General features: G+C 65.2%; 107 protein-coding genes, 5 tRNA genes and 3 pseudogenes (2 of these 115 running past the window's edge). 54 read left to right on the forward strand and 61 right to left on the reverse strand.

What is annotated here, in order from left to right:
• From U5919_RS00785 to U5919_RS00800, 4 genes are all read right to left on the reverse strand, one after another.
• Positions 1-1,867 carry the 5' portion of a TRAP transporter permease gene (locus U5919_RS00785; RefSeq protein WP_336021628.1) on the reverse strand. 170 nt of this gene lie to the left of the window's left edge, so only the first 1,867 of its 2,037 coding nucleotides appear in the window; its start codon is at positions 1,865-1,867; its stop codon lies beyond the left edge, outside the window.
• 28 nt (positions 1,868-1,895) lie between these two features.
• Positions 1,896-3,026, reverse strand: coding sequence for a TAXI family TRAP transporter solute-binding subunit (locus U5919_RS00790; protein WP_336021629.1), 1,131 nt, complete (start codon positions 3,024-3,026; stop codon positions 1,896-1,898).
• Between the two features lie 108 nt (positions 3,027-3,134).
• The gene (locus U5919_RS00795; protein WP_336021630.1) at positions 3,135-4,709 is read right to left on the reverse strand and encodes a class I adenylate-forming enzyme family protein; all 1,575 of its coding nucleotides are present in this window, start codon (positions 4,707-4,709) and stop codon (positions 3,135-3,137) included.
• A gap of 9 nt (positions 4,710-4,718) precedes the next feature.
• Positions 4,719-5,813 (reverse strand): amidohydrolase family protein, encoded by a 1,095-nt coding sequence (locus U5919_RS00800; protein ID WP_336021631.1) that lies wholly within the window; start codon positions 5,811-5,813, stop codon positions 4,719-4,721.
• 246 nt (positions 5,814-6,059) lie between these two features.
• Here U5919_RS00800 and U5919_RS00805 point away from each other — a divergent pair, with 246 nt between their 5' ends.
• Positions 6,060-7,034 carry a malate dehydrogenase gene (locus tag U5919_RS00805; protein WP_336021632.1) on the forward strand — a complete coding sequence of 325 codons (975 nt, stop codon included), beginning with the start codon at positions 6,060-6,062 and terminating at the stop codon, positions 7,032-7,034.
• A 176-nt stretch (positions 7,035-7,210) separates the two neighbouring features.
• Entirely contained in the window at positions 7,211-8,968 is a 1,758-nt protein-coding gene (locus U5919_RS00810) for a thiamine pyrophosphate-requiring protein (RefSeq protein ID WP_336021633.1), read from the forward strand.
• 51 nt (positions 8,969-9,019) lie between these two features.
• Here the strand turns inward: U5919_RS00810 and U5919_RS00815 are convergent, their stop codons facing one another.
• Complete coding sequence (locus U5919_RS00815; RefSeq protein ID WP_336021634.1) at positions 9,020-10,162, reverse strand: pyridoxal-phosphate-dependent aminotransferase family protein; 1,143 nt, start codon at positions 10,160-10,162, stop codon at positions 9,020-9,022.
• Positions 10,163-10,299: 137 nt separating this feature from the next.
• Here U5919_RS00815 and U5919_RS00820 point away from each other — a divergent pair, with 137 nt between their 5' ends.
• Both U5919_RS00820 and U5919_RS00825 read left to right on the forward strand, forming a co-directional pair.
• Complete coding sequence (locus U5919_RS00820; protein WP_336021635.1) at positions 10,300-11,208, forward strand: DMT family transporter; 909 nt, start codon at positions 10,300-10,302, stop codon at positions 11,206-11,208.
• A gap of 143 nt (positions 11,209-11,351) precedes the next feature.
• Positions 11,352-14,336 (forward strand): FAD-binding and (Fe-S)-binding domain-containing protein, encoded by a 2,985-nt coding sequence (locus U5919_RS00825; protein ID WP_336021636.1) that lies wholly within the window; start codon positions 11,352-11,354, stop codon positions 14,334-14,336.
• A 171-nt stretch (positions 14,337-14,507) separates the two neighbouring features.
• On the opposite strand, the gene U5919_RS00830 is transcribed toward U5919_RS00825, so the two are convergent.
• Positions 14,508-15,272 (reverse strand): IclR family transcriptional regulator, encoded by a 765-nt coding sequence (locus U5919_RS00830; protein ID WP_336021637.1) that lies wholly within the window; start codon positions 15,270-15,272, stop codon positions 14,508-14,510.
• 513 nt (positions 15,273-15,785) lie between these two features.
• Between U5919_RS00830 and U5919_RS00835 the strand changes: the two genes are divergently transcribed.
• Positions 15,786-16,880 (forward strand): amidohydrolase family protein, encoded by a 1,095-nt coding sequence (locus U5919_RS00835; protein WP_336021638.1) that lies wholly within the window; start codon positions 15,786-15,788, stop codon positions 16,878-16,880.
• Between the two features lie 6 nt (positions 16,881-16,886).
• The gene (locus U5919_RS00840; protein WP_336021639.1) at positions 16,887-18,431 is read left to right on the forward strand and encodes a class I adenylate-forming enzyme family protein; all 1,545 of its coding nucleotides are present in this window, start codon (positions 16,887-16,889) and stop codon (positions 18,429-18,431) included.
• Positions 18,432-18,969: 538 nt separating this feature from the next.
• On the opposite strand, the gene U5919_RS00845 is transcribed toward U5919_RS00840, so the two are convergent.
• Entirely contained in the window at positions 18,970-19,725 is a 756-nt protein-coding gene (locus U5919_RS00845) for an IclR family transcriptional regulator (protein ID WP_336021640.1), read from the reverse strand.
• Positions 19,726-19,874: 149 nt separating this feature from the next.
• On the opposite strand from U5919_RS00845, the gene U5919_RS00850 reads away from it, so the two are divergent.
• Positions 19,875-21,086, forward strand: coding sequence for an MFS transporter (locus U5919_RS00850; RefSeq protein ID WP_336021641.1), 1,212 nt, complete (start codon positions 19,875-19,877; stop codon positions 21,084-21,086).
• 32 nt (positions 21,087-21,118) lie between these two features.
• Here the strand turns inward: U5919_RS00850 and U5919_RS00855 are convergent, their stop codons facing one another.
• Positions 21,119-22,462, reverse strand: coding sequence for an MmgE/PrpD family protein (locus U5919_RS00855; protein WP_336021642.1), 1,344 nt, complete (start codon positions 22,460-22,462; stop codon positions 21,119-21,121).
• Positions 22,463-22,557: 95 nt separating this feature from the next.
• Here U5919_RS00855 and U5919_RS00860 point away from each other — a divergent pair, with 95 nt between their 5' ends.
• The 5 genes from U5919_RS00860 to U5919_RS00880 all read left to right on the forward strand — a co-directional run bounded on the left by U5919_RS00860 (position 22,558) and on the right by U5919_RS00880 (position 27,911).
• Entirely contained in the window at positions 22,558-23,355 is a 798-nt protein-coding gene (locus U5919_RS00860) for an SDR family oxidoreductase (RefSeq protein ID WP_336021643.1), read from the forward strand.
• Between the two features lie 60 nt (positions 23,356-23,415).
• A complete protein-coding gene (locus tag U5919_RS00865) occupies positions 23,416-24,543 on the forward strand; it encodes a mandelate racemase/muconate lactonizing enzyme family protein (protein ID WP_336021644.1) in 1,128 nt (375 codons plus the stop codon).
• A 201-nt stretch (positions 24,544-24,744) separates the two neighbouring features.
• Positions 24,745-25,842 carry a tripartite tricarboxylate transporter substrate binding protein gene (locus tag U5919_RS00870; RefSeq protein WP_336021645.1) on the forward strand — a complete coding sequence of 366 codons (1,098 nt, stop codon included), beginning with the start codon at positions 24,745-24,747 and terminating at the stop codon, positions 25,840-25,842.
• Positions 25,842-26,390, forward strand: a complete 549-nt coding sequence (locus tag U5919_RS00875) for a tripartite tricarboxylate transporter TctB family protein (RefSeq protein WP_336021646.1) — start codon at positions 25,842-25,844, stop codon at positions 26,388-26,390. The genes U5919_RS00870 and U5919_RS00875 overlap by 1 nt, the downstream gene beginning before the upstream one ends.
• Positions 26,391-26,429: 39 nt before the next feature.
• Complete coding sequence (locus U5919_RS00880; RefSeq protein ID WP_336021647.1) at positions 26,430-27,911, forward strand: tripartite tricarboxylate transporter permease; 1,482 nt, start codon at positions 26,430-26,432, stop codon at positions 27,909-27,911.
• A 54-nt stretch (positions 27,912-27,965) separates the two neighbouring features.
• Here U5919_RS00880 and U5919_RS00885 read toward each other — a convergent pair whose 3' ends face one another.
• Complete coding sequence (locus U5919_RS00885) at positions 27,966-28,403, reverse strand: universal stress protein (protein WP_336021648.1); 438 nt, start codon at positions 28,401-28,403, stop codon at positions 27,966-27,968.
• A 352-nt stretch (positions 28,404-28,755) separates the two neighbouring features.
• Here U5919_RS00885 and U5919_RS00890 point away from each other — a divergent pair, with 352 nt between their 5' ends.
• The gene (locus U5919_RS00890; RefSeq protein ID WP_336021649.1) at positions 28,756-29,202 is read left to right on the forward strand and encodes a universal stress protein; all 447 of its coding nucleotides are present in this window, start codon (positions 28,756-28,758) and stop codon (positions 29,200-29,202) included.
• An 18-nt stretch (positions 29,203-29,220) separates the two neighbouring features.
• Positions 29,221-30,399, forward strand: a complete 1,179-nt coding sequence (gene rtcA / locus U5919_RS00895) for an RNA 3'-terminal phosphate cyclase (RefSeq protein WP_336021650.1) — start codon at positions 29,221-29,223, stop codon at positions 30,397-30,399.
• 10 nt (positions 30,400-30,409) lie between these two features.
• Here the strand turns inward: rtcA and U5919_RS00900 are convergent, their stop codons facing one another.
• Positions 30,410-32,239 carry a ribosome biogenesis/translation initiation ATPase RLI gene (locus U5919_RS00900; RefSeq protein WP_336021651.1) on the reverse strand — a complete coding sequence of 610 codons (1,830 nt, stop codon included), beginning with the start codon at positions 32,237-32,239 and terminating at the stop codon, positions 30,410-30,412.
• Between the two features lie 3 nt (positions 32,240-32,242).
• Positions 32,243-32,557 (reverse strand): EMC6-like membrane protein, encoded by a 315-nt coding sequence (locus tag U5919_RS00905; protein ID WP_336021652.1) that lies wholly within the window; start codon positions 32,555-32,557, stop codon positions 32,243-32,245.
• Positions 32,558-32,804: 247 nt separating this feature from the next.
• Here U5919_RS00905 and U5919_RS00910 point away from each other — a divergent pair, with 247 nt between their 5' ends.
• Entirely contained in the window at positions 32,805-33,395 is a 591-nt protein-coding gene (locus U5919_RS00910; RefSeq protein WP_336021653.1) for a 50S ribosomal protein L15e, read from the forward strand.
• 242 nt (positions 33,396-33,637) lie between these two features.
• On the opposite strand, the gene U5919_RS00915 is transcribed toward U5919_RS00910, so the two are convergent.
• From U5919_RS00915 to U5919_RS00930, 4 genes and pseudogenes are all read right to left on the reverse strand, one after another.
• Entirely contained in the window at positions 33,638-34,024 is a 387-nt protein-coding gene (locus U5919_RS00915) for a rhodanese-like domain-containing protein (protein ID WP_336021654.1), read from the reverse strand.
• Between the two features lie 79 nt (positions 34,025-34,103).
• Positions 34,104-34,577, reverse strand: a pseudogene (locus tag U5919_RS00920) (DUF7384 family protein); the annotation flags it as partial.
• A 248-nt stretch (positions 34,578-34,825) separates the two neighbouring features.
• On the reverse strand, positions 34,826-35,464 hold the full coding sequence (locus tag U5919_RS00925) for a DsrE/DsrF/DrsH-like family protein (protein WP_336021655.1): 639 nt from the start codon (positions 35,462-35,464) through the stop codon (positions 34,826-34,828).
• 3 nt (positions 35,465-35,467) lie between these two features.
• Positions 35,468-35,713, reverse strand: coding sequence for a sulfurtransferase TusA family protein (locus U5919_RS00930; RefSeq protein ID WP_336021656.1), 246 nt, complete (start codon positions 35,711-35,713; stop codon positions 35,468-35,470).
• 258 nt (positions 35,714-35,971) lie between these two features.
• Here U5919_RS00930 and U5919_RS00935 point away from each other — a divergent pair, with 258 nt between their 5' ends.
• Genes U5919_RS00935 through U5919_RS00945 form a run of 3 tightly spaced genes read left to right on the forward strand, consistent with a single transcriptional unit; the run spans position 35,972 to position 38,273 of the window.
• On the forward strand, positions 35,972-37,225 hold the full coding sequence (locus tag U5919_RS00935; RefSeq protein WP_336021657.1) for an MBL fold metallo-hydrolase: 1,254 nt from the start codon (positions 35,972-35,974) through the stop codon (positions 37,223-37,225).
• 8 nt (positions 37,226-37,233) lie between these two features.
• A complete protein-coding gene (locus U5919_RS00940; protein ID WP_336021658.1) occupies positions 37,234-37,791 on the forward strand; it encodes a YeeE/YedE family protein in 558 nt (185 codons plus the stop codon).
• Positions 37,791-38,273, forward strand: coding sequence for a YeeE/YedE family protein (locus U5919_RS00945; protein WP_336021659.1), 483 nt, complete (start codon positions 37,791-37,793; stop codon positions 38,271-38,273). Before U5919_RS00940 ends, U5919_RS00945 begins: the two co-directional genes overlap by 1 nt.
• Positions 38,274-38,590: 317 nt before the next feature.
• Here U5919_RS00945 and U5919_RS00950 read toward each other — a convergent pair whose 3' ends face one another.
• The 5 genes from U5919_RS00950 to leuS all read right to left on the reverse strand — a co-directional run bounded on the left by U5919_RS00950 (position 38,591) and on the right by leuS (position 46,890).
• Positions 38,591-39,274, reverse strand: a complete 684-nt coding sequence (locus tag U5919_RS00950) for a potassium channel family protein (protein WP_336021660.1) — start codon at positions 39,272-39,274, stop codon at positions 38,591-38,593.
• An 85-nt stretch (positions 39,275-39,359) separates the two neighbouring features.
• Positions 39,360-42,185 (reverse strand): DNA mismatch repair protein MutS, encoded by a 2,826-nt coding sequence (gene mutS / locus U5919_RS00955; RefSeq protein ID WP_336021661.1) that lies wholly within the window; start codon positions 42,183-42,185, stop codon positions 39,360-39,362.
• A 318-nt stretch (positions 42,186-42,503) separates the two neighbouring features.
• Positions 42,504-43,316, reverse strand: coding sequence for an SAMP-activating enzyme E1 (ubaA, locus tag U5919_RS00960; protein WP_336021662.1), 813 nt, complete (start codon positions 43,314-43,316; stop codon positions 42,504-42,506).
• A gap of 75 nt (positions 43,317-43,391) precedes the next feature.
• Positions 43,392-43,685 (reverse strand): helix-turn-helix domain-containing protein, encoded by a 294-nt coding sequence (locus U5919_RS00965; protein ID WP_336021663.1) that lies wholly within the window; start codon positions 43,683-43,685, stop codon positions 43,392-43,394.
• Between the two features lie 244 nt (positions 43,686-43,929).
• Positions 43,930-46,890: a leucine--tRNA ligase gene (gene leuS / locus U5919_RS00970; protein ID WP_336021664.1), complete on the reverse strand. Its 2,961-nt coding sequence runs from the start codon at positions 46,888-46,890 to the stop codon at positions 43,930-43,932.
• A gap of 127 nt (positions 46,891-47,017) precedes the next feature.
• Here leuS and U5919_RS00975 point away from each other — a divergent pair, with 127 nt between their 5' ends.
• The 4 genes from U5919_RS00975 (at position 47,018) to npdG (ending at position 49,191) form a co-directional block, all read left to right on the forward strand.
• On the forward strand, positions 47,018-47,881 hold the full coding sequence (locus tag U5919_RS00975; protein WP_336021665.1) for a TIGR01548 family HAD-type hydrolase: 864 nt from the start codon (positions 47,018-47,020) through the stop codon (positions 47,879-47,881).
• Between the two features lie 7 nt (positions 47,882-47,888).
• The gene (locus U5919_RS00980) at positions 47,889-48,266 is read left to right on the forward strand and encodes a hypothetical protein (protein ID WP_336021666.1); all 378 of its coding nucleotides are present in this window, start codon (positions 47,889-47,891) and stop codon (positions 48,264-48,266) included.
• Positions 48,263-48,460 carry a hypothetical protein gene (locus U5919_RS00985; protein WP_336021667.1) on the forward strand — a complete coding sequence of 66 codons (198 nt, stop codon included), beginning with the start codon at positions 48,263-48,265 and terminating at the stop codon, positions 48,458-48,460. Before U5919_RS00980 ends, U5919_RS00985 begins: the two co-directional genes overlap by 4 nt.
• Positions 48,461-48,525: 65 nt before the next feature.
• The gene (npdG, locus tag U5919_RS00990) at positions 48,526-49,191 is read left to right on the forward strand and encodes an NADPH-dependent F420 reductase (RefSeq protein ID WP_336021668.1); all 666 of its coding nucleotides are present in this window, start codon (positions 48,526-48,528) and stop codon (positions 49,189-49,191) included.
• Between the two features lie 55 nt (positions 49,192-49,246).
• Here the strand turns inward: npdG and U5919_RS00995 are convergent, their stop codons facing one another.
• From U5919_RS00995 to U5919_RS01060, 14 genes are all read right to left on the reverse strand, one after another.
• Entirely contained in the window at positions 49,247-50,299 is a 1,053-nt protein-coding gene (locus U5919_RS00995) for a methyltransferase (protein ID WP_336021669.1), read from the reverse strand.
• Between the two features lie 73 nt (positions 50,300-50,372).
• Complete coding sequence (gene hisE / locus U5919_RS01000) at positions 50,373-50,675, reverse strand: phosphoribosyl-ATP diphosphatase (RefSeq protein ID WP_336021670.1); 303 nt, start codon at positions 50,673-50,675, stop codon at positions 50,373-50,375.
• A gap of 64 nt (positions 50,676-50,739) precedes the next feature.
• Positions 50,740-52,602: a PINc/VapC family ATPase gene (locus U5919_RS01005; protein ID WP_336021671.1), complete on the reverse strand. Its 1,863-nt coding sequence runs from the start codon at positions 52,600-52,602 to the stop codon at positions 50,740-50,742.
• Between the two features lie 87 nt (positions 52,603-52,689).
• Positions 52,690-53,340 carry a non-canonical purine NTP pyrophosphatase gene (locus U5919_RS01010; protein WP_336021672.1) on the reverse strand — a complete coding sequence of 217 codons (651 nt, stop codon included), beginning with the start codon at positions 53,338-53,340 and terminating at the stop codon, positions 52,690-52,692.
• Positions 53,341-53,453: 113 nt separating this feature from the next.
• On the reverse strand, positions 53,454-53,735 hold the full coding sequence (locus U5919_RS01015; RefSeq protein ID WP_336021673.1) for a DUF5808 domain-containing protein: 282 nt from the start codon (positions 53,733-53,735) through the stop codon (positions 53,454-53,456).
• A 393-nt stretch (positions 53,736-54,128) separates the two neighbouring features.
• Positions 54,129-55,742, reverse strand: a complete 1,614-nt coding sequence (locus U5919_RS01020; protein WP_336021674.1) for a bifunctional N(6)-L-threonylcarbamoyladenine synthase/serine/threonine protein kinase — start codon at positions 55,740-55,742, stop codon at positions 54,129-54,131.
• Between the two features lie 34 nt (positions 55,743-55,776).
• Positions 55,777-56,091, reverse strand: a complete 315-nt coding sequence (locus U5919_RS01025) for a 30S ribosomal protein S24e (protein WP_336021675.1) — start codon at positions 56,089-56,091, stop codon at positions 55,777-55,779.
• Positions 56,092-56,190: 99 nt separating this feature from the next.
• Entirely contained in the window at positions 56,191-56,724 is a 534-nt protein-coding gene (locus tag U5919_RS01030; protein WP_336021676.1) for a GTP-dependent dephospho-CoA kinase family protein, read from the reverse strand.
• 5 nt (positions 56,725-56,729) lie between these two features.
• Entirely contained in the window at positions 56,730-56,927 is a 198-nt protein-coding gene (gene spt4 / locus U5919_RS01035) for a transcription elongation factor subunit Spt4 (RefSeq protein WP_336021677.1), read from the reverse strand.
• Positions 56,928-57,506, reverse strand: coding sequence for a DNA-directed RNA polymerase (locus U5919_RS01040; RefSeq protein ID WP_336021678.1), 579 nt, complete (start codon positions 57,504-57,506; stop codon positions 56,928-56,930).
• A gap of 1 nt (position 57,507) precedes the next feature.
• Positions 57,508-57,891: a type II toxin-antitoxin system VapC family toxin gene (locus tag U5919_RS01045; protein ID WP_336021679.1), complete on the reverse strand. Its 384-nt coding sequence runs from the start codon at positions 57,889-57,891 to the stop codon at positions 57,508-57,510.
• A 49-nt stretch (positions 57,892-57,940) separates the two neighbouring features.
• Positions 57,941-59,170, reverse strand: a complete 1,230-nt coding sequence (locus U5919_RS01050) for a translation initiation factor IF-2 subunit gamma (RefSeq protein WP_336023835.1) — start codon at positions 59,168-59,170, stop codon at positions 57,941-57,943.
• 172 nt (positions 59,171-59,342) lie between these two features.
• Positions 59,343-60,920: a ribonuclease FAU-1 family protein gene (locus U5919_RS01055; RefSeq protein ID WP_336021680.1), complete on the reverse strand. Its 1,578-nt coding sequence runs from the start codon at positions 60,918-60,920 to the stop codon at positions 59,343-59,345.
• The gene (locus U5919_RS01060; RefSeq protein ID WP_336021681.1) at positions 60,917-61,291 is read right to left on the reverse strand and encodes a DUF7532 family protein; all 375 of its coding nucleotides are present in this window, start codon (positions 61,289-61,291) and stop codon (positions 60,917-60,919) included. The genes U5919_RS01055 and U5919_RS01060 overlap by 4 nt, the downstream gene beginning before the upstream one ends.
• Positions 61,292-61,460: 169 nt before the next feature.
• Between U5919_RS01060 and U5919_RS01065 the strand changes: the two genes are divergently transcribed.
• Positions 61,461-62,465 carry a PrsW family intramembrane metalloprotease gene (locus tag U5919_RS01065; protein ID WP_336021682.1) on the forward strand — a complete coding sequence of 335 codons (1,005 nt, stop codon included), beginning with the start codon at positions 61,461-61,463 and terminating at the stop codon, positions 62,463-62,465.
• A gap of 21 nt (positions 62,466-62,486) precedes the next feature.
• Here the strand turns inward: U5919_RS01065 and U5919_RS01070 are convergent, their stop codons facing one another.
• Positions 62,487-63,161 carry a riboflavin synthase gene (locus U5919_RS01070; protein ID WP_336021683.1) on the reverse strand — a complete coding sequence of 225 codons (675 nt, stop codon included), beginning with the start codon at positions 63,159-63,161 and terminating at the stop codon, positions 62,487-62,489.
• Positions 63,162-63,394: 233 nt separating this feature from the next.
• On the opposite strand from U5919_RS01070, the gene U5919_RS01075 reads away from it, so the two are divergent.
• Together U5919_RS01075 and U5919_RS01080 are read left to right on the forward strand one after the other, a co-directional pair.
• On the forward strand, positions 63,395-64,090 hold the full coding sequence (locus U5919_RS01075) for a DUF7114 family protein (RefSeq protein WP_336021684.1): 696 nt from the start codon (positions 63,395-63,397) through the stop codon (positions 64,088-64,090).
• 70 nt (positions 64,091-64,160) lie between these two features.
• Positions 64,161-64,232: transfer RNA gene (locus tag U5919_RS01080), tRNA-Thr, on the forward strand.
• Between the two features lie 218 nt (positions 64,233-64,450).
• On the opposite strand, the gene U5919_RS01085 is transcribed toward U5919_RS01080, so the two are convergent.
• The 3 genes and pseudogenes from U5919_RS01085 to U5919_RS15830 form a co-directional block, all read right to left on the reverse strand.
• Complete coding sequence (locus U5919_RS01085) at positions 64,451-65,239, reverse strand: hypothetical protein (protein WP_336021685.1); 789 nt, start codon at positions 65,237-65,239, stop codon at positions 64,451-64,453.
• A gap of 118 nt (positions 65,240-65,357) precedes the next feature.
• A complete protein-coding gene (locus U5919_RS01090; RefSeq protein WP_336021686.1) occupies positions 65,358-65,759 on the reverse strand; it encodes an SHOCT domain-containing protein in 402 nt (133 codons plus the stop codon).
• 70 nt (positions 65,760-65,829) lie between these two features.
• A pseudogene (locus U5919_RS15830) lies at positions 65,830-66,027 on the reverse strand (HAD-IC family P-type ATPase); the annotation flags it as partial.
• A gap of 9 nt (positions 66,028-66,036) precedes the next feature.
• Here U5919_RS15830 and U5919_RS01100 point away from each other — a divergent pair.
• The 3 genes and pseudogenes from U5919_RS01100 to U5919_RS01110 all read left to right on the forward strand — a co-directional run bounded on the left by U5919_RS01100 (position 66,037) and on the right by U5919_RS01110 (position 67,509).
• Positions 66,037-66,712 (forward strand): annotated as a pseudogene (locus U5919_RS01100) (IS6 family transposase).
• Positions 66,713-66,854: 142 nt separating this feature from the next.
• Positions 66,855-67,175, forward strand: a complete 321-nt coding sequence (locus tag U5919_RS01105; RefSeq protein ID WP_336021688.1) for a ribbon-helix-helix domain-containing protein — start codon at positions 66,855-66,857, stop codon at positions 67,173-67,175.
• Positions 67,176-67,251: 76 nt separating this feature from the next.
• Positions 67,252-67,509 carry a type II toxin-antitoxin system RelE family toxin gene (locus tag U5919_RS01110; protein WP_336023836.1) on the forward strand — a complete coding sequence of 86 codons (258 nt, stop codon included), beginning with the start codon at positions 67,252-67,254 and terminating at the stop codon, positions 67,507-67,509.
• A 40-nt stretch (positions 67,510-67,549) separates the two neighbouring features.
• On the opposite strand, the gene U5919_RS01115 is transcribed toward U5919_RS01110, so the two are convergent.
• The gene (locus U5919_RS01115) at positions 67,550-68,062 is read right to left on the reverse strand and encodes a CNNM domain-containing protein (RefSeq protein WP_336021689.1); all 513 of its coding nucleotides are present in this window, start codon (positions 68,060-68,062) and stop codon (positions 67,550-67,552) included.
• A 478-nt stretch (positions 68,063-68,540) separates the two neighbouring features.
• Complete coding sequence (locus U5919_RS01120) at positions 68,541-69,164, reverse strand: metal-dependent hydrolase (RefSeq protein ID WP_336021690.1); 624 nt, start codon at positions 69,162-69,164, stop codon at positions 68,541-68,543.
• Positions 69,165-69,480: 316 nt separating this feature from the next.
• On the opposite strand from U5919_RS01120, the gene U5919_RS01125 reads away from it, so the two are divergent.
• The 5 genes from U5919_RS01125 to U5919_RS01145 all read left to right on the forward strand — a co-directional run bounded on the left by U5919_RS01125 (position 69,481) and on the right by U5919_RS01145 (position 74,627).
• The gene (locus U5919_RS01125) at positions 69,481-69,927 is read left to right on the forward strand and encodes an NUDIX hydrolase (RefSeq protein ID WP_336021691.1); all 447 of its coding nucleotides are present in this window, start codon (positions 69,481-69,483) and stop codon (positions 69,925-69,927) included.
• A complete protein-coding gene (gene mutL, locus U5919_RS01130; protein WP_336021692.1) occupies positions 69,924-72,386 on the forward strand; it encodes a DNA mismatch repair endonuclease MutL in 2,463 nt (820 codons plus the stop codon). The genes U5919_RS01125 and mutL overlap by 4 nt, the downstream gene beginning before the upstream one ends.
• A 101-nt stretch (positions 72,387-72,487) precedes the next feature.
• Positions 72,488-73,447 (forward strand): bifunctional 2-dehydro-3-deoxygluconokinase/2-dehydro-3-deoxygalactonokinase, encoded by a 960-nt coding sequence (gene kdgK1 / locus U5919_RS01135; protein WP_336021693.1) that lies wholly within the window; start codon positions 72,488-72,490, stop codon positions 73,445-73,447.
• Between the two features lie 13 nt (positions 73,448-73,460).
• Positions 73,461-74,117 (forward strand): DUF6663 family protein, encoded by a 657-nt coding sequence (locus U5919_RS01140; protein ID WP_336021694.1) that lies wholly within the window; start codon positions 73,461-73,463, stop codon positions 74,115-74,117.
• Positions 74,118-74,198: 81 nt separating this feature from the next.
• Positions 74,199-74,627: a CopG family ribbon-helix-helix protein gene (locus U5919_RS01145; RefSeq protein ID WP_336021695.1), complete on the forward strand. Its 429-nt coding sequence runs from the start codon at positions 74,199-74,201 to the stop codon at positions 74,625-74,627.
• A 19-nt stretch (positions 74,628-74,646) separates the two neighbouring features.
• Here U5919_RS01145 and U5919_RS01150 read toward each other — a convergent pair whose 3' ends face one another.
• The gene (locus U5919_RS01150; protein ID WP_336021696.1) at positions 74,647-75,168 is read right to left on the reverse strand and encodes a DUF7575 domain-containing protein; all 522 of its coding nucleotides are present in this window, start codon (positions 75,166-75,168) and stop codon (positions 74,647-74,649) included.
• 196 nt (positions 75,169-75,364) lie between these two features.
• On the opposite strand from U5919_RS01150, the gene U5919_RS01155 reads away from it, so the two are divergent.
• Positions 75,365-76,192 carry a ZIP family metal transporter gene (locus U5919_RS01155; protein WP_336021697.1) on the forward strand — a complete coding sequence of 276 codons (828 nt, stop codon included), beginning with the start codon at positions 75,365-75,367 and terminating at the stop codon, positions 76,190-76,192.
• Between the two features lie 47 nt (positions 76,193-76,239).
• Here U5919_RS01155 and U5919_RS01160 read toward each other — a convergent pair whose 3' ends face one another.
• The 3 genes from U5919_RS01160 to U5919_RS01170 form a co-directional block, all read right to left on the reverse strand.
• Positions 76,240-77,640 carry a sulfatase family protein gene (locus U5919_RS01160; RefSeq protein ID WP_336021698.1) on the reverse strand — a complete coding sequence of 467 codons (1,401 nt, stop codon included), beginning with the start codon at positions 77,638-77,640 and terminating at the stop codon, positions 76,240-76,242.
• Between the two features lie 92 nt (positions 77,641-77,732).
• Positions 77,733-77,807: transfer RNA gene (locus U5919_RS01165), tRNA-Ile, on the reverse strand.
• Positions 77,808-77,928: 121 nt separating this feature from the next.
• Positions 77,929-78,001: transfer RNA gene (locus U5919_RS01170), tRNA-Asn, on the reverse strand.
• A 154-nt stretch (positions 78,002-78,155) separates the two neighbouring features.
• On the opposite strand from U5919_RS01170, the gene cca reads away from it, so the two are divergent.
• Positions 78,156-79,547 carry a CCA tRNA nucleotidyltransferase gene (cca, locus tag U5919_RS01175; RefSeq protein WP_336021699.1) on the forward strand — a complete coding sequence of 464 codons (1,392 nt, stop codon included), beginning with the start codon at positions 78,156-78,158 and terminating at the stop codon, positions 79,545-79,547.
• A gap of 75 nt (positions 79,548-79,622) precedes the next feature.
• On the opposite strand, the gene U5919_RS01180 is transcribed toward cca, so the two are convergent.
• The 5 genes from U5919_RS01180 to U5919_RS01200 all read right to left on the reverse strand — a co-directional run bounded on the left by U5919_RS01180 (position 79,623) and on the right by U5919_RS01200 (position 84,996).
• Positions 79,623-80,639, reverse strand: a complete 1,017-nt coding sequence (locus tag U5919_RS01180) for a histone deacetylase family protein (RefSeq protein ID WP_336021700.1) — start codon at positions 80,637-80,639, stop codon at positions 79,623-79,625.
• A 2-nt stretch (positions 80,640-80,641) separates the two neighbouring features.
• The gene (locus tag U5919_RS01185; RefSeq protein ID WP_336021701.1) at positions 80,642-81,073 is read right to left on the reverse strand and encodes a histone; all 432 of its coding nucleotides are present in this window, start codon (positions 81,071-81,073) and stop codon (positions 80,642-80,644) included.
• A 172-nt stretch (positions 81,074-81,245) separates the two neighbouring features.
• Positions 81,246-82,730: a single-stranded DNA binding protein gene (locus U5919_RS01190; RefSeq protein WP_336021702.1), complete on the reverse strand. Its 1,485-nt coding sequence runs from the start codon at positions 82,728-82,730 to the stop codon at positions 81,246-81,248.
• 305 nt (positions 82,731-83,035) lie between these two features.
• Positions 83,036-83,575: a hypothetical protein gene (locus tag U5919_RS01195; protein ID WP_336021703.1), complete on the reverse strand. Its 540-nt coding sequence runs from the start codon at positions 83,573-83,575 to the stop codon at positions 83,036-83,038.
• Between the two features lie 116 nt (positions 83,576-83,691).
• The gene (locus tag U5919_RS01200; RefSeq protein ID WP_336021704.1) at positions 83,692-84,996 is read right to left on the reverse strand and encodes a dicarboxylate/amino acid:cation symporter; all 1,305 of its coding nucleotides are present in this window, start codon (positions 84,994-84,996) and stop codon (positions 83,692-83,694) included.
• 336 nt (positions 84,997-85,332) lie between these two features.
• Between U5919_RS01200 and U5919_RS01205 the strand changes: the two genes are divergently transcribed.
• Positions 85,333-85,405 (forward strand) — tRNA-Arg (locus U5919_RS01205).
• Positions 85,406-85,652: 247 nt separating this feature from the next.
• Here the strand turns inward: U5919_RS01205 and U5919_RS01210 are convergent.
• Entirely contained in the window at positions 85,653-85,880 is a 228-nt protein-coding gene (locus U5919_RS01210; protein ID WP_336021705.1) for a DUF7564 family protein, read from the reverse strand.
• A 132-nt stretch (positions 85,881-86,012) separates the two neighbouring features.
• On the opposite strand from U5919_RS01210, the gene U5919_RS01215 reads away from it, so the two are divergent.
• Complete coding sequence (locus U5919_RS01215) at positions 86,013-86,678, forward strand: DUF309 domain-containing protein (RefSeq protein WP_336021706.1); 666 nt, start codon at positions 86,013-86,015, stop codon at positions 86,676-86,678.
• A gap of 63 nt (positions 86,679-86,741) precedes the next feature.
• Here the strand turns inward: U5919_RS01215 and azf are convergent, their stop codons facing one another.
• Positions 86,742-87,527 (reverse strand): NAD-dependent glucose-6-phosphate dehydrogenase Azf, encoded by a 786-nt coding sequence (azf, locus tag U5919_RS01220; protein WP_336021707.1) that lies wholly within the window; start codon positions 87,525-87,527, stop codon positions 86,742-86,744.
• A 188-nt stretch (positions 87,528-87,715) separates the two neighbouring features.
• On the opposite strand from azf, the gene U5919_RS01225 reads away from it, so the two are divergent.
• The 5 genes from U5919_RS01225 to U5919_RS01245 all read left to right on the forward strand — a co-directional run bounded on the left by U5919_RS01225 (position 87,716) and on the right by U5919_RS01245 (position 91,029).
• The gene (locus U5919_RS01225; protein WP_336021708.1) at positions 87,716-88,060 is read left to right on the forward strand and encodes a dihydroneopterin aldolase family protein; all 345 of its coding nucleotides are present in this window, start codon (positions 87,716-87,718) and stop codon (positions 88,058-88,060) included.
• Between the two features lie 83 nt (positions 88,061-88,143).
• Positions 88,144-88,623 (forward strand): DUF5790 family protein, encoded by a 480-nt coding sequence (locus U5919_RS01230; RefSeq protein ID WP_336021709.1) that lies wholly within the window; start codon positions 88,144-88,146, stop codon positions 88,621-88,623.
• 130 nt (positions 88,624-88,753) lie between these two features.
• Positions 88,754-89,557 carry a helix-hairpin-helix domain-containing protein gene (locus U5919_RS01235; protein WP_336021710.1) on the forward strand — a complete coding sequence of 268 codons (804 nt, stop codon included), beginning with the start codon at positions 88,754-88,756 and terminating at the stop codon, positions 89,555-89,557.
• Positions 89,558-89,614: 57 nt separating this feature from the next.
• Positions 89,615-90,538: an aminotransferase class IV gene (locus tag U5919_RS01240; RefSeq protein ID WP_336021711.1), complete on the forward strand. Its 924-nt coding sequence runs from the start codon at positions 89,615-89,617 to the stop codon at positions 90,536-90,538.
• A gap of 80 nt (positions 90,539-90,618) precedes the next feature.
• A complete protein-coding gene (locus U5919_RS01245; protein WP_336021712.1) occupies positions 90,619-91,029 on the forward strand; it encodes a Rieske (2Fe-2S) protein in 411 nt (136 codons plus the stop codon).
• Positions 91,030-91,284: 255 nt separating this feature from the next.
• On the opposite strand, the gene U5919_RS01250 is transcribed toward U5919_RS01245, so the two are convergent.
• The 3 genes from U5919_RS01250 to U5919_RS01260 form a co-directional block, all read right to left on the reverse strand.
• Positions 91,285-91,359: transfer RNA gene (locus U5919_RS01250), tRNA-Met, on the reverse strand.
• Positions 91,360-91,429: 70 nt separating this feature from the next.
• The gene (locus tag U5919_RS01255; protein WP_336023837.1) at positions 91,430-91,876 is read right to left on the reverse strand and encodes a GtrA family protein; all 447 of its coding nucleotides are present in this window, start codon (positions 91,874-91,876) and stop codon (positions 91,430-91,432) included.
• Between the two features lie 3 nt (positions 91,877-91,879).
• Positions 91,880-92,728 (reverse strand): glycosyltransferase family protein, encoded by an 849-nt coding sequence (locus tag U5919_RS01260; protein ID WP_336021713.1) that lies wholly within the window; start codon positions 92,726-92,728, stop codon positions 91,880-91,882.
• A 146-nt stretch (positions 92,729-92,874) separates the two neighbouring features.
• Between U5919_RS01260 and U5919_RS01265 the strand changes: the two genes are divergently transcribed.
• A complete protein-coding gene (locus tag U5919_RS01265; RefSeq protein WP_336021714.1) occupies positions 92,875-95,367 on the forward strand; it encodes a DUF2298 domain-containing protein in 2,493 nt (830 codons plus the stop codon).
• Positions 95,368-95,421: 54 nt separating this feature from the next.
• Here the strand turns inward: U5919_RS01265 and U5919_RS01270 are convergent, their stop codons facing one another.
• Entirely contained in the window at positions 95,422-95,679 is a 258-nt protein-coding gene (locus tag U5919_RS01270) for an HAH_0734 family protein (RefSeq protein ID WP_336021715.1), read from the reverse strand.
• 208 nt (positions 95,680-95,887) lie between these two features.
• Between U5919_RS01270 and U5919_RS01275 the strand changes: the two genes are divergently transcribed.
• The 5 genes from U5919_RS01275 to U5919_RS01295 are packed head-to-tail and all read left to right on the forward strand — an operon-like array spanning position 95,888 to position 98,166.
• Entirely contained in the window at positions 95,888-96,169 is a 282-nt protein-coding gene (locus tag U5919_RS01275) for a 50S ribosomal protein L44e (protein ID WP_144902386.1), read from the forward strand.
• Positions 96,170-96,171: 2 nt separating this feature from the next.
• The gene (locus U5919_RS01280; protein WP_336021716.1) at positions 96,172-96,357 is read left to right on the forward strand and encodes a 30S ribosomal protein S27e; all 186 of its coding nucleotides are present in this window, start codon (positions 96,172-96,174) and stop codon (positions 96,355-96,357) included.
• Positions 96,358-96,381: 24 nt separating this feature from the next.
• Complete coding sequence (locus tag U5919_RS01285) at positions 96,382-97,185, forward strand: translation initiation factor IF-2 subunit alpha (RefSeq protein ID WP_336021717.1); 804 nt, start codon at positions 96,382-96,384, stop codon at positions 97,183-97,185.
• Between the two features lie 35 nt (positions 97,186-97,220).
• Complete coding sequence (locus U5919_RS01290) at positions 97,221-97,403, forward strand: RNA-protein complex protein Nop10 (RefSeq protein ID WP_336021718.1); 183 nt, start codon at positions 97,221-97,223, stop codon at positions 97,401-97,403.
• A gap of 4 nt (positions 97,404-97,407) precedes the next feature.
• Complete coding sequence (locus tag U5919_RS01295; RefSeq protein WP_336021719.1) at positions 97,408-98,166, forward strand: proteasome assembly chaperone family protein; 759 nt, start codon at positions 97,408-97,410, stop codon at positions 98,164-98,166.
• Between the two features lie 63 nt (positions 98,167-98,229).
• Here the strand turns inward: U5919_RS01295 and U5919_RS01300 are convergent, their stop codons facing one another.
• Positions 98,230-99,129, reverse strand: a complete 900-nt coding sequence (locus U5919_RS01300) for a PhzF family phenazine biosynthesis protein (RefSeq protein ID WP_336021720.1) — start codon at positions 99,127-99,129, stop codon at positions 98,230-98,232.
• Between the two features lie 125 nt (positions 99,130-99,254).
• Here U5919_RS01300 and U5919_RS01305 point away from each other — a divergent pair, with 125 nt between their 5' ends.
• The 4 genes from U5919_RS01305 to U5919_RS01320 all read left to right on the forward strand — a co-directional run bounded on the left by U5919_RS01305 (position 99,255) and on the right by U5919_RS01320 (position 102,882).
• On the forward strand, positions 99,255-99,968 hold the full coding sequence (locus U5919_RS01305) for a phosphoribosyltransferase (protein WP_336021721.1): 714 nt from the start codon (positions 99,255-99,257) through the stop codon (positions 99,966-99,968).
• A 137-nt stretch (positions 99,969-100,105) separates the two neighbouring features.
• A complete protein-coding gene (locus U5919_RS01310) occupies positions 100,106-101,062 on the forward strand; it encodes an AEC family transporter (protein ID WP_336021722.1) in 957 nt (318 codons plus the stop codon).
• 284 nt (positions 101,063-101,346) lie between these two features.
• The gene (gene mtnP, locus U5919_RS01315; RefSeq protein ID WP_336021723.1) at positions 101,347-102,207 is read left to right on the forward strand and encodes an S-methyl-5'-thioadenosine phosphorylase; all 861 of its coding nucleotides are present in this window, start codon (positions 101,347-101,349) and stop codon (positions 102,205-102,207) included.
• An 81-nt stretch (positions 102,208-102,288) separates the two neighbouring features.
• Entirely contained in the window at positions 102,289-102,882 is a 594-nt protein-coding gene (locus U5919_RS01320; protein WP_336021724.1) for a hypothetical protein, read from the forward strand.
• Between the two features lie 30 nt (positions 102,883-102,912).
• Here U5919_RS01320 and U5919_RS01325 read toward each other — a convergent pair whose 3' ends face one another.
• The 4 genes from U5919_RS01325 to U5919_RS01340 all read right to left on the reverse strand — a co-directional run bounded on the left by U5919_RS01325 (position 102,913) and on the right by U5919_RS01340 (position 109,034).
• Positions 102,913-103,893, reverse strand: coding sequence for a segregation/condensation protein A (locus U5919_RS01325; RefSeq protein ID WP_425604186.1), 981 nt, complete (start codon positions 103,891-103,893; stop codon positions 102,913-102,915).
• The gene (gene smc, locus U5919_RS01330) at positions 103,886-107,518 is read right to left on the reverse strand and encodes a chromosome segregation protein SMC (RefSeq protein WP_336021725.1); all 3,633 of its coding nucleotides are present in this window, start codon (positions 107,516-107,518) and stop codon (positions 103,886-103,888) included. The genes U5919_RS01325 and smc overlap by 8 nt, the downstream gene beginning before the upstream one ends.
• 29 nt (positions 107,519-107,547) lie before the next feature.
• On the reverse strand, positions 107,548-108,006 hold the full coding sequence (locus tag U5919_RS01335; RefSeq protein ID WP_336021726.1) for a DUF7518 family protein: 459 nt from the start codon (positions 108,004-108,006) through the stop codon (positions 107,548-107,550).
• Between the two features lie 164 nt (positions 108,007-108,170).
• A complete protein-coding gene (locus tag U5919_RS01340; RefSeq protein ID WP_336021727.1) occupies positions 108,171-109,034 on the reverse strand; it encodes an alpha/beta hydrolase fold domain-containing protein in 864 nt (287 codons plus the stop codon).
• Positions 109,035-109,183: 149 nt separating this feature from the next.
• Here U5919_RS01340 and gatB point away from each other — a divergent pair, with 149 nt between their 5' ends.
• Positions 109,184-110,674, forward strand: coding sequence for an Asp-tRNA(Asn)/Glu-tRNA(Gln) amidotransferase subunit GatB (gene gatB / locus U5919_RS01345; protein WP_336021728.1), 1,491 nt, complete (start codon positions 109,184-109,186; stop codon positions 110,672-110,674).
• A 133-nt stretch (positions 110,675-110,807) separates the two neighbouring features.
• Here gatB and U5919_RS01350 read toward each other — a convergent pair whose 3' ends face one another.
• On the reverse strand, positions 110,808-111,740 hold the full coding sequence (locus tag U5919_RS01350; RefSeq protein WP_336021729.1) for a hypothetical protein: 933 nt from the start codon (positions 111,738-111,740) through the stop codon (positions 110,808-110,810).
• A 509-nt stretch (positions 111,741-112,249) separates the two neighbouring features.
• Between U5919_RS01350 and U5919_RS01355 the strand changes: the two genes are divergently transcribed.
• Positions 112,250-112,489 carry the start of a DNA topoisomerase I gene (locus U5919_RS01355; RefSeq protein WP_336021730.1) on the forward strand. The gene runs 2,349 nt beyond the window's last position, so 240 of the gene's 2,589 nt are visible here — the first part of the coding sequence; the start codon lies at positions 112,250-112,252; its stop codon lies beyond the right edge, outside the window.

The following is a 112,489-nucleotide window of genomic DNA, read 5'->3' on the forward strand; positions in this document are numbered from 1 at the left end:
TCAGCACGGCCAGCAGGGCGTAGATGCTCTGTCCGGCGACCGAGAGTCGACTGCTGCCGTCGTATCCGAATATCGTGATACTGAGCGCGACGACGCCCATCAGCACGCTGAACGTGACCAGAATCGTCGCCGGGAACTCCCAGTAGATCAGCACGTCGTTCGTGACGAAGATGAACGGAATCACGAATCCGGGGAGCGCGAGCTTCGACGATTTGATCGCCGTGTCGATGTACTCGGCCTCGGCGATCTTCGCGGCGACGATCGTCGACGGGCCGACCGGCGGCGTGAGCGATGAGTACATCGCGAAGTAGAACACGAACATATGCGCGACGAGGTCTTGCAGCCCGAAGCGGATCATCGCCGCCCCTGCGAGCGACGCGACGAGCACGTACGCTGCCGGCGCGGGCATCCCCATCCCGAAGATGAGGCTCACGGCCATCGCGAGCAGCAGCAACAGCAGGACGCTCCCGCCGGCGAGGCTGAGCATCAGGATGTTCAGTCGCTGGGCGAACCCCGTTTGGGTGAACACCGAGATGATGACGCCGATCACGCCGAGGATGACGAGTAACGGGGCCATATCCTCGGACCCGACCTTCATCCCCTCGACGGTGTTGCGCACCGCGGTCGTCGCGCCCGTTACTTGGTTCTCGACGATCGATTTCACGAACACGACGCCGACCAACGTGAGCGTCGTGTAGAACCCTGCAGTGAGCGGCGTGTACTGTAGCACGCCGAGCAGGTAGATCAGCACGGCGAAGGGCGGAACGTACCAGAGGATGTCAGTGAAGACGTTGTATTTGATATCCTCAATGTTTCGTTCCGTGTCCCAGCCGAACTTGTAGATCAAGAGCTGCACAGAGACGATGATGCTGAAGTAAAACAGGATCGCGGGGATGAGTCCCGCTTGGATGATCCTGACGTAGGAGACGCCGATGAGATCGGCCATAATGAACGCCGCGATCCCCATAATCGGCGGCACGAGCTGCCCGCCGATCGATGCGACGGTTTCGATGCCGCCAGCGTAGCCCTTGTCGACGCCTTGCTTCTTCATCAGCGGAATCGTGAAGCTCCCTGTCGTCGCGGTGTTGGCGGCCGACGCTCCGGTGATCGACCCGAACGCCAGACTGGCAAGCACTGCGGCGTGCACGATTCCGGACTTGAACAGTTTGCTCACCTCCTTGCTCACTTCCATCAAGTAATCGAGAATTCCGAACGCTTGGGTGAACCCTGCAAGCAGCAGGAAGATCGCGACCCACGTCGCCCCGATCTGGAGGATGAAGCCGTAGACGCCCTGCATCCCCAAGATGGTCAGCCGGAGCAACTGCGCGGTATCCATACCGCTGTGGTACAGTGCACCGGGCATGTACGGACCGAGGTAGCCGTACAGGAACCCGATCGGCACGATCGAGGCCATCAGCTTCCCGAACGACCGCAGCGTGGCGTCGGTACAGAGGTAGATGATCGCCCCACCAACCACGTAGTCGACGGTGCTGTACCCGACGATCGGGCCCTGTTCCATCCATCGCATATAGTTGGCGTCGACGTACGCCGCCAGCCCCAGTGATATGAGGGCTAACACGAGGAATATCGCCGGGCGGATGAATTTGGTGTACGAACGCTGGGCGGTCTCGGGCAGATATCTGAGGTTCGTTCCGATCGACAGATCCTCGGGATCTAACGCGTTTCGGAAGAGTCCGACGTAGTAGATTGCCAAACAGAGTCCGAGCACGAGATTCGTGTGGCGAATCCGCGGCGCGTAGAACGATTGCGCGTAGTAGAGCAGCAGCAGCGCTAACGCCGTACCGAGGACGTAGAGGCTCCCGTCAGCGGCCGTTCGGATGCTTCTCCTTGTTGAGGTCTCGCTCATAAATAATGAAGTTGGACGGTGCAGCCCTTTAGTTCAGGCCGTGCTCGTCGAGGAAGTCCTGCGTCCCCTGGTGGAGCGAGAAGCCCGGGTGCGGCGTGCGCGTCCAATGCTCGTCGTCGGTGTAGAACGAGAGGAGTTCGTGGTAGTCGCCCATACTCTCGCGGTTCTCGTACATCGTGTTGAGCATCGTGTGCACGGCGCTCGTCGACGTCTCGGCGGTCCCGTAGAGCCAGGTGACCTGCGACATCGAGCGGGGCGTATCCGGCACGTAGGCCCAGCCCTCGGGGTCGACCTCGAAGTCGAAGGAGTTGCCCCAGCCTTCCTCGTTGACGCTGCCTTGGAGGTCCGAGGACAGACCGAGCAGCCGCGCGTCGACCGTGCTCTTGATCTCCTGCACCCAGCCGGGTGTGACGGTCCCGACCTGCACATTCGTGAACGCACCGAGCGCCACGTCGACGCGGCCTTCGGCGACTGCGGCACCCATATCACCGTAGCCTACGTTCCGCTCTTGGTACTCGACGCCGGCGAGATCCAGCACGCGGCGGACCATCTCGGTGACTCGCGAGCCGGACGGACCCGGCGCGACGTAGTGGTCTGACGTAATGTCACCGATGTTCGAGATTGACTCGTCCTCCGTGAAGAGGAACCAGTCGGAGGTGGAGCCGTGCACGATCTGCTGGAGGTCGATCGAGACGTCCCCGAAGGGCTCGTTCCCGACGTTCACGTCGTGTGCCGTCGTACTCTCGACGAGGCCGATGTCGACCTCGTCTCGGCCCATTCGACCGACGTTCCCGGCCATCGAACTGCTCGGACGGACATCGAGGTACACCTCGTCGCTGTTCTCGTTGACGACGCCACCGAGGCCCGACATCATCGCGAAGTTCGCACTCACTTCCGAGGCGGTGCCCATAATGAGCGTCTCTTCGCCGCTTCCGCCGCCGGAGTCCGATTCGGTCCCTTCTCCGCCGTCGCCACTGCTGTCTCCGTCGCTGCCGCTGTCGCCGCCGGAGGAGTCACCGTCGCTTCCGCCGTCCCCGGACCCGTCGCCGTTACCCATACATCCCGCGAGGCCGACCGCTCCGAGGAGCCCGGCAGACTTCAGAAACCCGCGCCGTCGAGTAGTGCTGGAGCTATCCTTATCTCTGGTACGATTTACCATACAATCACAGATACAATCATTATAATATAAGTGTTTTGGTAAGGCGAGATTCGTTCACGCCGACCGACATTGTGTCGATGCGACCGTCGGCTCTGAGCCGGAGGGCGGTTACTCCAGTGCGCTTTCGACGGCCCGTTCCTTCATCGCCGCTCGGTCTAGTTTGTCGCTCGCCGTCCGCGGGAGCGTGTCCTCGTAGAAGTAGTACGTCCGCGGCCGTTCGTACCGAGAGAGCGTCTCGCTCTGTAAGCACCATTCGTCGAGATCTTCGCGCGTGAGGTCTCCGCTCGTCGTTTGCACGGCCGCGGTCACTCGTTGGCCGTACTCGTCGTCTTCGACGCCGAAAACCGCTGACTCGATGACGTCGGGATGGGCGTTGAGGCGCTCTTCGACGGGCGTCGGGAAGACCTTGATCCCCTTCGAGAGGATCATATTGTCGTCCCGGCCTTCTATGAAGAGGTATCCCTCCTCGTCTTTGTACCCGAGGTCGCCGGAGTACCACCAGCCGTCCTCGAAGGACTCGTCGGTCCGTTCGGTGTCCTCCCAGACCCACACGGCGGCGTCGGTGGATCTCACGATGATCTCGCCGACGTCGCCGGGATCGACGACGTCCTCGGGCGAGCCACCGCGTTCGATGACGCGCAGCTGAACCCCGAGAAGCGGCTTGCCGACGCTGTCGATGCGTTCGCCTTCCATCTCTTCGGCGTCGATGTACGTTCCACAGATCTCGGTCGCGGCGTACGACTGCGACACCGACGGCGAGATGTGCTCTTGCAGCCCTTCCAGCGTCGTGGTCGTGAGCGTTTCACCGCCGGACTCGACCGTCACGAGGCTGCTCAGGTCGTACTCGTCGAGGTTCGGCAACCGAAGCACTTCCCGCCACATCGTCGGCACCAGATTCGAGCTGGTGATCGAACGCTCCTCGACGAGCTCGACGTACGCTTCGGGGCTCCACTGCTTCACGTAGTACGAGGAGCCGTTCGCGAGCATCGTCGGCAGCGTCGTCGAGTACCACGCCGCGAACGACGGCGTGAAGAAGTTCGACACGCGCGTCAGTCTGGTCGTCTCCTTCTTGTGCGCCAGCTTCATCGCGCGGTGAACGAGGCTGCGATTGGTGTGACACCACCCTTTCGGCTTTCCGGTCGTCCCCGAGGTCCACATCACGACGGCGACGTCGTCGGGGGCGCTCGTGACGTCCGGTTCGACGGCGGGTTGGTCGGCCACGATCGACGACAGCGGCTGCTCGTAGTCGGTCTGTGGCTCGCCCGTCGTGACCACCGCGGCGATGTCGGTGCCGACCGAGTCGCGAACGTGCTCTTCGACGAACGCGGAGCGCTCCTCGTCGACGACGAGCACGCGCGGGCGCAGCGACTCGATGCAGGTCCGGACCGATTCGGGCGATCCGCGAACGTGAAGATTCGAGACGATACACCCCGCTTTCAGGCCCGCGTTCCAGAGTATCGTTTGTTCGACGCTCGCCTCGGTGAGGTAGGCGATCCGATCGCCTTGTTTGACGTACTCTCGGAGCCCGTTGGCGGCGCGCTTGCTTTCGGCATCGAACTCGGCCCACGTGATCTCCCGGCCGGAACTCCCGTTTCCGAACGCGACTCGGTTCGGGTTGGTCTCCGCGGCGTTGCTGGACAACTCCCGGATCGCGGGAAGCTCTACTCTGGATGGTACCTGCATAGCGGCTGCTTAGATGTACTCCGGGAAGAGCCGCTTGTGCGGCGGTTCGATGTCGAGCAGGCGGCAGACGTTCCCGCCCATGATCAGGTTGAGGTCGTCGGCCGGGATGTCTTGGTCGCGGACGAACTTATCGATCTGTCGCATCGACGTGCCCCACGCGTCGCACTGGTGGGCCTGCAGGCCGCGGCTCTTGATCTGCGTCCACCGCGACGGCGGGTAGTCGTACTCGCCGGTCGAGCGGTTCGCCGGGTTGTTCGTGTTGATCCACGACGCGCCCCAGTCGGTGCCCCAGATCAGCTGCTCGGGACCGATGTTCGGGTCGTTCATCGGCCGCTTGAGGAGGTCCGCCCAGTAGTTACCGATCTCGATGTAGACGTTGTCGTACGTCGCCGCGACGTTGCAGGAGTCCTCGACGTTCTTCCGCCAGTTGCCTTGGACGCCGCCGTGGTCGATGATGACCGGGACCTCGGGGTACTCGAGGTGCAGATCGATCGCATACTTGATGTCGCGCCGGTCGGGCAGCAGCGTCCCGGGGTCGCGCTCGTAGCCGCCGTTGACGGAACCGGGGTGCCAGCGGACGGGCACGTCGTGCTTGGCGGCGACGTCGTAGATCTTCCGGAGCTGATCGTGACGCTCCTCCCACGGAATCCGCTCGGCGCGGTCCGTGATCGTGGGATCGAACGGGAGCATCTCGCCGATGCCGACGAAGCCGTCTTGGCTCAGCCGCTCGTCCATCTCCTCGCAGGCGCGGTCGATGTCCCACTCCTCCTCGCCGGCGACCGCCTTCCGGTTCGTCTCGTAGGGGTGCGCGAACGCGACGAACTTGTCGGGGTGCTCCTCGACCATCTTCCCGTGGAGGCGGTCGCTGAACCCGAACCCAGGCTGGAGACAGACCATATCGACCCCGTAGAGGTCCATATCGTACAGCAGTCGGTCCGTGTTGCGATACGTGACGATCTCCGCGTCGTCGTCCGCCTGATCGGCGTCCTCGGCGTTCCACATCAGGCGACTGAGCGTGGCGTAGTCCGGTTTCTCCTCTCTGTCCTGGAAGTTCACGGCGACCCGCTGACCGTGAACGTGTGTGTCGATAACGAATCTTCCCATTCGCATAGCAACTGATTCGTTGAGTATATTCATATATTACATTGTCGGTCGGTGCCGTACGACGCAGTGGTTCGGCTCGGGTTTCCGAGCGTCTCGCGGGCGAATTTGACGGGGCGCTCGTCACGGCGTGTGGCGGTTTTCCGTAAAGCATCTCTCCACAGCGGATCGCTCCAGCTGTTCTCCGAACCCTGTCGCACAGTTTCCACACCCGATGAACATATAGTGATCAGCGGAGACACTGGTGATATGCACGTGGGTATTATCGGCGGCGCGAGTACGATCGGGTCGACGCTGGCGTACAGCCTCGTTTGCGACGATCCGAGCAACTCCGTCACGCTGTTCGAGAAGGCGTTGGACGCTGCATCCGGTCACACCATCGACCTGCGGCACGCCAACTACCACGCTTCCGAGGCCCCGCGGTCCGACGGGGACGCGCGAGACGAGGTGGGGACTGTCACGTACGCGCCGACGGACGAGATCGACGAGTACGACCTCGACGCCATCGTTATCACTGCGCGCGTCCCGCCGAGTGCCGACAACGAGGAACGCGGCGCACGCGGTGCGCGGACGCGGGAACTGGACGCTAATGTTCCACTCATCGACGCCATCGCCGACGACCTCCGCGCGATCGATCCGGTCCCGATGATCGTCGTCACCAACCCCGTCGACCGGATCGTCTACCGGCTTTGGACGCAACTCGGCTGGTCGCGCTCGAAAGTGATGGGGTTCTCGCTGGCCGAGACCGCCCGCGTCGCCGACGCGATCGCACGGCGACACGACGTCCATCCGACCGGCGTGTCGTGTCCGACGATGGGCGAGCACGGCGAGTACGTCGTCCCGGTCTTCTCTCGGGCGTCGGTCTACGGCGAACCGGTCTCGTTTTCGAAAACGGAGCGAGCGGAGATCGTCTCCGAGGTTCTGGAGGTCCCGTTCGAGATCGCCGAAAAGCGCGGACTGGCAGACTCCTCGCGGTGGGTGAGCGCCGCTGGCTTACTCCGGGTACTTCGAACCCTCTCGTCGCCGGAGCGCACCGACCCGCTCTGTCTGTCCGTCGTGCTCGATGGCGAGTACGGATTCGACGACGGCTGTCTGAGCGTTCCGGTGACGCTGACGGCGGACGGCGTCGATCGGCGGATCGAGTGGAACCTCTCGATGGACGAAACCGAACGGCTACAAACGGCGTACGATGCGATCTGGAACGATATCCAGCAGTTCGACTGACACTGTGATATCGTTTCGGTCGGACTGACTTCGTTGGGATCGGTGTGGAGAAAACCTCGGAAACGGTCTTCTAACCTCGCCTTTCGGCGGTTGCACGGCTGCAACTGCTCCTCTGAGAACGACCGCTCGCCGCAGAGCGAACTCCTATATACGATTATCAAAAATAGCGGGGCAAGATGGACGACGCTGCAGCGGACAGTGCGGGGACGCGCGAAGTAACGGCCGCCGAAGTGATGCTCCGGTCACTCCGCGAGTACGACGTCGAGTACGTGTTCGGGAACTTCGGAACCGACCATCCGCCGCTCTTGGAGGCGGCGGCGCGGCTCCGCGAGGAGGACCCGGACGCCATCCCGGAGTTCGTGCTCTGTCCCCACGAGTCGGGGGCGTTGAGCGCGGCCTCGGGCTATGCGGCGGTGACCGGTCGCCCGCAGGCGGTGTTCGTCCACGTCGACGTCGGGACGCAGAACCTCGGCGCGATGGTGCACAACGTCCACCGCGGCGACGTCCCCGTCTTCATTTTCGCGGGGCTCGCGCCGATCACCCACGGCGACGAACCGGGAGCCCGTTCCAGCGGCATCCAGTACATTCAGGATGTCTACGATCAAGAGGCGATCCTCGAACAGTACTGCCGGTGGACCGGCGAGTACCGGCCGCCGGCCGACCCCGACGAGTTCGTCGCCCGCGCGCTGACGCTCGCGTCGACGCCGCGACAGGGCCCTAGCTATCTCACCGCCACCCGCGAGGCGCTCGAAACGCCCGTCGACGCGACGCCGGGATCGCGCTCGGTCACGAGCGCTCGACCCGTCGCTGCCGACGAGGAGACGATCGACCGGCTCGCGTCGGTGGTTCGCGAGGCCGACGCGCCGCTCGTCGTGACCAGTAAGCTCGGAGCCAACCGGGTCGACGAATCGGTCGAGCAGCTCGTCAACTTCGCGGAGGCCGCGGGCGCGGGTGTCGTCGAGCAGCGCCCCACTGCGCTGAACTTCCCGCGGACGCACGACCTCCACGTCGGCTTCGCGCCGCGCGACGCGATGGACGCGGCGGACCTCGTCGTGATCGCCGACGCCGACGTTCCGTGGGAACCGGACGCGGAGCCGCCGGTCGACGCCGACGTCCCGATCGTTCACGTCGACATCGACCCCGAGAAGCGGCACTACCCACTGTGGGACTTCGAGATCGATCTCCCGGTCCGCGCCGATCCCGGGGCGACGCTCGGGGCGGTCGCCGACCGGCTCGAACCGGCGGGAGACACGGGCGAGGTCGGCGGCGACGGAACCGACGACGCCCACGCCCGCGCGGAGACGTGGCGCACCCGCCACGACGAGCGACTGACCGAACGCGCGGCGGCGCTGGAGGAGGCGTACGACAGCGACACGCTGACGCCCGCCGTGTTGACGGACGCGATCGACGGGATCCTCGACGAGTCGACGATCGTCCTCAACGAGACGACGACGAACAAGCGCACGGTGTTGGAGCATCTGGACCTCGAACGCCCGGGAAGTTACCGCTCGCCGTACGGGTCCGGGTTGGGCTGGGCTCCCGGCGCGGCGACCGGCGTCAAGATGGCCGCGCCGGACCACACCGTCATCACGCTCGTCGGCGACGGTTCCTACGTCTTCTCGAATCCGACCGCCTCGGCGTGGATGGCGGCCGCCCACGACGCGCCGTCGCTGACGGTCGTGTACAACAACTCGCGGTGGAACGCCGTCCGGACGTCGACGCTCGATCAACACCCCGACGGCAGCGCCGCGGCCGCGGACGTCCCCGAGAGCAAGTTCGATCCGGCGCTGGATCTCTCGCACGCCGCGCACGTCGCGGACGCGCACACCGCAGTCGTCGATTCGGTCGCCTCGCTCGAAACCGACCTGCAGGACGCGCTCGCTGCCGTCGAAGGCGGCACGCCGGCCGTCTTGGACGTCCGCGTCGAGCAGTAATCTAAAAAAAACGTGTGAATCGCGGGCGCGGTCGACCGCGCCGTTCCGGACTTACGCCTCGTAGCCCTGATTCTTCAGCGCCTCTTCGAGCGCCGACAGGACGAATTCGATGTTCTTCCGTTGGGCCGAGTAGCCCATACAGCCGATCCGGAGGATCTCCCCGTCCAGATCGCCGAGTCCGCTGGCGATTTCGAGGTTGTGCTCCTCCTGTAGCTCGGCGAGCAGCTTCCCGTCGTCGACGCTGTCGGGGATGCGCACCGCGTTCAGCGAGGGCAGCCAGAACTCGTCGTCGGAGTTCATCTCGAGGCCCAGCTCTTCGAGCCCGGCCTTCAGCTCGCCCGCGACCTCGCGGTGTCGCTCCCAGCGGTTTTCGAGGCCTTCCTCGGCCACTAGCTGGAGCGCCTCGCGGAGCGCGTAGACGTTCGTGATCGGCGCAGTGTGGTGATACGACCGGTCCTCGCCCCAGTATCCCTCCAAGAGCGAGAGGTCGAGATACCAAGATCGAACCTCGGTGTCGCGGCCGAGCACCTTCTCCATCGCCCGGTCGTTGAGCGTGAGCGGGCTCGCGCCCGGCGGGCAGGAGAGGCACTTCTGACCGCCCGAGTACGCGACGTCGATGTCCCACTCGTCGACGCGCAGTTCGACGCCGCCGAGCGAGGTCACGCAGTCGGCGACGACGTAGGCGTCGTGTTCGTGCGCGATGCTCGTGAGCTCTGCGACCTGCGGTTGGAGCACGCCCGTACTCGTCTCGGCGTGGACGAACCCGAACACGTCGGGGTCGTGACGGTCAAACGCGCTCGCGACGTCGTCGGGATCGAGCGGTTCGCCCCACGGCGCGTCGACGTGGACGACCTCGCCGCCCGCGCGCCGCGCCATCGACTCCATTCGGCCGCCGAAGTAGCCGTTCGTCGGGACGAGCACGGTGTCGCCGGGTTCGACGAGGTTCCCGAACGCCGTCTCCATCGACGCCGAGCCGGTGCCGCTGACCGGGATCGTCCAGCGGTTCTCCGTCTGGAACGTGTATCGGAGCAGGTCTTGGACCTCGTTCATAATCTCGATGAACGCGGGGTCGAGATGGCCGATAAGCGGTGCACTCATAATTCGGAGCACTCGCGGGTGGACCTCACTCGGCCCCGGTCCCATCAACGTTCGTTCCGGCGGATTAAGCGGGTCGGTGTCTGGTGCGTCCAGCATATGATGCCATACGTAACACGGCCCAAATAAAAACATATGCATCCGTCCGATTCTGACGCCGTCCCGCGGGCGAGGAGACACCCGGTCGCGGCGGAGTTACGAAAGAGTATTACAGCGCGGCGAAGACGCTCTCACACATGGCCGAGATCTCACACCTTCTGGCGGTCGGGCTGGCGATCGGTGCGGCGGTCTCCTCGGCCACGTCGAACCTGAGCGTGCGGAAGGGAACGGACGACGGCGAGACCGTGGACGCGATCTTCGTCGTCGCGATCGTCAACGTGCTCGTCTTACTCCCGGTCGTCGCGGTGCGATACTACCCCGACTACGAGCTGACGTGGCTCTCGTTGGTCTCGTTTGCGATTGCCGGGGTCCTCGGCACGCTGATCGGCCGCGCGCTGAACTTCGTCAGCATCGACAAGATCGGCGCGAGCCGCACCGCACCGATCGTGGCCTCGTGGGCGCTCATCTCGACCGTCCTCGGCGTCGTCTTCCTCGACGAGACGCTCACGGCCGTCCACGGCGTCGGCGTCCTCCTCGTCGTCGTCGGCGTCGCCGTCATCGCGTGGAAGACGAGCAACTACAACCCCGATAACCTCCCCCGGCGCGAGCTCCTCATCGGCATTCTGATCCCGTTCGGGGCCGCGGTCGCCGTCGGCTGGGAGCCGATCTTCGCGAACGTCGGCTTCGACGAGGGGACGCCGCCGATGGTCGGGCTCGCGGTGAAGTCGCTCGCCGCCGCGCTCGGCTTCGCGCTGTATCTCTGGTGGGACGACGACCTCCCGGACCGGTCGGTCTTCCGCGGGACCAGCGCCCGCTGGTTCGTCTTCGCGGGGCTCACGAACACGCTGTTCCTCCTCGGCTACTACGTCGCGCTGTCGATCGCCCCGGTGAACATCGTCAGCCCGATCGTCGTGACGAACACGCTGTTCGTCGTCGTGCTCGCGGCGCTGTTTATGCCGAAACGACTCGAACGCGTCTCGTGGCAACTGTTCGCCGCCGCCGGGGTCGTGGTGACCGGCGTGCTACTCATCACCGCTGTCGGGTGAACGAACGCCTCGGAGGGAGCCAGCATCGCAGGCGAATCGGTGTCCTCGGAGGGGGTCGGCGAATACGGTCGCCGTCTCGTCATTGATTGGTGTCTCACGTCACAACCCCCAACTTTACGTCGTCGGATCGCAACCGCTGACGTATGTCACAAAAGACCATCTCTGGATCCGATGGGATCACTTCGCCTCCGTCGCCCCGAGATGAAGTCCCGGAGTATCGAGAGTTGGCCGCGGCCCTCCGTGCGGGCGTCGAGGGCGCGGTCCGCTTCGACGAGTACGCCCAGATCCTCTATGCCACGGACGGAAGTATCTACCAAGCCCGCCCGGCCGGCGTCGTCGAACCGAAAGGCGTCGACGACGTCCGCGCCGCGGTTTCGATCGCCGCCGACCACGACGTCCCGGTCATCGCCCGTGGGACCGGCTCTTCGCTCGGCGGACAGGCCGTCGGCCCCGGTTGTCTCGTTCTCGACGTCTCGACGCACATGGACGATATCGTCGAAATCGATCCCGACGAACAGCGCGCGGTCGTCCAGCCCGGCGTCGTGCAGGATCACTTGGACCGACGGCTGGCCGAAGACGGCCTGAAGTTCGCGCCCGATCCGGCGTCCTCGAACCGCGCGACGATCGGCGGCGGCATCGGGAACAACTCGACCGGCGCGCACTCGGTCAGATACGGCATCACCGACGCGTACACCGAGCGGTTGAAAGTGGTGCTCGCCGACGGCAGCCTCATCGAGACGAGAGAGATCGTGCTCGACGGCCCCGAGTGGGAGGAACTCGTCGAATCGGACACGCGCGAGGCCGAACTGCACCGCACCGTTCGTCAGATGGTCGAGGAGAACGCCGAAGAGATCGACGCGCGCTACCCCGATCTGAAGCGGAACGTCTCGGGGTACAACCTCAACAAGGCGATCTACGAGAACGACGCCGGCGACGACGTCATCAACCTCTCGAAGCTGTTCGTCGGCGCGGAGTCGACCCTCGGCGTCGTCGTCGAGGCCGAACTATCGCTCGTCACGAAACCCGAGGAGACCGCCTTAGCGCTGTACTGCTTCGACGACCTGATCGCCGCGCTCGAAGCCGTTCCCCGGGCGCTCGAACACGACGTGAGCGCGGTGGAGTTGATGGATTCGGAGGTGTTCCGACTGGCCCGCGAGTCCGAGCAGTACGCCCGCTACGAGGAGCCGATTCCGGAGGGCACCGCCGCGAGCCTGATGGTCGAGTTCGACTCGGAACTCGTCGACGGTTTCGAGGGTGCGATCGCCGAGGTGAACGCGCGGTTCGTCGACGACGGCGACGCCTTCGATGTGATCGAAGCGTACACCGACGAGGCGCAGGCGGACCTCTGGAAACTCCGTAAGGCGGCGATCCCCCTACTGATGAGCCTCGAAGGCGACCCGAAGCCGTACCCGTTCATCGAGGACGCCACGGTCCCGCCCGAGGAACTGGCCGAGTACACGCAGAAGTTCATGGACATCCTCGATGAGCACGGGACGTCGGCGGCGTACTTCGCGCACGCGGGCAGCGGCACGCTGCACATCCGCCCGATCCTCTCGTTGAAAGAAGATCAGGGCGTCCAGACGATGCGCTCGATCACCGACGACGTCACCGACATCGTCGTCGAGCACCACGGCGCGTTCTCCGGCGAGCACGGCGACGGGCTCGCCCGAACCGAGTTCAACCCGAAGATGTACGGTCAGCAGCTCTGGACGGCGTTTCAAGAGCTCAAAACGGCGTTCGACCCCGACTGGCGGATGAATCCGGGGAAGGTCGTCTACCGCGAGGACGATCCGACCGATATGCGCGAGCACCTGCGCTACGGAGCGTCCTACTCCTCGATCGAACCGCAGACGAAACTCGATTTCTCGGCGGAAGGCGGGTTCTCCCACCTCGTCGAACTGTGTAACGGTTGCGGGACGTGTCGCCAGCAGGAAACCGACGTGATGTGTCCGACGTACCGCGCGACCGACGACGAGTTGGCGACGACGCGCGGGCGGGCGAACATGCTCCGCGCGGCGATCAGCGGCGAGATTTCCGAGGAGCGGCTGACCGATTCCGACTTCCAAGAAGACGTGTTAGACCTCTGCGTCGGCTGTAAAGGGTGTAAATCGGACTGTCCGACCGGCGTCGATCTGGCGAAGCTCAAGACCGAGCTCAAACATCAGTACCACGAGGAGAAGGGCGCGAGCCTGCGATCGAAACTGTTCGGCAATATCGACGCCGCCTCGAAGTGGGGCTCCCGACTCGCCCCACTGTCGAACTGGGCGACGTCGCTTCCGGGCTCCGGCGTCGTGATGGAGCGGGTCTTCGGCATCGCCCCCGACCGATCGCTGCCGCCGTTCGCCGACGAATCGCTCGTCGAGTGGTTCCAGCGCCGCGAGCCGAGCATCTCGGAAGCTGCGGCTGACAGGAAGGTCGTGCTGTTCCCGGACACGTACACGAACTACAGCTACCCCGAACCCGGAAAGGCGGCGGTTCGGGTGCTCGAAGCCGCCGGTGTTCACGTCCGTATTCCGTCAGATCTCGGACCCAGCGGGCGGGCGGCCTACTCTGTCGGGCTGTTAGATCACGCGGCCGACCGGGCCCGGCGAAACGTCGACGCCTTCACGAGGTATCTCGACGACGGTTGGGAGATCGTCGCGGTCGAACCGAGCGACGCCGTGGTCTTCCAAGACGAGTACACCACGCTCCTCAGCGACTCCGACGCCGAGCGTGTATCGCGGCACGCCTACGGCATCTGCGAGTACCTCGACGTCCACCGACTCGTCGAGGACCTGCCGGTCCAGACCGATCCCATCTCCGAGTCGCTCGCGTACCACGGCCACTGCCATCAGCACGCGGCCGGAAAGGACCACCACGCGGTCGGCGTGCTCAGGCGGGCCGGCTACGAGGTCGACCCGCTCGATTCGGGCTGCTGTGGGATGGCCGGAAGCTTCGGATACGAGGCCGAACACTACGAGGTGTCGAAGTCGATCGCGGAGCTGCTGTTCGATAAAATCCGAGCGAGCGAGGCGACGCAGGTGGTCGCCCCCGGCGGCTCTTGTCGCAGTCAAATCGGCGACGGGCCGCTCGTCGACGAGCATCCGCCGCACCCGATCGAACTCGTCGCACAGGCGCTCGGCCGGTAATCCGTCGATTCTACGATTCCGATTTCATATGGTAAAACGGAATTTGACTCAGTCAGCTCTCCACCGAGATATCGTTATGCGATTGCAGACAATATGACAACTGTACATATGTTATGCTATCGCCTGTGGGTGACGACACCGACGATTCCGAACTTCGACGGAGGGGACGGCTCAGGAGTACGTGTGCCGTAACTCGATGAGATTCGCGGTGTTTCTGATCTCATCGACGTACCTCTGTTGCTCCTCCTCAGTCGCGAGTTGGCTCTTCGGGACTGAGATACTGATCGCGCCCTGTACGACGTTTTCGTCCGTGAGAATCGGTGCTGCGACGCAGCGCAGTCCGCGCCAGTTCTCCTCGTCGTCGAAGGCGTAGCCCTGCGTCGCGATTCTTCCGAGTTCCTCGGAGAGTTCGTCCTCGTCAGTGATCGAGTTCTCGGTCGTCGCGGGAAGCCCTCGATCAGCGACAATCTCCGCGACGCGAGACTGCGGGAGGTGAGCGAGTATCGCCTTCCCGAGCCCCGAATTGTGCAGCGTGAGCTGACTGCCGACGTGCGTATCGATCTCGACGGCTTCGTCGCCCTTCGCACGATAGAGCACGACACCCAGTCCCCGCTCGTGGGTCGCGAGCGTGACCAGCGTCCCCGTCTCTTCGGCGAGCTGATCGAGTTTTGGTTTCGCCGCGTCGTACAGGTCGACCTCGTTCCGGAGGACGCCCCCGATGTGGAGGAACTGCAGACTCAACCGGTACCGATCGCCGTCTTTGATCACGTACTCGTGCTCGCGAAGCGTCGAGAGGTGGTTGTGGACCGTGCTCTTGTTCAACTCCAGTTCGTCGGCCACCTCTCGCAGATGAGCGGATCGACGCCGCTTGAGAACGTCGATGATCGCGACCGTTTTTTCGAGGGATTTGATCGGATGATTCGCAGGCGCGGCCATACCCACCCTACCACGTGACCCTACATCAATGTTTACTATTGGATAATGCGTTCCCTGCGCTGGTATCACCTCGCCCGCATTCGATCCTCAACTGTCGTTTGGCCGGTCGTGTACGCTCGCGGTGTGATGTTCTTCAGCTAGTGATCTCCTGAAACGCAATCTGTTTTGTATTAGATAATACCACAACCGAAAGCTGAGTCCGACGTTATCAGAGACCCAACCGCTCGGAAAAACTCGCTTATGTGGGGTAAATCCGGTAAACAGAGCGTCTGCACGCGGTTTCGATTGATCCGATTCTTTCGGCTTTATCGGAGTATATCGGATGGCTCTGCGTCAGAAGTTCCAGTCTTTTCTGCTACCTGAACCTAAACTCACACACTCAGTGAGTGACGGCTACACCGTGGTTTTCGGGCGTGTTGAGGTCGCTCGGGTGATATCGGTCGAACGACGCTGCGCCAAACCGCCCGTCCCAACGGAAAGATTATTAGTGTTCGACCTCACCGCTGAGGCAGTATGAAACTCGGACGATTCGTCGTTGACACGCACGTTCATGGTCAGCGACACGCTGTCAGATTCAGTCAGAGCGACGAAGACGCGGAGTACTCTCGCCTCGGCGAGTTGATGCACACCGCGACGCCGGCCGACGAGGCCGACGAGGACGACGCGGTCATCGTCTACGACAACTCCGACCGACTCGTCTACGACATGGACTCCTACGGCGTCGATATGTCGCTTCTGCTCCCCGCCTTCGGGATGACGAACGAGATAAACAAACAGATCATCGACAAGCATCCCGACAAGTTCGTCGCGTGCGCGTACCCCGTCCAGACGAAGAAGGCCGCGATGCGCGGCGAGGAAGAATGGACGACCGAACGGGCCGTCGAAGAGCTCGATGAGGTGCTCTCGTGGGACGGGATGGTCGGTATTGGTGAATTCATGCCGTCGGACCCGCTGGTCGAAGAGCGGATGACGTGGCGAGAGCGGAAAAAGGAGATCCGCCAATACTTCGATGTCGCCGCCAAGCACGACGTGCCGATTCGTTGGCACCCCGGCGCTGCGTCCGGCTATCAGGCCGGTGGCCTCCGCGAACAGGACAAACTCCCGGACTGGCGCGACCCGCTCAACGCGACGGACATCATCCACGAGTATCCCGACGTCGACCTCGTGTTCGAGCACGGCGGCATCCAAGGTCACTGGCGGTACAACGTCGAGCGCGCGTGTATGGTCGCGGCACAGCACGACAACGTCTACCTCGAAGTCGGCCTGTGGTGGGACGACATCCTCAACCGCCCGATGAACGACCCCGACATCGGTCCCGACCAGCTGATGTGGGGCACCGACTGGGGCGCGTCCATGGTCGCGAAGGGGAACAACTCCGACAGCCCGATGGACTACCCGTCGATGCGCTGGGAGCAGTTCAGCGCTGACGGCGTCCCCGCTCACCAGCCGGATTACTGGGGCACGTCGCTGCGGATGCTGAACAAGTACGCGATGGATCACAACATCCCACAGGACGAACTCAACAAGATTCTCGGCGGCAACTTCTGTGACATCTACGACATCGAGCCGCCGCACAATCGCCTCTTCCCAGAGTTCATCGACAAGTAGCGAACGATGCAACGCATTCACAATCAACTGCCGGCGCTGAAAGACCTCTCGGCGCACAACGCGGCCAAGAGCGGCGACTCGATCGCGTTCGAGGACGCCACCGAATCGGTCACGTGGGCGGAGTTCGAAGAGCGCAGTCGCAAGGCGGCGAACGTCTTCAGCGAGTACGTGAGCAAGGGCGATCGGATCGCGCTGTTCTCGAAACCCTCTGTCGAACACGCGACGCTGTTCAACGGCGCGCTCAAGGCCGGTGCGGTGACGACGAATCTCCACAAGCGCATCGCCCCCGGCTCCTTCAGGGAGTGTCTCGACCGCACGAAACCGACGATCGCCGTCATCGATTCGGAACTTTCGGAGTCGTTCGCGGAGATGGTCGATCAAGAGCAGCTAGACCGACTCACCGCGGTCTTCAGCACCGGCGATCCGCAGCAGGAGTTCGAGACGGGCCTTTCGGAGAAGCTCGCCGCCGCTGAACCCGAAGCACCCGACGTGCTCGTCGAGGAGGACGACATCGTGACCATCGCGTGGACCTCCGGCAGCACCGGCCACCCCAAGGGCTGGTGTCACACGAACCGGACGATGTTCCTCAAAGGTATGGAACTCGGCACGCGGTCGGGCTTTTCCCGCTCCGACAAGCAGTTAGTCGTCAATCGGCCCTCCTTTCTGATCTGGACGAGCTTTCTCACCCGGTCGCTGCTCGGTTGCGAGAGCACCTACTATATGCGCGAGTGGGACCCCGAGCGGTGGCTGGAGGTCGTCGACGAACACGACATCACGCGGGCGGTGCTCGTCCCGACGATGTGGAAGGAGATCCTCGAAAGCGGTCCCGAGGAGTACGATCTTGACTCGCTGCGCTCGATCAACTCGACCGGCGAGAAGCTGAGCCCCGACACGCTGAGCGAACTCCGCGACCGGATCTGCGAGAACATCAATCAGTCCTACGGGTCGACGGAGATCCACTCGACGGTCCTCTACAACAACGAGTTGACCGAAGAGCGCATCGAGAGCGTCGGCAAACCGCAGTCGGGCACGCAGGTTCGAATCCTCGACCCCGACGGCACGATCGAGGACACGCTGCCACCCAACGAGAGCGGCGAGATCGCCGTCAAGAGCTACCAGGCTCCCGCGTGGATGTGGGAGGACGAGCGCGGCGAGGCCGCGTTCGAGGACGGCTGGTGGCGCTCCGGAGACAAGGGCTCCCTCGACGAGGAGGGTTTCCTCTACATCGAGGGCCGCATCGATTTCCAGATCAAATCGAAGGGCGTGAAGGTCACGCCCGAACCGATCGAGGAGGCCCTCGAACGGCATCCCGATGTCACCAACGCTGCGGTTGTCGGCGTCGACGACGAGGAGTACGGCCAGAAGGTGACCGCGATCGTCGAGGGGAGCGCAGAAGTAACCGAGGAGGCGCTCGACGCGTGGATTCGAGAGAGCGACTCGGTCGCCAGCCACGAACGCCCCCGCGAGTACTACTTCGTGAAGGCGATCGACCGCACCCCGAGCGGAAAGCTCGATCGACAGGGAACGAAAGCGCGTCTCGATCTCGACTGAGCTACGCACTTCCATTCCAAAATTAACACTCGCCTTTCTAAATCCTCTACTTTTTATATATATCTAAAGCACTATAAAGACGAATTAAGAAGAAAATTGGAATAGCCAATCGAGAGTATTTGACCGTATCTTACTGTCTCAATAGAATACAGATTTTTAAATACCAGATAAAATACTATAATTGGAAAATTAACTGTTCTATTCTCAATCAAGTCTGTGAGATAAAATAACACTGGTGTGGGAACTGAATCAGCACGTGGCTGTCACCTTCCTCCTCTAGATTGTAACGAGTGTACAGGTGTTATTTGGATGTACTGGATCTTTTGTCCCCCCCAATGCACCGGTTGTGGATCACTACCAAATCCCCTATCCGAACGCGTCGTTTGGAGTCGCCGAAGCGAAGGTCCGATGTATGTAACTAACGTCCGTGATTCACAAGATCTAGTCTTTATTCGATCGTGGACTCCGAGGTTGTTTTGCTCTCCCATACAATGCGTTCACCTCTACCAGTTTCGTCTGGAAATTCGATTGTAGAGTACTACGAGTACTCAGTCCGGATGTGGATGACGTCGGCGCTCTGTATCACCAGTTCTGGCAGTTCCTCGCGGAATCGATCGCCCCGGAGATGGGTCGTCGGACCAGATAAGCTAATGGCCCCGAGGACGGTGTCGTCTTCGTCGAGAATCGGTGCCCCAACAGCTCTCAGCCCTCTGAGCCGTTCTTCGTCGTTGACTGCGAAACCCCGCTCTCTGATTTGATTGAGCGTATCGATGAACGCTTCTCGATCGGTAATCGTTCGATCGGTTCGTTCGGGAAGCCCGTGTTCGTTGAGTATCTCTCTCACTCTGTCGCGGTCGGTAAACGCGAGTATTGCCTTCCCGGCCGAGGTGCAGTGGAGTTCGGCTTGGCGTCCTGCGCGTGTGCTGACGCCTTGGCGACCCTTCATCCGATAAATGTAGTATCCGGATGTGTTCTCCAGCACCATTATTTGCGCTTTCTCGTTCGTTTTCTCGGCGAGTTCGTCGACGATCGGAATCGCCGGTTCGTAGATCGGGATCCTGCTCCGCACTCGTTCACCGGTGTCGAAGAATTCGAGGCTGAGCCGAAAGGCTCCGTCGTCGTCCATCACAACGTACTCGTGCTTCCGCAGCGTCTGAAGATGTGTCCGTGCGGTACTTTTCGACACTTCCAGTTCCCGGGAGACGCGGGAGAGAGTCGCCCCACCGAGCGTCTTCAACACACGGATGATCTCGAGAGAGGTCTCCGTTGTCTGGACCGTCGGGATCTCGTCCATACACGCCTTTGTGTGCGGGTCTAGTATAAATATATCTTATTCCGTAACGTAGAGTCGAACGGTGTGTCTACCTCCGCGGAACGACTGCTGACGAAGCGGATTTCTCTCGGAACGAATGAATTAACATCCTCTGTGTCGTTCGATCAGTCGTGTTAGAACGACGGACCGCCGAGAGGGTACGTACGCTGTACGACGAGTACGAACCTCTCGTGCTCATTTCGATCCTCTGGTTTCTCGTGCAGTTCCTCCGATTTGCGTTTCCCCCGCTTTTCGGGACGTTCCAAACGGAGTACGACGTCTCGAACACCGAGACGGGACTGCTCTTCACGTCGTTGATGATGGCGTACGCGGTTATGCAGTTTCCTGCCGGATTGATCTCCGATCGCATCGGCCGTTCTCGGAGTATCGCGCTGGGGGCGGTGCTGTTCGGTGGCGTCGGTGTCGCGATTCTACTCGCGCAGAGCTTCGTACTGCTCTTCGGACTCGCGGTTCTGATGGGCGCGACGACCGCCGGCCACAAGACGATCTCGATCAATATGGTCTCGAATCGGTATCCGGACCGGACGGGTTGGTGTCTTGGCATCCTCGACACTGTCGGGCAGTTCGGCGGCGTCGTCGCCCCGCTCGCTGCGGTGGCGTTTTTGTCATCGATCGGATGGCAGTGGACGTTCGCGGTCGGAGGATTGTTTTGTCTGCTCTTGGCGGGGATTAGCGAAACGCGGGTCCGAACGATCCCCGTTTCGTCTCGAACGCGTGAAGACGAAAGCGAGGACGAGGCTGAAAACGTCCGTCGGCGCTATCTTACGCTTCTCTCGGACTGGCGACTCCTCGTGTTCATCGTTGTGACGATGGCGTTTACGTTCGCTTGGAACGGCGTTTCGGCGTTCTTGCCGCTGTATCTCACCGCGCAAAAGGGGATCTCGACACAGCTGTCGAGCGTGCTGTACAGCGCGTTCTTTGTGGTCAGTCTGAGTCAGTTGATCACGGGGAAAGTTAGCGATTCGATCGGACAGCTGTGGGTCGGATTTGGGACCTTCACTGGGATGGTCGCCACCGTCGCCGGCCTCTTGTTCGCCGAGGGAGTCCTCGTCGTCAGCGCGCTCACACTGCTGTTGGGAACGACGTTCCACAGCTTCCGCCCGGTCCGCGATTCGTATCTGATGACGCTGATACCCAACGACATCGGCGGCGGGAGCCTCGGCATCATCCGGACGGGGATGATCGTCGTCGGAGCTACTTCACCAGCCGTCGTGGGATTCGTCGCCGACGCCTCCGGTTTCAGAGCCGCGTTTGGGGTGGTGTTCGTCGCCGTGTCTCTCGGTGGTCTACTGACGGGGACGCTGGCGGTGCTTGGACGGTAGGTCGCCTGAAAAAATGAGTGAAGACAGACGGTTTAGCCGAGGTAGCTAGTGAGAACGTCGAGCTCTGTCCCTTCGAGGTCGAGAATCGACTCTTCGAGCACTTCGGCGTCCGATCGACTGAGCCGCGACTCGGCGCACTCGAAGAATTTGCTCCGCAGTCGGTCCTCGCTCACGGGGTTGTTCGGGCTCCCGGGCGCGTACCGTACCTCGTTGTAGTACTCCTCGGAATCGGTCCGAACGCGGACGATCGCCCCGTATCCGGCGAAGTCGTCGCCGAAGAGATCCTCCTCGAACGCGCGAGAGACTTTCGAGATGGCGTCGCGCGTCGCCTCTTGGGTCACGTACTCGTCGGTGAACTCGTGAATACCGGCGTCGCTCTCGCGCAAGATGGCGGCGAGGCAGAATTCGATCGAGAATTTTGCTTGCAGGGCGTCGTCCGGTTCGGCGTGGATCAGCATCTCCGAGGCGGCGTCTTCGAGTGTGACGACGACCTCCTCGACGTCGTCGGGCGTGAGGCCGTGGTCCTTCACCAACGTCCGCATCGCGTCCATCGCCGCGTGTGTGATGACGCCAGATGGGTACGGCTTGTATCCGATGTCGCGGACGGCCCACTCCTCGCCGAGGCCCTCGGTGATCTCTTCGGGATCGTACGCCCCGTCGATGGTCATCACTTGGCTGTACCCGATGTCGCCTTCGAGAATTTCGGTATCCGCGGTGAACCCGTCGCGAGCGAGCAACGCGGATCGAACGCCCATCTGTGCGGCGTGACCGGCGTGCAGCGGTTTCGTCATCGTCCCGAAGTTCTTTTTCAATGAGGAGGACGCGGAGCCGACGATACCCAGCGCGTGGTGGATCTCCGACTGCGGGAGATCGAACACTGACGCCGCGGCCGCCGTCGCACCGAACGATCCGGCCGTCCCAGTACTGTGCCAGCCGTTCTGGTAGTGTTCGGGATAGGTGCTCTGCCCGATGCGGTACGCCGCTTCGCAGCCGACGACGTAGCCGACGAGGAGGTCCTCGGTCGATCCGTCGACCTCCTCTGTCGCCGCGAGGGAGGCGGCGAAGATCGGCGAGGTCGGGTGGATGACGATCGACTCGAACGTGTCGTCGTAGTCGATCGCGTGCCCGAACGCGCCGTTGGCGAGCGCTGCAGAAGGTGCCGAACGCGATCCCCGTTGGAAGACCGTTGCCGGTCCGTCGCCGCCGTACGTGGAGGTGTACGCCGAGATCTTGTCGCCGACTTCGTGGTGGGATCCGTACAGTGCCACGCCGACGTAGTCGCGGATCGCTTCCTTCGCGTGGGACACTGCTTCGGATGGAATATCGTCGTACGTAGTGGATGCTACAAACTCAGCTAGCTCTGCCGTTTCTGGCATAGCCGGTAGTTGCTATCTTCTCATTTATTAGCTTTTCGCACGACACGGCATAGACTGGCAAAGAATTTTATACGACGTTTTCCATCGTCTGCGTGATGGATCTGGAACTGACCGATCGCACTGCGATCGTCGCTGCGTCCAGTAAGGGTATCGGCTACGCCACGGCGGAACGGCTCCTCGAAGAGGGTGCGAACGTCACGATCTGTTCGCGATCGGTCGACAGCGTCGAGGAAGCGGCGGAGACTCTCCGTGAAACCGTCGGAATCGCCGAAGAACGGGTGCTACCAGCCGTTTGCGACATCACAAACCGAGCTCAGATCGAGCAGTTAGTGAACGACACCGTCGACACGTTCGGCGGCGTCGACGTCCACGTGAACAACCACGGCGGGCCGCCGGCGGTGACATTCGAGGAGGCAACCGAGGAGCAGTGGGACAAGAGCTACCGAAGCGTCATCAGTAGCACGCGTTGGCTGACAGAGGCGGTGTTACCACATCTCGAGGTGAGCGACCTCGGATCACTGATCACCGTCACCAGTGCGTCGGCCCGGGAACCACCGCGCGGTCACGCCATCTCGAACGTGTTCAGACTTGGCCTCTACGGGTTGGCGAAAACCATATCACGTGAGTACGCCCCCGACGTCAGATCGAACGCGATCACGCCCCGGTTCATTATGACCGACCGGATCGAGTACAAAGTCCAACGGCGGGCCGAGCAGCGAGACCTCTCACGAGAGGAGGCGCTTCAGTCGCGAGTTGAAGAGGTCTCGATGGATCGACCCGGCGAGCCGTCTGAGTTCGCCGACGCCGTTGCGTTCCTCGCCTCGCCACGATCGAGTTATATCACGGGCGAGGTACTGAGCGTCGATGGGGGGTGGAGCCGACACGTGTTGTGACAGCAACAGTCACAAACCACCCACATATTTTTATAACATAAACTGTACTACCGAACTGCAATGGAAGTCACCGATATCGAAACTGCAGTTCTAGGCAGTGCCGTCGACGCCGCCTCTCTCCCGGCACAGGTCGGCGCGCGGGAACTGGACATCAGTTCGGTCGTCGTGAAAGTCCACACAGACGAAGGGATTACCGGACTCGGAGAATCGTTCTACCGATCCGAAGAGAACAACCGGTTCTTGGCACAGTCCATCGAGGCGATGGGTCGCCACGTCGTCGGCAAAGACCCGCGGAACGTCAAAGACATCTGGCACGAACTGTACCTCCACGTGAAGCGTGCGGGAGCGTACGGCGCACTCAGTGCGATCGACGAGGCACTCTGGGACATCGTCGGAAAGAAGGCCGGACTTCCGGTCTACGAACTGCTCGGCGGACAGACCGGGACGGTCAACGCGTACGCGACCTTCCCCGTCGACAAGGAGGCCGACGAACTGGTCGACTACGCGAACTGGCTCAACGACAAGGGATTCGAGGCGATGAAGATCGGCGCGGGCTTCGGCGTCGAGGAGGACCGACACCGGATTCGAACGATCACCGAAGGGAGCCCGGAGGGGTTCGGACTCGCGATCGACGCGAACACCTCCTACAACTACACGGACGCTCGTGCAGTCGCCGAAACTGCGGGCGAACACGAAGTCGAGTGGTTCGAAGAGCCGATCGCCCACACCGACATCCAAGGGCAGGCTCAGCTCAACGAGGCGGTCGACGTCCCGATTTCGGGATATCAAACGCACACGCCGCACTACCCGGCGCTGGATCACCTCCAAGCGAACGCGCTCGACATCTACCAGCCGTCAGTCGACTACGTGGGCGGTATCACCGGGGCGATGCGCGTTGCAAGCCTCGTCGAAGCGTTCAACAAGGAGATGGTCCCCCACGCCCTCGGACCGGCGATCAATTACGCCGCCAGTCTCCACGTTGCCGCGGCCAGCCGTCAGTGCTCGCTCATCGAGTTCGCCGTCTTGGACGACGACATTGACGATCCCGGTACCTACATCGCCGGGCAGTACGTCGAGAACCAAGAGGCGGTCTACGTCCAAGACGGCGGTCGGATCGATCCGCCGTCCGAGCCCGGTCTCGGCGTCACGATCGACGAGACCGCCTTCGAGGAGTACCGAGTCGATTAATTCTGCGACCGCTGGATACCTGAGGGCCGATCTTTTTTCGCGGCGACATCCCGATTCACAGGCACCCACGTCGCCGCAGTCCTGTGACTACTGCCAATTGACACGAAAGATTTATGTGGTATGTACAAACATTGTCTATCAGCCCCAAAGGAGAATGCGTACCGTACTCACACGTAGTGCTCCTGGGGAGAAAGTCAACCTATGACCAACGACAGATTACCAACTCGACGCGACTACCTGAAGTGGACGTCTGCTGCAGGGCTTGCAGGACTCGCAGGCTGTTCCTCAGGTGGCGATGGGAGCGGTGATGGTGACAGTTCCGGTGATAGCTCCGGAGACAGTTCGAGCGACGGCTCCGGTGACAGTTCGGGTGACAGCTCAGGGAGCGGGAGCGACTACCCGTCTCAGCGGATGACGATTGTCGCGTGGGCGAGCCGAGGCGGCGGCAGCGACACGATCGTTCGACAGGGGTACGTACGGTCGATCCGCGAGAACGACCTCCTCCCGGTCGACGTCCGAGCCATCAACCAGACCGGCGGCGGTGGCGAAGCGGGAATGCGCTACACTCTCGATCAGGATCCCAACGGATACACGGTGCTCAACGTGACGACGAACCTCGTCGTGACGCCGCTTTCCCGTGACATTGGAATCTCGTATGAGGACTTCACGCCGATCGCACGGATGGGTGTCGAGCCGATCCTCCTCGTCGTCCGCGGCGACGACGACCGGTTCAACGACGTTCAGGAGTTCCGCGACTACGCCGCTGAGAACCGCGTCTCGATCGCGTCCTTCGACGTCGGAACGCAGGACCACACGGCCGCGTTCCTCCTGAGCCAGCGGACGGATATGAACGCGGAGATCGTTCCGTTCTCCGGCGGTGGCGAGCAGGTCTCCGCACTCCTCGCGGGCGACGTCGACGCCGCAGTGACCGCACCGAGCGAAGTCAGCGATATGCGCGAATCCGGAGAGGTGCAATACATCCTGCACTTCTCCGGGCAAGAGCTCGAACTCTACCCGGACGTCCCGTACGTCAGTGAGGCGTTCGACACCGAGATCGTCGTCGAGCAGTTCCGTGGCACCGTCGTCCACGGTGACACGCCCGACGAGCGCGTCGAATACCTCCGGGATCTCTACGAGGAGATCTACAACACCGAGGAGTTCGAGGAGTACGCGGACAGCAACAACGTCAACCCCGCGTTCCTCCGCGGCGAGGAATTCTACGACTACGTCGAGGGAGTCAACCAACGGTTCACCGAGGTGTTCCAAGAAAACAACCTCGGTGTCTACTCGGATAGCTGATGGAGCTAGACGCGAACACGTTCCGGGATCGGCTCGACAGGACACTCCGCCTGCGCAAGAGCACAGGCGAGATCGCGATAGTGATACTGCTCGGCGTCCTCGGCTTGTTCGCTGCCATCTACAGTCAACTGAACCTCCCGCTGGAGAACCCGTTCGGTGCCGGGGTCGGTCCCCGTCTCTTTCCGCAGGTGGCCGGTGTAACGATGGTAGCGATGAGTGTCTACTTACTCGTACTCAGGCTCTGGAGACGGCGAAAGGGAACGATAGACGACGAAGTCGTAGAGATGAACGTGCGGGACGGGCTGCGCGTCTTCGTGTTTATCGTGCTGTGCGCCGGATATATGTGGGTATTCGAGGCCGTCGGATTCGGCGTTTCGACCGTTGCGCTCCTGTTCTTGCTGTTCGTCACGAACGGGTTTCGACGCTACATCCTCGCCGCAGTCCTCGCTATCGCGTTCACCTTCGGGATCTATCTCATCTTCACTACGGCGTTAGGACTGCCGCTTCCGTCGCCGATCCTCCGCGACGTAACCACTGGGATCTTGTGAGTACTTATGATTAGCCAAACCACATTACAAGTCGGAGCGATGTTCGAGATCTTCACCGATCCCTATCTGATCGGGATCACCATCGCGTCGGTGATCATCGGCGTCTCCGCCGGGATGATTCCCGGACTCAACGCCTCGGTCACAGTCGCGATCTTGCTGCCGGTCGCCTTCGGGATGGATCCGATCCCGGCGATGATCTTCTTCTTCGGCATCTACGCCGGAGCGCAGTACGGGGGATCTGTCGCCGCAATTCTGATCAACACTCCCGGGACGACGGCTGCGGCCGCGACGACGTTCGACGGCTACCCGATGTCGAAAAACGGGGAATCTGGTCGCGCGTTGGGAATCGCTGCACTCGCGTCCGGCATCGGTGGGCTGTTCAGTGTCATCGTGCTCATCACGATCGGGCCGCCGTTCGCCGAGTTCGCGCTCAACTTCGGTCCCGCAGAGATCGCCGCCATCTCTATCTTCGGACTGAGCCTCGTCTCGGCTGTCTCCGGTGACAGCCTCGCGAAGGGGCTCGTCGGGACTGCTCTGGGGATCTTCATTGCGACGATCGGTCGCGATCCGGTCTCCGGGTACAGCCGGTTCACGCTCGATACGCTCCTGCTGACGGACGGGATCGACTTCATCGCCGCACTCATCGGCTTGTTTGCGGTTTCGGAGGTGCTTCTCAACGTGGAAACGATCCACGAGTCCGTCAAGGGATTCGGCCAGCGCGTCGACTCGACGTTCCCATCGCTGTCGGACATCCGCGAGTCCGCCCGTGTCATCGTGAGCGGGATGTTCGTGGGATCGTTCATCGGGACGCTCCCCGGTTCGGGATCGACGCTCGGTTCGTTCATCCACTACGGGATCGCACAGCGTATCGCACACCGTGGCAAGGAGTTCGGATCTGGTGTGATCGAAGGTGTTGCGGCCTCCGAATCGGCAAACAACGCCGCGACCGGCGGGGCGATGATCCCGCTTCTCACGCTGGGCATCCCCGGGAGCGGGACCACCGCGGTAATGCTGGGCGCGCTAAATATCCTCAACATCAGCCCGGGTCCGGAACTGTTCACCGAGCAGTCGGAACTCCTCTGGATGTGGTTCGGCGGCTTCATCCTCGCGAATATCTTCTTCGTCGTGGTCGCATTCTTGCTTCTTCCGGTGTTCGTCCGAGTCTTGGAGACGCCCAGAGCGATCCTGTTCTCGGTGATCGCTGTCCTGACTATCGTCGGGACGTTCGCGCTCGAGAACACGCTCCGGCAGGCGTGGTTGATGTTTTCGATGGGGGTTCTGGGCTACGTTCTGAAGAAGTTCGACTTCCCCGTCGGACCGATCGTTCTCGCGATCGTCCTCGCCCCCATCATCGAACTGGGAATCCGGCGCGCGCTGTCGATCAGCGGCGGGGCGGTCGGTCCGGTCGTCACGAAGCCGATCGTCGCGATCCTGCTGGTCTTGTCGGTGATCACGTTCTTCTCGCCGTACTTCAGGGAGATCGTGGGCGGCCTCTCCCGAATTGGTGGGAGCCGATCGTAGCTCTCCGTCTTCTCTTGCGGCGCTTCTTTGCTATTGAACCGAAGAGCAGTCAGGTCAGTCCTCAGTAACGATCGTGACCGGGCCGTCGAAATCGAGAACGAGTTTCTGCGCGTCGTCGCCGAAGAGCATTTTCCCAGCGGGAGAGCGCTTCTTTCCGACGGTGAACACGTGCGTGCTGTTGGTCTCCGCGGCGATGTCGAGAACGTCTTCGGGAACGGTTCCGACCCGCCCGACAGCCGTGTGATTGATCTCGCTGAAGAACTCAGACGCGACGGCTTTCGCTTCGGCTGTCGCCTCCGCTTTGACTGCCTCGATGCTGTCGAAGCGCTCGTTTGACTCCGCTTTCCGGCGGACGTCCGATTGGTACTTGTCGCGGTTGACGATCCGGCAGACGACTACCCCGAGGTTTGTTCCCACCACGTGGAGTTTGGCCGCTTGAATGAGCTGTTCATTGGGGCTATCGCTATCTATCACGACCGCTATTGATTCCATACACTTCGATACGTCTTTCCTGATATATAAATTATAGCCTGACGTATTCCTTGGGGTGGCTGTTCACGGTCAGCTCCCCGAATCTGTGACTTCCACGCTCTTTCGGTCGGCAAGATTCGAACCAGTACCGTAGTCTTATACAGATAGTATAAGTGAATTATAGTAATATATCTTATATAGAAAAATAAATAAAATTAATTATCAGATTTGTCCCCAAAAATACTCCAGAGGGCAATTTAAGTGTTTATAAAATATAAGAAATATATTATATTTAGCCAATTATCTGATAAAGAATACTTTGTTTACAGCAGCCGCGTTAAAGCTAAACAGCGGGCTATCCTATCATTCATATATGAGATTTCTCGTCGCCGTCGACGGATCGGACTCGAGTACCGAGTCGCTCGAATACGCGATCGAGCTCGCATCGCGAACCGGCGGATCGCTCGTCGTCGCGTACGCCGTCGAACCGCGGGTCTTGGTCGAGGGGGGCGAGGAGGCACCGACGAACGCCGAGGTCGGCCAGCGGATCTACACCGAGGACATCGAAGTCGCCGAAGAGCGGGGCGAGGAGGTCCTCGAAGACGCCCGCGCCCGAGCCGGGAAGGCGGACGTGTCGGTCGAGACGGCTCTCCTCTACGGCGACCCCGTCGACAGCATCGCCGATCTCGCCGACAGCGAGGGTGTCGACGGGATCATCGTCGGTCACCGCGGGCTCTCCGATCGCGTTGAGGGGATGGTCGGCAGCGTCGCGAAGGGCCTCGTCGGGCACGCGAACGTCCCGGTGACTGTGGTGAAGTGAGCCGCGAGTGAGCCGAACGTGACCCGCGAACTGCTCGAACTCGACGGCACCGACGGGGGCGGCCAACTGATCCGGACGGCGCTGACGCTCTCAGTCGTAGACGCTCGTCCGTTTCGGATGGAGAACGTCCGCGCGAACCGTCCGAATCCGGGGTTCAAGCGACAGCACCTCGCCTGCGTCGATCTACTGGCTGACATCGCCGACGCCGAGGTTTCCGGTGCGGAGGTGGGCTCCGAGACGCTCGCGTTCGAACCGAGTGAGCCGGGACGTGGCGTGGTTGGGACCGACGCGGCCGTTGAGGACGACACACCTGCGCCCGTCGAGGTTGCGGTCGACGTCGGCACCGCCGGGAGCGTCACGCTCGTCGCCGACACGTTGCTGCCGCTCGCGACGCGACTTTCGAGGCCGATCCGCGCGACGCTCGGCGGTGGGACGGACGTGATGTGGTCGCCCTCGGCGGACTATCTCTCTCACGTTAAGCTCCCGCTGCTTCGCGAGTGTGGACTCGATACGACCGTCGAGGTGACTCGACGGGGGTTCTACCCAGCGGGTGGCGGGGAACTCGTCGTCGACGTCCGCCCGTCCGCGCTCGCACCGATCGAGTTCGACGCCCCTCGCGGTGGTCCCGACGGCAACGCGGAGCGCTCGGATGTGGGGGATGCGCCGTCCTTCGACTGGTCGGTCTACGCGGTCGCGTCCGAAGCCCTCGAAGACGCCTCCGTCGCCGACCGACTCGCTGAGACGGCTGCAACGTCGCTCGTCAACGAGGGGATCGCAGCCGATCCGGCAAAACGGGTGCGCTACGTCGAATCGGCGTCGCCCGGCGCAGTCGTCACGCTCGTCGCCGAAGGCGTCTCGTCGTCGACCGGGTCGGAATCGGCGCGCAAAGCGAGTCAGCGGTCGCGGGCGGGGTTCGGCGCGTACGGCGAACGGGGCGTTCCGTCCGAGGAGGTCGCCGCCGACGCGGTCGACGTGGCGGTCGAATGGACCGCGACGGACGCGCCAGTCGACGCTCACCTCGGCGATCAGCTCGTCGTCTGGCTCGCGCTGGTGGGCGGCCGGGTGCGGATCCCGCGCGTCACCGAGCACGTCCGGACGAACGTCGCGGTCGTCAGAGCGTTCGGCTACGACGTGTCGCTCGAGGAGACGGCTGACGGGCCGGAAGCGACGCTGTCGGCACCGATGAAACAGCGGTAAAAGAGTCCCCTCAGGGCGCGTAGTAGTACTCGCCCTGCTTCTTCTGTTTGCGGTCCTTCTGTGAGTCCGGTTTGTTGATCCGGGGTCGCTGGGTCCGCTCGTCGCGGCGGAACGTGATGTCGAGGTCCGCGAGGAAATCGTTCATCCCCTCACGCATCTCCTGCGGCGTCGACGCGTGCCCGTACTCGGAGGGCTCGCCGTCGAACACCATCAGCCGGTCCGCGAGCAGGTCGATCATATAGATGTCGTGGTCGATCACGAGTACCGTCTCGTCGTGATTCTCCGCGTAGCGGCGGATCGCGGTCGTCGCCTGCACGCGCTGTTCGACGTCGAGGTGCGCGGAGGGCTCGTCCATCACGTACAGATCGGCGTCCTCGGAGAGACACGCCGCGATGGCGACCCGCTGGCGCTCCCCGCCGGAGAGGTCCTCGAGGTTGCGCTCCATAATCCGGTTCAACTGGAGCGGGTTCGCGACCTCGGTGTTCCAGTAGGAGGTGCCGAAGTCTTCGGTGATAGAAGAGAGGAACGCGTCGACGCGCATCGGCTGGTCGATCTCGATATACTGCGGTTTATAGGCGATGTCGAGTCGGAAGTCGAGTTCGCCCTCGTCGGGTTCGAGCGCGCCCGTGAACAGCTTCGCGAGCGTCGATTTCCCGATCCCGTTGGGACCGACGACGCCCAGCACTTCCGACTCGTAGATCGTTCCGGAGTCGACTTCGAGCGAGAACTCCCCTTCACCGTAGGACTTCGAGAGTTCGGGGTACTCGATGAGCGGCGTCGACTTCGACGTCTCCCGCGGCGCGTGCTGGTGGAACTCGATCTCGTCGGGGCGGATCCGCATGTTCTCGTTGGAGAGATACCCCGTGAGGTACTCGTTGATACCGTTGCGGACCGACTTCGGATCGGTGATCACACCGAACGCGCCGGGTTCACCGTAGGCGACGTGCAGCGAGTCGGCTAGCAGGTCCAAGATGGCGAGGTCGTGCTCGACGACGAGCACCGCGCGGTCTTCCTCCTCCGCGAGTTCGCGGATGAGTCGCGCAGCGGTGACGCGCTGGCCGATGTCAAGATAGGGCGAAATCTCGTCGAGGAAGTAGAAGTCGCGGTCGCGAGCGAGCGTGGCCGCGAGCGCGACCCGCTGGAGTTCCCCGCCCGAAAGCGTGTCGAGCGGCTGATCGACGACCGGACGAATGCCGAGTCGGTCGATGTAGTCGTCGAGCGCGCCGCGCTCGTCCGTCGACTCCAGCAGTTCGATCGTCGTCCCGTCGAACTGCTTGGGGATCTGATCGACGTACTGGGGCTTGCGGGCGATGGAGACATCGCCGCCCTGCACGCGCTCGATGTACGTCTGTAGCTCGGTCCCGCGGAAGCGGTCGAGGACGGTCTCCCACGACGGTTCGTCGCCGTATTCGCCGAGGTTGGGGATCATCTCGCCGGCGAGAGCGCGAACGGCGGTGGTCTTCCCGATCCCGTTGGGACCGAGAATGCCCGTGACGCTACCCGACTCCGGAACCGGGAGCCCGTAGAGTGCGAAGGCGTTCTCGCCGTAGCGGTGGACGGGGTCGTCTTCGAGCTCCGTCGGGAGGTTGATGATCTCGATGGCGTCGAAGGGGCACTTCTCGACGCAGATCCCGCAGGTCTCGCCGAGACAGACCTCCTCGGAGATCCGAATTTGGTCTGGCCCGCCGTCGTACGGTTCGTCCTCCTCGTAGTACTCGCCACGCGTGACGATGCACTCCTTTCCGGTTCGGTTCGGCGGGCAGTAGTTCGCACACTCGTAACTGCAGCGGTCGGGCTGACATCGATCGAGGTCGACGACCGCGATGCTGTCGTCCGCCATCGGTTACAGCGCGACTCCTTCCGTCAGCAGGACCCCGAACGTGATGAACCACAGCGTGAAGGTCATAAACACCACGTAGAGGTAGTCCTTCGCGCCGAATTCGGAGACGTCGATGCCGACGACGCGGAGGATCGGGAACTGCGCGAGGACGAGCGCCGCGACGTAGAGAAGCGACTGCTGGCTCGCCGCCGCGGCGACGCTGGTCCCGACGAACCTGGCGGTGGCCAGCGCGGCGATGACGCCGGCGAGACAGGCGATCGTGGTGACCGTGACCCCCCGCATATGATCGGAGAGCCCGCTCTGCGTTTCCGTAGCCATACGTACGGTTCCGACACCCGGCGTCAAAAGCCGTTCGTTCCAGCGCGGCCCCGAAGCGGGGTCGGTCAACACGGGAGAGACGGTGTTACGACCCACCGATCGACATTCGAAGTCGTTAAGAGCGCCACGAGGAAAAACCCGGTAACTCGCTGGTCGAACGGGACGCCAGTGGGCACCCGAGCTATCGGGACGAAATGTGGGCCGGCGTCGAACGCCACCCGAATCGAAAGCGCCCGTGGTGAAACCAATGGCACGAAGCTTCTACTCTCACATCAAGGAAGCGTGGAAACAGCCCGGCGACGGCAAGCTCGCCGAGCTGCAGTGGCAGCGAAAACAGGAGTGGCGCGATCAGGGCGCGATCGTCCGCGTCGACCGACCGACGCGCCTCGACAAGGCCCGCGAACTCGGCTACAAGGCCAAGCAGGGCATCGTCGTCGTGCGCGTCGCGGTCCGCAAGGGCGGCGCTCGCAAGCAGCGCCACAAGGCCGGTCGCCGCTCGAAGCGCCAGGGCGTCAACCGCATCGGCCGCCGCAAGAGTATCCAGCGCATCGCCGAGGAACGCGCCTCGCGGAAGCATCCGAACCTCCGCACGCTCGCCTCCTACTGGGTCGGCGAAGACGGCTCCCAGAAGTGGCACGAAGTGATCCTCGTCGATCCCGAACACGGCGCGATCCAGAGCGACGACGATCTCAACTGGATCTGCAGCGACGACCAGAAGGGCCGCGCCTTCCGCGGCCTGACGAACGCCGGTCGCTCCAACCGCGGCCTGCAGAACCGCGGCAAGGGCGCAGAGCACACCCGCCCGAGCCTCGGATCGGACCGCCGACGCGGTAACTGACGGCGTTCTCGATCGCTCGATTCTTTCGCGTCGACGAACTCGCTAGCGGCCGCGCCGACGCGCCAGCGGCTCACTGTTTTCACCCGCTGAGAACGACGCCCGCGATTTTCACTTCCCGCCCGCGGACCGCCGCGTATGGACGAAGAAGCCTGTCCAAAGTGCCGGTCAACGGAGTACGAGGTCGAAGACGGCGGTCTGTCCGTTTGTGCTAACTGCGGACTCCGTTGGCAAGGCTGAGCGGTTCAGAACGGCGCTCCGTGACCGTCTCGGTTAGTCGCGCCCGCCGCGGGCCCCTCGTCGTCGATCGGCGAGTCGTCCCGTCCGGTCGCGACCGGGCCGTCCCACGCGTCGAACCCGCCGCACAGACTCGAAATTTCCGCGTCGAGGTACCTTCCGAGGATCATCGCGACGCGCTTGGAGCTCTTGCCGACGTAGCAGGAGACGACGATCTCGTCGGCTCGCGCCCACGGCGCGTCGAGCGCGCCGGGGGACAGTCGGTTCGGCGGGACGTTCACCGCACCGTCGATGTGTCCGTCGGCGTACGAGGACGGATCCCGAATATCGACGACTGCGACGTCGTCGTCGCCGAGGCGCGCCTGCAACGTGCTGGGCGTCGTCTCTTGGACCATAGCGTTCCCTTCGTCGGGACGTTGAAACGGGCTTCGATTGTATTCCACTATGGCCGCACGTCTGCACTACAGCTCTGTCTCACGCACGCGGGTCGCGATCCGGCCCCGGATAGTCGCCGCCCTCGACCTCCCGATGCAGGCTCTCGGCGTCGAAAAGCGCCGCGAACGCGTCCGGCTGTCGGGCGCTCACGGACAGTCGACTGCCGAGTTCGGCCCCCGCCCTCGCCGACAGCAGGCGCTCGTCGAACGAGAGAATGTGCATCGCACCCCCGCGGTAGGCGGTCGCGAGCGCGGGGTTGTCACCCGAGGGATGGGAGACGAGTTCGCACCACGCCGAGACGCGCTCGCGCCACGCCGATGCGAGGTCGGGGTCGGCCAGTTCGGCGATCACGGCCGCGGCCGCCGAGAGCAACGCGTCGCTCGCGAGCAGCGCCGTCCACGAGTGCGCGCGGAGGTGATCCAGCGCGCGTCTGGCGTCGCCGTCGACGAAGAGGTCCATCGCTAGCACGTCGGCGTCGGCGACGACTCGGGTGGGACTGGGCTCCGCCGGCGGAGATGAAAACGCATCCCGGTCGCTCGACTCCCGTCCGTTCGCGGCGTCGTCGCGGTCGTCCGCCTGCGAACGCTGTGCGTCCCGCACGTCGGCGAGCGTCTCGCGGACCGCGGTCTCGTTGACGTCGTACGCCGCCGCCTGCTCGAAGAGCGCGCTCCAAGAGTGCATAGCGAGGAATGTGACCGCACGGGCAAGAAATCGGTCGGTCTCCGGTCGCCGCGAACGGCCCGATCGGGATCGTTCGCGATTCAAACGAGCAGTTGGATGTCGGACTCGGCCATATCCTGAACGGCCGTCGCCGCGCCGACGCCCGTCCGAACGCCGTCGTAGAAATCGTTCTCTTCGTAGTCCATCAGTTCGATGGTCATCTGACACGCTTGGAACTCGACGCCCATCTCGAGGGAAGTCTCGATGAGTTCTTCGATTGTGGCGGTGTCGTTGTCGTCGATCCGCTTCTCCATCATCGAAGTCGTCACGCGGTCCATTCCGGGAAGCGCGCCCACCACGTTCGGAACCGGCATATTGGGGTTGCCGACGGAGCTGAGCTTGAGGTTCTTCGAGCGCTCCTCGTGGAGGATGTCCAGTCCCCAGAAGGTGTGAAACACCGTGACGTCGTAGCCGAAGGCGGCCGCCGTGCTGGCGAGGATGAGCGGCGGGTAGGCCATATCGAGGGTGCCTTTCGTCGCGATGATGGACATTTTCTTCCCACCGCCGGTCGCTGTGATCTCGTCGGTCGCCGCGACGTCGTCGAGCGCCGATTCGAGCGCTTCGATTCGTGCGGCGAGTTCGGCGCGGGAGGGGAGATCGCCGTCCGCCGCCGACTCGTTTCGGGTTTCCTCCTCAGTCTGCGTGCCGTCCGCCGCGGTGTCGGGTGTCTCCGTGCGCATCAGTCACTCCGTCTTGCGGACGTAGTGTCTGTATACGCCGTCGCCTTCGACCTGTTCTAGCATCTCGACGCCGTCGGCTCCGGTCGCCCAGCCGTCGAGGTCGCTCATACTGCCCGAGTCGGTCGCGAGCACTTCGAGGACGGCTCCCGAAGAGAGGTCGTCGATGGCACCTTTGGTCTTGACAACCGGCATCGGACACGTTGCACCTTTCACGTCGAGCGTCTCCGCGATGTTGAATTCTCCACTCATTGGATGTCCGCTCCGTGTGTTATATTGGAGCTAAAGCACAATATTATTCCGACGATTAAAAGAGTGTCGATTCTTGTGAATACTACAAACAACTATATACAGTCTACTGAATCTCGATGCCGTATACACCCTCAAAAACCGGCTAAAGAGCACATAATCAAGAAACACTGCGCGAACTGCTCTCTAATATATTGTGTAGATACTGAATTACCATACGAACATTTTTGTGCCACCGTCCAGTACGAACGGGTGTTCAGTATGACTCCAGACGACTTTCCAACACCCGAGACAGACGTCGAAACCGTCTCTCCCGACGCGCTGAAGGAACGCGTCGACGCCGACGCGGACCTCACGATCCTCGACGCGCGAATGCACTCGGAGTACGACGAGTGGCACATCGACGACGAGAGCGTCACTTCGATCAACGTCCCATACTTCGAGTTCTTGGACGACGAGATCGACGCGGACGTCCTCGGTCGAATCCCGGACGACCGGACCGTCACCGTCCTCTGTGCGAAGGGCGGTGCCAGCGAGTTCGTCGCGGGGGCGCTCGCCGACCGCGGCTACGAGGTGAACCACCTTGAGGACGGAATGAACGGCTGGGCGAGCATCTACGAGCGCGTCCGCGTCTCGAACTACGACGGACCCGGGACGCTCTATCAGTACCAGCGCCCCTCCTCGGGCTGTCTCGGCTATCTGCTCGTCGATGGCGACGAGGCCGCGATCGTCGACCCGCTGCGCGCGTTCACCGATCGGTACCGCGACGACGCCGAGGAGTTGGGCGCAGCGCTCACGTACGCCTTCGACACGCACATCCACGCCGATCACCTCTCCGGCGTCCGAGCGCTCCACGGCTCGGGTTCGTCGCGAACGGGGCGAAGCGACGGCGACCGCGATTTCGATCACGATCTCGATGGCGAGGGCGTCGAGGGCGTTATCCCGGCCGCGGCGGTCGACCGCGGCGTCACCTATGCCGACGAGCTCACGACCGCCGCGGACGGCGACACGTTCGCCGTCGGCGACGCGACAATCGAAGCCGTCTACACGCCCGGTCACACGACGGGAATGACCTCTTACCTCATCGGCGACAGCCTGCTCGCGACCGGCGACGGCCTGTTCGTCGAGAGCGTCGCGCGCCCGGACCTCGAAGAGGGCGACGAGGGCGCGCCCGACGCCGCGCGGACGCTCTACGACTCGCTGCAGACGCGTGTCCTCTCGCTTCCCTCCGACACCCTCGTCGGCGGTGCACACTACAGCGATGTCGCGGAACCGGCAGGAGACGGAACCTATACGGCCACGATCGGCGAATTGAAAGCACAGATGGCCGCACTCACGATGGACGAAGACGACTTCGTCGAGTTGATCCTCTCGGATATGCCGCCGCGTCCGGCAAACTACGAGGAGATCATCGCGACAAACCTCGGACAGCACGCCGTCGACGACGAGGCGTTCACGCTCGAACTGGGTCCGAACAACTGCGCAGCGAGCCACGAGTCGCTGGCGGGTGACTGAGGTGGCCGATGGTGATTGATCCAGTCGCGCTCCAAGCGGCCGCCGACCTGTTCCCGAACGGGATCAGTCGCTACGCCGTCGGCGGGCTGCTCGTCGGCCTCGGCGTGACCGTGATCTACCTCGGGACGGGGATCAGCGCCGGCGCGAGCACGTTCCTCGAATCGACGCTGTCGTACGTCTCCGGGCAGTCGCGGTTCCAACGATATGTCTCCTCGCGGGACTGGCGGCTCGTGTTCACCGCCGGCATCGTTCTCGGCGCGGCGGCGTTCGCAGTGACGTTCCAATCCGGCGTCGTTTCCAGCCCGCTCTATCGGCCGGGGACGACCGGTCATCTCTACGAAGTCGGCGGCGTGACGCTGTGGACGACGGGCGTCCAGCCGTGGCGGCTGCTCGTGGGCGGTCTCTTCGTCGGCGTCGGCACCCGGATCGGGAAGGGCTGTACCTCCGGCCACGGAATCTGTGGCGTCGGGTCGGCGTCGAAGACGTCGATCGTCGGCGTCCTCACGTTCCTCGTCGTCGCCGTCGTCACCGCACAGCTCGTCGCGGCGCTCGGGGTGAGCCCGTAATGACCGAGGCGCGCGCGTCTCGGTCCGAGCGAGCGGGGAACGACTCCGCGGAGGGGCCCGCGAGCGACGACCGTCATCCTCTCTTTATCCCGCTGGTACTGGTCGGCGGCCTGCTCTTCGGCTTCGGCCTCGGATTCAGTCATATGGCCCGTCCGGAGGTCGTGCTGGATTTCCTCCAGTTCGAGGACCTCGGGCTGCTGTTCGTGATGTTCGGCGGGTCCGCGCTCGTGGGCGTGACGTATTTCCTCGCGCCGCGGCTGTTCGACCGCGCCCCGCTCACGGGCGACGCCTTCGAGCGCCGACTGAAGTCGTTCGATCGGAACGTGCTGATCGGCGGTGCGATCTTCGGCGTCGGCTGGGGGCTCTCGGGCATCTGTCCCGGCGCGGCGTACGCCAGCCTCGGCGTCGGTAACGTCACGATCCTGTGGGCTATCGCCGGAATGTTCGCCGGCGCGTACCTGCAGGGCTACTGGCGACGTTGAGTGCGGGACTCCACCTCGAATGATGCGTACCGGACGCTTCGACACCGCTCGGAGTCAGCCTCCCGTCTGACACGGTTTTAAGTGCGGTAGCGAAGTGCACACGACCGGGCGCGCACTGATACGGACGGTTTTCCGTCCTCGACGGCCATCAGTTCCCATCCTCCCACCGCGCGCCCCACACGCGGACGTTGCACCCCGGTATCTGCGTCGTCGTTCCCGCGACGACACGTCCGACGGCGCGCGGTGCGCCGTCTGATTCTCCCGCCTCTCAGTGACTTCTCCCGATCCGTCGCCTCTGGGCTCGAACGTGTCCGCGTTCACCCGTTCGAGACGGTCGTACTCGCGCCGTCGCCGAGGAGCACCTCCTTCGCCCGGTCGAGCCCGTCGTGCTCGACGACGAGCGCGAGCTGATCGTCCGCTTCGATCATCGTTCCGGGCAGCGGAATCGTCATCGGTTCCCGTTTCCGGCCGTGCGCGTATATCCGACCGAAATCTTCGAGGTCGATGTCGTTCACTTTCCGACCGATCACGGGTGAGCCCTCGGGTATCGACAGGGTGGTAAGCCGCAGTTGCTCGGTCAGTTCGCCGATCGCGTTGAACGTCCCGCCGAGCAGCGCCGTCTTCGCGCCCGCCGCCCCGAGCCGTTCGGGGTAGATCACCTCGTCGACGTCCTCTTCGTACTGCTCGTAGATCTCCTCTGTGAAGTCCTCGCTGATCCGCATCGCCACCCGGCACCCGTACTGTTTGCCGATCTTACACGCCGCGAAGTTCACGTTCGGATCGCCGGTGAGGCCGCCGAGCGCGACGGCGTCCTCGACGCCCGCCCGCTTCAGCACCGACTCGTTGCTGCCGTCGCCCTCGACGACCTCGAATCCCGCCTCTCGTGCGCGCTCGACCTTATCCGGGTCGTTTTCGACCACCACGACCGGATATCCCTCCTCGTACAGGATCCGAGCCGTCCGCGCACCGACCCGCCCGTATCCGACGATGATGAACGTCATATGTCAACACAACACGCTCGGAGTACAAAAGCGTGGACCCGCGTTCGTCCGTAATGGTGAAACCCGATGAGTCGATGCCGCGTGTTCACTCGCCGTCCGCTGATCGCTCGTTGAGTCGCCGTTGCCACTCTTGGACCCTCGTCATCACGTCGATCGGGGACGTTCCGTTCAGATCTAGCTCGTTCAACTCCGCGGCGATCGCTTCGACTTCCGGTGCGGTCGCGTTGCTGTCGTCTCCGGCGGCTTCTTCGGTTCTGTCGCTTTCTTCGACGTTCGTTTCCTCGACGTCGGCTGCGGCACCGTTTTCCCTGCCGCGAGACGATGAGCCGTCTGCGAGATCTGTGTCCTTACTGCCGTCGACCGCGCTCGTCGAGTCTGCACGCGACGAATCCGCGCCGACGAACTGCCCGGCCGAGAGGTCGAACACCGCTTGGACCGGCTCGTCGCCCTCGCCGCCGCCACCGCGGGCTTCGATCGCCTCCTCGGCGCGGAGCCGCGCGAGCACGTCGTCGGCGCGGGAGACGACGGGATCGGGGACGCCCGCCAACTCCGCGACGTGGACACCGTAGGAGCGGTCGGTCGGACCCTCCTCGATCGTCCGGAGGAAGGTCACGCCATCGCTGTCGGCGGAGTCGCGGTCGCCGTCCACCGCGACGTGGACGTTCGCGACGCGGTCGAGGTGCTCAGCCAGCGACGTGAGTTCGTGGTAGTGGGTCGCAAAGAGCGTCTTCGCGCGCACCTCGTTGTGGAGGTATTCGGTGGCCGCCCACGCGATCGAGATACCGTCGTAGGTTGCGGTCCCTCGTCCCACCTCGTCGAGGATGACCAGCGACTCCGCCGACGCCGAGTGCAGGATGTTCGAGAGCTCCTGCATCTCGACCATAAACGTCGACCGCCCCTGCGCGAGTTCGTCGAGCGCGCCGACGCGGGTGTAGATGCCGTCGACGACGCCGATTGTCGCCGAACGCGCCGGGACGAAGCTGCCGATCTGCGCGAGCAGCGTGATGAGCGCGACCTGCCGCATATACGTCGACTTCCCGCTCATGTTCGGCCCGGTGACGAGCAGGAACGCTCTACGTTCTCCCATCCGGAGGTCGTTCGGGACGAACTCGGTCGTCTGCTCGACGACGGGGTGTCGCCCGGCCTCGATGTCGAGCGGGCCGGGATCGGTCAGTTCCGGTCGCACCCAGTCGTTTCCGGCGGCGTGCGTCGCCAGCGACGCCAACGTGTCGATTTCGGCGAGTGCGCGGCCGACGTCCTGCAGGAGCGCCGCGCGCTCGCCCACTCGGTCGCGGAGGTCGCAGAACAGCTCGTATTCCAAGTCGCCGCGGGCCTCCTCCAATCGGAGGATGTCCCGCTCGCGCTCTTCCAGTTCGTCGGTGACGAACCGCTTTGAGTTCTTCAGCGTCTTGATCTCCCGGTAGTGCTCGGGCACGTCGTCGGCGACGGACTTGCCCACTTGGATGTAGTGTCCGTCGGTCTTGTTGCGGTCGACAGTGACGTGGCTCAGGCCGTGTTGACGCTTCTCGCGCTCGGCGAGCGTGTCGATCCACTCCTGCGCTTCGGCGTGGCGCTCCAGCAGGTCGTCCAGTCCGTCGTCGTGGCCGCGGCGGAACAGCCCGCCCTGTCGGACCGTCTTCGGCGGGTCGTCGGCGAGCGCTGATTCCAGCTCCTCGCGTAGGCGACCTGCGGCCTCTCGATCCGGTCGGTCGACGACGTCGGCGAGCGGCGAGTCCGCTAGCGGCGATCCCTCGACGGCGCCGGCGACGTCCGGGAGGATCGCGAGGGTGTCGCGGACGGCGAGCAGGTCCCGAGCGTCGGCGCTGCCGGACGTGGCGCGCGCAGCCAGCCGTTCGAGGTCGTAGCCGCCGTCGAGCGTCTCCCGCACGCGTTCGCGAGCGAGCGCCGCCGACGCCAACGCGCCTACGCAGTCGAGGCGTCGGTTCAGCTCCCGTCGGTCACGTCGGGGGCGCGTCACCCACTCGCGCAGCAGTCTGCCGCCGGGGCTCGTCACGGTGTGGTCGATCGTGTCGACGAGCGTCCCGTCTCGCCCGCCCTGCATCGTCTCGGTGAGTTCGAGGTTTCGCTGGGTCGTCGCGTCGAGGTCGAGGTGCTCCTGCGTCTCGAACGTCTGCAGCCGCGTCATCGACGGTAACACGCCCGCGCCCGTCTCCTCGACGTAGCGGAGCGCTGCGCCCGCGGCTCTGATCGCGGGCTCCGCGTCGAGCCCCACGCTGTCTAGCGTTTCGCGGCCGAACTGCTTGCGGAGCGCGTGCGCCGCCCGCCCGGGCGCGAACGCGTCGGCCTCGAACAGCGCGACCGACGCGTCCGTCTCCTCCCGGAGGCGTCGGACGAACGCGTCGTCGTCGCGGGTCTCCGGCCCCGGGAGGATCTCGACGGGGCTGAAGCGGTACAGTTCCGAGAGCGCGTCGTCGGCGTCGGCGGCGACGGTGACGAGGAACTGGCCGGTGGTCGCGTCGACGAACGCGAGACCGACGTCGTCGGTGTCCGTGCTCGATTCCGTCCGGGAGTCGCTCTCGCCGCCGACGACGGCGGCGATGTAGCGCGCGTCGGCGTCGTCGGTTTCCAGCAGCGTACCCGGCGTGACGAGCCGCGTCACCTCGCGGTAGTGATCGCCTCCGTCCTCGAACTGATCGGCGACGGCGACGCGGTAGCCGCGCTCGACGAGCGCCTTCAGATACGGCGTGAGGTCGTCGACGGGGACGCCCGCCATCGGGTACGACGACCCGTGCGAGGACTTCTGAGAGACTTTCAGATCCAACTCGTCGGCGACCAACTCGGCGTCGTCGGCGAAGAACTCGTAGAAGTCGCCGCACTGCATCGTCAGCACGTCCGCGTCGGTGTCGGACTTCAGAGAGAGAAACTGCTCGACGATTCCCTGCGAGGCCATACCCGCACGAGGGCAGCGGGCGGATAAAACGCTGCGGTCTGTTGCGTACGCGGCCCGCACCGACGACGCGCGGCCCTCACCGCCGATAGTTTATATACGAAGACGCGGCCAGCGTCCCCGTGACGTAAGCATTACCCCGCGTCGGGCCGCGGTTGCTTGGCACGTCGGCGCGGGAGACGATCGGCGACCTTCGGGGACGCGTCGTCGCGAGCGGGTGCCGGCTGTTCGCCAATTCGGGCCGACGAGCGACTGTGTTGTCGGTCACCTAACCGGCCACCGTAGCGCTCTCAGCCACCCTGACCGGCCACCGTAGCGCTCTCAGTCCGCGCTGATGGTGCACGCCGCGGTGTACTCCACGTCGTCGATGGAGCCGATCGGATCGTCGCCGCAGACGGGGCAGTCGGGGTTCCGCTGGTAGGGGACCGTCTCGAAGCTCATCTCCATCGCGTCGTAGAAGAGCAGCCGCCCGCCGAGCGTCTCACCGGCGTCGAGCAGCAGCTTTACGGCCTCCGTCGCTTGGATGCAGCCGACGGTCCCGGGGAGGACGCCGAGGACGCCCGTCGTCGCGCAGTCGGGGACCGTTCCGGGTTCGGGGGCTTCGGGAAACAGGCAGCGGTAGCAGGGGCCGTCGGGTTCGAGCGTCGTGATCTGCCCCTCGAACTTGTAGATGGCACCGTGAGCGATGGGTATCTCGTGCAGTCGGCAGAAGTCGTTCAGCAGATAGCGGGTCGGGAAGTTGTCGGAGGCGTCGACGACGACGTCGTAGCCGGGGACCACCTCGTCGACGTTCTCCTTTCCCAGCCTCGTCTCGTAGGTCTCGACGTCGACGTCGGGGTTGAGGCTCGCGACGAAGTCTGCGGCGCTGTCGACCTTCGGGCGACCGACGTCGTCGTCGCCGTGGATGATCTGCCGCTGGAGGTTGCTCCGCTCGACGACGTCGTCGTCGACGACGCCGAGTGCGCCGACGCCCGCGGCGGCGAGGTACTGGATCACCGGCGCGCCGAGGCCGCCCGCGCCGACGACGAGCGCGCGGGAGTCGAGGAGCATCGCCTGTCCCTCGGGGCCGACCTCGTCCATAATGATGTGTCTGGAGTACCGGTCCAGTTGCGTCGAATCGAGTGAGAGTGACATACGCCTACTCGGTGCTCGAACGGGATAACTTCTCGTGGAACTCGACGAGCCGTCTCACGCAGTCGCTGGCGTGCGTTACTCGGCGCAGCAGGCTTCCGCCTCGTCGGCGTCGCCCTCGGTGGGATGCGTATCGGGCGCGTCGTCGGTGAGCTGATAGAGGTTCTGTCGCGCGTCCGCGAAGTAGACGTCCTCGTCGACGACGTCGATCTCTTCGAGCCGTTCGAGCGCGTACCGGACCGTCCGAGCCGAAAGCATCGATTCTTGGACGATCCCCTTCTGGGTCAGCGGGCCGTTGTATTCGAGTACCTTGAAAACCAGCTTCGCGCTCGGCGGGAGGTCGTCGAGACTCTCCTGTTCTGCCTCTGCCATCAATACGATTCAGCGGTCGAACGGGCATAAACCTTCGCGAGTCGGGACGGGAAATAGTCCAACTAGCGGAATGACAGCGGGTTACGGCGGTGTAACCACTATCGATGTTATCGTAGCGTTTGCAACTGATTGCGCATCCGATCGCACCCTGTCGTGCGATTGAGTGGGTGAAGACTCGCAAATGCTACTATCGCCCGACGTCGCACCTCGATTTGGGAGCGTTACTCGGCTTCCGTTTTGACGATTACTCCGCTTCGAGTTCGATCGCCGGACGGAACGGCACGGCCTGCTTGCGGGCTTCGACGTCCTCGCCCTCGCGCTGGACGACGATCTCGGCGTCGAACTCCGTCCCGAGGAAGTCCGTCGCACGCTCGTAGGCGCTCGCCTCGTCGATTTCGGCGAGCACCGCGAGCTCCTCGTCGTCGCGGCCGCGGGCGAACTCGATCAGTTCGCCAACGAGGTCGTTGACCGCGTTGCCGCGCTCGCGGAGGTCGGGGTCCTGCATCACCTTCCCCATCACCGCGCCTTGATCGGCTCCGACGTCAGCGACCGTCGCGAACACCTCTCGCTTCCAGTCGGCGGCGACGGTGATGCGAATGCGGTCGGGATCCGCTTCGGGGACGTCCTCCTCGGCGTTTTGTAGCGACTGCTGAATTCCCTGAATATCGTCGACGAGCCGTTCGACTTGGGTTTCGGCTGTTTCGATTTGAGCGTCCAACAGGTCCTCGTCGACCGTCGGCCACGGAGCGTCCTCGGCGGGCGTGCCCGTGAGCTGTTCGTGCAGCTCGTTCGTCAGGAAGGGTACGAACGGCGCGAGCAGTCGAAGGCGCGTCCTCAAGACCTCTCGAAGGGTCCACCGCGCGGCGGGTCGTGAGAGGTCCGTCCGGCGGCGGTACCACCGCAGATCCTCCTCGAAGTCGTAGAAGGCGGCCTGACTCGCCGTGCGAGTCTCGGAGCCTTCCATCGCCTCGGTGACCTCGGCGACGGTGCGCTGTAGCCGCGACAGCAGCCAGCGATCTTCGGTCGCGAACTCGGGGCGCTCCTCGGGACCGGGATTGTCGATGACGTCCTGCGCTCGGTTCCAGAAGCGTTCGAGCTGATTCTGGACGGAGGCGACCTGCTCGGCGCGCCAGTCGTAGTCCTGCCACGGCTCCGCGGAGTTGAGCAGGAAGAAGCGAACGGTGTCCGCGCCGTATTCGTCGATGGCCTTCCCCGGGAGAACGACGTGGCCCTTCGAGGAGGACATCTTCTCGCCCTCCAAGAGACCCATCCCCATAATGACGATTCCCTCGGGCCACTGCGCCTCGTCGAACAGTTCGGCGTGGTGGAAGAGATAGAAGGTCAGGTGATTGGAGATGAGGTCGTTCGCGGAGAACCGATAGGTGACCGGATACCAGTAGAGCCACTCCGCGCGGAGTTCGAGCGCCCGCTCGTCGGGGTCGTCGACGGCGTCCGCGCCGTAGAACAGGGCGTCGAAGAACGCCCGATCGAGGTCCTCGGTGGGGATCTCGTCGAGTCGGTGGGCGATCGTGTAGTACGCCATATATATCGTCGAGTCCGACAGCGGCTCGATGACGAAGTCTTGGTCCCACGGCAGTCGGGTCCCGAGCCCGTAGTTTCGGATGCAGGGCCACTCGTTCAGCCAGTCGATCGTGTGATCGTACTCGCCGCGGGTGTTCTCCGGGATGGCCTCCATCCGCGAGACGACCTCGTGCGCCTTCCGCTTCCACGCCTCGTCGTTGTAGCGCAGGAACCACGTGTCCTGCTCGGCGACGACGACGTCGCCGCCGCACCGGCAGACGACCTCCTCAGAGAACTCCCGCATCGTTCCGAACGCGCCCTCCTCGCGGTAGGCGTCGCGGAAGCGACCGCGAACGTCTTCGACGATCTCCCCGGCGAACTCGCCGTATTCGTCGTTCAGTCGGCCGCTGTGGAACTCGCTGTTGTACAGCTCTTTGGTCGCTTCTTCGAGCGCGGGGTCGGCGCTCGATTCGATCCCCGCCTCCTCGACGGCGGTCTTCGCGGGGATCTCGCCGTAGCCCTCGATCGTGAGGATCGGAATCGGTTCGATCTCCTCGACCTCGGCGGGATCGATTTCATATTCCCGCATCCGCTCGTCGTCGGCCTTCGCCTCCTCGAGCGCGACGTAGTCGTCCGGCGAGTGCGCCGGCACCGACATCACGACGCCGGTGGCGTTGTCGGCGTCGACGAAATCGGCGGGCAGGACGAGCACCTCGTCGCCGGTAATCGGGTTGGTCACGCGCTCGCCGACGAGATGCTCGCCGGCGACGGTGCGCTTCGCGGTGACGTCGTGACCCTGCAGTTGGAGCTTCTCGACGGCCGCCGCGGAGACGAACCACTCCTCGCCGTCGACGTCGGCGATCACGTAGTCGGCGTCGGGATCGATGTAAGCGTTCGTGACGCCGCGGACCGTCTCGGGCCGGAGCGTCGCCATCGGGACGATCGTGTCGCCGTGGCCGAACCGGACCAGCGTGTACTCTTGGAACTCGGCCTCCTCGCCTTCCAGCAGGTCGTGGGTCGTCACCGGCTGTTTCTCGTTAGTACAGTACTTGACCGGGTGGAGGCCCTTTTCGAGCAGGTTCCGGTCGCGGAGCGTCTCGTACTGCCAGGTGATGAACTTCGAGTAGCGGTCGTCGTTGGTGGTGAACTCCCGCCGCCAGTCGATCGAGAGCCCGAGGTCCTTCATCCCCTTCTTGTAGTGCTCCTCGATGAAGTGGCGGGCGTAGCCCATCGGCGTTTCGAGGTCCTGTAAGGTGTCCTCGGCGACGTCGTAGGTGTCGCGAAGCACCGAGAGCTGTTCTTCTTCGCCCTTTTTCAGGCGCTCGACCGCGCCGATGATCGGCGTGCCGGTGACGTGCCAAGCGATCGGAAAGAGCACGTTGTCGCCCTGCTGTCGTCGGTACCGAGCGTAGACGTCCGGAACGGTGTACGTCCGGGCGTGTCCGATGTGCATCCCGCCGCTGGGATACGGATACGGGACCGTGATGAACGTGGGTTCGTCGCCCGCGGCGTCTCCGTCGCCGGAACCGCTCGTTGCGTCCCCGTCGCCGGCATCGCTCGCGGCGTCCCCGTCGGTAGCGCCGCCTGCGGCGACCACCTCGGCGTCGGGATCCGCCTCGTAGCGACCCTCCTCGGCCCACCGCTCGCGCCAACGCGCTTCGAGTTCCTGCGGGTCGTAGTCCATACCTATGCTCTCAAGATGGGAGGGTAAAATAGCTCCTAACTCCGACGAGTGGCCGCTCCCGGGCGTCGCCGACCGTGACGCGCAACGAAGGGACAACGCTAAGGCTCCCGCCCGGTCGGGTTCCAGTATGCACGCAGACGCGGTCGTCCTCGACATCGACGGCGTCCTCCTCGACGTCGCCGACTCCTACCGGCGGGCTATCGTGGAGTCCGTCACACGACTGTACGACCGGACGATCGACCGCGACGACGTCCAGCTGTTCAAGGACGCCGGCGGCTTCAACAACGACTGGGACGTGACGTACGCCGCGGCGCTGTACGTCCTCGTCGACGAACGCGAGCCGATCGACCTCTCGACGTTCACAGCGCGGATCGAACCCGGCGGCGGCCTCGCCGGAGCCGAGTCGGTCGCCGCCGACCACCTGAGCGATGCCGACCTCGCCGCCGTCCGCAACGAGTGGGATCGATACGGGCTCCGTGACGCCTTTCAGGCGCTCTACCTCGGTGGAGACCTGTACCGCGAACTCGAAGGCGGTGAGCCGCCGTTCGAGACGGCGGGCTACATCCACGACGAACCGATCATCGTCGAGTCCGAAACGCTCGAATCGCTCGAAGCGAACGCCGCAGTGGGCGTGCTCACCGGCCGTCCGGCAGCTGAGGCGGACATCGCGCTCGACCGCGTCGGACTCGACGTCCCAGCGGAGCACCGGTTCACGATGGACGACTGGGACGAGGGGAAACCGCACCCGCACGCGCTGACGACGCTCGCGGAGCGCTTCGACGCCGACAGCGTCGCCTTCGCGGGCGACACCCTCGACGACGTGAAGACCGCCGTCAACGCCGCCGAGGCCGACCCCGCGAGGACCTACTACGGTATCGGCGTTCTCACAGGCGGGCTGACCGGCGAATCCGGTCGCCGGGCGTACGAATCGGTCGGCGCGGCCGCGGTCGTCGACTCCGTGAACGACCTCCCGGCGCTGCTCGGGGGGTGACGACGGTATGGAGGCGATTCGTGTCGAACGGCTGTTCTGGGCCGGGATCTTCGCCGCGTTGGTCGCGGTCACCCTCTCGCTCCTCCTCGTTCCGGATCCGACGGGCGCGCTCTCGGTGGGCGTCGCCCTCGCGACGTTCGTCATCGTCGCGCTGATCGCGGCCCGGATCTCACGCGGGACCGTCTCACCGCGGACGAAACCGGGAGACCAGACCGTCCGCTACGTCGTGTTCTTCCTCGTCGCGGTCGTCGGTCGCGTCGCGTTCGGGATCCTCGGCTTCGAGGGGATCGCCGTGAACGTCGTCACGTTCGGCGCGGCGTGGCTCCTCGCGACCCGGGCGGAGTGGCTGAACCCGGTCCGGTGGGGCGGAGGCCCGACGCCGTGAGCGACGTTCGATCCGACCTGCTCCGTTTCGTGACCGTCGTGATCGTCGTCGACGCGCTCGGGTTACTCGCGTGGGCACTGCTCCCGCCGGAGACGACGGCGCGAACGGTCGTCCTCTTCGGTACCCTGCTCGCCGCGCCGCTGCTCGGGTTTCTCGTCGTCTACGCCCCCGCGCTGTCCGGCCCGCGAACCTGATTCGATGCACCCGCTCCCGGCGGGCGCTCGCAACCCTTTACCCGGTCGCTGCCGCACGCTTTCGTATGCGAATCGCGCTACTCGGCGGCACCGGCGACCTCGGCGAGGGGCTCGCGGTCCGGCTCGCCTCCCACACTGACCACGAGGTGGTGATCGGCTCTCGCGACCCCGACGCCGCCCACGACGCCGCGGACGCGTACCGGGCGACCGTCGCCGACCACGGCCGCGACGTCAAGGTCACCGGTTTCGAGAACGCGATGGCGACCGACCGCGCGGACGTCGTCGTGCTCGCCGTCCCGCCGTACACCGTCGCCGACACCGTCGACTCCGTCGCCGGTGGCCTCCGCGAAGGGAACGTCATCGTCACACCCGCCGCGGGGATGTGCCGCGACGACGACGGCGCGCACGCCCATCTCCCCTCGGCGGGTAGCGTGACCGCACTCGTGGCCGAGGCCGCGCCCGCGGGCGTCGACGTCGTCGGCGCGTTCCACTCGCTTCCCGCGGGCCGCCTCGCCGATCTCGACGCGGAGCTCGGCATCGACACCCTGCTCGTCGGCGACGACGACCGGGCCAAACGCGTCGTTTCGGGGATCGTCGACGACGTCGACGGCCTTCGCGCGCTCGATGCGGGCGAGCTCGCCAACGCCGCCGAAGTGGAGTCGCTGACGCCGCTTCTGCTCAACGTCGCGAGGCAGAACGACGCACGCGACCTCGGCGTCTCGTTCCGGTAGCCGCTGGGTTAGCTCCGAGACCGTTTGGAGGGCCCCCCACGCCGGAATCTGACTGTCAGGGCTTCGTCGCCTCGACGATCGCCATCCCGGAGAGGGGGCCGACGCGTCGCCGCCGGATGTCGGTGAATTCCGCAGCCTCCAGCCACGCCGAGACCTCCTCGTGGGAGTACACGCTCGCGCCGAGCGTCGTCAGATACGTCAGTGCGACGAACCGCAGACTGGCGCTGGCGACCGGTGTCCGGCCGCTTCCCTCCCACTGGTCGAGGACGGCGATCCGGCCGCCCGGTGCGAGCGCGTCGGCAACGCGCTCGAAGAGCGCCACGTTCTCCGCCGGATCGTGCGCGTGGACGACGTTGAAAAGCAGCGCTATGTCGTAACTCGATCCGAGGTCGTCGTCGAAATAATCGCCAGCCTGCGTCTCGATGCGGCCCGTTAGTTCAGCGGGGATGTCGTCGTGGATAGCCTCGACGGCACCGGGAACGTCGAAAATCGTCGCCGAGAGACCGCGATACCGTTCACAGAGCTCCATCGAATACAGCCCGTGACCGCCACCGACGTCCAAGAGGTGGCCGCCGCCCTCGGGGACGGTCACCGCCTCTGCGACGTCGTCGACGACGAGCGACGCCGTCGCGCGGAAGCCTTCCTGTGCGATCGCCCAGCGCTCGGGCGCTTCGTCGAACCACTCGTAGATGGACTGACTCGGCTCACCCTCCCGCACCGCCGTTTCGAGTTCCCGCTCCCAGAAGGGAAACACGAGCTCGTCCCAGAAGGTGAGCCACGGTCCCATATCCGTCTCGGCGTCCGGTAGCAGCCACGTCTCGGTCATCGCCGTGAGCCGGTAGCCCTCGCTGCCCTTCGTCAGGTATCGCTCGGCCACGAGGAAATTACACAACATCGCGACTCCGTCCGGGTGCGCGCCCGTTCGCTCGGCGAGCGTCTCGGCGGTAAGTGGCCCGTCAGACCGCGCGAGCGTCCGAAAGAGACCCATATCCAGCGCGAGCGAGACCGACTCGAAGCTCGCGGCACCGAGGAGATCGAGCAACGGCGCTGGCCCCCGGTTGAGCCGAAACAGCACGAGCCGTTCGAGGAGGTTGGGGCTGACTGGCATCGCATCGGGTTACGTCCCGAGTCGGTATAGACCCACCTTCGAGTACCGGTGTGTTACCGGCGCATCTCACCGCTCAGAACCGCTCTCGAAGCTCCACGCGGAGATCGTCGAGCGTGACATCCTCCATCGCCAGCAGGACGAGCAGGTGATAGACGAGGTCCGCGCTCTCGGCGAGTAGCTCCTCGTCGTCTCCGTCCTTCGCCGCGAGAATCGTCTCCGTCGTCTCCTCGCCGAGCTTCTCCAGGACGGCGTTTTTCCCCTTCTCGTGGCTCAACAGCGAGGCGGTGTACGAGCCCTCGGGCAGCGTCTCCTTGCGGTCCTCGATCGTCGCGAACAGCTCGTCGAGAACGTCTTCTGCGGGCGTGTCGGCGTCCATACCCGAGGGTGTCGGCGTCGGGAAAAGAATCGTCCGGTTCGAGGCCCGATTCGAAAACCGAGCCTCAGGCCGAGTGAACCGTGATCTGCTGTCGGCGGTCGATCGCCTGTTCGAGTTCGTCGGCGATGGCGCTGCCTCTCGACACTTGGATGTCGCCGCCGCGGCCGACCGTCGCGGTGAAGAGGTACTCGCCGTCCGCGCGGATCTCGACGGTCTCGCCGACGTGCTCGTCCATCCGGATGACCACGTGCCGGGAGGTCACCTCCGGCGTGACGACCACGCCATCGGAGGTTCCACCGCCTGTTCCGCCGTTGCCGCCGTCGCTTCCCGACCCGCCGTGTCCGGGTTTTTCGTCGTGCGTCCGCACGTCGATGTCGATTCCCAGCCGGTCTTCGACGTCGGAGATCCGACCGCCGCCCTTGCCGATGACGTAGGAGATGTCGTCCTCCTCGACGTAGACGACGGCCTCGTTCTGGCCCTTGAGCTCGACGTCTACGTGGCCGCGAGCGATCGAGCGGATCTCGCGTTCGATCTCTTGGCGGGCCAGCCGACCGACGCCGGTCTCGTCGCTCCCGCCGTCGTCGTCGCTGAGCGGCACAGTGACGACTTGGCGGTTGAAGGTGTAGATCTCGTATTCCGGCTTTCCAGTCTCGAAGTCCGCGACTTGGATGACCGGGCGCGCGAGATCCTCGGCGGTGAGCCCCTCGGGCACTTTCACCTCGGTCCGCACGTCGTAGACGGTGTCGACGCGGCCGTCCTCGATATAGACTACAGTATCGACGACCTGCGGGATCATCCCGAGTTCGACGCGGCCGACGAGCCGCTGGAGGGCGTCGATGGCGCGGGTCGCGTGGACGACGCCGACCATCCCGACGCCCGCGAGCCGCATATCCGCGAAGACGCCGAAGTCCTTCGTCTTCCGCACCTCGTCGTAGATCGTGTAGTCCGGGCGGACGAGGAGCAGCGAGTCCGCGGTCTTCTCCATGTCGCCGCCGAGAGCGGTGTACTGGGTGATTTCGGGGCCGACTTGGAGGTCTCGGGGCTTCTCCATCGTCTTGACCGCGTAGTCGCTGTCGGTGAGGAACTCCGCAACCGCCTGCGCGAACGTCGACTTCCCGGCACCGGGCGATCCCGAGATCAGGACGCCGCGCTGGCGCTCTCGCAGCCGATCTTTGAGTTCGTCGGCGAACTCGTAGTCGTCTAAGTCCGTCTTGACGATCGGCCGGACGGCGGTGATCTCGATGCCGTCGGCGAAGGGTGGGCGGGCGACCGCGATGCGGTAATCGCGGAACTGCACGATGCTCATTCCGGGCTCCGAGAGCTCCAAGAAGCCGTCCGGACTGCTCCGGGCGGTGTTTTCGATGTCGTCGGCCCACTCCTTCATCGTCGCCTCGTCGGTCACCGTCTCGTCGATCGTCTGATAGTGCATCTCGCCGATGGCCCCCCGCTTGGCCTTCGGCTTCGTCCCCGTTTTCAGGTGCACCGACATCGTCTCGTCGTCGAAGAACTCCTCGATGATGAGTTCGCCGGAGCCGCGGATTCGCGGCTCGACGTACTCGACGTCGAGGCCCTTCGCCCGCGCGACCTCGGCTTGGACGACGTCGCTGGTGAGAAGCGTCGCGCCCTCGTCCTCGGCGACCTCGCGGATGAGCGCGTCGATGTCGCCTTCGTGGGCTCCGGTGGCCTCGCTCGGTTTCGTTCGCCGGCCGACGTACCGGATCTCGACCGCGCCGTCGTCAGCGAGTTCGGCGAGTCGCTGGAGCTCTTCGAGCCCCTCCCACCCGGTGTCGAGGCCGTCGTTGGCCTGCGATTCGAGCTCGCCGACGACGGCTTCGGGGACCAACACCGTTACCGCGTCGCCGTCCGACTCGACCCGCTCGGACACGCGACCGTCGATGATCGCGCTGGTGTCCGGCACTAGATTCATACGATCGGATTCGACCGGCGGACGGATAAGGCTATAGACTGCCGTCCTCGGTTCAGTGGCGCGCTGTCAGCGACGGGATTCCGTCTCTCACTCCGACCGCGATTCGAACCACTCGGCGAATTTCGCGAACGCCCGGCCGCGGTGGGAAACGGCGTTCTTCTCGACGGCGCTCATCTCGGCGAACGTCGTCCCGTCGTGCTCGAAGATCGGATCGTAGCCGAAACCGCCCTCGCCGCGGGGTTCGACGATCCGGCCGCGGACCGTCCCGTGAAACAGTTTCACCGGCAGCGTGTCGGCGTCGCCGTCGTCTGAACCGCCGACCGCTCCGGCAGCGCCCGCGGCCGCCGCAGCGCTTCGGTCGTCGCGGTCGACGGGATCGGGCGAGGCCTCGAACGATTCGCCGTCGCAGTACGCGAGGACGCAGCGGAACGACGCCCGACGCGGCCCGTCGATTTCGCCCTCGACGAGTCGCTGGACGGTCTCGACGCCCAGCGTGTCGTCGACGTAGGCGGAGTACGGGCCGGGGAAGCCGTCGAACCCCTCGATGAACAGTCCGGCGTCGTCGACGAGGATCGGCTCTCCGGCGTACCGGTAGGCCTCGCGCGCACCGCGAGCGGCGATCGGGCCCAACTCGGCGGCCTGTATCTCCGTGTAATCGTAGTCTAACTGCTCGACGCCGTCGAGGTACTCGCGCGCTTCGCGCACTTTTCCCGCGTTCGTCGTGACGTAGCGAAGCATCTGCTCAGGTTCTCGTCGAGTCGCGAGAAAGTACCGTCGGTTCCGCGCCGTGTGGGCGGGGACAGAGACGTCGGAGCCGCGGCCGCGCGCTCACCCGGGCCGCAGTGCCGCGATCAGTCGACGATGACTTCGACCGGGCCGTCGTCGCCGTCGTCGGCCTCGACGTCCTCGCCGCTTCGGGACTTCTGTTCCTGCCAGAGCAGCCCGCCGACGACCGCGAGGGCGACCCACGAGCGCCAGTTCGCGAGGTTGAGCGTGTAGCCGATGCCGAAGGGTTTCTTCACGAGCATTTTCTCCCCCGGCTTCCAGTACGAGGCGAGCATCCGCCCGATCGACGGCCGTTCGAAGTTGTACGGAATCCCGAGAATCTCTCCCTGCTTCGGCTTGTCTACCATACGACACGGTACGCCGGGCTGTCATAAATCGTTTTGGCATCCGAACCTCCCTGACGGCGACGCCACCGAACCGCATCGGGAGAAGCCGACGAACCGCTGCGAGCGTTTATATCCGATGCCGGGACCATCGCCGCCGTGATGTGACAGTTACCCGCGTCGGGCTGCGATTGTTCGGCACGTCGACGCGGGACTGACGGCGACGTTCGGGAGGGGCTGGCTCCCGACGACGTCGCCGACGCTGGTGCCGACTGTTCGCCCTAACCGTTTCGGATCCAAGCGACGGTGCTACCGACTCCTCGCGACGGCATTATCGTAGCGTTTGCAACTGATTTCCCATCCGATCGCACGCAGTCGTGCGGGCGGGTGAGTGAAGACTTGCAAACGCCACGACAGCTACTGCGACGCCGACTGATACCGGCCGCGGCCTTCGATCTCGCGGAGCCGCGTCCGGACCTCCTCGTCGCCGACGGCGGCGTACCCCTCCTCGACGGCCGCGAGCAGTGGCTCCGCCTCTGCGGCCGTCCCGGCGACGCTCTGTTTGAACACGTGGAGGTCCATCGCTTGGTCTTCGACGTGGCCGGTGTGATAGCCGAGGCCGAAGTCGATGAGATACGTCCGCTCGTCGTCGACGCGGACGTTTCGCGTGGTCGGGTCGCCGTGGACGAAGCCCGCCGCGTGGATCGCTGCGAGGTGTCGGCCCACCGCGCGGCACCGATCGACGGAGAGCGCCGCGGCGAGGTCGTCGTCGCCGACGCGCTGGAACACGAGCGTTCCTGTCGCGGGGTCGACGTCGTAGACGACCGGCGTCGGGACGCCGACGCGCCGGGCGGCGCTCGTGAGCCGCGCCTCCGCGCGGGTGCGCTCGGCCCGAAGCCGGTCGTCGAGCGACGCGTGTCGATACGCCTTCGGGACGCGGCGCTTGATGACTCGATCGCCTTCGATCGTCACCGTCGCCTCCGCGCCCCGGACCGTCCCCGACGCCGTCGGAGCCCGGACGACGTCCTCGTCGTCGCCGCGCCACGTCACTGGGACCTGATCCGGACGGAAGTTCGGATCGACTGACGACTCTGCGATTTCGAGCGTGTCGCCCGCGGCGTGCATTTTCGCGCCCAACACCGCGATCATTCCCGCGTTGTCGCGGAGAAAGCGCGGCTCGGGAGCGTAAAACTCCGCGCCGCGCTGCTCGCACATCGATTCGAGCATCTCGCGGAGCCGCGCGTTCTGGCCGACGCCGCCGCCGAGGACGAGTTCGTCCGTGCCCGTCAGCGACAGCGCCCGCTCGGCGACCTCCGTCAGCATCGCGAAGATGGTCTCCTGTAACCCGGCGCAGACGTCCTCAACGGGTACGCCGTCGTCGACGGCGTCCTTCGCGGCGGACATAATCCCCGAGAAGGAGAAGTCCATCCCCTTGACGACGTAGGGGAGGTCGTGGTACTCCCCCTCTGCGGCTCGCTGTTCGACCTTCGGACCGCCGGGATGCGACCAGCCGAGGTGGCGCGTGAACTTGTCTATTGCATTTCCAACGCCGGTGTCCATCGTCTCACCGAGGATTCGATAGCGGCCGTTGTGATAGCCCAAGAGGTGCGCGTTCGCACCCGAGGCGTTCAGACAGACGGGGGAGTCGAAACCCGACTGGTGGCGACCGATTTCGAGGTGCGCCACCATGTGGTTGACGCCGACGAGCGGCACCGACAGCGACTGCGCCAGCGCTCGCGCGGCGGTGCCGACGATTCGGAGACACGGGCCGAGCCCCGGGCCGCGAGAGAACGCCACCGCGTCGATGTCGGGGCCGTCAGCCTCGGGTGCTGCCGTCGCGGCCGCGTGATCGAGAATCGTCGAGACGACCTCGGGGACCGCAGATCCCATATGCTCGGCCGCCTCGCGCGGGTGAATACCGCCGCTGTCCGGTTCGTAGGGGTCGGACTCGATGACGACCTCGTCGGTTTCGCTGTCGTAGAGCGCGGCACTGGCGGCCCAGGCGGTCCCTTCGATTCCGACGGTTCGCATCGAAAAGTAGTGGTGTTCGGGCCGTGCGACCGAACTATGCCTCTTCGGCTTCCGCTTCGGCGGCCTCGTCGGCCTCTATCTTGTTCCGATCGAGCATGTAGTCCTGCTCGATGTCGCTGGCGAGTTCGGGCGAATCGTAGACCTTCGCGTAGCCGACGGTCTTGCGCATTCCGAACTTCGTGTCGAGTTTGTGGACGACGACTTCGTCGGAATCCTTGTTCAGCTTCGCGGCGAGGCTGTCGCGAACGGAGAGCCGCGAGGGCGTGGCTTCGTCGTGAACGATCTCGAATCGGACGTCGGACCGATGCAACATCGGGTTGCCGTCCTCGGAGATGATGTCGATTTCCATGGTTCAGTTGTCCTACCATCCTCCCGAAAGGAGTAAAAGGATTTCGAAGGGACGAACGCGGGGTTCGCCCGCTGTGCTCGCGGTGATTGTCGGCTTCAGCTACTCGTCGACGCCCATAGCGGCCAACGCGCCGGCGACGTCGCCGTCCATCCGTTCGATCAGCGACCGCATCTCGGCTTTCGATTCCTCGGTCACCGCGACGCGGACCATCCCCTCGTCGGGTTGGCCGTAAACGACCGTGGCTCCGAGGGGGGCGACGAGCACCGCCGGGAGCGCCGCGAGGTCCTCCTCGCCGTCGACGACGATCGTGGTCGGCTCCGCGGCCGCGACGGCGGCCGCGAGCGCCGCCAGGAGGGCTTTAGAGATAGCTCCCGGTGGATTCTCGACGTCCCGACGGTGCTCGGGATCGGCGAGCGCCTCGCGGATCTCCGCGTCGACCGCCTCGCGTTTCGTCTTCCCGTCGACGACCGCGACCGACGGGGCGTGGCCCGCGCGTCGGAGGTGATAGGTGACGACGTCGCCGACGGCGATAATCGGCTCTCCGGCGTCGGCGAGCAACGCCTCTGCGTCGGTGTAGACCGGGCCCAACGGTCCCTTGAACGCGCTTCGGAGATCCTCGGGAAGCGTGAGCATCCGCGTCAGCGGACCTTCAGCGCGTAGCCGCCCGGCTCGTTGACGTTCATCTCTTCGGCGATCTCGGATTGCTCGGGGTGCGTGATGACGACGTAGCCCGCCCAGTCCTCGGTGAGACTGCTGGATCCGCAGTTCTCACACGCCTGCGCGTCGCCGTGGTTGATGTAGTGACACTCCCGGCAGGCGAGACGGGACGAGGCCATCTATTCGCCCTCCGCACCGGTCGTGGCGGTGTTGGCCTGTCGATCGGCTTCGAGCCAGCCGTGCTTGCCGAGTCCCGGCTGTTTGGCGGTGAGGCCGATCTTCGAGTCGCGTGGGTTGCGTTCGTCGATGCTCTTCGTGACGACGCGGACGCGGACGGAGTCGCCGACGCTGAGCGTCCGGTTCGACTCCGTCGACGCGAGCTGTTGGTTCTCGCCGTCGTACGCGAGGAACTCGTCGGAAATCTGGGAGACGTGTAAGAGCCCGTCGACCGGTCCGATACCGACGAACGCGCCGAACTCGACGACTTCGACGACCTCGCCGTCGACGACCTCCTGCATCGCGGGGTCGAAGGTGATCGCGTCGAACTCCGCCTCGTAGTAGACGCCCGCCCGGCCGGGCAGCACCGTCCCCTCGCCGATGTCGTGCACGTCGACGACGCTGACGACACTGCCGACGTCCTCGTCCATCCGTCCTTCAAGTTTGTCCTGCAGGAGCCGCTTGACCCGCTGTGGCGTCACATCCGCGAGATGCGCTGGTGGCACCTCGACTGTGTCTTTGAGTCGTACCCGTTTGTACATGCTATGGTTCTGTTATCTCCAATGTGTTTCGACCCCTTAAACCGATTACGTGAACGCCGCGTTCGAGCAACCGGTCGCGGAGCGGCCTGTCGTTGGTGAGGACGTATCCGCCCTCTCGCGCTGCGAGTTCGACCACTGCGTCGTCGGCGTAGGAGACGCCGGTCTCGACGACGCGACACCGCGAGACGAGATCGCGTCCGACGCTCGCCGCGGTCGCCTCCGTACCGTTTCCGGCCGCACTGAGCTTCTCCAATTCGGCGACGACGGCGCGCGGGACGACCAGATCGATGTTGGTGGGGAAGAGCCGATCGAGCTCGTCGAAGACCCGTACGTCGAGTTCGATGGGCATCATCAGCGCGTTGGTATCGAGTATCACAGTCGTCATCTCCTCTCGTCTCGTGGTTCGGTCTCGACTCGTCTGATCGGCGCGGTCCTCACTGCAGCGTGCCGATCCCGATGAGTCGCCAGCGCGCGCCGACGCGGCGGTTGATGGCGATCTTCGCGCCCGAGTCGGCGCAGACGGGGCGCTTCAGCGACACCTCGGCCTCGCCCGAGCGGGCGCTGGTCACCGCGCCGACGGTCGTCGCGGTGCCGACGGTGAGCATCAGCGGCTCGCCGGTCGAGATCTCCTCGATCGCGCCCTCGTCCTCGCCGACGATCCGGTCGAGGAGTTCGACGTCCATCGTGAACTCTTCGCGCGTCGGCGGCAGCGTCCCGGGTTCGCCCGCGACCTGTCCGGCGAGGGCGTCGCCCTTCGTGAGGCTGGGGTCGAGGCCCGTTCCGATCCCGCAGAGGCCGCCCGGTCGAACCTCGTCGACGGACTGGCCGCCGGCCTGCAGCGAGCGGATCTCGGTCGTGATCGGCTCCCACTCCGCCGAGCCGCCCTCTTCGACTTCGCGGCCCGGACGCAGTTCGAGCTCCTCGCCCGCGGCGAGTTTGCCTTGGACGACGGAGCCGCCGACGACGCCGCCTTTCAGGTCTTCCCACGTCGTCCCGGGGCGGTTGATGTCGAACGAGCGTGCGGCGAACAGCCGCGGCGACTCGCCCTCGTCGCGCTCTGGCGTGGGGATCTCCCGCTCGATGGCGTCGATCAGGAGATCGATGTTGACCTCCTGCTGGGCGCTGACGGGAACGATCGGCGCGTCCTCGGCGACGGTGCCCTCGACGAACTCCTCGATCTGTTCGTACGACTCCACCGCGCGCTCGCGGTCGACGAGATCGATCTTGTTCTGCGCGATGACGATGTTCTCGATGCCGATGATGTCGAGCGCCATCAGATGCTCTTCAGTCTGGGCCTGCGGGACGTTCTCGGTCGCGCTCACAACGAGCACGGCCCCGTCCATAATGGCCGCGCCCGAGAGCATCGTCGCCATCAGCGTCTCGTGGCCCGGGGCGTCGACGAACGAAACCGTCCGAAGCACCTCGGTCTCCTCGCCGTCCGGGCCGGTCTCCTCGACCGTGTAGCACTCCGGCGGGTCGACGCCGGGAACCTTCCGGAACGTGGCGTCAGCGTAGCCGAGTCGGATGGAGATGCCGCGCTTCATCTCCTCAGAGTGCTGATCGGTCCACGACCCCGACAACGCCTGTACGAGCGTCGTCTTCCCGTGGTCGACGTGTCCGACGAGTCCGATGTTCACCTCCGGTTGCTGTGTTTGTTGTGTCACCATTGACCTCCTAGAGAGTAATCTTGCGTGCAATTCGCCGCGAGCGACTGATAAACTTGCTGTTCTCCGCCCGACACGCGCCGTGGGAGGCGGTTACACGGGGCCCCGTGTCGCCCGGTCGTCTCGACCGGAGTCGGCTCCTCGGACTCATCACTCCGATCGGGTCAGTTCCTCATTTCGACAGCGCGCGAACGAGGCTCGCCGCCACCGACCGGGCCTTCTCGGCGGCCGGTTCGGGGACGTGTCCGGCCTCGACGGCCGCGTCCAGTTCGTCGTCGTCGACGCGCTCGACCGTCCCGTCTGGGTGCTTTACGACGTCGACGTGCAGATCGACGTACCGGATCTCGTCGGGGAAGCACTCGACGGGCGTACAGACGTTGACGTACGTGCCCCGGAGGTCGCCGTCGGCGCTCCGGTAGACGGTCGGGTACCACCAGCGCCCCTCGCGGAACTTCGTCAGCGCGGTGTCGCCCGCTTCGCGCCGCGTCCCGAGTCCGTCGTACGTGCCGCCGCCGGAGAGCGTTCGCGTGACCGAGACGGTGCCGTCGACGTCCCAGTCGGTGACGTCCCCGGTTCCGAGCGAGAACGCGCGACCGTCCGGCTTCCCGTGCGTGATCTCGACGGTGTCGCCTTCGACGGGGCCGAACTGCCGCGAGACGACCGCGAACGGGAAGTCGGTGTCGCCGGTTTCGTCGTCGTCGCTTCCCGCCGCTCCACTTCCCTCGTCGCCCGCGAATCCGCTCGCCCCGCAGAGCGCCTCCGCGAGATCGACCCCGGCGCTCGCCGATCCGCTGGCCGCCTTCGTGCGGTGGTGGCCGGGCATCGTCCCCGTCACCGCCCGCCGCCTCTCGTCGAGCGCGAAGCGGGACTCCCGGCCGAACCACAGCCACCGGCCCGCCGACGGCGTTGCGATCGCGGCCGGTTCCGAGGCGGGTTCGGACGTCGCGGGGTCTGACGCCGCCGATCCCGCCGCGCCGTTGTCGTCGCCATCGTCGTCAGCGAGCGCGGATTCGAGGTCGTCCGCGCGTTCGACGGCCCGTTCGAGCGCGGCTTCGAGCGTGCCCATATCGGCGTTCGTGGCCGCGTGCGACCACTCGATTCCCCAGCCGTCGGGGGGAGTGACAGAAAGGAGGTCGGTCATCCCGGCGAGTTCCCGCCCCGCGGCGTCGTCGCGGGTGTCGACGGTGACGCCGTCCCGGCCGCGGACGAGCGTGGCGAGTCCGCCGGTCGCGCGGAGTCCGGTGCCGAGCCGCGGGCGACGGTCGACCCACGGCGGGGCGCTCTCGCGGACCTGCACCCGAACCCTGTCGCCCGTCTCGACGTAGTCATCCGCGTCGCTGTAGGGGAGAAAGCCCTCCGCGTCGCCGAGGTCGCAGACCGCGCCCGAACCGAGCGTGTCGCGAACGGTCGCGTCGAACACCGCGCCCGGCGGCGTCGGATCCGACCATCCGAAGGTGTCGCGTCCGACGGTACGGAGCTCCGCGCCGACGGCCTCGACCGCCTCGGCGTCGCCGCTGACGCCGACGCCCTGACGGTCCGCCGTCGTCGCGACGGTGGCCTCGTGCGCGCCGTCGCCGAAGTCCGCGTCGAAGCGCTCGCGGATCGATTCGGAGGCCTGCACGACGTCGACTCCCGCGTCGAGGAGAAGCCGCGTCACGGCGGTCGCGTAGATGCCGCGGACGCGGGCCTTCGGGGTGGTTCCCCTGCCTTCGGAGTCGCCCCTGCCTTCGGAGTCGCCTCCTCCGCTCATCTGAGCGCGTCCTCGTCGCGTGCGAACCGAACGCGACCGTCGACCGTCGGCCCGAGCGTGAGTTCGACGACGTCCTCCGAGAGGATTCGGCCGCCCTCGACGGGGACGCCCCACGAGTCGAAGCGGAGGTAGCCGCGGAGGTCGCTGCCGTGGGTAAAGAGGTCGATGAACGCCACGGCGTGTTCGTTGATCCCGCCGCTCGAGTGGGCCATCTCCATGTCCGAGTAGACGACGTCGCACTCGAAGAACGATCGGAGTCGGTCGGCGTCGCGCTCGACGGCGTCGGCGACGAGATCGGACGCCTCGCGGATCTCCGCCTTCGAGAGGCCGATGTCTCCGAGCGCCTGCTGTGTTCGCTGATCGAAGTGCATCGTACCCGCCCTACGACCGGGGGACGTTTGAATCTCATCAGTGGCGTCGAGCGCGACGCGTCGGTGCTCGGGTGCCTCGCGTCTGCTGCAGAGACTGACTCGCGTCGGCTCCGGGGTACGCCTCCGAACGCCCGAAGACCTTAGGGCGGAGGGCGAGAATCCCGGTTCGATGAGAGAGCGACGCGATCCGATCGAGGAGGCCGCGGACGACTCGATGGACCTCTACGACGTGGCGACGTGGAACATTCGCACACCGCTGGACAGGGCCTCCTCGATCATCTGGCGCATCCTCGCCGGATCGGCCCGGCTCGCGATCGTGCTCTTCGCGTTCCTCCTGCTTTTGGGAATCGGCGGGTTCGCAGCGCTGACGGACCCACAGATCGGCCTCCTCACCGCGCTCTCTGCGATTCCCGCGATCGGACTGGCCGCGTACGTGTACTCGACGGACGTGACGTCGAGCGAGCCGCTGTCGCTCCTCGTCGCGACCTTCCTGCTCGGGGTGCTGACGGCGAACTTCGCGGCCGTCCTCAACTCAGTCCTCAGCCCGTACTTCGAAGTCCTCGGCTTTCTCGGAACCGCGCTGTTCTTCTTCCTCGTCGTCGGCCCGGTCGAGGAGACGGTGAAGCTGTTGGCCGTCCGGCTGTACGCCTACACCGACGACCGGTTCAACGCCGTCCTCGACGGGGCCGTGTACGGCGCGATGGCCGGCCTCGGGTTCGCCGTCATCGAGAACGCGATTTACATCACTCGCGAGCTGCCGAACGAGGGACTCGATATGGGGCTCGGACTCATCGGTATGGGCGGCGGCATCACCGCGATCAGAGCGCTCGCGGGTCCCGGACACGTGATCTACTCGGCGATCGCGGGCTACTACCTCGGGCTCGCGAAGTTCAACCCCGGAAACCGCGGCCCGATCGTCGTCAAGGGAATCATTCTGGCGGCGCTCGTCCACGCGACGTACAACACGACCGTCGGGATCGGCTCGGCGGTGATCGGCGCGCTCACCGGGCTCTCGGGGCTCGCGCCGTTTTTGATCTACGTGCTCATCTACGACGGCGTCTTCGGCCTATTCCTGCTGCGGAAGATCCAGAAGTACCGGAACGCGTACCGCGACGCGCACGCGCCGGCGAGCACCGAGTCCGATTTCGACTCCGAACTGACCGAGTTCGAGTGACGGCGCTGCCGGGCGCTCGCCTCAGCCTTCGTCGATGACGTCGCGATAGCCGCTGACCATCTGCTCGACGTACTTCGCGACGACGTCGACTTCGAGATGAACCGGGTCGCCGACGGACTTCTCCGAGAGCGTCGTCAGCGCGTAGGTCGTCGGGATGATCGCGACCGCGAACCGGTCGGTGCCGCGGTCGGCGACGGTGAGGCTGATGCCGTCGAGGGTGACCGATCCCTTCTGGACGACGTACCGCTTCACCGACGGCGGCAGGGCGAACTCGAAGAACCAGTCGTCGCCGACCTGTTCGACCCCGGTCACCTCGGTCGTCGTGTCGACGTGGCCTTGGACGAGGTGGCCGTCGAACCGCCCGTCGGCGGCGAGCGCGCGTTCGAGGTTGACCGCGTCGCCGACGGCGACCTCGCCGAGATACGTCTTCTCGACGGTCTCGGCCGCCAGAAACACCTCGAACCGGGCGGTCGGGTCGGTCCGGAACGCCTCGACGGTCAGACAGACGCCGTTGACCGAGATGGACTGGCCGTGGTGTAGGTCGTCGTAGACGACGGTCTCGCCTTCGTCGGGTGTGAGCTTTCCGTCGCCGCCCGTGCCGTCCGCGTCGTCGACTTCGATGCGGAGGCGTCGGCCGCCCTCGTCGTCGCTCGCCTCGACGACGGTGCCCGTCGTCTCGACGATTCCGGTGAACATACCCTGAGGTTCGTCTCAGTTCTGAAAAGCGTCTCGAAAGCGCGTCTCTCGCGTGACGATCTGCGCTCTCCCGTGTGACGGACCGCGGGATGGCGTGTTGCGCACGCCGTCGGCGGCCGCCCAGTTGCGCCGGGGTTCGGACCGCCTCGACACCCGACTCCGCGTCTGATCGCGTCACGTCGGCCGGTGGGGTTTCCAAAGGTCTTTGCCGCTCCCGTCGCTAGGGAGTGTCGATGGACGACGCCGTGCGGGTCCGTGACGCCGCGCGCGAGGCGGTTGAGGACATTGCGCCCGATCGCCTCCGGGAGGTGCTGTTCGAGCACCTCTCGGCCGCGCCGATGACGCCTGCCGTGTTGGCGCTGGTGAGCGCTCGCGCACCCGATACTGGAGTGGAGACGGACGCCGACGGGCTCGCGGAACGAGCCGCCGGTGTGCAGCTGATCTACGAGGGCCTCCGGCTCACCCGCTCGCTCGCCCGCGAGGAGCCGTGGACCGCAACGCTCGATGACGTCCCCGGCGACATCGACGCCGACCTCGACGTCCTCGCCGCGGACGTGCTCGTCTCCCGGGGCTTCTATCTTCTCGCCCGAACCGACGCCGCCGACCGCGCGGTCGACGTCGTCCGCGCGTTCGGTCGTGATCAGACGCTCCGCCGCGCCGACGGCGCGGACGTCGACGCCCTCGATCGGAACCTCGAATCGGACGTCTTCGCCCTCGCGGTCGTCGCCGGGATGACGGCCGTCGGCGCGACGCCCTCCCCGGCGGTCCTCGAATACGCGGCGGATCTGGGCCGCGACTGCGACGGCGACGGCGAGTTGCAACCGGCGGACGCGGCGTTCTCGGAGGCGACCGCCGAACGCATCGCGTCGCTGTCGGCCGTCGGCGGCGGTTCTGACGATCGGGTGCCGTCGTCGGCGACGGACTCGTGACTGCGTCTGATCGGCCGACACCGCCACGAATCGAAACTCCTAAAGACGAATCCGCGCTACGGAGAACTGCGCCTGGGTAGCTTAGCGGTAAAGCGCGTCCTTGGTAAGGACGAGACCCCGGGTTCAAATCCCGGCCTAGGCTTATATACGGTACCCTAAATCCCAAGACATAGTCGTCTTGGGATACCCTCTTCTCCCATAGCTATTACTATAAATTCTGACAGATTCTGCTGGTGGTCGAGCGGACCGGACTCACTGGCGCGTCACGGGCGGTCCCTGATCGTGCCATTGGTTCTCTGTCTGAATCAAGGTAGCACGTCAAGAGTTTTCCTCGGCTCCTTAAGACATTAGAAAACAGACCTAGCGTTCCATAGCTTGTACGTCGAAAGATGTAGTAATTAACTCTCCGTCGGGCTTCGCTTGTAAGAAGAGTCGGTATCGACTCGCGGTGGGGAATCGAACAGTAAACTGCACAACGCCATCCTCTGGATCCGTCTCTTCGGGGTGGACGTGAAGATACGCAAGATCTCCGTCTCGAAGCGCAACGAGGTGGCCGAGCGCACCGAGATACGGCTCAAGTTGCGGGACGCCGCCGTCTTGGCTAAATCCGAATTCAAGCGTGAGATCTTTCTCAGCCGGTATATTCTCCGGGGATAACTCGATATCGTACCCATTAGTCGTTGCCACACGTGAGGACCGGGGAGGCTCTTCGTAGTTTGCTGAGCCAGATGCAAACAGATCGGTACCGAGTGTCGTCGGGCGGCCATCCACGAGTACGTCGACGAATGCACGATAAACACCAGGATCTGGAAGCGTAAACTCTACCGACCACGTTCCGTCCTCGGCTAACTCTGGATGGAGGTGTTGGAAGCGGGTGAGATCACGGCGGATGAGGATCAGATGTGCGAGTTGGTCGTGCGTCTCTTGGAATCGTCGGATGGCGGTTCCCTCCTCATTGCGTATTTGATACGTCCATTCGTGGCTTTCTCTTGGTTTGATCCTCGTCTCCGACGCCTCTAGTTGGAGTCCATCTACGGCGACAGTCACCCCGCCTGGAAGGGCGTGGCTACCTGTATCGGTGTATCCGTGAGGAGGGCCGTGCTTATCGTCACTCTCAGCTGGATCAGTGCCGTGATGATCGTCGGCCATACAGAGAGTACGCCCGTGAGCGACTTACGGTCTTGGTCCATATGGTTGGGCGAGTCATTAGTGGATCTTCATAGTCTTTACCTCAATCCTATGGCTCAAGGGGATCTCACGGCCCCTGTTACTCTTGATCTCTCTGTAGTCGCTGTTGTCGCCGCTCGAACTCTTCGTCCGTGATGTCTCCACGGGCGTACGCCGTCCGTAGTTCGTCAAGGGCACGGTCGCCGTCGGCGAACTGGCCACTGACCAAACCGCGGTACAGAAAGTAACCGATGGCGAGCAAGACGATGAGAAAGAGCAACATCATTCCGATCCCCCAAATCGGGGAGATTCCCATACCAAATCCACCACCCCACCACCAGCCCATCATTCCCATCATCGGCATCGCAAACACCATCATGAGAAGCGGAAACAGCACAATAATTGCGAGAACGACGAGAACCACCCGTAATAACGGATCTCCGTGGTGTTGGCTGGACATAATGTGTACCTCTTCATATAGATAATAGCCGAAGTCACTCATAAATTGCCCTCCGAACGTGAGGGCCGTTTAGACCGTTGGTTGCATAGGCAGAGGGAGATGGGGAGTTCTGTTAATCTGCTGGCTGCAGCCGCTCAGACGAGGAGACGCTCGGGAGCGACGGAAGATCCAGATCGACTCGTCGGAGGAACTGGGCGTTGATGGCGACGATAACTGTGCTCAAGGACATCAGTAACGCGCCGATGGCAGGTGAGAGCAAGATACCGATCGGCGCGAGGACGCCCGCCGCGAGCGGGATGGCGAACACGTCAGGGACGGGATTCCCCTCGATGTGAACGGGCCGACGGCAGCGCTGCTCGACGACCTCTCGGGCCCGATCATCTCGAATCCTGTGACAGAGGAGTACCTCGGCGTGCTCGTGCGGCCGGAAGAGGTCGGCGGCGAGACCGTCTCTATTCTCGAAGAGTTGGGTGTCGAGCGCTCTCGCAAGGCAATCCACGATTGGGTCCAGAAGGCCGATCTACAGCCCACAGATGGGCGAAGCCCGAATCACGTTGCGCTCGACGAAACCGTGATTCGAATCAATGACGAGCAATTCTGGCTGTACGCCGTCCTCAGAACGGCGCCGCCGTTCTGATGGGCTGCGCAAGAGCTTCGCTCTTGCGAACGCCGCCGATCCCGACACAAACGATCTGCTGCATCTGCGGCTCTTTTCGACGACAACGACCGCATTAACTGAAATTTTTCTGCGAGAACCCCGCCAGAAACACGATGTCGAATCTGCTGTGTTTCTGGTCGATGGCGCTCAACACCTCCAAACTGCGCTGGCCAGAGCTGGGCTCCGATTTCAAACTGAACGAAATGGAAACCGGAACGCCATCGAACGAATCTTTCGAGAACTCAAGCGCAGAACTTCCTCGTTCTCAAACTGTTTCAGCCACGTTGAGCCGCAAACCGCCCAAGCATTTGCCGCCTGGTTCAATGCTCCAAACTAAACACGACCGCGCTCACAGAGGGAGGAATGAAGCGTAGTCAGGAACGTGATAGAACACCCTCGATGCGGCTATCCACGACGAGTACGCGGCGAGTGGGATTCCGGCGAAACGACTATTGGTAAGACCAGCGTATTACGTCCATATGTCTGAAGCGGCCACGAACGACGACGGCGGGGACGACATCGCCACAGTGAATTTCAAACTCACCGAGTCGTTCCTCGAAGAGATAGACGACACGTGGCAGGGACGCGGGTTCAATAGTCGGAGTGAGTTCATCCGGTACACGCTTCGAGACGCCGTCGAATTCCCGACGTTCGACCGCGACGAACTCGTCGCCCTGCTCGAAGTCGAGGAGGACATCCGCGAGGGGCGGACGACGAGCGCCGAGGAAGCCCGCGAGCGGTTCGGCGCGAGCGGTTCGGCGCGAGCGGTGAGTGACGACGGGTGGACGTGGGAACTATAGTAGCGTTTGCAACTGATTACTCATCCGATCGCACGACGGCGTGCGATCGGATGAATGAAGACTTGCAAACGCTACTATATCCTCGACCGCCGAAGACGACCTCGACGGACTGTCCCCCGCCGACCAAGACCGGATACTCGACAAGCTCGATGAAATCGTCTCCTCGCCGTGGCGTGACCCGCCGGACTACGGGGAACCGCTCCAGAACAGCTCGTACAGGAAAATCCGCATCGGGGAGTTTCGGCTCTCTGTGAGCTTTCGTCAACAGGACGGGCGGCTGATCGTCGCGCGTATCAAGCGTCGTGGCGGCGCGTATACCGCTGATGACGATTGAGCGGGACTGCGGTCGTCAGAGCATAAGCGATCTCTTTGCCTCACTCCTCGACGCGTGCCTGTTCGATATCCTCGCCACCGACGAACTCGTTCAGCGCGCGCGTGATCGCGTCGAACACCACCACGAGGGGGTACAGCAGCCGTTCGACGACCGAGAGCGGCCCCGCGATCCTGAGCGACCACGTGGTCGCGTGCCCCAGTCCGTAGGACTTCGGGACGATCTCGCCGAAGATCAGCACGATCGCGCTCGCGACGACCGTGGCGACCGAGACCGCGATGCCCGCCGGGAGGTACTCGGTCGCCAGCAGGGTTGTGAGGCTCGCGATCGCCACGTTGACGACGTTGTTGCCGACCAGAATCGTCACGAGGAGCCGGTGCGGGTCGGATCTGAGTTCGCGGAGCGTGACCAGCCGCCGGTCCGTCGACGACGCCGATTCGGCGAGCCACTCCTCAGAGAGCGTGAAGATCGCCGTTTCGCTGCTGGAAAAGAACGCGCTCAGAACGACGAGGACGCCGATCACGGCCGCGGCCACGCCGAGAGATGCGAGTACCATACCGGGTAGTTCGGGGCGATCGGCAAAAGTCCCGCGCGGCGGTCACGCCGGAATGACGTCTCGGATCTCGAAGCGTGCGCCGCCGCTCGCGGCGTCGGTCACCGCGATCGACCAGCCGTGTGCCTGCACGGGTCCCTCGACGATCGCGAGCCCCAGCCCCGCGCTGTCGAAGCCGGTTGTGTACCCCGCGTCGGAGAGAACGCTCTCGGAGCCATCAAAATCGAGGCTATACGCTGAACCGTCCGCTCAGCCGTCCGGCCGACAGTGTACACACAGCGAACGCTCGACGTCGTCCGACGGAACGGCCGTCCCACAGCGGCGACAGCGAACGCGACCGTGTGCGTACTGCGTGTGCGCTTCGACCGGACTTCGTTCAGTATTCGACATCATAGTATACAGATACACGAACTAAGTGGAAAAATTTCTGGACAGTATCGTATATATTCTTAATATCTTCCACTCAGTCGGAACTTCTCATTCACCGAATATCTTCGACGAACCGCGACGGCAGTCGATCGATGAACGTGTCCGGAAGGGCGGCGACGAGCGTCTCTGCGGCCACCACCATCGGTTTCCGCAGCAGGACGTAGACCGCAGAGACGACCACTGCGGCGAGGACGCCCGTTTCTGCAACGCCGTCGAGGGCGTACACGGCCGGGACCGCGAACGCGACGGCGACCGCGAGGTCCTCCGGTGCACCGTCGTATCGGATCCACCGGCGCGGGCGGATCCACCGGCCGTGGTAGTGGTTGTAGACCGCCTGTTCGGAGGTCCCGAGCCACGGTTTCAGCTCCAGCCCGCCGCCGAGGGCATCCATCGCGGAGTGCAGCGCCGCCGCCGCGAGAAACAGCGCGACGGCGACGGTGAGCGTCGTCGGAACGGCCGCGGCGACGACCGCGGCCGCGACGCCGGCGGCGCTGAAGTACACCGGGAAATGCAGCGTCTTCCGGTGGCCGGCGTAGAGATCGAAATCCGGAAACAATCCGCCGAGCGCGGCGGCCGCGATCGGAAGTACGGACGCCCCCGCGGCGCTCTCCGGGAAGAGCGCCGCGACGAGAACTGCGAGCACGACGCCGGCCAGCGCGTGCGTGGTTGCCATCATCATCGAGTCGTATGTGAGACAACAATATCATCGTTTCGCGTGACTTGGTACCACGCTTATCGTTGGCAATATCCAATCATCGGTGTCGAGGCCGTCCTCCTCCAGACGGACTCGAAGACACAATTTTTGCTCTCGGTCCGACGCTTCACGACCGGCTGTCGCGGAAGTAGTCTCCGAGGTCGTTCGTCGGCTCCGACACGCGGCTTCGATGTGCGCTTCGACACTTCCGTTCGCTGTCGCGACCGGTAACGATTAGGCGGCTACCGCACAGTACAAACACGATGAGTCGCAGCGAACGCTCACGCGGGGTGAGACGGTGACCGAGGACCATCTCGAAGCGACGATCAGCCTCCGCGGCGTCCTCTTTTCGCCCGACGGCGACGTCCTCCTCGTCAGACGGGCGAGCGACGACGGGTGGGAACTGCCGGGCGGACGGCTCGGGACTCACGAGGACGTGCGGGCGGGCCTTCACCGCGAAATCGAGGAGGAAACGGGTCTCGACGCACAGGTCGGACAACCGGTGCACGCCGCCTCGTGGCGGAACGAGACCGATCGGGGACGATTCGCCGTCTACTACTGGTGCGACGCCCCCGAGGATACCCGATCGGAACCCGACGCCGCTGCGAGCGCGAATGTCGAGTCGGTCACGCTCAGTCACGAACACACCGACTACGCGTGGCTCGCGCCCGAACCGGCGGCCGAACGCCTGACTGACGTTCAGACGCGGGCCGTGACGGCGGCGACGGAGGTGCACGAGCCGTGAGTGACGACTCCGACCCGTCCCAATCGCGTCCGACGATCCGGGCGCTCGACGATCGGACGATCAGGCAGATCGCGGCCGGAGAGGTGGTCGAACGGCCCGCGTCGGTCGTCAAAGAGCTAGTCGAAAACAGCCTCGACGCCGACGCGAACCGCATCTCCGTCGCGATCGACGCCGGCGGCACCGAGGGCGTCCGCGTCCGCGACGACGGCCTCGGGATGGATCGCGAGGCGGTCCAGCGCGCCGTCGAGGAACACACGACGAGCAAGATCGAGGACATCGCGGACCTCGAAGCGGGCGTCGGGACGCTCGGCTTCCGCGGCGAGGCGCTGCACACCATCGGCGCGGTCTCGCGGCTCACGATCCGGACGAAGCCGCGAACGACCGGCAGCGTCGACCGCGGTGACGGAGTCGACGATGCCGCCGGGACCGAACTTCGCATCGAAGGCGGTGAGGTGAGCGAGGTCGGACCCGCGGGTTGCCCTGAGGGCACCGTCGTCGAGGTCGAGGATCTGTTTTTCAACACGCCCGCGCGCAAGAAGTTCCTGCGGACGACCGCCACGGAGTTCGACCACGTCAACGCCGTCGTGACGCACTACGCGCTCGCGAACCCCGGCGTCGCGATCTCCCTAGAGCACGACGGTCGCGAGGTGTTCGCGACCGAGGGGCGCGGCAACCTCCGCTCGGCGGTGCTGGCCGTCTACGGCCGCGAGGTCGCCGAGTCGATGATAGATGTCGAGTACGAACCCGAGGCGGACGCGATCGGTGACGGCGAATCCGACTCGGGCGATGGCGACGCGTCGGCAGCGATTGAGGGCGTCCGGGGACTGGTCAGCCACCCCGAGACGAACCGGAGCACGCGCGAGTACCTCTCGACGTTCGTCAACGGACGGTACGTCACCGCGAGAGTCCTCCGAGAGGCCGTCCTCGAAGCCTACGGCGGTCAGTTGGCGGCCGACCGATACCCCTTCGCGGTCCTGTTCGTCGACGTCCCCGCCGACGCGGTCGACGTGAACGTCCACCCGCGGAAAATGGAGGTTCGCTTCGACGACGAATCCGGGGTTCGGGCCGCCGTCACCGACGCCGTCCGGAGCGCGCTGCTCGATGCGGGCTTGATCCGATCGACCGCACCGAGAGGACGTTCGGCGGCCGACGAGACCGAAATACGGCCGGAGTCGCCCGAATCGGAGGTTCACGGCGGGCCGGGACACACGCCACAGCCCGGAACAGAGGCTGCCGAAGACGCCGCCGCTGCCGACGAATCGGGATCCAAACCGGAATCCGAGTCCGACGGGACGGGGACGCCGAGCGATCTCGTGCGATCGAGAACCGCGAGGAACGTCGAGCAGGGGCAAACCGGCAGTAACGCCGACAGCGTGGAAAGTTCCGGTACCGACGCGGCTGACGCTCCCGACGACGAGTCCCGACGCGTCCAGACGGAACTCGGCGACGACGACGCGAAAACACCCCCACAAACCGACGATGGGCACGACCGCGCGCGGACGGTCGATCCGATCGACGACGACGCGTGGTCGGTCTCGGGGTCCGAACGGGGCGATCAGCGGGCCGGTTCTCGTTCCTCGACGACCGGACGAACAGACGCCGATTCGCGAATTCCGCCGGGGTACGAGTCGTCGACTGCCGATCGCTCGACAGTCGAGCGCGATGAGTTGGCGACCGAACGCAATGATTCGATCGCCGGGCACGACGAGTCGACTGCCGAACACGACGGTTCGACCGTCGATCGCGACGATGAGGGCGTGTCGTCGCCAGCGTCGCGACCGACGGGAATCGTCGGCCCGACCGTCCAGCGGGATTTAGGCGGCGACGAAGCCACCCTCGAACCGCGGTTCGACTCGCTGCCGTCGATGCGGATCCTCGGACAGCTACACGACACCTACGTCGTCGCCGAGACCGACTCCGGAATGGTGCTCGTCGATCAACACGCGGCCGACGAGCGAGTCCATTACGAGCGCCTGCAACGCGAACTGGACGGCGACGTCGTGACGCAGGCACTCGCCGAATCGGTCGAACTCGAACTCACCGCGCGGGAGGCGGCGCTGTTCGACGAGTACGTCGACGCGCTCTCGAGCCTCGGCTTCCGCGCCGAGCGCGTCGGCGACCGAACCGTCGCGGTTGAGACCGTCCCCGCGGTCTTCGCGGCGGCGCTCGATCCCGAACTCGTTCGCGACGTCCTCTCGGCGTTCGTCGGCGAGGCGGACGGGGAGTACGGCGGCGAGGAGACGGTCGCGGCCGTCGCCGACGAACTCCTCTCGGATCTGGCCTGTTACCCCGCCGTGACCGGCAACACCTCGCTCACCGAGGGGTCGGTCGTGGACCTCTTGGAGGCACTGGACGCCTGCGAAAACCCCTACGCGTGCCCGCACGGGCGGCCGGTCGTCATCGAGATCGACGGCGAGGAGATCGGCGACCGGTTCGAGCGGGACTACCCGGGGCATTGAACCCGATGAGGGCTGTCGGCCGCGTCTCGTCTGTGGCCCACCAGGTAACCGACGGCCGATCGATAACGGCAATTATGTACCCGCTGCCGTAACGAGCGAGTATGACAGACGTTGTGACGTTCGGCGAGACGATGCTCAGGCTCTCACCGCCGCGAGGGGACCGCTTGGAGACGACGCGCGATCTCGACGTACAGACCGGCGGCGCGGAGAGCAACGTCGCCGTCGCCGCCGCGCGCCTCGGCTGCGAGGCGACGTGGCTCTCGAAACTCCCCGATTCGGCGCTCGGCCGCCGGATCGTCTCGGAACTGCGCAGCCACGGCGTCCGGACGGACGTCGCGTGGGACGATTCGGCGGCCGCGCGCTTGGGAACGTACTACCTCGAACAGGGCGGCGAGCCGCGCGGCACTGACGTCATTTACGACCGTGCTGGCGCGTCGGTGACGACTGCGACGCCCGAAGAGCTCCCCGTCGGCGGGCTCGAAGACGCTGAGATCTTCTACACGAGCGGGATCACCCCGGCGCTCTCCGCGACGCTCGCAGAGACGACTGCGGCGCTGCTCGAAGGGGCTCGGGGGACGGGCGTGACCACCGCCTTCGATCTGAACTACCGCTCGAAGCTGTGGACGCCCGAAGAAGCCAAGCGGGGGTACGAGTCGCTGTTCCCGCACGTCGACGTGCTCGTCGCCGCCGAGCGCGACGTCGCAACCTGTCTCGACCGAGACGGCGATCCCGTAGAGGTCGCGAACGGCCTGCGTCGGGATTTCGATTTCGAGACGGTCGTGCTCACCCGCGGTGAGCAGGGGTCGCTGGCCGTTCACGACGGCGAAGTGTTCGAGCAGGACGTCTACGACGCCGAGACGCTCGATCCGATCGGGACGGGCGACGCCTTCGTCGGCGGCTTCCTCGCGAAACGAATCGGTGGCGGCGACGTCGGCGACGCGCTCGCCTACGGCGCTGCGACGGCCTCGCTGAAGCGCACGCTCGGCGGTGACCTCGCGGTGGTCACGCCCGAGGAGGTCGAGTCGGTCATCGACGAGAACGCCGGCGGGATTTCGCGGTGAACGGGACGAGCCGATGACGCCCACGACGAGCGGTCGTTTCCGGGTACTCGGCCGTCCGCGCGATCCGGGGGAGCTGTTGCTCGTCTCGGTTGGCACGATCGAAGGCGGCGCGGCGGAACACGCCACGGAGCCGACGTTCGATCCGGCCTACGTCGGGATGACCGAATACTCGGGCGACCTCGCCGACGACGTGGCGTCGCTCGCGGCGGGCAACCTGATCGACGCGACGCTCGCGTGGGACGACGGCGAGCCGCGATTTTCGGCGGTCGATGTCGTCGCCGACAGCGCGTTCGAGTTCTACGACGACGTCACTGGGATCTTCGAGGCGGCGAAGGAGACGTGGATGGTCGCAGAAGCCGACAACGCGGCGATGCACGGTCGCGTGACGAGGAACACCGACGGCGAACCGAACGGAGCGCTGTACGCGTTCGCGAAGCAGTCCGGCGCTCGCGATCTCTTCGAGGAATTCAGAACCGGCGTAACACCGCTGGATCCGCTCGTCCGACGGGCCGACGAGGGCGAGTCGGTCCCGCCGGAGGCCGAACAGGCCCGTGCGGTGTTCGTACTTCGTCCCATTGACGAGCCGTTCCTCGTCGTTTACGTCGTGTTCCGCTCTGACGGCGTGTTGGCGGAGACGATTCGGTCGACGTACGACCCTTCAGTGGGCTGAGTCCTTGGCAACCGGGGGATTTCTCGCTGATCAGAGTCAGATTTACGAAAGATTAACATATCTTTTCATCCATTTTAATATATGACTGTTGTCAGCGTCTCGATGCCCGAAGGGTTGGTCGAACGGATCGACGCGTTCGCCGAAGAGCACGGCTACACCGGCCGAAGCGAGGTCGTCCGCGAGGCCTCCCGCAACCTCCTCGGGGAGTTCGAGGACAAGCGGCTCGAAGACCGCGAGTTGATGGCGGTGGTGACGGTCGTCTTCGACTACGAGACGACGAGCGTCGAAGAGCGGATGATGAAGCTCCGCCACGAGTACGAGTCGATCGTGGCCTCGAACTTCCACAGCCACGTCGGCGAGCACCGCTGTATGGAACTGTTCGTCCTCGAAGGCGGCTTACAGGATATCTCGACGTTCGTCGGGAAAATCCGCGCGACGAAGGACACGCTCAGCGTCGACTACTCGGTGATGCCGGTCGACGAGTTCAGCGGATTCGACATCGAAGCGTGAGCCACAGCGCGAGCTGACGTCAGTTGTCGGTACGGTCCGCCGAGTCCAGCCGCGTCGTACACCACGGACAGAAGTCTAACTCCGGATCCAATTCCTTCCCGCAGTGCGGACAACTGTCGGCGCTCTCGGACCCGACCGCGGCTTTCACCGACTGCGTCGTCGCCGCGGTACTCGCACCCGGTTCGCCCTCGCGACGCTCCTCGAGCGAACCCGTCGAGCCGTCCGATTCCGACGTGACTGATTCCGCCGCGGTGGTCGATTGGCGCGCGCGCTGCTGGTCACGGCGCGCGACGACGTAGGCGTCGGCGATGCTGGCGACACTGACCGCGATCACGGGGGCGAGCGCCACCGGATCGGCGTTCTCTCCGGCCAACAGCGCCTGCGTGGCCTCCATAGGGACGAAGAGATACGAGACGGCGACGGCGGCCGCGAACCAGCCTAGCCCTCGCCGCCAGCGGCGCAGATAGAGGTGGCCGAGCCCGGTGGCGAACGTCCCGAGCAGCGCCGCCAGCCACGGTCGCTTCCCGCCGGTCCGTTCCATACGCGTTGGTTCGGACGCGTCCGATTAGGTCTTGTGGGTTTCGTCTCCGGTGGTCGTCCGGTTTCACCTCCCGGTCACGACCAATTTATAAGCCCCTCGCAGGCGACGTGTCTCCTATGACCCGCTCTCGCAGCTCTCGAATGGCCGGGATCGTCTTTCGGCCGCGAGCGCGGGGGACCGACGGGGGGGTCTCGAAGTGATCGCCGAGCTGTTCGTCCGGTGGTTCGGAACCAACCCCGTGGTCCACGGGCTCGCCGGGGGGCTCGTCATCGCCGGGATGAACCTCTTCGGCGCGTCGCTTGTGTTCGTCTGGCGGAATCCCTCCGAACGGGCGCTCGACGGCGCGCTCGGGTTCGCGGCGGGCGTGATGCTCGCGGCGAGTTTCACGAGCCTCATCATCCCCGGCATCGAGCAGTACTCGAACGGCAATCCGATCCCGGTCCTCGTTGGCGTCCTCCTCGGCGCACTGTTTTTGGACCGCGCCGACGTCCTCGTCCCGCACGCGCATTTCCTCCTGACGGGTCGCCGCCGCGCCGACGCGGCCGACCCCAGCGAGTCGCTACCGCTGAACGACGAGCGCCTCGCCCCGGTGGTGCTGTTCATCTTCGCGATCACGCTGCACAATATGCCGGAGGGGCTCGCCGTCGGCGTCGGGTTCGGCAGCGGCGACGTCGCGGGCGCGATTCCGCTGATGCTCGCGATCGGAATTCAGAACATCCCCGAGGGATTGGCCGTCTCCGTCGCGGCCGTCAACGCCGGACTGAACCGACGCGCGTACGCCGTCTTCACCGGGATCCGCTCGGGCGTCGTCGAGATCCCGTTGGCCGTGTTCGGCGCGTACGCCGTCCAGTCGGCCGCGGTGCTGCTCCCCTACGCGATGGGATTCGCCGCCGGCGCGATGCTGTTCGTCATCAGCGACGAGATCGTTCCGGAGACGCACACCGGCGGACACGAGCGCGTCGCGACGCTCGGGACGATCCTCGGCATCGTCGTGATGCTGTATCTCGACATCTCGCTGGCGTGACTCTCGAGCGTCGCCAGCGTGACCCTCGAGCGTCGGCGGCGTGCTGATCAGACCCCCTCGAACCCGTCGGCGAAGGAGTTGTAGCCGGAGGGCCCCTCTTCGGCGACGCGCTGCAGCGGGTCCGTGCTTCCGGTTCTGTGCCGCGCGGCCCACAGCAACATCTCCGTTTCGAGCTCGCCGACGACGGCGGGACGTTCGTCGGCAACGTTCCGCTGTTCCCACGGGTCCGCGTCCATCTCGAAGAGCTGGTACGCCGGGAGGACGCCGTCCCACATCCCCGGGTGATACGTCCGGATGAGCTTCCACTCGTCCGTTCGAATCGCCCGCTGGGCGGTGTACAGGCCGTGATCGAACACGACGAACTCCCGGCCCTCGGCGTCGGCAGATTCGAGAATCGGCCGAAGAGAACTCCCCTGCCAGCGTTCCGGCGGCGTCTCACCGAGGTAGTCGGCGATCGTCGGCGCGAAGTCGACGTTGGTGATCAACTGCTCGCGAGCGCCCGGCTCGAATCCGGTCCCCGAGGGCGGTTTGATCACCATCGGGACGCGCTGTGTCCCGTCGTGGGTGCTCCAGTGCTCGCGGTAGAGACCGTGCTCGCCGAACTCCTCGCCGTGGTCGCCAGTGAGGACGATCAGCGTCTCGTCGTACTGCCCCGTCTCTTTGAGATGATTCAAGAGACGGCCGACGTGGCGGTCGGCGTAGCGGATCTCGGCGTCGTACGCCGAGAGGAGTTCGTTGAGATCCTCGCGCGATTCGATTCCCTCTTGGGTGGCTCCGCGCAGCGTGTCCCACTCGCGGTGGCGCTCGATCTGCTCCGCTGTGGGATGCGGCGGCAACTCGACGTCGCGGAACCGCTCGATCTGCTCGTCGGTCCGGTTGTACGGCGCGTGCGGGTCCCAGTACTGCGCGTAGAGGAAGAATTCATCTCCATCGACTGACTCCAAGGCGTCGATGGCTTCGTCGGTGACCGCCTCCGCCCGAGGCGTCTGAAAGGAGACGTGTCCCCACTCGACGGTCATCTCCTCGTCGGGTTCCTGCGGCTGTCTGAACTCGTGCCAGACGTGGTAGAACCACGGAGCCGGGTGTCGCGGGAACGATGAGACGCCGATCGTTCGGATGCCCTGCTGGAAGAACAGCTCCGGAAGCGTCCACCACGGCCGCTCGGGCCCGTTCTCCGTCCACGACCCCGCCCAGTCGGTCCGGTTCTCGGGACGGTCGATCTGCTGGGACTGCTGGCCGTGGGTCTCGACGCCGTTCGCGATGCCGTACCGCCCGGACGTCAGCGCCGCGCGGGAGGGCATACACGGGGAGTTGGCGACGTAGCCCCGCTCGAACGCGACGCCGTCGTCGATCAGCGTATCGATGTTCGGGGTCGTGTGGCCGTGGTAGCCGTAGCCGCTCACGTGATCGGCTCTGAGCGAGTCGATGTCGATGCAGAGGACCTTCATACCGGCCGAAAGAGGCATTGAGGAAACATAAAACCCGCTGCGGCTTCGGCGAAAACACCGTGCTTTCGGCTCGAAAACGGGGGTTTAGAACATGGGCCCTGTGGGCTTCGAACCCACGACCACCCGGTTATGAGCCGAGCGCTCTGACCAGACTGAGCTAAGGGCCCGACGGTCTACCGTTCCGCGGTCTCCCTCTTAGACGTTGTCGTTAGCGGTCGTCGGAGGGAACATCCCGGGGCGCAGTCGCTCGGACGCCGTCGCTCCGAAGGTCGCGTCGAGAGGAAGTGACGCCGTCGCCAGGGCTCGAACCTGGGACCACCTCGTTAACAGCGAGGTGCTCTACCACCTGAGCTACGACGGCTCTGTCCGCACCCGAATGTAGACCGAGGTAGTATGATAGGGCTTTCGTTTTCGCCGCACGGGTGCGTGATACCCACAGACCGACGGACGCGTCCTCCGGAGGGCTCGCCCGCATCGACACCCTTTCGCCGGGGGCTCTCGAAGCCGTGACAACGATGGCCGCCGACGAACAACGCCGGGTGATCGAACGGGTCCGCGAGCGCGTCACCCCCGACGCCGAGGAACGCGAGGCGATGCGGGCGGCGGTGGCCGAACTCACCGCGCGGATCGAGGCCGAAATCGACGCGCGCGGGATCGACGCGGACGTCGTGCAGGTCGGCTCGACGGCGCGGGGGACGTGGCTCGCGGGCGACCGCGACATCGACCTCTTCGTGCGGTTTCCGGCCGATCTCAACCGAGAGACGCTGGAGCGTTACGGCCTCGACATCGGCAACGCGGTCCTCCCCGACGGTCACGAGGAGTACGCCGAGCATCCCTACGTCACCGGCGCGTTCGATGGGTTCGACGTCGACCTCGTGCCCTGCTACGACGTCGGCGACGGCTCGGCGCTCCAGTCGGCGGTCGACCGGACGCCGCACCACAACGCCTACCTGCTCGAGCGCATCGACGACGACCTCGCGGGCGAGATGCGGGTGTTCAAGCAGTTCCTGAAGGGCATCGGCGTCTACGGCAGCAATTTGCGGACCGAGGGCTTCTCGGGCTATCTCTCGGAACTGCTCGTGCTCGAACACGGCGACGTCGCGACGCTGCTTTCCGCCGCCGCGGACTGGCACCCGCCGGTCGTCTTCGACCCCGAGGACCACGCCGCGCGATCGCACGACGACCCGCTGGTGATGGTCGATCCGACGGACCCGGCGCGGAACGTCGCGGCGGTCTGCTCGGCGGAGAACGTCGCGCGGCTCCAACACTACGCCCGCAAGTTCCTCGCCGAGCCGCGCGAGGATCTCTTCGAGTCGCGGACGCCCGATCCGATCGATCCCGACGCCGTTCGCGCCCACCTCGACCGCCGCGGGACGACGCCCGTCGCGGTCGTCTTCGACGCGCCCGATCTCGTCGACGATCAGCTCTATCCTCAACTCCGAAAGTCGCTGTCGGGCGTCCGCGACGAACTCGACCGGCGCGGGTTCGAGCCGATTCGCGCGATGTACGCAGCCGACGAGCGTGCCGTCCTCCTCGTCGAACTGTCGCATCTGACGCTGCCGTCGATCGAACGCCACGACGGCCCGCCGGTGCACGTCCGCCACCACGCCGAGGGGTTCTACGAGGCGTACGCCCACGAGGGGAGCGATCCCGGAGACGGGAATGACACGCCGCCCGAGAGCTACGGCCCGTTCGTCGACGGCGACCGCTACGTCGTCGAGCGCGACCGAGAGTACACCGACGCCGCGGCGTTGCTCCGCTCTCCGGAACTGTTCTCCGTCGGCCTCGGCGCGCAGATCGAAACGGCGCTTTCCGCCGACTACGACGTGCTCGTCGGCGACGAGGTCGCGACGCTCTGCGAGGATTTCGGCGCGGAACTGGCGTCGTACTTCGACCCGCGACCCTGAAGCGTTCTGGCCGTCGCGTCCGTGGTCAGTCTCCTTCGGGCGTCGAGAACGCTCTTACCGTCGAGAACCCCGCCCTCAGCCGTCGAGACCGTGCACCCGACGGATCTCGTCGACGAGTTCTCGGGTCTCCTCGTCCGCGTCGCCCTCGGGTTCCATCGGCGAGCGGCCGTCGAAGGTTTCGTGGACGGTCGCGACGCCCTCAGAGAGCGTGTCGAGGCCGTATCCGCCTTCGAGAACGAACGCGACGCCCGCGTCGACGGCGTCGGCGATCGAGCGGACGCGATCGGTGAGGAGGGCGTACCCCTCCGTCGAGACGCGCATCCGCGAGATCGGGTCGTGACGGTGGGCGTCGAAGCCCGCGCTGACGACGAACAGGTCCGGATCGAACCGCTCGACGACTGGCGCGAGCACTTCTTCGACGGCGAGGAGGAACTCCTCGTCGCCCGCGCCCGCCGACAGCGGGATGTTCAGCGTCGTTCCCTCGCCGTCACCCGCGCCGGTCTCCTCGATCTCGCCGGTTCCGGGGTAGAGGCCGTCCTCGTGGGTCGACGCGTAGAGGACGTCGCCCTGCTCGTAGAAGATGTCCTGCGTGCCGTTACCGTGGTGGACGTCCCAGTCGAAGATGACCGCGCGTTCGGCGTCGGCCTCGGCGTCGTCGAGGACCGACTGGGCGGCGACGGCGGCGTTGTTGATGAAGCAAAAGCCCATCGCGTCGTCGGCGACGGCGTGATGGCCGGGCGGGCGGCCGATCGAAAAGGGCGTGTCGCGACCGCTCGCGCCCGCGGCGGCCTCCTCGGCGGCCCACTGCGCGAGGCCCGCAGAGGTGGTCGCGGCCTCCCACGTGGCCTCGGAGGCGACGGTGTCGGGGTCCCAGTTCCCGCCGCCGCCCCGACAGAACTCGCGGATCTCCTCGACGTAGTCGGCGTCGTGGACGGTCGCGACCGACGCCTCGTCGGCGGGATCGGCCTCCACGTAGGAGACGCCGTGCCGCTTCGCGAGCGCCCGGCGGATCGCTCGCAGGCGGTCGGCGGTCTCAGGGTGCCGCTCGCCGGTGTCGTGTGCGAGACACGTCTCGCTGTAGCCGAACTGCATCGCTACTCGAAGAGGGCGAAGTACGTCTCGATGTCTTCGGCTTGCACGGTTCGTCTGTCGGCGTGTCGAGCGAGCGTCGCCGCCGCGTTCGCGACGTTGTCGGCGTAGTCTTCGAGGATGTCCGCCAGCGCGATCCGCGCGTTCATCGAGACGCGGTACCGATCGTCGATTTCGAGGCGCGCGATGCGGTCGATCGGCGCGATCGGCAGTTCGAGATCGCGGCGGCTCACGACCTGCTGGACGTCGAAGTCCTCGGCCATCAGGGTCTTGCGGTCGTCTGCGGCCGCTCGCTCGGCGGCGTCGACGGCGAGCGCCGCCCCGTGCGCTTGAACGCGGCGAGCGAGCTCCTCGGCGGCCCCGGAACTCACCCGGAGGTCGCCGGCTCTCCGTCGAATGATCGCATCCACGGGGGCGAACGGCAACTCGACACTCATTACCACTATATCCAGTTCGACCCGCGTATAATCCTTTCCGTAACGCTCCGCCGTTCTCGGGCGCTCTCGACGGCGCAACCGCTCCGAAGGATCGCTCCCTGTCGCGGCTCGGGGTCGAAGTCGGCACCCACACGGCCCCGAATCGGCATCGCCCGGAGGGCCGATGCTATGCTCAGCTCGGCCGCTCGACGTCCTCGGCGGTGATCCGTCCGTCGCTGACGGGACCGGTGACGGTCACCTTCTCGCCGAGCCGCAGCGACTCGTCGGTCTCGACGCTCCGCGTTTCGGTCCCGTCGTCGAGGACGACCGGGCTTCCCGCCTGCACGACGGTCCCGGTGAACGTCTCGGTTTCGCCGGCCGCCCCGGATTCGTTCGGCGACTCCGCCACCGCTGCGGCCGCCGAGCCTCCTCCGCCACCGGATGCGACTTGGTCCGTCGAGCTCTCGCCCGATCCGACCCCGCTACCTCCCGTCTCCGTCGCATCGCCGCTCTCGAACGCACCGAGCCCGGTCGACTGCGCGGCGTCGGTGTCGGTATCGGCGGCGTCCTCGGGCGCGTCGTCCATCACGCTCACCGTCGACTGCCAGCCCGCGGAGGCTTCGAGGTCGTCCTGCCAGCCGTCTTGGATCTCGACGTCGGTGAACACGACGTAATCCGCCAGATCGATGTCGAGGTCGGCCTTGTCGCCCCACATCGCCACGCGGATGTCGCCCGTCTCGTCTTTCACGCGCACGTTCCGGACCTGCCCTTGCGAGCCGTCGTCGCGGTCGAACGTCCGCTTCGGGTCGGTCTCGATGACGCCGCCCGCGATGTCGACGGTCTCGTCGATCTCCAGCGAGTCGATCTCGCGGGTGTCCGGCACGTACTCGATCGCCTCGTCGACGGCGTCGACCGCGCCGCGGTTGCCCACGTGGAGTTCGAGCGTCCCGTCGCGCTCGCGGACGTAGCCGTCGACGACCTCCACCGATTCGCCGGCCGCGAACTCCGTCGCGAGGTCGGCCTTCTCGTCCCAGAGCGTCACCCGGATCCGGCCGGTCGGATCGCCGAGCGTCAGGTTCGAGACGCGGCCCTCCGAGCCGTCGTCGCGGTCGAACGTCCGGACGCTGTCGGTGCTGAGTACGCGACCCTTCAGGTTGACGTCAGAGAGGCCCAGCGCGAGGTCCTCGACGCGGTAGGAATCACGCGCCTGCACGTCGACCTCGGCGTCGGGCGCGGGCTCGACCTTGTCGACGTCGACTTCGATGCCGTTGTAGCCGTCTTTCGGTCGCCCGGCCACGCGGAGCACCTGTCCCGTTTCGAGTCGTTCGACCGCGCCTTCGGCCATCTCGTCCCACATCGTGATCCGGATCCGACCGGACTCGTCGGCGACGTCGACGTTGACGACTTTCCCGTCCTCGTCCTCGCCGTCGCGCTCGAAGGTCCGAACGTCGCCGATACTCATCACCTTCGCGAGGAACTTCACGTCCTCCATTCCGGGAGCGACGTCGGCGATGCCCTCGACCTCCTCGTCGCGCAACTCGTGGGCGATGAGCATCGCCGCGGTCTCCTCGTCGGCGAGACCGCCCATCTGTTCGACTTTGTCCTCGACGGCGGCCTCGAACTCCTCGAAGTCGACGTCGGTGTCGAGGTCATCGTACACGTCCTCGATCGCGCCCATCTACGCGGCACCCCCTCGGTGACGACCCGCAAGGTCGAGCGCGAAACCCGCGGTTCGAGCGGCTGCGGCCACAGACATATCCACAGCCAAGGCAGGACGCCGCTTAAGCGTTGTCTTGTCGGTGGTCGCGATTCGGATTTCGGAGGCACATTCGTCAGTCGATTCGATGGCTCCCCCCGCTCGGAGTCGTTCGGTTTCGGCGTCGATTCTTGGCACGACGGGTGTGGCGTCGGTTTCGTATAAGAAGGTTCGCCGCGGGAATCAGTCACCGCGAGTCGCGGCCGCGACGCGTTTCTTCGTGCGCGCTACTTCGTCACGTCGGCGACCGTCCGACGACCGTCGACATCGTCGTGAACGACCCGAACGCTCGTTACGTTCGTGCCGTCGGTCTCGATCGCGACCTCGTACCCGAGGTTCACGAGCGCCTCGGTGCACGCTTCGCCTTCCTCGCGCTCCTCGACGGCGGCGACGACGACGCTCACTTCCCCGGTGTCGGCGTCGTAGCCGGTGTCCTGCAGCCGCGCGACGTTACAGCCGTTGTTCCCGACGACACAACCGACGACCGAGATCGTCTCGTCGCCGAAGCTGACCGTCGCCTCGCCCGGCCCCGAGCACTCCTCGCGGGGCGTGAGGCTCGCGGAGACGCGTCCGGGCGTCACTGTCTCGTTGTCGCCCGGCGTCTCGGTGTTGCTCGGGGTGTCGGTTTCGTCGGGTGCGTCGGTGTCGGTTGGTTCGTCCGTCGAGTCGGTGCCATCGGGTGCACCAGGGCCAGCGTTTCCAGTGCAGCCGGCGAGCGCGGTCGGGAGGGCGATTGCGAGGCCAGACAGGACGGTTCGTCGGTGCATATCTCCAAGTACGTCCGACGTGCCAAAAGAAACAGCGGAGAATCAAACGCGCCCTTGTCCCTTCGCGGTGTTGACGCCGACTGTCGGTCGCGCGTTGCGAATCCCGACCGCGTCGGTCAGTCGCCGCCGGGGACGACGGGGCCGAGGTGGTCTCTCCCCTTCGCCCAGACGCCCTCCTCGAGGTCGATCGCGTCGTTCCACTTGCCGACGACGGTCGAGATCGCGAGGTCGCCGGTGACGTTGTTCATCGTGGCGATTCGGCCCAGGATCGGGTCGACGCCGGCGACGAAGCCGACGACCTCCAGCGGGAGGCCAACCTGCGTCAGGATGACTGTGAGCATCACGATCCCCGCGCCGGGAACGCCCGCGGTACCGATGCTGATGAGGACGGCCACGAGCAGGACGAACGCCTGCTCGGTCAGCGCGAGCGGCTGGCCGACGACGTTGGCGGCGAACATCACCGTGATCGCCTGGCGGATGGCCGCGCCGTCCATATTGGCCGTCGCGCCGACCGGCAGCGCGAAGGAGTAGACGTGTTCTTTGATCCGGAGGTCCTCGTCGGCATTCTGCATCGTCACCGGTAGCGTCCCGCTGGAGGAACGCGTCGCAAAGGCGGTCAGCATCGCGTCCTTCGCGCCCGCGAGGAACGCGATCGGCGAGACGCCGGCGACGACGCCCATCAGGAGGAACAGGTAGGTGACGACGATGTGGATCGTGACCGCGACCGCGACGGCGAGGACGAGTGCACCGAGCGAGGTGAAGACGCCGATACCCTCGGTGCCGATCCCGGCGGCCATCAGCGCGAAGACACCGATAACGCCGTATTCGAGTACGCCGCGAACGACGACGAACATCGCCTCGGCGGCGACCTCGAACGCCTCGAACAGCGAGTCGACGCTGTCTGCGAGGTCGTCCTGTCGCGCGCGGACGTAGGTGAGCGCAATCCCGAAGACGATCACGAAGAACACGGTCGCCAGCAGGTTCCCTTCGGACATCGCCGCGGCGGGGTTACTCGGGACGATACCGAGGACGACCTCGGTCAGCGACGGCGGTGTCTGCGACTGCGCCTCGCCGCCGGCGAACTCGACGCCGCGACCCGGCTGCAACACGTTCGCGACGACGAGACCGATGATCCCCGCGATGGTCGTCGTCACGGCGTACAGCGCGACGGTGGCTCCGCCGATCCGACCGAGTCGAGCGGGAGAGAGCTGTCTGATCCCGGTGAGCAACGTGAACACGATGATCGGGATCACGAGCATATTGAGCAGTCGGAGGAACAGGTCGCCGAGCGGTTCGACGACTGTCATCCGTTCGCCGAAGGCGATTCCTGCGACCGAGCCGAGGACGAATGCGACGAAGATCCGGTAGATGAGCGGCACGGATCGGTATCGCCCCCAGAGTGAGCTAACGGGATGTGCCATAACCGCCGAAAAGACACCCGTCCCTAAAGAACCGTTCTTCCTGTCAGCATCTGTAGCCGGCTGGAACGGATAGGATTGACACATTGTGTTCTGTTCGCCGACCTAATCTTTCGGTTATGACACATCTCACCACAAATATTGGCAATTGGACGGATCTTACAGTATCCCCCGCCCAATTAGGTGGATCACTCTACTCCGATATAGCAGCGTATATTGCCTGAAAACCTCCGGCCATCTTTTCGATACTGACTCCGAGACCCGTCTATCGTGTGCACTGATGCCGCGGCCCCGTTGCATCGTAACCCTCATAAGTCAACCCGCAGTACGGAGAGATGAGTCCTGGTAGGGTAGTGGACTATCCTCTTGGCTTGCGGAGCCAGGGACCGGAGTTCAAATCTCCGTCAGGACGTTTCTCTGCAGCACAACACGACGAGCGAAGCGAGGGGTCTGTGCTGCAGGAAACGGACGTCGCGGAGATTTGAGCAGCGAGCAAATCTATGATTTGCGAGTACGTTCAAATCTCCGTCAGGTCGCTCACTTCGTCACCGGCGTCGTTTACGCCGGTTTCCAGCGGGACCGACGGTCCCGCGCGGCTCGTGGGGACTCCGTCAGGTCGCTACATTTTACCGGCGCTATGCGACGAGCGTGCCCGAAATTTACTCCGCGTCGTATCGCGACGGCAGGTCGGCGTCGTCGTCGTCGCGGTGCCGAATCGACGGCGTCGTCTCGGGGCGGAGCCGCCGGGGTTCGGGGCGCGACGTTCCGACGTCGTCACTCTCCTGTACCCACGACTCGTGGCAGTCGGGACAGTAGTTGCCCGTATACCCGCTCGGGCGGACGAACTCGGTGCCGCAATCGAGACACGTCACTTGCGCGCGGGTCATCGATCGCTCCGGAGGGATTGGGGTGCGGTCATCGGCTGTTCGCGTGAACGAACGGCCCGCACGCGGATAAGTCCGTCACCGCCTCCCTCGACGAACGCCGAGTATTTACTCGCTCGTCGTCGAGAGGCGACCGTGCAGGACGCGCTCCGAATCGGCGTCGCCGTGTTCAACGCGGGCGATCGCCACGCCGCCCACGACGCGTGGGAAGCGCAGTGGCTGGCGCTCGACGACGGGACCCCCGACGAGCGCCTACTTCACGGACTCATCCAGTACGCCGCGGCGGTACATCACGCCCGAAACCGCAACTGGAGCGGCGCGCGCGGGCTCGCCGAGAGCGCCGAGCGGTACTTGGTCGGCGTCGACGACAGGGGCGTGAACGTCGGCGAGGTACGCGCGTACCTCCGCCGACTCGCCGACGATCCCGAGATCGCAGAACGCCGTTCGCCGGTCGCGCTCCGGTACGAGGGCGACGCGCTCGAACCAACGGACTTGACTTTCGAGGAGGTCGCGACCGCGGCCGAAATCCTCGCCAACGAGTACGACGCCTTCGACGAGGCCGTCGTCGCCGACGCCGTCAGGTACGCACGCGACGAACGAGGCGAAGCGCAGGATGAAACGCGAGACGAAGAACCCCCGACGGACGTCGCGTCGCCCCGCTCCCGGGGCTTCGTCGGAATGCTGTTCGAGTTCGCGGCCGACAGAGAACGGCGGGCGCTGGTCTACGAACGGCTGCGGGGACACGTCGAACGCCGCCGGGGGAGAGAGCGCGACGTCTCGGACTCGGGGCTGTTCGAGTGAGTTTCTGCGACCTTTTCGCTCGCCGTCGACCTACTCGGCGGAGCTGTCCCGCGGGTCGTTGACCTACTCGTCGCCGACCCGCTCGTCGCCGTTCCATTCGGCGGAGTTGTCCCGCGGCTCGTAGCCTAGCACGTCGCGTGCGCGGTCGATCGAGTAGTATTTCCGGTCGTTGTCGGAGATGCCGTAGACGATCTCGTACTCGTAGTCGGCCAGCGCACAGCGCTCGAACAGATGCGCGCAGTCGCGGTAGGAGAGCCACATCGCCTGCCCGCGCTCGTAGTCGATCGGCGGGTGTCCCTCGGTGAGGTTGCCGATGCGGACGTTCACGACCGAGAGGTCGTGATGATCGTGGTAGTACCGGCCCAGCACTTCGCCGGTCGCCTTGCTCACGCCGTAGAGATTGCTCGGGCGGGGCAGTTCGGTCCCGTCGAGCCGGAAGTCGCCGTGGGGGCGGTACATCTCGGGGGTCCGCGAATCGGTCTCGTACGCGCCCACGGCGTGGTTCGAGGAGGCGAAGACGAACTTTCCGACGTCGACCTCGACGGCCGCCTCGTACATCGTCTGCGTGCCGTCGATGTTGTTCTGCAGGACGCTGTCCCACGGGGCTTCGGGCCGGGGGTCGCCCGCTAAGTGGATCACCGCGGCGCAGCCGTCCAACGCCTCGCGGACCGCGTCGTCGTCGGTGACGTCGGCGACGAACACGTCTCCCTCGTCGACGCCCGCCGGAAGCTTCGTCGCCGACAGCGGTTCCCTGTCGAGCAGCCGCCACTCGAAGCGTTCGCCGAGGTGGCGCAGGATCGCCTGTCCGACGCGTCCGCCCGCCCCTGTCAGGAGAACCGGCTCGTCCATTCGATAATCCGTCCGTGAGGCGACGCCAAGAAACGTCCGATTTGTGCCGGTGATAGGCGTGTGACACGTCGCTCCCAGAGCATACGTGTAGACACGTCGATCCCAGTGCACCGTTCCTCGCATCACTCCCGCACGGACGAACGCGTCCGCGACGACACGCCCTTTGCCCGGGGGGACGTGGACCGAGTATGCCCACCGATGCCGAATCGGCCTGTTTCGAGGCCGGGATCAAGTTCGGATCGCTGTACCACCAGTTCGCGGGGACGCCAGTCAGCCCGAAAAGCGCCGAGAGCCTCGGTCGCGCGATGGAGGAATCGATCGAGAACCAGCCCTACTGCGTCGACGTCGACGTCGACGTCAGGACCGATCGCATCGCCGAGGTGCTGGCCTCTCAGTCCGCCGAGTACACCGAACTCACAGGGCGCTTTATCGACGTCGAAATGCGGGTCGAATACGAGGGCGTGACGGTTCGGACGCGGATGGAGATGGACGGCGACTACCCGCGTATGAAACTCGTCGCCGTCGAGGCGTGAGGCGGGGGAGGAAAGCCGAACCGACGGATTTCACTTTCACTTTCGGGCGTGTTTTTAACCTCTCCGGCCTCGAATCCGATGATATGAGTAGCCAGAGCACACTCGCTGACGACGACCTGTTCGGAGAGGCTGCTGCGGAGATGCGCGAGGAGGTCGAAAGCCACCTCGCCGACGCGCGGGCGGAGCTGCCCGACCCCGACGACGTGTGGGAAACGGAGGCCGACAACGTCCTCGGCGTCTTGAACGCGCTCAAGTCGGCGCTGGACGTCAACGACGCAGAGGAGCACCTCCGACAGGCGAAAAAGACGTTCATCGTCGGCCAGCGCGCCGACGCGTTCGACGACCCCGACTCTCTGGAAGCGGAGGTCGAGGCCGTCGAGGAACTGCTCGCCTCGATCGAAGACGCCGAGACGCTCGTCGGCGACCTCACCGGAGCGATGCCGCAACTCCGGAGCCAACTGCAGGACGCCGCTGAGGCTGGCTCGGATTCGGATGAGGATACCGCCGCCGACGATGTCGACGACGAAGAGTCAGCTGACGAGGGCGACGCAGACGACGCGTAACGGCGCACTCCGACACAGACGACGCGCAACGGCGCACTCCGACACAGACGACGCGCAACGACGGACTCCTGACACATACGGCGCTCGACGGAACGGCTTTTAAATAGTCGACGGACATACCATCGACGCGATGAGCATCTTCGATACGATCCTGTCGTCGCTCCGCTCGCTCCTCGGCGGCGGACGCACTGACGAGTCGACGTCGACGAATCCGACGACGTCGGACACAGACGAATCGTCGTCCGGATCCGAGGGCACCGTCTCAGTCGAGCGGGAAACGCGCGAGGACCGCGACGCCGCCGATGCGTCGACCGAAGCGTCGGTCAAGGGAACAAACGCCGAGTCCGAGTCCGCTGACTCGTCCGAGGACGCAGCGGCCGGAGCCGGGGCAGCCGCGGCGAACACTGACGCGGCGGCGTCGACGGAGACCCTCGTCGACGAGGCTGAAGGCAAGGAGCCGGCCGAAGTCGTCGAGACGTCCGGCGAGGGCGACGAATCGGTTTCTCCGGACCCCGACGACGCCGAAACGCCGGAGGACGCGGCTGCCGCCGAGACCGACGCGTCGGCGTCGACTGAGACGCTCGTCGACGAGGAGACCGGAAAGGAGCCCGCGGAAGCGGTCACGTCGACGGAAACTCCCGACGCTGACGCGGTCGATGAGGCGGAAGACGGCGAAGCGGAGGCGGAAGACGCCGAAGCAGAGGCGGAAGACAGCGAAGCCGGTGACGAAACTGACGAGGGGTCAGCGGACGAGAGCTCCGAACCGGTCGAGACGCTGAAGGGGATCGGCCCGGCCTACGCGGAACGTCTCGGTGACGCCGGTATCGAGACCGTCTCCGACCTCGCGGCGGCCGACGCCGGCGACCTCGCCGCCGAGGTCGACGTCTCCGAGAAGCGGGTCGCGACGTGGATCGAACGTGCGCGCGAGGAATGATCCGCGGGCTGCGGTGATTGCAGGCCGGGACCGGCAGATCGTACCCACCGGAGCGAAATGACGGACTTGCAGTACCACGTCGACGGCGAACTCGTCCCCGCCGACGCGGCGACAGTCAGCGTCCGCGACCGCGGGTTTATGTACGGCGACGCGGTGTTCGAGACCCTCCGCGCGTACGGCGGTGACGTGTTCCGCTGGGAGGCCCACGCCGAGCGCTTGGCCGGATCTGCCGAAGCCATCTCGCTCGATCACGGCCTGTCCGACGCGGACCTGAAGCACCGTGTCGACGAGACGCTGGCGGCGAACGATCTCGACGACGCCTACGTGAAGCTCTCGGTCACGCGCGGCGTCCAGCCCGGGAAGCTGACGCCGAGTCCCGACGTCGACCCGACGGTCGTCGTGCAGGTCAACCCCCTCCCGCGCGGCGGCGTCGACGGCGAGCCGCTCTGGGACGGCCCGGCGACGCTCCAGACGGTGAAGACACGACGCGTCCCCGACGCGGCGCTCCCCTCGCGCGCGAAGACCCACAACTACCTGAACGGGATCCTCGCGCGGCTCGAACTCCGCGTCGCCGACGCCGACGAGGCGGTGATGCTCGACGGCGACGGTCACCTGACGGAGGGCGCGACGAGCAACCTCTTTTTCGTCGACGACGGGGCGCTCTGTACGTCGAGCCTCGACGGTCCGGTCCTGCCGGGGATCACCCGCGCGGAGGTACTCGACATCGCACGAACAGAGGGGATTCCGATCCGCGAGGGCGCGTTCACCCCGGACGACATCCGCGGGGCCGCGGAGGCGTTCGTGACGAACACGACGTGGGAGATTCGGCCGGTAGAGACGGTCGACGGCATCGACGTCGGCGGCGGTCCGCTGACGACGTTGCTCCGGCGGCTCTACGACGAACGCGTGGAAGCGGCGCACTACGGCGATATGGACGCCGAGCCCGCCGGTACGGACGCCGACTCCGCGGGCGACGCGTAGCGTGTCGAAACCGGGAATCGGCGTCTGTGCGAACGACCGCGAATCGTCACGCTTGAATCGACCGACCGCAAACGCGCGCTATGGACGAGGAACGCCGCATCGTCGGCGCGGACGACGTCACCGCCGAGGAGACGGTCGTGTTCACCGCGAAATCCGGGTTCGAGAAGACGGAGGGCGTGCTCACGCGCCTCGACGACGGCAGCGTAGTCGCCTTTACGAACTACTGTCCGCACTGGCGGGACGTCAGACTCGACAAGGGATCAAGCGCGCTCGTCAGAAACGGCGACATCGTCTGTCAGAAACACGGCGCGACCTTCGAGAAGGAAAGCGGCGTCTGCGACTTCGGCCCCTGTGAGGGTGCCGTCCTCGACACCTTCGAGGTGACCATCGACGACGGCGTGGTGTACCTTACCGACGACGAGTGGGACGCCGCGGAAACGGGCCTCTCCGAGGAGCGCGACCTCTCTTCGGGCGGTCGGATCGATTACTGATCTGCGAGAACTGCGTGGATCTCGGCACCAAAATGCATCGCGGCGAACGCGACCCGCACCGTTTTCTGTCGGTGATAACTGAACGACTCAGATGAGTAGTGTCAGGAGAGTAGCGGGAGGTAGATTTGAACCTCAGTCGTTTCGCTCGCGTCTGCTCGCTCCACTCCTTGGTTCAAATCTACTCGTCGCTATGTCGCCGAACGCACGGTTCGCTCGGCGACGAGAGCGCCTCGCGACGTGAGTTCGGCAAAAACATAGCGGGAGGTAGATTTGAACTACCGATCTCCGGGTTATGAGCCCGGCGGAATCTCCTGGCTATCCCATCCCGCTATCGAAACGAAGTCTGGGGTTACGGTTAAGGATTGTGTTTCGCCCGCAGTGTGGCAATTTCACACTCGGTTCAGGATCGCATCACGCGCCACGTGAGCAGGCTTTCGGCGACGTAGTTCAGGAACATCGACGCGCCGATCGCGATGGGGATCGGGATCAGCTGCCAGAGGTCGAACCCGAACAGGGGAACGGTAACGTCGAGCTGGCGAAGTCCGCGGACGATCAGGAACTGCACCGCGAGCCCGCCGCTGCGGACGAGATTCGAGCGGAGAAAGCGCTTCAGCGTCGGAACCCGCCCCGGCGCGCCGAGTTCTGAAAAGGTCCAGCGCTCGTTGATCGCGAACATCACGACGATGGCGACCTCCGCGCCGACGAGCTTCGCGTACTCGCCGAGCACGCCGAACCCGACAATGAGCGCCGTCGTCGTCGTCATATCGAAGACCGCGCCGATCGCGCCGACGGAGACGAACTTCCCGAACCGGACGCTCGAAGCGAGTTCGTCGATCGCGTTACGAATCATTCAGTCGGCCTCGACGGCATCGGCCGCCTCCACCGCGGCGAGTCGATCGACGAGGGACGGTTCGTTTCGCGTTCGCGCGTCGAGCAGTTCGTGGACGCGATCCTCCCGGAGCAGGCGCGCTCGATGTCGCGAGGTCACCAGCGCGCGGGCGAGCTGCAGCGTCGTTTCGACCGTCGAGACGGTCGAATCCGGTCGGTCCTCCCACCGAACGGGGATCTCCGCGATCCGACAGTCGAGCGCGCCCGCGACGGCGACGAGTTCGATGTCCCACGCGAACCCCGGCTCGTAGAGGTGGGTGCGGACGGCTCGCCACGCGTCGACGGTGAGCGCCTTCGCGCCGCACTGGTAATCGTAGAGCTGCTCGTCGAGGAAGCGCCGCGCGAGCCACGCGAAGCCGTCTCCGAGGCGACGGCGCGCGAAGGTCTGATGCGACGCCACGTCCGCGTCGGGGTGCCGCCGCGAGCCGACCGCGAGGTCGGCGTCCCCCCCGGTGACGGCGTCGACGACGGCCGCGAACGAGTCGGCAGGCGTGCTCCCGTCGGCGTCGGCGAACGCGAGAACCTCGACGTTTCGCGCGGTCGCATCGGATCCGGCGGACGCACCGCCCTTGAGGAGTGCCTCGAATCCCGCGGTTATCGCCGCCCCCTTCCCGCGTCGCGCGTCGACAGTCGCGAGCTCGACGCAGTCGGGGAGTCGGCCGAGCCGCTCGCGGAGGTCCGAGCGCGGGGCGTCGGCCTCGACCCGGATCACTGCCGGGTCGAGCCGCTCCGTGAGGGCGTGGAGGTAACCGCCGAGTCGCTCGGGATCGGGCCGGTAGGCGGGGACGACGATCCCGACGGCACGAGTCATCACCTCCGAGTACCGGCTTCTGTGTGAAAAGCGAACCGCTAGCGAGCGGACGGGCGGTGTCACCGGGGGAGCACTGCCAGCGCCCCGTCGAGACTCGGCGCATCACAAGAGGTATGTCCCGGGCTCTCGCTCCGTCAACACGGAGAATGGAGTACGCTCTCGTCGCTCGCTGGCTGGTCCTCTACGCCGCGCTCTTCGCGCTCGGACTGCCGCTCGTCGCCCGACTACTCCCCCACAGCGTCGGCCGCGGCGCTGGCCTCGCAGTCCCCGCGTCGCTCGTCGTCCTCAGCCTCCCCGCCTACTGGATCGGACAGCTGACGTGGGGGCCGATCGCGCTCGCGCTCGGCCTCCTGACGCTGTTGCTCGCGAGTGCGCTCGCCGCGCTTGACCTCGCCGCGCTGCGTGAAGGGGAGGTCCGCCTCGCGGTCGACATCGACGTCGACGCCGCCACCGACGCCGCGGCGGTGTTCCTCCTCGCTTTCGCCTTCCTCGTCGCGGTTCGGGCGTTCGACCCGGCCGTCCACCCGGGCGGCGGCGAGAAGTTTCTCGACTTCGGGCTCCTGCAGACGCTCGCGCGCTCGCCGGTCCTGCCCCCGGAGGACTTCTGGTTCGCGAACGAGTCGGTGAAGTACTACTACGGCGGGCACCTGACGGCGACGCTGCTCTCGTGGCTGACGGCGACGCCGCCGCGGTTCGCCTACAACCTCGCGCTCGCTGGCTTCTACGCCTCTTTGGTCACCGCAGCGTTCGAGTTGGCGGGGGCGATCGGCGCTGACCGCGCGCGTTCGACCGCAGGAGGGAGACTCTCGACGCCGCGTGTCCGCCGTCGACTCGCGGGCGTCGTCGCGGTCTTCTTCGTCGGCCTCGCGAGCAACCTCGTCACGGCCGGTCAGCTCCTTGTGGGCGCGTTGCCGACGTCCGTCGGGCGACCTGCGGCCGAGTTCGTCGCCGCGCGGAGCGGGTACACCGTCGACGCGCTGCTCGGCGGCGTCGGATCGTTCAGCTACTGGGACGCCTCGCGGGTCATTCCGGGGACCATCAACGAATTTCCGCTGTTCGCGTGGCTCAACGGCGACCTCCACGCGCATATGATGGGCACGCCGACGCTGCTGCTCGCCGCCGCGGTCGGATACGCGTACTACCGGACGCCCGAACCGGCGCATCGGCGTCGGCGCGTCCTGCTTTTCGCCGTCGTCCCACTCCTCGGGGCGTGGCAGGCGGTTCAGAGCACGTGGAGCTTTCCGAGCGTGCTCGCGCTGGGTTGGCTGGCGGCGCTCTTTTCGCCCGCCGACGCGTGGTCGCTGCTTCCGCGGACTCCGGGGATTCGACAGCGACTCCCGGATCTCGGTGTCCCGCGGGAGGTAGACCGCCTCGCGGCCTCGTTCGTCGTCGCCGGCGTCGCGGCTGTCGCGGCCACCGTCCTCGCGTCGCCGTTCCTCCTCGGGGCGGCCACCGGCGGCGGCGAGCGAGCGATCGAACTGCTGGGTCCGGAGATGCGCAGCGGCCTCGGTGGGTTGCTCCTCGTTCACGGCGCGTTCGTCGTCGGCCTCGGCGGCTACCTCCTCTCGGAGATCCGGATCGACCGACCGTGGCTCCTCCTCGCGGGCGTCGTCGCGGTCGGCGTCGTCGGCACGCAGATCGGACTCGCCGCGCTCGCGGTGTCGGTGCCGCTTCTCGTCCTCGCGTGGGTCGGGCTCCGAACGTCGGCGTCGATCGGCTACGAGGCCGTCCTCGTCGCCGCCGGAGCCGGACTGGCCACCATCGTCGAACTGGTGTACGTGAGCGAGCAGGCCGGACCCGGGCGGATGAACACCGTGTTCAAGACGTACTCGCAGGTGTGGGTGTTCTGGGGGACTGCGATGGGCGTGGCGCTGTCCGGGTTGATACTGAACGCGGCGTCTCGCGTCGGGTCCGGGGCGCGAGCGGGGGCGAGCGAACGAGCGGAGACGAACGGACGAGCAAAGGCGAGCGAACGATCGGCGAAGTCGGGCGAACGGTCGGCGACCCCGGATGCAGCGTCGGGCGATGAGGGTGAACGGTCGCACTCGCCTCGGGACGTCCTGCGCGTCGTCGCCGGCGTCGCCCTCGTTGTCGGGCTCGTCGCGTCGACGAGCGTGTACGGCGTCCTCGCGCTCGGTGCGCACTTCGAGAGCGGCCCGGCCGGTGGGCCGACGCTGGACGCGACGCAGTTCGTCGAGACCGATCACCCCGAGCAGGCGGACGCGATCGAGTGGGTCGACGGGAGGTCGGGGCAGCCGACGATGCTCGAAGCGCCGGGGACGCTGACCTATCCGGGCGGGACCGACGAGCGACCCAGAGCGATGTACAGCTGGCACGCCAACCCCGCGTCGAGTCTGACGGGCGTTCCCACGGTCGCCGGCTGGCAACACGAGATCGGGTATCGAGGCGAGGACGCGTATATGGATCGCGTCCGCGACGTCGACGCGATGTACACGGGATCCGCGTCCGAGCGGGCGGCGTTGCTCGCGGAGTACGAGGTGCGCTACATTTGGGTCGGACCGAGCGAGCGCGCTCGCTACGGCTCGGTGGCGTTCGGCTCCGAGGCGATCGAGGTCGCGCACCGCTCCGGCGACGTGACGATCTACGAGGTCGACCTCGACGCGCTCGACGACAGGTGAAATTCGCTGATTTGCTGATAGTCGGACGAACGCCCGCGCCGCGGTCTGACTGAGTTACGCGCCGCGCTTTTCGATGACGGTCACGGCCTCTGCGTCGACGGCGACGACGTCGAGGAAGTGAGGGACGAACTCCCGCTTCTCGAACGCTTCGCGTTCGTCCTCGCTGCCGACGGTGCACCACAGTTGCGGGCGGTCGGCACCGTGGTAGTCGCTCTGGCGGTCGATGCCGAAGCAGATGACCTCCTCGCCGTCGACTTCGATGGTCGCGCCGCGTCCGATGCCGGGGTCCCCGCGGATGATGACCTTCTTCATACGAGCCCGTTTGCTCAGTCGGGGCTTAATCGCTTCGGAGACGGTTCGGTGGGGACTCAGCGCGATGCCGAGACCGACGCGTGGCCAGCCCGTGTGTGACACGAACCCGCACCACAGGCGCGAGACCGTCGAAACGCGGCCGTCGGCGTCGATCCGAACCAAACGGGTTTTAACTGGCGATGTCGAAACAGGCACAAGGTCGATATCTATGGAAATGCCACGCCGATTCAACACGTACTGCCCGAACTGTGACGGGCATCACGAGCACGAAGTCGAGAAGGTCCGCTCGGGTCGCTCGACGGGAATGAAGTGGAACGCCCGACAGACCCGCCGCAACAAGGCGGTCATCGGAAACGCCGGTAAGTTCTCGAAGGTGCCCGGTGGCGACAAGCCCACCAAGAAGACGCACCTGAAGTACATCTGCTCGGACTGCGGCAAGGCCCACATGCGAGAGGGATGGCGCGCGGGCCGCCTCACGTTCCAGGAGTAACGATGGCAGGGAACTTCTACCGCGTCAAGTGTCCGGATTGCGACAACGAACAGGTCGTCTTCGGCAAGGCGTCGACGACCGTCAACTGCGCCGTGTGCGGCACCACGCTCGCGACGCCGACCGGCGGCGACGCCGAGATTCACGGCGAGGTCGTCGAGACGGTCGAGCGACGCTCGGCCGAGGCGTAAGTCTCCGTTCGGAGGATCTAATATATGAAGTACAGCGGTTGGCCCGAGACGGGTGAGCTCGTCGTCGGCGAAGTCGACGAGATAACCGATTTCGGGGTCTTCGTCGACCTCGACGAGTACCAAGACAAGCGCGGCCTCTGTCACATCAGCGAGGTCGCGAGCGGCTGGATCAAGAACGTCCGCGATCACGTCCGCGTGGGTCAGACGGTCGTCGCGAAGGTGATCGACGTCAACGAGGGCTCCCAGCAGATCGATCTCTCGATCAAAGACGTCAACGAACACCAGCGCAAGGACAAGATCCAAGAGTGGAAAAACGAGCAGAAGGCCGACAACTGGATGGAAGTCGCCTTCGGCGAGGACCTCGAAGACGAGCGCTACAGCGACATCGCCAACGCGCTTCTCGCGGAGTTCGAGTCGCTCTACGACGGCTTCGAGGCGGCGGCCATCCACGGCACGAGCGCGCTCGAAGACGTCGACCTCGACGACGAGGAGATCGAGGCCATCGTCCAGACGGCCAGAGAGAACGTCTCCGTCCCGTACGTGAACGTCACGGGCTACGTCGACCTCCGGTGTCCCGCCGGCGACGGCGTCGACCGGATCAAGGAGGCGCTGCAGGCCGCCGAGGGCGACGACGGCGACGTCCCCGAGGAGGTCGAACTCGAAGTCACCTACGTCGGTGCGCCGGAGTATCGTATTCAGGTGCGCGCGCCCGACTACAAGACCGCCGAGGACGCCCTCGAAGCCGCGGCCGACCGGGCCAGCGAGTCGATCTCGGCGGTCGGCGGCAGCGGCGAGTACCACCGCGAGCGGCACGAGGACGACGAGTAACCCTCGATCCTTTCGCGTAGGAACACTCATCGACCGTGAAATCCGATATTCGAGTCTGTGCGAACTGGCGCGGCGTCCACGACCGACCGGTGTACACGCTGTCTGACACGTGCCCGGCGTGCGGCGGCGCGACCGAGAACTCCGCGCCCGCGCCGTTCGACCCCGAGGACGCCTACGGCGAGTACCGACGCGCTCTTAAACGCCGCGGCCGCGAGTGAGGGTATGGACGATATCGAGATCGAGACGCTCGCAGAGCCGACGCTCCGCGATCCGGTGCTCGTCGAGGGACTCCCCGGCGTCGGTCACGTCGGAAAGCTGGCCGCCGAGCACTTACTGGAGGAGTTCGACTCCGACCTCGTCGCACGCGTGTACGCCGACGAGTTCCCGCCGCAGGTGGGCATCGACGACGACGGCGTCGCCTCGCTGGCGTGCGCTGAGTTCCACGCGGTCGACGCCGGCGAACGCGACCTCCTCGTGTTGACCGGAGATCACCAAGCGCAGTCGCACTCGGGGCACTACCACATCACCGACGCCTTCCTCGACGTCGCCGAGTCGTTCGACGCGAGCGAGGTGTACGCGCTCGGCGGCGTGCCGACGGGCGAACTCGTCGAAGAGCCGGACGTGTTGGGTGCGGTCGCGAACGCCGACGGCATCGAGGCGCTCGAAGACGCCGGCGTCGAGTTCCGCGAGGGCGAACCCGCCGGCGGCATCGTCGGCGTCAGCGGCCTCCTCTTGGGCCTCGGTGGTCGACGCGGCCTCTCGGCGGCCTGTCTGATGGGCGAGACGAGCGGCTACCTCGTCGACCCCACGAGCGCGCAGGCCGTGCTGGAAGTCCTCGAAACCGCCATCGGCTTCGAGGTCGGCTACGACTCCCTCGAAGAGCGCGCCGAGGAGATGAAAGAGGTCGCCGAGAAGATCCAAGAGATGCAGAACCAACAGCAGGGAATGCCGACCGACGACGACCTCCGCTACATCGGCTGAGCGCTCGTTTCGACTGTTCCCCTTCGCTTCTCGCTTCGTCTCCGTTCTTCGCTTTCCCCTCGCTCAGGCTTCGACGATTTCGTCTGCGTTGACGTCTGGGACGACGATATCGCCGTCCAGCGCCGTCACCGCGCGGCCGCCGACGCGAACCTCGCCGGCGACGCGGACGCGGACCTCGCCGGGGCGATCGAGGAAGTGCCCCTGCTCGAAGCGCATCTCATCGGGGAACTCCTCGAACGCGCCGATCTCCCGTAAGTACGCGCCGCAGGCCCCGCTCGCGGTTCCGGTCACGGGATCCTCGTCGATGCCGACGCCCGGCGCGAACGCGCGGGCGTGCAGCGTCGACTCCGCGCCGAGCGCGTCGAACGTGAACGCGTAGATGCCGGCAGCGTCGTGCTCGTCTGCGAGCGCCGCGACGGCTCCGAAATCCGGGTCCGCTGACCCGAGGTTCTGCAGGAAGTTCACCGGCACGATCAGGAACGGGAGCCCGGTCGACGCCACGGCGACGGGCGCGTCGGCACCGACGTCCCGCAACGCGGCCGGGTCGATCCCGAGCGCGCTCCCGAGCCGCTCGTAGTCGATCTCGACGCGCTCGACGCGGGGTCGATCCTGCGTCATCCAGACTGTCCCGTCCAATTCGATTTCGATGTCGAGTTCGCCGACGTTCGTTTCGAGGGTGTGGATTCCGTCGTCGACGACTCCGTCCTCGCGGAGGTGCGCGTGCGCGGCGATCGTCGCGTGTCCGCAGAGGTCGACCTCCTGTCGGGGGGTGAAGTATCGGAGCCGTCGATCGGACGTTTCAGTGGAGAGCACGAACGCCGTCTCGCTCACGGCGAGTTCCCGGGCGATCGACTGCATCTGTCCCTTCGAGAGGCCGCTTGCGTCGGGTACGACACCGGCGGCGTTGCCGGAGAGCGGTTCGGCGGCGAAGGCGTCGACGAGGAGCGCGCGGCGGGTGTTCATACGCAGGTGCACACGGTCGTCGGTGAAAAGTCTCCCTTCCCCGCCGGGGTCGGCCCGTCACGCCGGCCCGAGACGGACAGATTAAGGACCTCGCCGCACCGTTCAACGAACGGTGACCGAAATCTATGGGCGACCTGCCCGATCAGTTCAATTGCACGATCACTAATTGGGAGTACATCTACGGGCTCTGCCGCGACGTCTCAGACCAGGTGAAGGCCGCCGAGTTCGAACCGGACGTCGTCGTCGCCTTGGCCCGCGGCGGCTGGTTCGCCGGGCGGTGCATCTGCGACTTCCTCGGGCTCGACGACCTGACGAGCCTGAAGATGGAACACTACGTCGGGACGGCGCAAAAGGCCGGCGAGCCGGAGGTCCGCTATCCGATGCCGCAGGGCAGCGTCGAGGGCAAGGACGTCCTCATCATCGACGACATCGCCGACACCGGCGGGTCGATCGAGCGCGCTTACGAGTACGTGACCGACCGCGACGCGGGCGAGGTCCAAACGGCGACGCTGCAGCTGCTGCAAACGAGCGAGTTCGAGCCCGACTTCGTCGGTGAGCGGCTCGAAGAGTGGACGTGGATCGTCTACCCGTGGAACTTCATCGAGGACATGATCGACCTCGTCTCCGGCGTGATGGAGAAGGCCGACGAGGAGACCTTCGAGGTCGGGGACGTCCGCCACTACCTCTCGGAGTTCCACTCGGTCGATCGGATCGAGATGGAGATTGCCCAGCCGGACCGGATGGCCGAGGTGATGAGCGAGATGGAGCGCCGCGGCTACGTCGAGTCCGCCGACGGCGAGGCGTGGCGGCTCGTCGCGAACGACGGTATCGGCGCGTAGCCGGGTCGATATGAGTGCGGCGTCAACATGCGGGCGGCATCGACACGCGAGCGGCGTCGCCGCGTCGGTCGCGAACGCCAGCGGTTCGCAATCCGGCGATCGAAGCGTTTGAGTAGCGACTCCGATTTCCCTCCGCTGTGGTCTCTCTCGTCTCCGTCTTCGCGACCGCGATTCTCCCGATCATCGCCGTCGGCGGTGTCGGTTACCTGCTCGGTCGATTCCGCGAGATCGACACCGATCCGCTCAACACCGTCGTCGTCTACGTGCTCGCGCCCGCGCTGGTATTTCACAGCCTCACGACGACGACGCTCGCGCGGGAAACGCTCGTTCGGATTACCGTGGCCATCCTCATCTTCCACGTCCTCACGGTCGTCGTGGCCGAGGCCGCCGGGCGGTTGTTCGGCGTCTCGAAGACGGCGCTCGCGGCCATCGTGCTCGTCGCCGCGTTTCCCAACACCGGAAACTACGGCGTTCCCGTCTCGAACTTCGCGTTCGGAGACACCGGCCGGGCGACCGCCGTCGTGTACCTCTCGGTGCAGGCCGTGCTCATCTGGACAGTCGGCGTGTACATCGCCTCCCGCGGGAACACCGCGAACCGACTCGACGGCGTCCGCCGGGTGTTCAGCGTCCCGCTGGTCTACGCCGTCATCGTCGCGCTCGGCGTCCGCGCGCTCGATCTCGTTCCGCCGGTCGACTCGACCGCGATGTCGACGATCGGACTCGTCGGCGACTCGGCGATCCCGGTGATGCTCCTGCTCCTCGGGATCCAACTGGCCCGGACGAACGTCGGATCGACGCTCTCGGCGGTCGCGGGCGTCGTCGGCCTGAAGATGGTCGTCGTGCCGTTCATCGGCGTCGGCGTCGCGCTCGCGGTCGGCTTTTCCGACCCCGTAGTCGCGCGGACCTTCGTCCTCGAAGGCGCGATGCCCTCGGCGGTGACGCCGCTCATCCTCGTCGGCGAGTTCGCCGAGGGGGAGGTCGCGGGCGTCCCTGTCACCGAATTCGTCTCCACCGCGATATTCGCGACGACGATGGTCTCGGTCGTCACACTCACGGTGCTGATCGCGATCCTCCAGAGCGGTATCGTGGTGTGATACTGTCGGCCGCAAGCCGGTGAACGCCCGCTGCTCCGCTCACTGGCCTCGCGACCTCCGTGATGATGGCGAACAGCCGGCACCCGCTCGAATCGACCGCCAGTCCCGCGCCAGACTGGCGGCCGACCGCCCCCCGCGTCGACGTGCCAGACAACCGCTGCCCGACGCGGGGCTCGATTCAGATCACGGCGCGTCTGGTCCCGGCTTCGTATATAAACCCTCGCTGGGTCCTCTCGCACGCCCGAGACCCACGGATTTTAGCGCCCGCACCCGAACTGTCGCCTATGACGATCGGATTCATCGGCGGGAGCGGGATCTACGACGCGCTCCCCCTCGAAGACACCCGCGAGATCGACGTCGACACGCCGTTCGGAAAGCCCTCCGCGCCGCTGACCGTCGGCGAGTTCGGCGACACCGGGCGGGAGGTCGTCTTCGTGCCGCGACACGGCCCCGACCACCAGCGCTCGCCGACGACGCTGCCGTACCGCGCGAACGTCTTCGCGCTGAAGCAACTGGGCGTCACGCACGTTCTCGCCTCGAACGCCGTCGGCAGCCTCCGCGAGGAGTTACCCCCCCAAACGCTCGTGATCCCGGATCAGATCTACGACCGGACGAAACACCGCGATCTCACCTTCTTCGACGAGGACGTCGTCGTCCACCAGCCGTTCGCAGACCCCTACTGCGCCGACCTCAACGAGATCCTCGCCGACGCCGCGGAGTCGGTCACCGACGCCGACGTCGTCCGCGACGGCACCTACGTCTGCATCGAGGGCCCGCAGTACTCCACGCGCGCCGAGAGCGAGTTTTACCGCGCGCAGGGCTGGGACGTCATCGGGATGACGACGATCCCCGAAGCCAAACTCGCCCGCGAGGCCGAGATGGCCTACGCGACCGTCACCGGCGTCACAGACTACGACGTCTGGAAGGAAGACAGCGAGGTGACGCTTTCGGAGGTGCTCGAAAACGCCGCGAAGAACGAGACCGCAATCAAGGAAACCGTCGAGGCGGCGATCCGGGAGATCCCCGGAGATCACGAATGCGACTGCCACTCGGCGCTCGCGGGGACGATCAACACACCAGACGAGGCGATTTCCGGGGCGACGAAGGCGGATCTGGAGCCGTTGATCGGCGAGTACGTGGAGTAGTCTGCGCTCTGGGACGCGACCGACCATCAGGATGACCGGGTTCTAAGTGAACCGGTCGTGTCGTCTCGGTAACTCGTCGATATGTCTCTCCGCCACGGCAGTCAGCACGGGGCCTTCGGCCTCGTTTCGGTCGGGCTCACGATCAAGCTCCTCCTGAAGAAGGGGCTGTTCTTCGCACACGACATCGTCACCCACCAGCTCCTGAAAGCGCCGCTGGAACTGGTCTTGGTCGAACTCCCCGTTTCGCTGTTCGGCACCGTCGGCTCGTTCGTCGTCGCGACCACCGGAATCGCCGTCCCGAACGCGGCGGCAGGGCTCGTGGTGTGCTACCCGCTCTTGGTCGCGCTCGTCGTGGCGGCCGCCGAACACCCCTCACCCCGCATCGTCGCGAGCTACTGGCTCGGCGCATCGATCGTCACCGCGACGGCGGTCGTCGCGAGCCTCGGGATGGTCCCCGACCCTGCCGGGGTCGGTTCGGGGGTGACCTATCACCTGATCCACCACACGGTCGCCGAACTGCTCCGCACCGCGATGCTTTTCCTCGGCGACGGCATCGTCGCTGCGGGGGCGTTGGCCGGCGTCGAAATCGAGGAGACTGTGGGATTCCTCGTGTCTGTCACCGCCTTTGCGGTCGCCTACGGCGTCCTCTGGGAACGACACGTCGGCCACGAATGAGCCGCGGTCCCGGAGCGGCGCGCGCCGACCTCAGTCGCCGTCCGCGGCCGGAACGACCGCTTCCTCGACGTCCGCTTCAGTCTCTGAGTCACTCTCCTCGAACGTCGCGTCCGGGTGACGAATCCAGAGGTCGCCGAACAGGTCGTCCTGTTCGAGCCGGATCTCGCTGCGGTGTGAGAGAAACAGGAGCGCGAGGTACGTCGTCACCGGCGTCTCGGCGGCCGTCTCGATCTCCGCGAACAGCACCTCGTCGCGGCCGTTGTCGTACTGAACCCAGATTTCCTCGCGAACGGCCGCGATCGACGTCTCGATGTCCTCGCTGTGGGCCGTGTCGGTGACGTCGGCGGCAGTCGGCTCGTCCTCGGCGCGGAACTCGTCGGCCGAGCGGTAATCGAGCGTCTGCGTCCCGCGGCGGTGCCCGCGCGGCGAGTCCGAGGTGTCGTACTCGCGGCGGCGCTTCCACCACGACTGCCGCTCGGCCTCCCGGAGTTCGCGGACGAGTTCGTCCAGCGTCTCGGGCGACCCTCGGGCGTCTTTTCGTTCGAGCCGGCGGTCCATCTCGGCTTCGAGCGTGTCGATCGGATCGAAGCCGGACGCGCCGTCGCCTTCGGCTCCGCCCTCGATCGGGCCGCCGCGTTCGAGCGCGACCTCCCACGGTTCCAACTCCTCCTCGTCGTCCTCGTCGTCGGGTTCCAGCAGCGCGTCGCTCTTCATCCGCAGGAGGACGGCGGCGTAAAAGAGCGCCCGGCCCGACGTCCGGAGGTCGGTCTCATCGAGCGCGTCGAGGAAAGCGTCCGTCGCCGCGACGAGGTCGACGTCCCACGGGTCGATCTCGCCGTCCTCGGCCAACTGCACGAGGAGCTCGACCGGTTCGACCTCGTCTTCGTCGGTTTTTGGGCCGTTCATCGGCGGCCCGCCGCCGGATCCGCCGAGATCGTTGGTTCCGCCGCCCGCAGTGCCGTCGAGGAGCGGCTCGCCGCCCGTCGGCGACGACCCGGCGGAGTCAGTCATCCGCGGGCACCTCCGCCCCCTTTCCGTCGGGTCCGCCGCCCTCATCATCGTCGCCCTCGCCGTCACCCAACTGGATTCCGGTGACGGCGCTGACGTTGTCGCCCTGCATCGTCACGCCGATGGCGCGCTCGGAGCGTTCCAAGAGCGCCGAGCGGTGCGAGACGACGACGAACTGAGCGTCTCCCGAGAGGTCGTCGACCATCTCGCCGACGCGCTCGGCGTTGGCGGCGTCGAGGAACGCGTCGATCTCATCGAGCGCGTAGAACGGCGCGGGGTTGTGTCGCTGGATCGCGAAGATGAACGCCAGCGCCGTCAGCGACTTCTCTCCACCCGACATCGCGTTCAGCCGCTGGATCGGCTTGTCGCCGGGCTGGGCCTTCATCGTCAGCCCGTCCTCGAAGGGATCCTCGGGGTTCTCGAGGTGGAGTTCGCCGGTCCCGTCGGAGAGCCGCTCGAAGATCTCGGTGAAGTTCTCGTTGATCGCGTCGAACGCGTTCATGAACGTCTCTTTCTTCTGGGCCTCGAAGCGGTCGATCCGCTCTGCGATGGCGTCGCGCTCGTCGACGAGGACGTCGCGGCGCTCTTGGAGGTCTTCGAGGTCCGCGCTCACCTCGTCGTACTCGTCGATCGCGAGCATATTGACGGGCTCGAGCGCCTCCATTTCGGACGAAAGGCGTTCGATCTCGGCTTCGACCTCGTCGTGGTCGGGGACGTTCTCGGGGTCGTACTCGCCGACTTCGGCTTCCAGTTCGTCGATCTCCCACGAGAGCCGCTCGACGCTGTCGCGCAGCGAGTCGAGCTTCGACTCGATTCGATCCACCGTCTCGCGCTTCTCGTCGCGCTCGCTCTTGGCCTCCCGCAGCGTCGCCTGCAGATCCGAGCGCTCGGCTTTCAGCTCTTTGAGTTCCTCTTCGAGGTCTGCGACCGCCTCGTGTTTGGCTTCGAGCGCCGTTTCCTTCTCCTCGATCTCGGCCTCCTTCTCGCGGATGTCGTCGCGCGCGTCGGCCTTCTTCTCCTGTGCGGTCTCGATCGTCTCTTCGAGATCCTCGACGGACTCCTCGGCGTACTGCCGCTGGAGTTGCAGCTCGTTGAGCCGCCCGTCGAGGTCGTCCATCCGATCCTCTTTCTCCTCGATCTCGGCGCGGATATCGTCGGCCTTCGCCGTCAGCTCGGGGATTTCCGAGTCCGCGAGGTCGCCTTCGAGGTCGTCGATCTCCGCCTGCACCTCCGCGATCTCGTCGTCGACGCGGTCGATCTCCGTATCGATCTGCCGCATCTCCTCGTCGACGTCGGCGCGCTCCTCGCGGAGCCGCTCGATATCGCCTTCGAGGTCGTCGATCTCCGCTTCGGCGTCCTCGACGTCGGCTTCGGCGTCCTCGACGTCGGCTTCGAGCGAACGGACCCGATCGCGGGCGTCGGAGGCGCGGCTTCTGGCGTCCTCGATGTCCTCTTCTTTCTCGCGGATCTCCGCTTGCAGACTTCGCCGCCGGTCTTCGAGCTCTTCGATCTCCTCGGCGAGCCGTTCGAGTCGGCCGCCGCCGGACTTCGAGAAGGAGTAGCGCGAGCCGCCGCCGGAGCCGCCGGTCATCGCGCCGGAGCGCTCGACGAGGTCGCCGTCGAGCGTCACCATCCGGTAGTCGCCCATCAGGTCCCGCGCGGTGTCCATATCCTCCACGACGAGCGTCGAGCCCAGCACGTAGGAGAAGACGGACTCGTACTGCGCGTCGTAATCCACGAGGTTGCGCGCGAAGTCGACGACGCCGGCGCGATCCGGGAGCTTCGGCAGCCCGCGGTCGTCCATCTTCGTGATCGGGAGGAACGTCGCCCGGCCGGCGTTTCTGGATTTCAGGTAGTCGATACAGTCGGAGCCGACGCGGTCGTCGTCGACGATGACGTGCGCGAGCCGCCCGCCGGCGGCCGTCTCGCAGGCGCTGGCGTACTCGCCGCCGACCGATCCAAGCTCGCCGACGGTGCCGTGGACGCCAGAGATACCCGCGTTCTTGATCGTCGTGACCGCCCGCGGCCACGAGGTGTCGCCGTCGTCGCCCGCGCGGGCTTCGAGTGTGGCATACTCGGACTGCTTCGATTGAATCTCCTCGACGACCTCGTCGAGTTCCGATTTCGACTCGTCGCGCTCCTCGCGGAGCTCCTCGACGACGCCCTCGATCTTCGATTCGTTCTTCTCCGCTTTGTCGAGCTCCGAGTGGAGGTCCGACACTTCGGCTTTCAGATCCGGGATCTTCTCCCGCAACTCCTCGATCTCGTCTTCGGCCTCCGAGATCTCTGTCGCCCGTCGCCGCGTCTCGTCGAGCAGGCGGTCCTTCTCGCGCTGGTGCTCGTTCTTCTCGCTTTTCAGCCCTTCGAGCCGGTCTTTCTTCTCGGCGAGATCGGCTTTCAGCTCGTCGTACTCGGTGTCGACGTCGTCGATCTCGGCTTGCACCTGCGCGAGATCCGTCTCCAAGGAGCCGATGTCGGATTTCACCGACGCCTTCTCGACTTTGACCGAACGGATCTCCTCGTCGAGCTCGTCGATCTCCTCCTGTTTCCGGTCGAGCTGGACGAACGCGTTCCGCCGCTCGCTTTCGGCGTCCTCGATGCGCTCTTCGGCGGCCTCGATCGCGTTCTCCAACCGATCGATCTCGCCTTTCACCTCCTCGATCTCGGATTTGATCCGGAGCTGCTCGTCCTCGCCCTTGCGCTCGATTTCCTTCGTCAACTCGTCGAGTTCGTCTTCGAGCCGGGTGACGCGACCCGCGCGGCGATCGAGTTCCTCTCTGTGCCCTGTGAGTTTCGATTCCGTCTTCTCGACGCGCTTCTCGGTCGATTCGAGGTCCGCGCGCTTGTCTTCGAGCTCCGCCGCCTTCTGGTAGCTCTCGTACTCCTCGCGCTCCTCGCGGAGCGACTGGTATTCGAGGGCGGTCTCGCGCTCGTCTTCGAGCTGTTCGAGTCGGTCTTCCTTCTCCTCGATCCGGAGGTCGGCCTCCTCGATTCGCGCCTCGACGGCGTCCAGCTCCTCGAAGGCGTCCTCCTTCTTCGCGTCGAACTCGGCGACGCCCGCGATCTCGTCGATGATTCCCCGCCGCTGGTAGGCGGTCATGTTGATGATCTCGGTGACGTCGCCCTGCATCACGACGTTGTAGCCCTCGGGCGTGATTCCCGCCTGCGAGAGGAGGTCCTGAATGTCGGATAAATTGCAGGCGCGGCCGTTGAGGTAGTAATACGAGTAGTAGTTGTCCTCGGTCTCCTTGACGCGCCGCTTGACGCTGATCTCCGAGACGTCGCCGATGTCGTCGCTCCCGGCGGCGTTGACGACCTGTGTCCGGTCGAGCGTGCCGTCGCTGTTGTCGAGGACGACCGTGACGGTCGCCTCCTTCGGGCCGGTCGTTCCGCCGTCGCCGTCGTCGCTCCCGTCGGCGTGACCCGGATTGTAGATCAGATCCGTCAGCTTCTCCGCGCGAATCCCGCGCGTTCGTGCCAGGCCGAGCGCGAACAACACGCCGTCGATGATGTTCGACTTACCGGAGCCGTTCGGGCCGGTGACGACCGTGAAGTCCTCGTAGAACGGAATCTTCGTCGTCCGCCCGAAGCTTTTGAAGCCGTCAAGGACGAGCTCTTTGATGTGCATGGGTTGCTCGTGGCGGGCGGAACGCCCGGTTACGCGACGATGATATCGTCGTCTTCGGCCGCCGCCTCGTCGTCTCCCTCACTCTCGTCCGCCTTAGTCTCGTCGCCCTGGGCGTCCGGTGCGTCGTCGGCGCTCGTGAGCCCCTCGTCGGCATCGGCGTCGATGAAGTCCGCGTCGTCGGCGGTCTGTGCGGACGTTTCTCGGCGCGATTCCGCCTGTGCGCGCGGTTCATCGACGCTACTGGCGTCGGTGTCGCCTTGGGTCTCGGCCGCAGAATCGCCCGACTCGGTGTCAGCCTGCTCCGCAGTCTCCGCGGACGACTGCGTGTCGTAGCCGACGGGCCGGCTCCCGGCCGAGAGATCGACTTCGACCTCCTCTTCGAGGAGGCGCACGCGCTCTTTCGTCTCGACGAGCTCTTCTGTCAGACCGTTGACGGCGGCCTGTAGCTCTGCCACCTTCGCTTCCAGCTCCTCCACACGGTTGCTCATAGCGTAGATAGCCCGCCTCCGGCCACATAAACGTACGTCAGACACCTACCCGGGAAGTGATAGATGAGCGACGCGTCGTCGGTGCCGGCGGCGGCCACCGCGCCGTCACCGCGAGGAACCGAACGACACGCAAGCATCGCGACGACACCGGACGTCGGCGACCGTCACCGCAGGTGCCGATCGAAGAACCCCGCGGCCCACTCGAGCGTGAACGCCCGCTGCGTCTCGTGGACGTCGTGACCGGCCCCGGCGGCGACGACGCAGTCGCCCGGCAGGTCGCGCTCCTCCAGCAGATCGTGAAACAGTTCGGAGGCCATCGACGGGGCGACGGCGTCGTCCTCGCCGTGGAGCAGCAGCATCGGAGCCGTGGTGGTGAGCGAGCGGTCGTCCCCGTCTGTACCGAGATAGGTCGACGGCGACGCTCGCGCCCACGCCTCCGGAGCCGACTCTCGATCCCCGCCGAGGAACACGCAGAGCGCCGGCGTCTCCGGCTCGTGTTCGAGCGCGTACGTTCCGCCGACGCCGACGACCGCCGACAGCGCGTCGCTCGCGGCGGCGACGTCGTCGTCGACGACTCTTGGTTCGGGCGCGAACGCGGCGTCGTCGGCTGTCAGCGCCGCCAACACCGCGAGGTGCGCCCCGGCGTCGTAGCCGAACGCGCCGATCCGGTCGGGATCGACGCCGACGGCCTCACTCGACGCGCGGACCCACTGGATCGCGGCCTTCAGATCGCGGAGCTGTGCCGGGAACGCGGCCGCGTCGCTGCCGCGGTACTCCGGCACGACGCAGACGTAACCCCGCTCGGCGAGGTCGAGCGCGTAGCGGGCCAGTTCACCCCGGTCGATCGATCGCCATCGATCGCCGGCGACGAGCACGGTTGCCGCGCGTCGCGCCGCGGTGCTGACCTCGCTCGGTCCGTCGCCAGCGGGTCGGTAGAGATCGAGCCGGAGGGACTCGTCCGCGGGCGTCGCGAACGAGATGCCGCGGCGGACGTCGATCCCGTCGGCGTCGGCGAAGGCAGCGCGCATCGGCTGAGCGGTCGCTCGGTGGTACGGAATAGGTTTCGCTTCCCGTCGAACCGGACGGCGATGTTCCACCGTCGGCGAGGCAGCCAGCCAGTTGCGGCGACTCTCTCGTCCCGTTAGCCTTTAGCCGCACTGCGTCGAACCACGCGGTAATGACCGCGCAAGCGCTCTCCCAGCGCGATCTCGCCACCGTCATCGGGCTGGAGGTCCACGTCCAGCTCGAGACGGATACGAAGATCTTCTGTGGCTGCTCGACCGAAGCGACCGAAGACGAGGAACCGAACAGCCGGACGTGTCCGGTCTGTCTCGGCCTGCCGGGCGCGCTGCCCGTCCTGAACGAGGGGGCCGTCGAGGCGGCCGTGAAGGTCGGCAAGGCGCTCGACGCCGACGTCGCCGAGCACACCCGTTTCCACCGGAAAAACTACTACTACCCCGACCTGCCGAAGAACTTTCAAATCACGCAGTACGACGCGCCGATCTGCGCGGACGGGACGCTCGAAGTCTCCGTCGAGGGGCAGCGCCGCGAGATCTCGATCGAGCGCGCCCACCTCGAAGAGGATCCCGGGAGTCTCCAGCACAAAGGCGGCGGCATCGACACCGCCGACTACACGCTCGTCAACTACAACCGCGCGGGCACGCCGCTTTTGGAGATCGTCACCGAGCCCGACTTCCGCAGCCCGCAGGAGACGCGGGCGTTCCTCGCGAAGTTAGAAGAGGTCCTCGAATACCTCGGCGTCTTCGACGCCGCCCGCGACGGCTCCCTGCGCGTCGACGCCAACATCTCGCTCGTCCCGGCCGACGAGGTCGACGACGACGGCTCGATCGGAACCGAGGCGCTCGAAGCGGCCAATCGGACCGAGGTCAAGAACATCTCCAGTCACAAGGGCGCAGAGCAGGCGCTGGCCTACGAGGTCACGCGGCAGAAGAACGCCGTCCAGCGCGGCCGCGCGGTCGAACAGGAGACGCGTCACTGGGACGAGTCCCGCGGGATCACCGTCTCGATGCGCTCGAAAGAAGAGGAGAAAGACTACCGCTACTTCCGCGAGGCCGACCTGCCGCCGCTTCAGGTCGCCGACTGGAAGGACCGGATCCCGATCCCCGAACTCCCCGACGCCCGTCGCGAGCGCTTCCGCGAGGAGTACGACCTTGACGCCGAGTCGGCGTCGAAGCTCACGTCGACGAAGGAGGTCGCGGACTTCTTCGAGGACGTCGCCGAGGCGTTCGACCCCGACTTGGCGGCGACGTGGGTCGCCGACAACCTCCTCGGCGAACTCAACTACCGCGATATGGAGATCACCGACGTCGACGACCGCCTCGACGAGTTCACCCGCCTCGTCGAACTCGTCGCCGAGGGCGAAATCACCACCAAGAACGCCGAGGAGGTCGTCCTCCGCCGGATGCTTGACGAGGGTGACGATCCCGACGCGATCATCGACGCGGAGGGGCTCGGCACGGCCGACGACGACGAGGTCGCCGTCGCCGTCAGGGAGGCCATCGAGGAGAACCCCGACGCGGTCGAGGATTACCACGCCGGCGAGGGCGGCGCGATCAACTTCCTCGTCGGGCAGGTGATGCAGAAGACCGGCGGGAGCGCGGATCCGGGCGACGTGAACGGGATGCTCCGCGAGCGGCTGGACGAATAGCGCTCCGAGCGACGGAGCGGGGTGCTGTGAGAGCGCTTTCGCAGCGACGGCCTCGTTTAGCCCCAAATTTCGGAAATCGCGGCCTGTAAACCCACTGTCGGATTACTAGCGGGTCCGGAGGTTTTCTGAGTACTTATCGGTCCTCGTCGGGATCGGCATAGTACGTGAAACTGTACTCCGAGACGAGATCTAATAGCCGACTCATATCACCGGTCTCGGTGTCAAACACGTCCTCCCTGTACAGGTCGACGAAATTCGACCAGTCGATTCCTTCGGCGGCTTCGCGGTCCATCGAGATCTGTTGAGATTGCTTCCACTGCGGATTCCCGCCGGTGTCGTAACCGGAGTTGAGAAAGGCGTTGACGGTAACCCGAGAGATCTGGTAGTCGCTCGTGTAGAAGCCCCGAAAAAGGTAGACGGCGAAGACGCTCTGCACCTGCTCAGCTTCTTCGGCCCAGGTTAGCTGATCGCTCTTATAATCCGGGTGTTTTGAGTTCCAGTTGACGTCAACGACCCACCCGTTGTGCGCTTGTGTGAGCGGGAAATCGCGCCAGGAGTCGAAGAACGACCACGGTCGATTGGTGGGGACCTTGTCACCCAGGCCGAACGATGAATCGGCGATTCTCTCAGCTTCGTCCGCGGTCAACTCCGGACCCGGAGCTCGGATCTGATAGGGAACGCTCGTCGAGTCAAGAACTTGGTCATCGGGCGAGACCACGCGTACCTCGACCGATGTGCTCTCTGTAATCGGTGTCTCGAGAGGGACTTCCCCGGAGAATGTCTCGCCGGCAGATATCACCTCGGAACGGACCGTTGTGCTGCCATACTCGATTACCAACCGGTAGTCGACGTTCGCTTGGGCCGACTCGATTAGTATCACTGTTCCCTGACCAGACTGCTGCTGGACGCTAATCGAGCCAGACGGTGTCGGGGACTCGTTTTCGGAATCGAAATCCGGATCATTACCACCTCCCCCACCGTCACTGGTGTCGTCGCTGCCGGAACAGCCCGCTGTGACCGTCGCCGTCAATGCTACGAATGCGCGTCGATTCAGTCGGTGTGTCACGGTCCACCTCCGAGGTCGGGAAGAGCCACCCAAGGGATGCAATCATCGATTGTCAACCGAATTCCAGCGTCACTTTTTGAATGCATAGGCGATACCTCCGGGCGTCATTGAAGCAAGCAGGATGCTTTGTTATGTGTTACCAACACTCATTTGAGGGCGGAAGCGGGGATATGATATAGAACTAATGACACTACTATCGAAACGAGTAACCAAACGACTCAAAAGTTTAGTCGAACATTTCTGATTGTTACCTTTTCCTTATAAGACATCTTGTCAGATAGATTGTCCCATTGGAACGTTATGAGCTCCCGACTTTCATCCGAAGCCGAAGACGCTTGAAGAGGCTACGAACATCCACGATTTGAGGAAAGGGGAGTAGCACCTCGATTCAGCGTAACACGGCCCGCGGCAACTATTACGGCTGTTCCACGCGCACGGGCGCGCTGTCCGCTGATTTGGGGAATTCGAGCGCGAAAGGTTTAGGCCGACCCCTCACCTATCGCCGCCTAATGAGCCAGGGCCCCGAACTCATCATCACCGAGAAGGACAACGCCGCTCGGCGCATCGCGGACATCCTGAGCGGCGGGTCCGCCGAGGCCGATCGGCGCAACGGCGTGAACGTCTACAAGTGGGGCGGCAAGCGCTGCATCGGCCTCTCGGGTCACGTCGTCGGCGTCGACTTCCCGCCGGAGTACAACGACTGGCGCGACGTCGAGCCCGTCGAGCTGATCGACGCGCCGATCGACAAG

The sequence above is a fragment of the Halobellus sp. LT62 genome, from assembly GCF_037031285.1.
Lineage (GTDB): Archaea > Halobacteriota > Halobacteria > Halobacteriales > Haloferacaceae > Haloquadratum > Haloquadratum salinisoli.

Coding starts and splice junctions, on each gene's coding strand:
- U5919_RS01150 (WP_336021696.1), bottom strand. CDS start 75,168: ATGGAACGGACCGGCGGGAAGCGACCGTGGCTGGCGGCGCTGCTCGGG.
- U5919_RS00795 (WP_336021630.1), bottom strand. CDS start 4,709: ATGCAGGTACCATCCAGAGTAGAGCTTCCCGCGATCCGGGAGTTGTCC.
- U5919_RS01085 (WP_336021685.1), bottom strand. CDS start 65,239: ATGGCCGACGATCATCACGGCACTGATCCAGCTGAGAGTGACGATAAG.
- U5919_RS00860 (WP_336021643.1), top strand. CDS start 22,558: ATGGATCTGGAACTGACCGATCGCACTGCGATCGTCGCTGCGTCCAGT.
- smc (WP_336021725.1), bottom strand. CDS start 107,518: ATGCACATCAAAGAGCTCGTCCTTGACGGCTTCAAAAGCTTCGGGCGG.
- U5919_RS01340 (WP_336021727.1), bottom strand. CDS start 109,034: ATGCGCGCTGCCTTCGCCGACGCCGACGGGATCGACGTCCGCCGCGGC.
- U5919_RS01210 (WP_336021705.1), bottom strand. CDS start 85,880: ATGACCCGCGCGCAAGTGACGTGTCTCGATTGCGGCACCGAGTTCGTC.
- npdG (WP_336021668.1), top strand. CDS start 48,526: ATGCGAATCGCGCTACTCGGCGGCACCGGCGACCTCGGCGAGGGGCTC.
- U5919_RS01240 (WP_336021711.1), top strand. CDS start 89,615: ATGACGGACTTGCAGTACCACGTCGACGGCGAACTCGTCCCCGCCGAC.
- U5919_RS00935 (WP_336021657.1), top strand. CDS start 35,972: ATGACTCCAGACGACTTTCCAACACCCGAGACAGACGTCGAAACCGTC.
- U5919_RS00790 (WP_336021629.1), bottom strand. CDS start 3,026: ATGGTAAATCGTACCAGAGATAAGGATAGCTCCAGCACTACTCGACGG.
- U5919_RS01280 (WP_336021716.1), top strand. CDS start 96,172: ATGGCAGGGAACTTCTACCGCGTCAAGTGTCCGGATTGCGACAACGAA.
- U5919_RS01195 (WP_336021703.1), bottom strand. CDS start 83,575: ATGCACCGACGAACCGTCCTGTCTGGCCTCGCAATCGCCCTCCCGACC.
- U5919_RS01300 (WP_336021720.1), bottom strand. CDS start 99,129: ATGAACACCCGCCGCGCGCTCCTCGTCGACGCCTTCGCCGCCGAACCG.
- U5919_RS00855 (WP_336021642.1), bottom strand. CDS start 22,462: ATGCCAGAAACGGCAGAGCTAGCTGAGTTTGTAGCATCCACTACGTAC.
- U5919_RS00950 (WP_336021660.1), bottom strand. CDS start 39,274: ATGACGTTCATCATCGTCGGATACGGGCGGGTCGGTGCGCGGACGGCT.
- gatB (WP_336021728.1), top strand. CDS start 109,184: ATGACCGCGCAAGCGCTCTCCCAGCGCGATCTCGCCACCGTCATCGGG.
- U5919_RS01055 (WP_336021680.1), bottom strand. CDS start 60,920: ATGAGCGGAGGAGGCGACTCCGAAGGCAGGGGCGACTCCGAAGGCAGG.
- U5919_RS01245 (WP_336021712.1), top strand. CDS start 90,619: ATGGACGAGGAACGCCGCATCGTCGGCGCGGACGACGTCACCGCCGAG.
- U5919_RS01045 (WP_336021679.1), bottom strand. CDS start 57,891: ATGACGACTGTGATACTCGATACCAACGCGCTGATGATGCCCATCGAA.
- U5919_RS00835 (WP_336021638.1), top strand. CDS start 15,786: ATGAAACTCGGACGATTCGTCGTTGACACGCACGTTCATGGTCAGCGA.
- U5919_RS01090 (WP_336021686.1), bottom strand. CDS start 65,759: ATGAGTGACTTCGGCTATTATCTATATGAAGAGGTACACATTATGTCC.
- U5919_RS00910 (WP_336021653.1), top strand. CDS start 32,805: ATGGCACGAAGCTTCTACTCTCACATCAAGGAAGCGTGGAAACAGCCC.
- U5919_RS01285 (WP_336021717.1), top strand. CDS start 96,382: ATGAAGTACAGCGGTTGGCCCGAGACGGGTGAGCTCGTCGTCGGCGAA.
- U5919_RS01260 (WP_336021713.1), bottom strand. CDS start 92,728: ATGACTCGTGCCGTCGGGATCGTCGTCCCCGCCTACCGGCCCGATCCC.
- U5919_RS01325 (WP_425604186.1), bottom strand. CDS start 103,893: ATGACTGACTCCGCCGGGTCGTCGCCGACGGGCGGCGAGCCGCTCCTC.
- U5919_RS00930 (WP_336021656.1), bottom strand. CDS start 35,713: ATGAGTGGAGAATTCAACATCGCGGAGACGCTCGACGTGAAAGGTGCA.
- U5919_RS00900 (WP_336021651.1), bottom strand. CDS start 32,239: ATGGCGGACGACAGCATCGCGGTCGTCGACCTCGATCGATGTCAGCCC.
- U5919_RS00865 (WP_336021644.1), top strand. CDS start 23,416: ATGGAAGTCACCGATATCGAAACTGCAGTTCTAGGCAGTGCCGTCGAC.
- leuS (WP_336021664.1), bottom strand. CDS start 46,890: ATGGACTACGACCCGCAGGAACTCGAAGCGCGTTGGCGCGAGCGGTGG.
- U5919_RS00830 (WP_336021637.1), bottom strand. CDS start 15,272: ATGGCCGCGCCTGCGAATCATCCGATCAAATCCCTCGAAAAAACGGTC.
- U5919_RS00980 (WP_336021666.1), top strand. CDS start 47,889: ATGGAGGCGATTCGTGTCGAACGGCTGTTCTGGGCCGGGATCTTCGCC.
- U5919_RS00825 (WP_336021636.1), top strand. CDS start 11,352: ATGTCACAAAAGACCATCTCTGGATCCGATGGGATCACTTCGCCTCCG.
- U5919_RS01225 (WP_336021708.1), top strand. CDS start 87,716: ATGCCCACCGATGCCGAATCGGCCTGTTTCGAGGCCGGGATCAAGTTC.
- spt4 (WP_336021677.1), bottom strand. CDS start 56,927: ATGGCCTCGTCCCGTCTCGCCTGCCGGGAGTGTCACTACATCAACCAC.
- U5919_RS00810 (WP_336021633.1), top strand. CDS start 7,211: ATGGACGACGCTGCAGCGGACAGTGCGGGGACGCGCGAAGTAACGGCC.
- U5919_RS00805 (WP_336021632.1), top strand. CDS start 6,060: ATGCACGTGGGTATTATCGGCGGCGCGAGTACGATCGGGTCGACGCTG.
- U5919_RS00925 (WP_336021655.1), bottom strand. CDS start 35,464: ATGCGCACGGAGACACCCGACACCGCGGCGGACGGCACGCAGACTGAG.
- U5919_RS00940 (WP_336021658.1), top strand. CDS start 37,234: ATGGTGATTGATCCAGTCGCGCTCCAAGCGGCCGCCGACCTGTTCCCG.
- U5919_RS01160 (WP_336021698.1), bottom strand. CDS start 77,640: ATGAAGGTCCTCTGCATCGACATCGACTCGCTCAGAGCCGATCACGTG.
- U5919_RS01270 (WP_336021715.1), bottom strand. CDS start 95,679: ATGAAGAAGGTCATCATCCGCGGGGACCCCGGCATCGGACGCGGCGCG.
- U5919_RS01190 (WP_336021702.1), bottom strand. CDS start 82,730: ATGGGCGCGATCGAGGACGTGTACGATGACCTCGACACCGACGTCGAC.
- azf (WP_336021707.1), bottom strand. CDS start 87,527: ATGGACGAGCCGGTTCTCCTGACAGGGGCGGGCGGACGCGTCGGACAG.
- U5919_RS01015 (WP_336021673.1), bottom strand. CDS start 53,735: ATGGTAGACAAGCCGAAGCAGGGAGAGATTCTCGGGATTCCGTACAAC.
- hisE (WP_336021670.1), bottom strand. CDS start 50,675: ATGGACGCCGACACGCCCGCAGAAGACGTTCTCGACGAGCTGTTCGCG.
- U5919_RS01020 (WP_336021674.1), bottom strand. CDS start 55,742: ATGCGAACCGTCGGAATCGAAGGGACCGCCTGGGCCGCCAGTGCCGCG.
- U5919_RS00905 (WP_336021652.1), bottom strand. CDS start 32,557: ATGGCTACGGAAACGCAGAGCGGGCTCTCCGATCATATGCGGGGGGTC.
- U5919_RS01275 (WP_144902386.1), top strand. CDS start 95,888: ATGGAAATGCCACGCCGATTCAACACGTACTGCCCGAACTGTGACGGG.
- U5919_RS01115 (WP_336021689.1), bottom strand. CDS start 68,062: ATGGTACTCGCATCTCTCGGCGTGGCCGCGGCCGTGATCGGCGTCCTC.
- U5919_RS01040 (WP_336021678.1), bottom strand. CDS start 57,506: ATGTACAAACGGGTACGACTCAAAGACACAGTCGAGGTGCCACCAGCG.
- U5919_RS01305 (WP_336021721.1), top strand. CDS start 99,255: ATGGGCGACCTGCCCGATCAGTTCAATTGCACGATCACTAATTGGGAG.
- U5919_RS01070 (WP_336021683.1), bottom strand. CDS start 63,161: ATGTTCACCGGAATCGTCGAGACGACGGGCACCGTCGTCGAGGCGAGC.
- kdgK1 (WP_336021693.1), top strand. CDS start 72,488: ATGACAGACGTTGTGACGTTCGGCGAGACGATGCTCAGGCTCTCACCG.
- U5919_RS01065 (WP_336021682.1), top strand. CDS start 61,461: ATGAGAGAGCGACGCGATCCGATCGAGGAGGCCGCGGACGACTCGATG.
- U5919_RS00965 (WP_336021663.1), bottom strand. CDS start 43,685: ATGGCAGAGGCAGAACAGGAGAGTCTCGACGACCTCCCGCCGAGCGCG.
- U5919_RS00890 (WP_336021649.1), top strand. CDS start 28,756: ATGAGATTTCTCGTCGCCGTCGACGGATCGGACTCGAGTACCGAGTCG.
- U5919_RS01005 (WP_336021671.1), bottom strand. CDS start 52,602: ATGAATCTAGTGCCGGACACCAGCGCGATCATCGACGGTCGCGTGTCC.
- U5919_RS00945 (WP_336021659.1), top strand. CDS start 37,791: ATGACCGAGGCGCGCGCGTCTCGGTCCGAGCGAGCGGGGAACGACTCC.
- U5919_RS01320 (WP_336021724.1), top strand. CDS start 102,289: ATGTCTCTCCGCCACGGCAGTCAGCACGGGGCCTTCGGCCTCGTTTCG.
- U5919_RS00995 (WP_336021669.1), bottom strand. CDS start 50,299: ATGCCAGTCAGCCCCAACCTCCTCGAACGGCTCGTGCTGTTTCGGCTC.
- U5919_RS01030 (WP_336021676.1), bottom strand. CDS start 56,724: ATGCTCACGCTTCCCGAGGATCTCCGAAGCGCGTTCAAGGGACCGTTG.
- U5919_RS00820 (WP_336021635.1), top strand. CDS start 10,300: ATGGCCGAGATCTCACACCTTCTGGCGGTCGGGCTGGCGATCGGTGCG.
- U5919_RS01265 (WP_336021714.1), top strand. CDS start 92,875: ATGGAGTACGCTCTCGTCGCTCGCTGGCTGGTCCTCTACGCCGCGCTC.
- U5919_RS01335 (WP_336021726.1), bottom strand. CDS start 108,006: ATGAGCAACCGTGTGGAGGAGCTGGAAGCGAAGGTGGCAGAGCTACAG.
- cca (WP_336021699.1), top strand. CDS start 78,156: ATGGCCGCCGACGAACAACGCCGGGTGATCGAACGGGTCCGCGAGCGC.
- U5919_RS01120 (WP_336021690.1), bottom strand. CDS start 69,164: ATGATGGCAACCACGCACGCGCTGGCCGGCGTCGTGCTCGCAGTTCTC.
- U5919_RS00875 (WP_336021646.1), top strand. CDS start 25,842: ATGGAGCTAGACGCGAACACGTTCCGGGATCGGCTCGACAGGACACTC.
- U5919_RS01295 (WP_336021719.1), top strand. CDS start 97,408: ATGGACGATATCGAGATCGAGACGCTCGCAGAGCCGACGCTCCGCGAT.
- U5919_RS01145 (WP_336021695.1), top strand. CDS start 74,199: ATGACTGTTGTCAGCGTCTCGATGCCCGAAGGGTTGGTCGAACGGATC.
- U5919_RS00845 (WP_336021640.1), bottom strand. CDS start 19,725: ATGGACGAGATCCCGACGGTCCAGACAACGGAGACCTCTCTCGAGATC.
- U5919_RS00800 (WP_336021631.1), bottom strand. CDS start 5,813: ATGGGAAGATTCGTTATCGACACACACGTTCACGGTCAGCGGGTCGCC.
- mtnP (WP_336021723.1), top strand. CDS start 101,347: ATGACGATCGGATTCATCGGCGGGAGCGGGATCTACGACGCGCTCCCC.
- U5919_RS01185 (WP_336021701.1), bottom strand. CDS start 81,073: ATGAGTGTCGAGTTGCCGTTCGCCCCCGTGGATGCGATCATTCGACGG.
- U5919_RS01200 (WP_336021704.1), bottom strand. CDS start 84,996: ATGGCACATCCCGTTAGCTCACTCTGGGGGCGATACCGATCCGTGCCG.
- U5919_RS00885 (WP_336021648.1), bottom strand. CDS start 28,403: ATGGAATCAATAGCGGTCGTGATAGATAGCGATAGCCCCAATGAACAG.
- U5919_RS01025 (WP_336021675.1), bottom strand. CDS start 56,091: ATGGAAATCGACATCATCTCCGAGGACGGCAACCCGATGTTGCATCGG.
- U5919_RS01105 (WP_336021688.1), top strand. CDS start 66,855: ATGTCTGAAGCGGCCACGAACGACGACGGCGGGGACGACATCGCCACA.
- U5919_RS00975 (WP_336021665.1), top strand. CDS start 47,018: ATGCACGCAGACGCGGTCGTCCTCGACATCGACGGCGTCCTCCTCGAC.
- U5919_RS01235 (WP_336021710.1), top strand. CDS start 88,754: ATGAGCATCTTCGATACGATCCTGTCGTCGCTCCGCTCGCTCCTCGGC.
- U5919_RS00880 (WP_336021647.1), top strand. CDS start 26,430: ATGTTCGAGATCTTCACCGATCCCTATCTGATCGGGATCACCATCGCG.
- mutS (WP_336021661.1), bottom strand. CDS start 42,185: ATGGCCTCGCAGGGAATCGTCGAGCAGTTTCTCTCTCTGAAGTCCGAC.
- U5919_RS01230 (WP_336021709.1), top strand. CDS start 88,144: ATGAGTAGCCAGAGCACACTCGCTGACGACGACCTGTTCGGAGAGGCT.
- U5919_RS00870 (WP_336021645.1), top strand. CDS start 24,745: ATGACCAACGACAGATTACCAACTCGACGCGACTACCTGAAGTGGACG.
- U5919_RS01140 (WP_336021694.1), top strand. CDS start 73,461: ATGACGCCCACGACGAGCGGTCGTTTCCGGGTACTCGGCCGTCCGCGC.
- U5919_RS01180 (WP_336021700.1), bottom strand. CDS start 80,639: ATGCAGTTCGGCTACAGCGAGACGTGTCTCGCACACGACACCGGCGAG.
- U5919_RS00840 (WP_336021639.1), top strand. CDS start 16,887: ATGCAACGCATTCACAATCAACTGCCGGCGCTGAAAGACCTCTCGGCG.
- U5919_RS01060 (WP_336021681.1), bottom strand. CDS start 61,291: ATGCACTTCGATCAGCGAACACAGCAGGCGCTCGGAGACATCGGCCTC.
- U5919_RS00915 (WP_336021654.1), bottom strand. CDS start 34,024: ATGGTCCAAGAGACGACGCCCAGCACGTTGCAGGCGCGCCTCGGCGAC.
- U5919_RS00815 (WP_336021634.1), bottom strand. CDS start 10,162: ATGCTGGACGCACCAGACACCGACCCGCTTAATCCGCCGGAACGAACG.
- U5919_RS01010 (WP_336021672.1), bottom strand. CDS start 53,340: ATGCTTCGCTACGTCACGACGAACGCGGGAAAAGTGCGCGAAGCGCGC.
- ubaA (WP_336021662.1), bottom strand. CDS start 43,316: ATGTCACTCTCACTCGATTCGACGCAACTGGACCGGTACTCCAGACAC.
- U5919_RS01075 (WP_336021684.1), top strand. CDS start 63,395: ATGGACGACGCCGTGCGGGTCCGTGACGCCGCGCGCGAGGCGGTTGAG.